We start from the raw sequence: 113,422 nt of genomic DNA, 5'->3' as shown, positions 1-113,422 counted from the left end.
AGGATGCCGTTCCCTGCCAACTGCAGGATGAAGTACCCGATGAAGGCCAGCAGAATGCCCACAAAACACTTCGAGGGACTGCTGGCCGCACTTTATCAGCGGTCGCCAGATGGTGGCTTGTAGCCCGCGCGCATCGATCGGTATGAACCGGGCACCCAGGATAATCAGCACCATCAAATGAAGATAGCGGTAGGGCGCCAGATTGGTCTTGTCGTTGGGATTGAAAAGCTCGAACAAGGCGGGCCCAAACAAGGCCCGGAGCTGAGGCTGGTGAGCAGCTAACGTCATGAGCGCCCCAAAAATCAAATAGGCAATCGCAACGACCAGCACGAACCTGGACCGTAGCAGGAAATGCAGGCGCCCCGCACCGGTCAACGCGAGCCATGCGCCCGTCACAAACAGAAGCTGCCACGCCAGCGGATTGAAGTACCAGCTTCCCGACGGGTAGGAAGGCAGATTCCAATGGAATTGCCGCGCAGCCAGATACAACAGCACCGACCCGATCATGACGGCGTCGGGAAATCTCAACATCAACCAGAGGATGGGAGGAAACAGCCCCATCAAAACGACGTAGAGCGGCAGCACGTCCAAATTCAGAGGCTTGTATCTCAGCAAAAGCCCCTGCGTCATCATCTCTACCGGCGCGCTGGTGACCGGTCCGGCGTTGAACAGATTGACCAGATCAGGGGCGTTGAACCTTTCCGACAGGAAATGGACAAAAGCCAGGTAGATCAGGAATAGCAGGATATGCGCCGTGTAGATTTGCCATACGCGCCTGAATAGCCTGCTGGTTCCGAACACAAAGCCTCGCTCCATCTTTCGCGTATATGCGAGCGCTGAGGTGTAGCCGGAGATGAATACGAACAGGTCGGCCCCGTCGCTGAATCCATAATTTCGGAACGAACACCACACCAGCACCGTGCCGGGGACATGGCCGAGAAACATCGCCCAGTTGGCGAGGCCGCGAAACAGGTCGAGACGCAAATCACGTTGAGGTGGCGGCAGCGCAAGCCCGAGCTTCATTCTGCTTTCCGTCGTGCAACGATTCGCGATCGATGTACGCGACCCAGCACCGAGAAGCTGCCGAGATCGCTCACGCTAGATGCCGGGCTGAGAGCCTCATTTGAGGAGCGACTTCGCCCAAAGGCAATTGCACCACGTCGGTCTCGCCGAGAGCGAGTGAAGTTTGATGCGGTCAATAGAACAATGTTGGCGCACTGAGGTCAGCCGGATATTGACCTGAGTCAAGCGACCCGCCGAGTGCCCCAGTACTGTACATGCATGACCTCGAACGCGCGGAGGCTAACCGGCGTTCGGATTTTCCCACGGATAGCTGGCAGGGAATCTTGGTTCCGAGCAAAACGCGCGCGCTGTGTCATCGGGCCTGACCTGATGGGCGCTTCCTCGGTTGGTCGTGGGAGATGGTGCGCACGCTGGTGGACCACGCGGATCGCGATGGGGTATTCGAGGTAGGTGGCGTCAGTCCTCGGCGCGTGTGCCTTTATGGAAGCCGGCGGAAGCTCCTCGCAGGATAACAATTAGTCTATCGTCGATGCTCCGCAACGCCGATCATTTCGGCGGGCAGAGGAAGGCCGTCAGGCTTCCTTCTTTTTCACGCTAATATTTCCATCGCCCTCGATATATGCTTCTACCACGTCCGAGGGGCTCGCTATGCCCTCCTCGCGCAGCTTGCTCATCAACTCGTCCATCGTCACCAGTTCCTGCCGCATGTGGCGGCGAAGGACCTGCCCGTTTTTGATGAGCAGGAGCGGCGCCGGGCGAGCAAGCCGCTCCACGAAAGGCACGTGATACCCGACCCAGTCGATGGCGAGATTCCAGAAAATGATGGTGGCAACGAGCACGATACCTTCTGTGATCGAGCGGTATTCGCCCGCCATGCCATTCTGCGCCGCGTCCGCCAGCAGGACGACGAGAAGCACATCAGGGATGCTGAGCCCGCCGGTTTGCCGCTTCAAAATGAAGCGCATCAGCGTGAAGATGCCGAGATACATGATGGTGCCCCGCACGATTATTTCCGTGACGGAATGCGTCGGGACGAAGATCTCGCTCCACGATAGCTGAAACATGTTGCCCTCGCCTAAATGGAAGCGTCCTGATGCCGCGTATCGAAACTCTTATCGACACGAACGGTTTCGGATTGCGAGGAGAATGGTCAAGATTGAGCCTCTCGCCGACAGCTCGGTCGTCATTGTCCGACGATCCGCTCCTTACCCCGGTCCGACGAGTCACATCGTTTCGGAAAAACCTTATGTCCCAATGACATCGCTACTGTGCATGGGGTTGTTTTCGGCGTCTTGATGTACCGCCCGCCGCAGGCCCCGCTTCTGGTCACAGGCATCCCTCGCGGCCCGGAGCAGGCTTCGCGCCGACGGTCAACCCGACAGATGTTGAAAAAATGGTCGGAGCGAGAGGATTTGAACCTCCGACCCCTAGTCTCCCAGACTAGTGCGCTAACCGGGCTGCGCCACGCTCCGAATGCCGTTCCATTAGCTAGGATCGCCGCTTTGCGCAAGGCGAGGCCGCAGCATTTTGCTGGATCCGCCCAAAGCTTCCGGAACTGCCCCGGAAAGCCCGCGGGACCGCCCTAGCCCTCCTTCAGGGCCTGATCCAGCATCTCCCGGCAGGCGACGAGGTCGCCGAGGACCCGCTCCAGCCGCTCCCGGTCGAGCGCGCTGGGGCCGGCGGGCGCGGCGGCGCCGCCTTTGCGGAAGGTGGTGAGGATCTCCTCGTCGTCGATCTCGGTGAAGCGGAAGTCGATGCCTTCCTCCTCATCGCCCTGATAGTCGTCATCGTCGGTGTCGGTGACGCCCTTGATGGGGGCCTCGTCCTCCGGCTCCATCAGGCTCGCGCCGATCGCGTCCTCGATCGCGCCGAACGAGACCGCGGCCGCGCTGTCGGCGAGGCCCTGCACCGATTTGACGCCGTGCTCTTTCAGGATGCGCTGCACCCCGCGGATGGTGTAGCCCTCGCCGTAGAGCAGCCGGCGGATGCCCTTGAGCAGGTCGACGTCGTCGGGGCGGTAATAGCGGCGGCCGCCGCTGCGCTTCATCGGCTTGATCTGGGAGAAGCGGGTCTCCCAGAACCGCAGCACGTGCTGCGGAATGTCGAGTTCCTGCGCTACTTCGCTGATGGTTCGGAACGCATCCGGCGCCTTGTCCAAAGGCCAGTCCTTTCCGAAAGGCGGTTACGCCTCTTCTTGAGCCTGGGTGGCGTCGCCGTTGGTGCGGTGCTGGGCGTTGATCCGCTGCTTCAGGATCGCCGATGGCTTGAACACCATGACGCGGCGCGGCGAGATCGGCACCTCGGTGCCGGTCTTCGGGTTGCGGCCGATGCGCTGGCCCTTCTTGCGCACCATGAAGGAGCCGAACGAGGACAATTTCACCGTCTCGCCCTTCTCCAGGCAGTCGGTGATCTCCTTCAGCACGAGTTCCACGAAGGCAGACGATTCCGTGCGCGACAGGCCCACCTTCTGGTAGACGGCTTCGCACAGATCGACACGCGTTACGGTTTTGCTGGTCTCGCTCATCGCCCTGCCCCACCTCACGGCGAACAATTCTTGTCTGAAATTATGAGCTTACGATACGGCGGTCAACACCGCACATCAATGCAGACGTAGCGATAATCGGCGGTGATTCCGGCAAAATTTTATCGGTGTGGCTTACCAGCGCACCAGCGCCGAGCCCCAGGTAAAGCCGCCACCCATGGCCTCCAGCAGGACCATGTCGCCCTTCTTGATGCGGCCGTCCTTGCGCGCCACCGAGAGCGCCAGCGGGATCGAGGCCGCCGAGGTGTTGCCGTGGCGGTCCACCGTCAGCACCACCTTCTCCGGCGCGATGTGCAGCTTGTGCGCGGAAGCATCGATGATTCGCTTGTTGGCCTGGTGCGGCACAAACCAGTCGATGCCGTCGGCATTGAGCCCTGTCGCCGCAAAGGCATCGACGATGACGTCGGTGATCATGCCGACCGCATGCTTGAAGACCTCGCGGCCCTCCATGCGCAGATGGCCGACGGTCTGGGTCGAGGACGGCCCGCCGTCCACGAACAGCTTTGCCTTGTGGCGGCCGTCGGAGCGCAGATGCGTGGTCACGATGCCGCGGTCGGTCGCGGCATTGCCGGGCTGCTCCTGCGCCTCCAGCACCACGGCGCCGGCGCCGTCGCCGAACAGCACGCAGGTGCCGCGATCGTTCCAGTCGAGGATGCGCGAGAAGGTCTCCGCGCCGATCACCAGCGCCCGCTTGTAGGCCCCGGTGCGCAGGAAATTGTCGGCGGTGGCGAGCGCGAACACGAAGCCCGAGCACACCGCCTGCAGATCGAACGCCGCGCCATGATTGATGCCGAGGCCGTGCTGCACGGCGACGGCGGTCGCGGGGAAGGTGTTGTCGGGCGTCGAGGTCGCCAGCACGATCAGCTCGATCGATTGCGCGTCAACGCCGGCATCGCGGAGCGCCGCCTGTGCCGCCTTGATGGCGAGGTGCGAGGTAAACTCGCCCTCGGCCGCGATATGCCGCTCGCGAATGCCGGTGCGCTGCACGATCCACTCGTCGGAGGTATCGATGCGCGCCGCCAATTGGGCGTTGGTCACCACCTGCTCCGGCAGATAAGAGCCGCAGCCGAGCACGACCGAACGAATCTGAGTCACGAAACATCCTCCGGCGCGGGCTGCACGAATTTGAGTGCACCACCCTCGCGGTTGAGCATCTGATTGATCTTGTTCAGGAGATCGTAGTGAGCCATCTCATAGCCAACATCGATCGCATAGGCAAAGCCTTCGGCGTTGGTTCCGCCGTGGCTCTTGACCACCACCCCGTTCAGTCCCAGCAGCACGCCACCATTGGACTTGTTGGGGTCCATTTTGTCGCGCAGGGCCTGGAAGGCGCTGCGCGCGAAGAGATAGCCGAGCTTGGACATCCAGCTCCGCTGCATCTCGTGACGAAGCAATTCCGCCATCTGCCGTGCGGTTCCCTCGGCCGCCTTCAGCGCGATGTTGCCGCTGAAGCCTTCGGTGACGATCACGTCGGCGAGCCCCTTGCCGATGCCGTCGCCCTCGACGAAGCCGATATATTCGAGCTCCGGCAGGTTCCGCGCCCGCAGGATCTCGCTGGCCTCGCGGATCTCCTCGTGCCCCTTGATCTCCTCGGCGCCGATATTGAGCAGCCCGACCGTGGGCCGGGTCTTGTTGAACAGCACGCTCGCCTTGGCCGCGCCCATCACCGCCATCGACACCAGATGGTGGGCATCGCCGCCGAGGGTGGCGCCGAGGTCGAGCACGACGGACTCCCCGCGCAGGGTCGGCCAGATCGCCGAGATCGCCGGCCGGTCGATGCCCGGCAGGGTGCGCAGATGGAAGCGCGCCATCGCCATCAGCGCGCCGGTATTGCCGGCGGAGATCGCGACGTCCGCCTCGCCCTTCTTGACCGCGTCGATCGCGAGCCACATCGAGGAGGTCTTGCGGCCGCGCCGCAGCGCCTGGCTCGGCTTCTCCTTCATGCTGACGGCGACGTCGGTATGGACGATCTTGGAGGCGGCCTTCAGCTTCGGGTGCTGGTCGAGCTCGGGCTCGATCCTGGCGCGGTCGCCGACCAGCAGGAACTCGGTGTCGCGATGCCGGCCAAGCGAGATGGCGGCGCCCGGAATGACCACGGCGGGGCCGACATCGCCCCCCATGGCGTCCAGCGCGATGCGAACCTTGCTTGGCATGCTAAGTCCTGGAAACCTGGTCTGGTGCGGTCTTGGGATCAGCGGGGCCGCAAAATGGGTTCGCCACCGGGACGGCGGCCGGCCAAGCGCCACGCCGCACCCGGACCGGGGCGCGACAATAGCGTTTTGTACCCCCGAAACAACCTCTTGCCCCCAGCCTTTTGCATTCGGGGCGATCCGGCCGCCGTCCGCGGATTTCGCGAGAAATACATTGAAATCAGACAGATAAACAGCTGTCTCAAACCATCGAGGCAAATGGCTCGCGTCCCCCGGCAATGCAGCCGCGAGCGAAAATGCCCCTCATTGGCCCTTCTTCTTGTCCTGCAATGCCTTCAGCACGGCGAAGGGATGGTCTTCGGGGTCGGGAGCGATGACCTCCGCCTCGAACACGGCCCCCTCCTTGCGCGGATAGGGATCGATCGCCAGGAACAGGACGTCGGTGGCGAGCCGGCCGAGGTCGATGATGCCGCCCGTGATCGGCTCGGGCGGGTCGGCAACCTCGGGCGGCGCCTCGTCGTCCTGGCCCTCCTCGATCAGATCGGCCAGGCGGCGCGCCTCGGCCTCGGGGGCGAACATCAGGTCCACCTCCTCCTCGATCTCGCTCTCGATCGGATCCAGCGTGACGACGCAGGTCTGGCCGATCCGGCCACGAACCAGGCCCGTGACCTGGACCCGCCCCCCGCTTTTCGGCACGACATCGAAGCTGGCATGGGCGGACAGGATCTCGCGCAAGCCCGCGACCTCCGCCATCGCCTGCCGCTCGGCCACTGAGGCTTCGAGCTCGCGATGAAGCCCGCCGTCCGGGATTTGCGCAACGATGACGGGCGCCCGCCAGGGATCGCGCTCGGTATCTGGTCGGCTCATGGCGTGACATCCTCTGACAGCGCCCGGGGAAACTTGAAGGACGCGCGCAGCAGCGCGGCCTCGTCGGTCCGACCAAGATCGGCCTCGCTGGCCCTCGCATAGGCCGCGAGCCGCTCCGCCTGGTCGAAGCCGGTCCCATTCAAGATATTCTTGCAGATCGCCGCTGCCAGCGCCTCGCCGCCGGCTTCCATCGCCTGGTCGTAGGCCTGGACGCGGCCGTAGAAAGCCTCTCCGAAGGCCCGCATCCGCTTCGGCACGGTCTGGTCGCCCACCCCCATCTCGCGCAGATTGTCGTCCATGTCCTCGCAGAAGCGGTCGAACAGCGCCTGCGACAGCTCCGCGGCGCCCTGAACCGCGCGCAGACGGCGCAGCAGCAGCCAGAGATGCAGCAGCAACAGGTCGAAACGCCCGTTAACCGTATCGGGCACACCCAAGACCCGGTAAAACAGGGGTTCTCGCGCCTGCGTCACGATCATGCCATAGATGGCCTCAATGGTGCCGGGCGGGGTTCGCCGGGGTTTCCTGAAGTGATTGAACGGCCAAAGCATTGTGGTTTCCGCAAGCGGGCGCGCGCGAGTTGCATTCAGACGCCCAGCCCGGTACTTCAGCGCCTCGCGCGACGCAAGGGGACGGAATCAGTTCCGCTATGACGACAACGAACCAGATCAGCCTGCGCGCGGATATGCGGCGCGGCCTTCATGCCTGCTGGCGCGGCCTGCGCATGCTCGCGGCCACCGCCGTGATCGGCGTGGCCCTTGCAGCCTGCACCGGCGAGCAGTTCCAGAAGGGTTACATCCTGCCGCCCGGCGCGCTCGAGCAGATTCCGATCGGCGCGAGCCAGGATCAGGTGCTGATCGTGATGGGCACGCCTTCGACGGTCGCGACTCTCGACGGTGAAGTGTTCTACTACATCTCGCAGCGCTCGGAGCGGCCGGTCGCCTTCATGAACCAGAAGGTGGTCGATCAGCGTGTCATCGCAGTCTATTTCGACAAGACCCGGCGCGTGCGCCGGCTTGCGAATTACGGTCTCCAGGACGGCAAGATCTTCGACTTCATCAGCCGCACCACGCCGACGTCGGGTCAGGAGATGAGCTACCTCACCCCGCTGTTCAAGCTGCTCAGCTTCAACTGAGGCCGTCGAAGGATTCGATCGAAGCGGCTTGTCGCTTCGATCGAAAATGCGCGTCGAACGAGACTCCTGAAGCCGTTTAATTCCATCGCAAGGTATATGAGCTTACGCCTGCGTCGTCGTGCCGCTCTCTGCGCGGCACTTGTCGTCGCGCGCGACTTGCGGTCGCACGTGCCGTTCCCTACGGTTCCCGCAAAGCAAGAAGCAGGAGTGGATTCGTGCATAAGCCTTTGTTGTCCCGCCGCCGTGTGCTCGCCGGTGCTGCCGGCCTTTCGGCCGCGGCGATTCTGCCGCGATCGAGCCTTGCCGACTGGAAGCCCACTGAAAACGTTCGTCTCATCGTGCCGGCCGCGGCCGGGGGTTCGACCGACGTGATGGGCCGCCTCCTGGCCGCGCATCTGCAAACCGCCTGGGGTCAGTCGACTGTGGTGGAAAACCGCTCCGGCGGCGGCGGCACGATCGGCACCGCCGAAGCCGTGCGGGCCAAGCCCGATGGTCACACCATCCTGGTCGGCAATCCCGGCCCGAACGCGATCGCCTACAGCATCTTCAAGAACCTCAGCTACAAGCCGGACCAGCTTCAGCCGGTCTCGAACATGATCCGGATTCCGAACATCGTCTCGGCGCATCCGAAAACCGGCATCAAAACGATTCCCGAGCTGATCGCGTATCTGAAGGCCAATCCGGACAAGCTCAGCTACGCCTCCTCCGGCGTCGGCCAGAGCCCTCACCTCACCGGCGCCTGGTTTCTCCAGCTCACCGGCTTGAAGATGACGCACATCCCGTTCCGCGGCGCCGGCCCCGCGCTCCAGGCCGCCCTTGCCGGCGACATCCAGATCTTGTTCGACAATCTCTATCCGACCCTGCCTCAGGTGCAGAGCGGCACGCTCAACGGTCTCTGCGTCACCACACCCGAGCGCAGCGACCTCGCCAAAGACCTGCCGACCATGCGCGAGAGTGCGCCGGAGCTGGCGAATTTCGACGTGTCCTCCTGGTTCGCCGTCTTCCTGCCGAAGGGCGCCTCACCCGAGGTGCTGGGCGCGCTCAATCTCCAGGTCAAGGCGATGCTGGAGCGCGAGGACGTCAAGAAGCAGATCGCCGCCATGGGCGCCCGCGCCGACTACGGCACGCCCGAGCAGTTCGCCGCCTTCGTGGACGCCGAGACGAAGAAGTTCGCCGGCATCATCCAGAAGGAAGGCCTGCAGATGGACGTGCAGTAGGTCCCTCCCCGTCATTGCGAGGGGAGCGATAGTGCTCCCTCCCCTCCCTGCCGGGCCACGCCGCCCCCTTCCGGCAAAAAAGTGAAAAACAACCCCTTGCACAGTAGAGGCGCTGTCGCAGGACGGCACGATGTCCGCTCGATCAAGCTATTGCCGTGTCGAGCAAATCAGCGGCAAGGGAGCATGGAACGCAGCAAACGCAGCTCGTGTTGTCCGTCGCGAAACATCGACGCGCAACGCCGATTGGCCAAGGCGCAGGAATAGCTCCGGAATCGCAGCTCAAGGCCAGCGCGCATTTGGCATTTTACGAATCCCGTGGGACGCGTCGGGCAAACTCGGAGATCTTCGTATCGGCGCACCTACTTCGCCCGGGGGTGCCGATCGCCACACCGGTGAGCGTTCCGTTCATGTGCATCGGACCATACAGCTCACCATAGGTATTGCACCCAAACACGCGATGGGTTCGGTACAGTCGTGACATGTCGCGGGCGCATTGATGCTCGACGCCCATACGCCTCTGAACGGACTCGAATCCGATATAGAGCGAGACCTCCCCGATTTCTTGCTGGATTTGCGCGAAAAGGTTGCTGGTTGGGTCGACCGGGTCACGCAGAGTGGCCACAGTGAACACGAGGCCTTTGTCGATGGCGGAGGCAAAATGCAGCGTGCCGTCCGCATCGACCCGTCGTATCGCACGTGCAAAATACGCATCGCCGATCCGTACGAGCACAGGATGGGATGCAAACGCAGCGAGATCGAGTACACCATCGGTGATGCCCGCCATGCGCGAATATTCGGCTGCTGCTGGCTCGGCATTCAACTCGCTAACAGTACGTCGATCCGGATCAGCCTCCGTCACCACCATCTTTTCTGCGCAAGGCTCGCAAGTGTCGCAAGAAAAGATAAGGAACGGCAACGATGTCTTAAACACAAGGAGCACCGCCGCATCCGTATGGGCGCGGCCCCCGAAATAGACCCAGCTGCGGTCAAATCGCAGATCATCTGCGGCCGAGCCGCCGACCAGCGGAATATGACCAAGCGAGGCATGAATCGCCGCCAAGACGACTTCTTCTCGCTGGCACATGCCATCGATGAGCAAGAGCCCGAAGCAGCGCTCACCGTCGGCATTGCGGCCCTTTCGGAAGAAGCTATGTCGAAGATCTGCGCCAATCGCGCGATGGTCTTCGATGCGAAAATTTGAGAGCCCCAGGATGGGGTGAGCGGTCACGTCGAAGTCGGCAGCGCTGAAGGCGAGCGCGACGATGCTGTTTTCATCCCATCCATTGAGCGCAATCTCGCCGGCGGTCGTGCAGCCGAAGACGGGGATGCCCACAAAGCGGGTCCTCATTTCGGCCGCAAACCGTTGCGGATCGTAACGCGGTGAAACAAAGACGAGCACCGCCGCAACACCGCTGGCGGGGAGAACGCTTGCCAGCTCCGCTGCCGCACCGGCGGGGGTAGACGCCTTGCTCTCGACGGCTACAACGCCGAATGAGCATCGATCGAGCATCCGCGTCAAGAACCTGATCGCTGAAGCGCGACGAATTCCGATTGAATCATCATCGCGCTTTAGCTCGTTCAGTTTACACGCGTGGCGAGCAACTCGGACAGGTTGGCGTCGAGCTGCGCGAGCATCTGCGGATCGGTGCCGAACAAGCCCAGGTGCCCGTCGATGCTGGCCAGCGGGCGCAACTCGCTCCCCGGAATGAGCCGTTGCTCGGCCTCGCAGTCGGCCGGCGGGAAGAACATGTCGTGACTGATCGGCATCACGAATGTCTTCGCCTTGATCCGCCCGAGAGCGGCAGCAAGGTCGCCGTCGGCGTTGCGGCTGACGTCGCCGCGCTGCCACTTCCACGCCATGGATAGCAGATTGTTCGGGTCCATCGGCGCGAAGTATCCGGTCATGAAGGTATCGACAAAGCCCTGCATGGTTTCGAAACCTAGCGCCTTGTGTCGGTTGGCACGGAAGAAGTCGGTGCTCCAACCCATCACGGTCCAGAGCTTCGCCTGTCGCTTGAGGCCCGCAGCGACATCGGCCGGCGAGCCGTAGTGTCCCCCGCTGAAGCCCGGATCGGTCGTGATGGCCTCATTCAGCGTCTCCGCGAAGAGGAAGTCGTGCTCGGTGTTTTTCGCCGTACCGGCGATCGGCGCCGCGCGTTTGACGAAATCCGGATAGCGCACAGCCCATTCGTAGGTTTGCTGCGCGCCCATCGAGCCCCCGACCACGAGAGCAAGGCTCGTTAGCCCGAAGTATTCGGTCAACAGCCGGTGCTGGGCGCGAACGTCATCCCCGATGCGGACCTTTGGGAAATTTGGTCCGACCATCGCTCCACTGGCGTTGTGCGGCGATGTCGACAATCCACTGCCGATTTGGTTGACCACGATGATGAAGTATTTCGTGGGATCGAGTGCCCGGCCCGCGCCGATATAAACCTGCTCCATGATCTTGCTCGTGCCCGAGTACCAGGTGGGGACGAGAATGGCGTTGTCCTTCGCAGCGTTGAGCGTGCCGTGGGTGGCGACGGCGAGCTTGCAGTCGGGAATGGCCCCGCCATCCTCGAGCAGAAGGTCGCCGATGTTGATCATCTCGTAGGGGCCGTGACCTTCAGGCCCGTAATAGGGATTGTTGCTCATTTGGCTTTTCCTTTGGAGCCGTAGGGTCAGGTCATCGCGAGACCGGGATAGCCGCTGGCGGCGAGCTCGTCGCATTGTCGATTGTAGTTGCCGACGCCGCCGATATAGGACAACAGCCGGCGCGGCTTGCCGTCGACGTTAGAGCCCATGTACCAAGAGTCGGTTTTGACCACGAGCGTCGCCGCAGCGGTGTCGTCATGGTGCTTCACCCAATTGTCTTCGAACTCGCGGGTGGCCTCGATCGTTTGCTTGCCTTGCATCCGCGCGTAGTCGATGCAGTCGGCGATCCAGTCGACTTGCTGCTGCAGACAGGTGGTCATGTTGCAGAGAGCAGCCGAAGGTGCGAGCGGCGCGCCGGTCGTGAACAGATTCGGATAGCCATGGACCTGAAGGCCCATGGCGGTACGGATCTCCTGCTTCCACTGTTCTTTCAGCGAACGACCGTCGCGGCCGCGGAAGTCGATCCGGCTCAGCGCGCCGGACCCGGCGTCGAAGCCGACAGCGAGGATGATGACGTCGACCTCGTGAACCTTGCCGTCAGAGGTTTGGATACCCTCGGGCACGATGCGCTCGATCGGCGTGGACCGGCAGTCGATTGCTTCGACGTTGTCCTGCAGATAGACCTCGAGATAGCTGTTCTCGAGCGGCACGCGGTGCGTGCCGAAGCCATAATCGGACGGGATCAGGAGGCTGCACAGTTTTGGATCGTTGCGCAGGCGCTCACGCATCTTGCCCCGTACGAAATCGGACACGACGGCGCTGACCGATTCGTCGAAGAACATTTCCGGGAAGGTCGCCAGCCACATCGACAGCGAGCCCTCTTTCCAGAACTTTTCCAGTACTTCCGTGCGCTCTCCGGGCGTCAGCTCCGCCCAGGGACGGTTCTCGAAGTCGTAATGGAAGCCGGCGAAGGTCGAACGAACGCGCTTCTTCAGATCGTGGAATTGACTGGCCCAAAGGTCCCATTCGGCCTGGCTGTACTGCGGATTTTTCATCGGCACCACGTATTGCGGGGTCCGCACGAAGATCTTCATTTCGGCCACGTCAGGGGCGATGGTCTGGATGACCTGGATTCCGGTCGCGCCGGTGCCGATCACCGCGACCCGTTTGCCTTTGAGATCGACGCCCTGTTTCGGCCATCGTCCGGTATGGTGGATCTCGCCGCGGAACGTCGACTGGCCGGGAAAGCGGTCCACGAGCGGAGCCGACAGCATGCCGCAACAAGCAAGGACATATTGAGTGTCGATCGTCTCGCCAGCCTCCGTCGTGACCGTCCAGCGGCCGTCCTTCTCGCGATAGTGGGCCGAGACGATGCGGCTGTTGAATTGAATGTCCTTCTTCAGGTCGAGGTGGTCCGCAACGAAGTTCAGCCAGCGCTCAGTCTCCGGCTGCGCGGGAAATCGCTCGCTCGGCTTCCAGGCCTTGTACAGCTCCTCGGAGAACCAATACTGGTAGACCTCGACTTGGGAGTCGAAGCGCGCACCCGGATAGCGGTTCCAGTACCAGGTGCCACCCACCCCCGATGCCGTATCGTAAGCGCGGACGTTCAGTCCCATCTCTCGCAGGCGATACAACTGATAGAGGCCGGCGATCCCGGCGCCGATGACCAGTGCGTCCAAGTGCGTCGTCGGTGCATCCGCACGCGACGCATGTGTCGACTCCAACAAGGTGCCCATAACGTTTCCCCTCTTTTGTACCGGCCGCTTGAGCGACCGAATGGCCATTCGGCTGTGGGAAGGACGTTAGAAGCGACGTGCAGTGTCGTCTTGAAGGAACCAGTGAGCTTGTTGAAGGATCGGGTGAAGAAGCGCTAGCGAGGGCTATCGTCCCTGAGGGCGGCCGGTGTCCGGCCCAGCCGTGCGCGCATGACGCGCGTTAAATGGGCCTGATCCGCGAAGCCGCATTCCGACGCGATCGCCTTCACCGGCAGGCGGCCAAGAGCCAGCATTTGCTGAGCTTTTTCGAGCCGACGGTCGAGGACATACTGGTGGGGGCTGGTCTGAAACGAGGCACGAAAGCGCTTCCCGAAAGTCCATACGCCCATCGAGGCGACTTCGGCGAGCTCTTCGAGCGAGAGCGCCTGATCGATCCGGGCTTCGATGTAGTCGACAATGCGTTTGCGTATTGCCGGGGGCAGTTCGCCCCTTCCGGACTTGTCGACAAACTGAACGGATGCAAAGTTGCGAAGCAGATTGACGACGAGCTGCGTACTCAGCGCGTCGACGTATAACGCACCTCCGATGCCGTTGCCGCCGGCTTCGCGAGATATGACCTCGACGGCTTCGGTCACGATCGGACTTTGCGTGCGCAATATGTCGTGCAGCCGCACCGCTGCGATCGGCCGCTCAAGGACGTCGGCAGCCACGCGGGAGACCACAGTGTCCGAGAGATAGACATGCGAGACGTCGATCTGCTCGGTCCAGTGCCAGTGCGATGCCTGCGAGCGGGTCAATAGCGAAATATCGCCCGGATGACACTCGGTCCGGGTCCAGCGCCCCTCGAAACGCCGCTCCATCATGGTGCTGCCGCGCTTGTAGGAGACGATCATGAAGTCGGCCATCGCGGGCACTGGGACGTCGAGACCACGATAGCGATAGGTCCGCAGCTCAACGCCCCTCCAGCCTTGACCGGCACTGCAGCGCAGCAACTCGCCCGGTACAAAGCGCGGCAGTTCATCCGGTCGAATGAGCAGTGCCATGGGATTTTTCCAACGTCGCAGACTGACGGCACCTGTGCGAACTATTGTCAACAGCAGGTTTGTACGTGTCAAGCTGAGCCTGAATTGCGCGGCGTGCGCCCGCCAGAACCAAGCCCTACAGATGGACATGCGGTGACGCGCAGCGTCATTCCGGGGCGGCTCGAAGAACCGAACTCCGGTGCGCAAATTGCGCACCTGAGAATCTCGATATCCCGGGTCTGGTCCTTCGGGCCATCCCGGAATGACAATGCAAAACAAAAACCCCGCGGCTCACGCCGCGGGGTTTTGCCTTTCGTCGTTTGCATTCAGTGCGCCAGGATCGCCAGCAGCAGCAGGGCCACGATGTTGGTGATCTTGATCATCGGGTTCACCGCAGGACCCGCCGTGTCCTTGTAGGGATCGCCGACGGTATCGCCGGTCACCGCGGACTTGTGGGCATCAGAGCCCTTGCCGCCGAAATGACCGTCCTCGATGTACTTCTTGGCGTTGTCCCAGGCGCCGCCGCCCGAGGTCATCGAGATCGCGACGAACAGGCCCGTCACGATCACGCCGAGCAGCATGGCGCCGACGGCCGAGAACGCCGCCGACTTGCCGGCCGCGCCGCCGCCCGCGATCGCATAGATCAGGAAGTAGACGACGATCGGCGAGAGCACCGGTAGCAGCGAGGGGATGATCATCTCCTTGATCGCCGCGCGCGTGAGCAGGTCGACCGCCTTGCCGTAGTCAGGCTTGTCGGTGCCCTGCATGATGCCCGGCTTCTCGCGGAATTGCCGCCGCACCTCCTCGACGATCGCGCCTGCCGCACGGCCGACCGCGGTCATGCCCATCGCGCCGAACAGGTACGGCAACAGACCGCCGAACAGCAGGCCCACCACGACGTAGGGATTGTTCAGCGAGAAGTCCGGATTGACGCCGGCGAAGTAGGGATACTGCGCGGAGCCGGCCACGAAGAACTTGAGGTCCTCGTTGTAGGCCGCGAACAGCACCAAGGCACCCAGACCGGCCGAGCCGATCGCGTAGCCTTTGGTGACCGCCTTGGTGGTGTTGCCGACCGCGTCGAGGGCGTCGGTCGACTTACGCACCTCCTTCGGCAGTCCCGCCATTTCGGCAATGCCGCCGGCATTGTCGGTGACGGGGCCGAAGGCGTCGAGGGCGACGATCATGCCGGCCAGCGCCAGCATGGTGGCGGTCGCGATCGCGATGCCGAACAGGCCGGCGAGGCTGTAGGTGACCAGGATGCCGGCGATGATGACGATCGCAGGCAACGCGGTCGCTTCCATCGAGATGGCGAGGCCCTGGATCACGTTGGTGCCGTGGCCGGTGACCGAGGCCTGGGCGATCGACTTCACCGGACGATAGTCGGTGCCGGTGTAGTATTCGGTGATCCAGATGATCAGCGCGGTGACGACGAGGCCGACCACGCCGCATTCGAACAGCGCCATGCCGGTGTAGTTGACGCCCTCGAGCTTGCCGAAGCCGATCAGGTAGTAGATCACCAGGGCGATGCCGATCAGCGACAGGATGCCGGTCGCGATCAGGCCCTTGTAGAGCGCGCCCATGATCGACTGGCTCGGCCCGAGCTTGACGAAGAAGGTGCCGATGATCGAGGTGATGATGCAGATGCCGCCGATCGCGAGCGGCAGCGTCATCATGTTGGCGAGGATCGGCGTCTTGGCGAAGAAGATCGCCGCCAGGACCATGGTGGCGACCGCGGTCACCGCATAGGTCTCGAACAGGTCGGCCGCCATGCCGGCGCAGTCGCCGACGTTGTCGCCGACGTTGTCGGCGATGGTCGCGGGATTGCGCGGATCGTCCTCGGGAATGCCGGCCTCGACCTTGCCGACGAGGTCGCCGCCGACGTCCGCACCCTTGGTGAAGATGCCGCCGCCGAGACGGGCGAAGATCGAGATCAGCGAGGCGCCGAAGCCGAGCGCCACCAGGGCGTCGACAACGACGCGGCTGTCAGGCGCCAGCTTCAGCGAATGGACCAGGAAGGCGAAATAGAGGGTCACGCCCAGCAGCGCGAGACCGGCCACCAGAAGGCCAGTGATGGCGCCCGCCTTGAAGGCGAGCTCGAGGCCGCCGGCCAGCGACGTCGTCGCGGCCTGGGCGGTGCGCACATTGGCGCGGACCGAGACGTTCATGCCGATGAAGCCTGCGGCGCCGGACAGGATCGCACCGATGGCGAAACCGATGGCGACGTAGAGCCCGAGGAAATAGGCAAGCAACACGAAGATGACGATGCCGACGATACCGATGGTGGTGTATTGGCGCCGGAGATAGGCTTGTGCGCCTTCGCGCACCGCCGCTGCGATCTCCTGCATGCGCGGCGACCCCGCATCCGCGCCCAAGACCGAAGACGTCGCCCAAATCGCGTAGGCGACGGAAAGCGCTCCGCAGAGCACTATCAACCATAATGCTGTCATGTGATGTTTGCCTCAGATCCTTGATGTACCCCCGGCGCCTTTTGTTGTCCGTCGTGCGGTGCAGCGCCTTGATTTTGAACAAAGCCGCCCCCTTGCCCTTAAGGGGCGGCTTCAGTCGGCCGCGAGCTTGCCAAAATCAAATTGACGGTGCAACGCCGGATGAGGCCGAAAAGGCCGATCTCGGCAGGTATTTAGGACCAAGTGCTGAGAACCAGGATGCCGGTTTGGAGCAATTGCTAGAAATGGCTGTAGGACAGCCGCGTCAAAAGCAGGTCCTGCCCCTGCCCGTCCAGGAAGCGCAGCGGCTTCTGCCCCTCGGTGATCGCACCGATTGCGGTCACGGCAACGCCCAGGGACCGCCCCGCGGCAATCAGCGTCTCGCATTGCGCCGGCGGAACGGTGCAGAGCACCTCGTAGTCATCGCCGCCCGCAAGCAGCGCCTCGACAGACGCGACGTTGCGGGCGCGAAGGCCGGCCGCCGCGGCCGAGAGTGGCAGGCTCGTCACGTCGACCGAAGCCGAGACCCCGGAGGCGGCGCAGAGCTTGGTCAGATCGCCGGCGAGGCCGTCGGAGACGTCCATCGCCGCGGTGGCATGATCGCGCACGGCCGGCGCCAGCACGTTGCGCGGCTGCGGCACCCGATAGCGCGAGACCAGAAAATCCCGTGCCGCGGGATCGGATGTCAGCGCGCTGGCGGCAGCGCCGCCTTTGAGCACGTCGAGGCCGAGCGCGGCATCGCCGATCGTGCCCGTCACCAGGACGCGGTCGCCCGGCCTTGCGCCGGTGCGGCCGATCATCCGCCCCCGAGGCACGCGGCCGAAGGCGGTGATCGAGATCATCTGCGGGCCCGGCATCGACACCGTGTCGCCACCGAGCAGAGGACAAGCGAAGGTCTTCGCATCCTCGCCCAGCGCGTCCGCAAAGGGACGTAGCCAGGCATCCTCCTTGCTGCGCAGCGCCAGCGTCAGTACGAAGCCGGCCGGCGTCGCTCCTTTCGCCGCGAGATCGGACAGGTTCACCCGCAGCGCCTTGCGCGCGATGGTGTCGGGCGGATCGCCGGCAAGATAATGCACGCCCTCCACCACGGCGTCGGTGGTGACGACGATGTCCTCGCCGGACGAGGACAGCACCGCAGCGTCGTCGACCAACCCGAACGCGCCCGGATCGGTCGCCAGCGGCTTGAAATAGCGCGCGATGAGGGAGTCTTCGCCGGAGGGGTCCTGTGCGTTCGTCATCGGCGCCAACTCCACCCTCCGCCGTCATCGCCCGGCTTGACCGGGCGATCCAGTATTCGAGAGACAGTCGTGTTAGCCCGATAGGCCGCGGCGTACTGGATCACCCGCCTTCGCGGGTGATGACGACGGAGAATGGGGCAGTCGTCTCGCATCACTTCACCGCCCTCGCGGGAAACTACCCCCGCCCGAACTCGTCGCCGCGAAACTGGCGGCCGATCTGGTCGAGCACGGCATTGACCATGCCAGTCTCCTCACGGTCGACGAAGGCATTGGCGACGTCGACATATTCGGAGACCACCACCCGGCCCGGCACGTCCTTGCGATGCTGGAGCTCATAGGCTCCTGCCCGCAGCACTGCCCGCAGGATCGCCTCGATCCGCTTGAGCGGCCAGCCCTTCGACAGCGCCTCGTCGATCAGGGGATCGAGCTTCTTCTGGTCGCGGACGACGCCGGAAACGACGTCGCGGAAAAAGGCGGCTTCCGCCGGCAGATACGTCTCGCCCTCGACCTCGTTGCCGAGCCAATGGCTTTCGAACTCGGCAAAGATGTCGTTGATGCCCGCACCGGCGATGTCCATCTGGTACAGCGCCTGCACGGCTGCGAGCCGTGCCGCACCGCGCCGGTTCGCCTTCTTCTCGACAACGCCTGTCGGCTTCTTGGTGTTATCGGCCATGGCTTCAGGCCTGCGCCAGGCGGCGTTTTATGCGCAGCATCGCAAGCGCGGCGCGCGCGGCATCGCCGCCCTTGTTGAGCTCGCTGGCACGCGCCCGCGCCCAGGCCTGCGCCTCGGTGTTGACGGTGAGGATGCCGTTGCCGAGCGGCAGCTTTCGCGCCACGGCGAGGTCCATCAGCGCGCGCGAGGATTCCTGCGAGACGATCTCGAAATGAATGGTGTCGCCGCGGATCACGCAGCCGAGCGCGATCACCGCATCATAGGGCCTGCCGTTCGCCGCCGCGGCATCGACCGCGATGGCGACTGCCGCGGGGATCTCCAGCGCACCGGGAACCGTGATGACGTCGTGGGTCAGGCCGGCCGCCTTCAGCTCCGCAACCGCGCCGTCCAGCAGCGCATCCTGGAGATCGTCATAGAACCGCGCCTCGACAATCAGCGCGCGCGCGCCGGAAATGTCGGTCTGGTCCTTCAGGGGTGCGCGCCGCGCGTCTGCCATCGTTCAATCCGTTTCGAAAGGGGTCGGCGCTATGTAGTAGCCGGAAGCATGTAAGCCAAGTTCTAAGAGACCGTCATTTCCGTCAGCCGCGCCGCGTAGCGGGCCATCAGGTCGACCTCGATATTAACCTCATCCCCCGCCTTCCAGCTGCCGATCGTCGTGACATCCAGCGTGTGCGGAATGATCAGCACCGAAAAGGTCACGTCTGCAACCGTATTGATCGTCAGCGAGACGCCGTCGAGCGTGATTGAGCCCTTGGTGGCGATGAACCGTGCCAGCTCCCGCGTCGTCGAGAGCACGAATCGCGCCATATCCGGCAAGTCCTCCCGGCTGACGATGGTTGCAATGCCATCGGCGTGGCCGGCGACGATATGGCCGCCGAGTTCATCGCCGATCTTCAGCGCGCGCTCGAGGTTGAGCCTGGTGCCGACCTTCCAGTGCTTGGCCGTCGTCAGCGCCAGCGTCTCGGCCGCGGTGTCGACGTCGAACCAGGTCCTTGGCTTGGAGTCCATGCCATCCGCAACGCCCGAGCCAACCACGGTCAGGCAGACACCGTTGCAGGCGATCGAGGCCCCGTCCGCAATCGTGCTCTGATCGTAGCGGCAGGCGATCCGCAGCCGGTGCAGCTGCCCTTGCGCCGTTGGCGTGAAGCTGACGATCTCGCCGATATCGGTGACAATGCCGGTGAACATTACGCGCGCTCGTAGATGGTGAGAGTATCCTTGCCGCAGGTCTCGCTAGCATGAACCTTGTAGGCCGGCGACTGCGTGATTTTCGACAGGGGCAATGCATCGAGCGCATCGACGCCGCCTTCGCCGACCGCTTCCGCTCCGCGGAACAGCCAGATCTCGTCAACGAGATCGGCCAAGACGAACGACGCCGCAACGCGACTGCCGCCCTCGACCATCAGTCGCGTGATGCCTTTCTCCCCCAGCGCATGCAGCACGGCCGACAGATCGAGCCCGGATGCACTCCCGGGAGGCATGCGCATGATTTGCGCACCGGCCGCGCCAAGGCGCGTCGCGGCGGCCGCTTCCGCAAGCTCGGACGCGATCACCCAAAGCGGCGTCTCGCGCGCGGATCGAACCAGCTGGCTCGATGCGGGTATGCGCAAGCTCCGGTCGAGCACCACACGCACCGGCGAGCGCGCCGTCATGCCCGGCAGGCGGCAGTTGAGCTGCGGATCATCCGCCAGCACCGTGCCGATGCCGACCAGGATGGCATCGCTTTGCCCGCGGAGCAGATGCACGCGATTGCGTGCCGCCTCCCCCGTGATCGCAAGCGGCTTGCCGCCGGCCGCACCGATCTTGTCGTCGGGCGAGACCGCGAGCTTCAGGATCACATGCGGACGCTGGTCCCGGATGCGGCGGAAATGTCCGGCATGGTCGAACGCGGCCTCCGCCGCGCAGAGACCGACGTCCACGGCAATGCCGGCGGCGCGCAGGCGCGCATGGCCCTGCCCCGCAACTTCCGGATTGGGATCCTCGATCGCCGCCACCACACGCTTGATGCCGGCGGCGATCACCGCATCGGCGCACGGCGGCGACTTGCCGAAATGCGAGCACGGCTCCAGCGTGACGTAGAGCGTGGCCCCCCGCGCCGCTTCGCCCGCCCGCCGCAACGCCTCGGGCTCACCGTGCGGACGTCCGCCTGCTTGTGTCCAGCCGCGGCCGACGATGACGCCGTCCTTGACGATGACGGCGCCCACGGCCGGATTGGGCCAGGTACGCCCCTGCCCGCGCCGACCGAGCGCAAGCGCCAGCTCCATGAAACGGCGATCAGCATCCTTGGCCTCGCGGGCCTTCTGCGCGAACTGGTCTTCCAGGATGCGGAAGATCATTTGCGGATCGCGGCGAGCCGCGCTTCCTCCTCGCCGGAGAGCTCGCCGAGCACGTCGGCGAAATCCTTGGCCTCGCGGAAATTGCGGTAGACCGAGGCAAAGCGCACATAGGCGACATCGTCGAGCGTGCGCAGATGCTCCATCACGGTCTCGCCGATCACCTCCGAGGAGATCTCGGCCTCGCCACCGGTCTCGAGCTCGCGCACGATGGTGGAGACCATCTTCTCCACGCGCTCCGGCTCGACCTGCCGCTTGCGAAGTGAGATCTGCACCGAGCGCATCAGCTTGTCGCGGTCGAACGGCACGCGGCGGCCGTTGCGCTTGATCACCGTGAGCTCGCGCAGCTGCACGCGCTCGAAGGTGGTGAAGCGGAAATTGCAGGCGACGCACACGCGCCGCCTGCGGATCACGGACGAGTCCTCGGTCGGACGCGAGTCCTTTACCTGCGTATCAAGACTGTTGCAGTTCGGGCAGCGCATCCGTGTGACCTTTATTTTCGCATGATCTCTTCGGAAAACCGGTACCCACTTTTCCGGATCATGCGGCGCCTTACTGGTAGATCGGGAACCGGTCGGTGAGCGCCTTGACCCGTTCCTTGATCGCAGCTTCCACCAGCGGCGCCTTGCCGTCGGAGGATTGCGCGATGGCGTTCAGGACCTCGGCGATCATGCCGCCGACCTGCTGGAATTCGGCCACGCCGAAGCCGCGGCTGGTCGCAGCCGGCGTGCCGAGCCGAATGCCCGAGGTGACGAAGGGGGATTCCGGGTCGAACGGAATGCCGTTCTTGTTGCAGGTGATGGCCGCGCGAACCAGCGCCTTCTCCGAGACGTTGCCCTTCAGGCCCTTGGGCCGGAGATCGACCAGCATCAGATGATTGTCGGTGCCGCCGGAGACGATATCGAGACCATGGCCCTTCAACGTCTCGGCCAAGGCCTTGGCGTTCTCGACGATGTTCTTGGCGTAGACCTTGAAATCCGGACGCAGCGCTTCGCCGAAGGCGACCGCCTTGGCTGCAATCACGTGCATCAAAGGACCGCCCTGCAGGCCCGGGAAGATCGCCGAGTTGAGCTTCTTGGTCAGCGTCTCGTCATTCCACAGCATCAGGCCGCCGCGCGGACCACGCAGCGACTTGTGCGTCGTGGTGGTGGTGACGTGCGCATACGGCACCGGGGAAGCATGCACGCCGCCGGCGACGAGCCCGGCGAAATGCGCCATGTCGACCAGCAGGTAAGCGCCGACGCTGTCGGCGATCTCGCGGAAACGCTTGAAGTCCCAGGCGCGCGAATAGGCCGAGCCGCCGGCGATGATCAGCTTCGGCTTGACCTCTTCGGCCTGCTTGGCCACCGCATCCATGTCGATGATCTGGTCCTCGCGGCGCACGGTGTAGTGCGCCGCCTTGAACCACTTGCCGCTCATGTTCACGGGCGAGCCATGGGTGAGATGGCCGCCGGCGGCGAGATCGAGACCCATGAAGGTGTCGCCGGGCTGCAGCAGCGCCAGGAAGACCGCTTGGTTCATCTGGCTGCCGGAGTTCGGCTGCACGTTCGCAAAGCTGGCACCGAACAGCTTCTTGGCGCGATCAATCGCAAGGTTCTCGGCGACGTCGACCCACTCACAACCGCCGTAATAGCGCGCGCCCGGATAACCTTCCGCGTATTTGTTGGTCATGACCGAACCCTGCGCTTCCAGCACGGCCCGGCTGACGATGTTCTCGGAGGCGATCAACTCGACCTCGTGGCGCTGCCGGCCGAGCTCGCCCTTGATGGCGGCGGCGATTTCCGGATCGGCCTGCTCGAGCGAGGCGGTGAAAAACGAATCGGGCGCGGAGGCGGACTTGGGTGCGGTCATCTTGCGAATATCTCCACCGCCGCAGCCTTTTGGCGGGCTACGGGCGGGTCTGGTGTGGCGGTCGGAAGCACGCGCGATCTACCACATCGGCCGACCGCGGCCAAGCATTTGCGGGTCGGGCCTGATATTTATGCAAGATATGGTGGGATTGGAGGTTTTCAGCCCGGGAGCGGTTGCGAGACCGCTCCCTGTCAAGATCCGGGCTGGGGCCGCCTTGGGCCTCATTCTTGAAGGTCGTGCTAAAGCCCCGTGTACCCCGCCTTCACTGGGTCGACGCTGCCGTCGAGCTGGCGCAGATAGGTCAGGCCGCAGACGGTCAACCTGTGACTGTCGGTCTCGCCGGCTTCCATCAGGATGTTGAGGTAATTCGTAACCTTTTCACGCGCCTCGGCGCTGGCCGCCGCGGTGCGGTTGGCGAGCAGGTCGTAGGTCTGCATGATGCGGTCGATGGCGGCTTCCATGGCATCCTCTGGTTCGGGGGGATTGTGGGAGTTTTGATCAGGCAACCGCTTTGGCCTCGGTCCGCGCCTGGAACCGGCCGATCGCCTTGTTGGCCAGCCTGATCTTGTTGAATTCACCCTGCTGGAGCAGTTTGACGATCAGGTGAAGCAGGCGGTCGTCGGTAACCAGAGTGTCCGGGATTGCGCCGGAGCGGCGAAGGTAGTTCGCGGCGATGGCGTAGGCCTCGCTGACGAGTTCCACGTTCATCACCCGAAGCCCGCGCTCGACCAGCATCGTCGTTTCTCCGATCCGAAGAAGATAAGCGCCGAGCCCGGAACTGGTTCCTGGCTGCCGGGGGATTTTTTCGCAGGTGCAAAAAAGATATCAACGCACCGGTCCGGGGCAACTCCGGACCAGCGCGCTTGGGGAAGTCAGGCACGTTCGGGAGGGCTGCCGGTCTTGTTGCGGGCCTGCTTCGCCCAGATCCCTTTAGAACTCAAAGGCGATAGAGGATCTGGTCGGTCCAGAACCGCTCCAGGCGGTGCAGCGACTTGTTGAGGGTCGCGAACTCGTCGCCGGAGATGCCGCCGACCTGCTCCACCGTCTTGACGTGCTTCTGGTAGAGCGCATCGACGATGCGGCGGACTTCCTGGCCCTGCGGGGTCAGGCGGATGCGCACCGAGCGGCGATCGACGCGCGAGCGCTGATGATCGAGGAAGCCGAGCTCGACGAGCTTCTTCAGATTGTAGGAGACGTTGGAGCCGAGATAGTAACCGCGCGTGCGCAATTCGCCCGCGGTCAGCTCCTTGTCGCCGATGTTGTAGAGCAAGAGCGCCTGGACCGAGTTGATGTCCGCACGGCCGCGGCGATCGAATTCGTCCTTGATCACGTCGAGGAGCCGGCGATGCAGCCGCTCCACCAGAGTCAAAGCTTCCAGATAGAGCGACTGCACCGAACCCTGCTGGCCGGAGACGCGCTCTGCGGTATCTGCCGCAGTTGCGACGGCTTTCATCATGACACTTCCCCTGTTGTCGTTTTTATCGACACTTATTCGACGAAACTTGTGTCCCGTCTGATAGGTGCAACTTAAGAGGGGCGTTTGAAGATCGGCTTAAATAAGAGAATAAAGAGATCATGAATTTAAGACAGTGAATTGCGCATTAAGCCTGTGCCACAAGTACTTTTTGAAAGCCTCTGTTGACCTTCGCAAGGTCCTGTTCACCCTCCGTCCGCCCCTGTTGTCGCATTCCAGAACAGCCCCGCCCCGTTTCGAAACGCACGCGTAAGAGCTGTGGCGGAACCGGCTGGTCAATGAAAACTTGCCGCGAATTTTAGGCAACCAGCGGTCAACCAAACGCAACATTCTCCAGTCCCGGACAAGCGCAGCGAAGATCCGGGACCCAGAAGCCGCAGGCGAGATGGTGGAGAGATGGGCCCCGGCTCTGCAGCGCATCACGCCGCAAGCGCGGCGCGCTGCCGCTGCGGGGCACGAGAGTGTCGTCGATCGCGACGTTGTCGCCTACGGCGGCCGCTCGCGCGCGGCCATCCAGGCGAGCGCGAGATAAGCGGCAAGCATGAAGACCTCGACGCCGACCACAACCAGGCTGCCGCCGTAGATTCCCGGGAACATCAGCTCGATCACGGCCATCGACACCACGGTCGTCAGCCACACCACCGCGCCCCAGGGCGTCGCCAGCCAGAGGCCGACCGCGGCGACGAGCTCGATCACCGCGAAGTAGACGGTCGCGGCCTGCCAGGCCATCGACTGGTTCTCGAACGCCTCGTCCTCGCCGCCGACGAAGCCCGTGACCTGCGCCCAATGATAGAGGCCTTTCAGGATCGAGAGCAGCGCCATCACCCGCAGGAACAGCACCAGCCGGCGGGTCCAGACATTGTCGTCGGACTCCGGGCGCTCCGATGAGATCGCCGCCACCGAGAGCGCGCTCTCTCTGGCAGTGTCTCGGGCAGCGTCCCTGGCATTGGCGCTGCCCTGGGCCGCATCGCGGGTGGAGATCTCGGACATGGCCCCTTCTGGCTGCTTCGGCCCGCAAAATCAATCGGCTGCCCAAGTCGGGTTCAGATCTGCCTTGCGGCAGGTCAAGCCGCGGTGACGGGAACCATGCGAGCTGGTATAAGAATAATTCCAGCCGGAGGAAGAGTAATGGCGATCAAATACGGACGTCCGATCGAATTGCGCGAAGTTTCGCGCCGGGACAGCACCGCGGTGCCGCATGCCCTCGATCTGACCGTCCGTCCGCGCCGCAACCGCAAGGCCGAGTGGGCTAGGCGCATGGTGCGCGAGAACGTCCTCACCACCGACGATCTGATCTGGCCGCTGTTCCTGATCGACGGCACCAATAAGCGTGAGCAGGTCGCCTCGATGCCCGGCGTCGACCGGCTCAGCGTCGACCAGGCCGTGCGCGAGGCCGAGCGCGCGATGAAGCTGACCATTCCCTGCATCGCGCTGTTTCCCTACACCGATCCCTCCTTGCGCGACGAGGAAGGGTCGGAAGCCACCAACCCGAACAACCTGGTCTGCCAGGCCGTGCGCGCGATCAAGAAGGAGTTTCCCGAGATCGGAATCCTCTGCGACGTCGCGCTCGATCCCTTCACCAGCCACGGCCATGACGGACTGATCTCCGACGGCAAGATCCTGAATGACGAGACGGTCGCCGTGCTGGTGCGTCAGGCCCTGGTGCAGGCCGAAGCCGGCTGCGACATCATCGCGCCCTCCGACATGATGGACGGCCGCGTCGCCGCGATCCGCGAGGGGCTGGACCGCGCCGGCCTGCTCGACGTGCAGATCATGGCCTATGCCGCGAAATACGCCTCCGCCTTCTATGGCCCGTTCCGCGACGCCATCGGCTCGGCCAAGACGCTCACCGGCGACAAGCGCACCTATCAGATGGACAGCGCCAACACCGATGAAGCGCTGCGCGAGGTCGAGCTCGACATCGCCGAGGGCGCCGACATGGTGATGGTGAAGCCAGGCATGCCCTATCTCGACGTGGTCCGCCGCGTGAAGGACACGTTTGCGATGCCGACCTTCGCCTATCAGGTCTCCGGCGAATACGCGATGATCGCTGCAGCCGCGAACAACGGCTGGCTCGACGGCGACCGCGCCATGATGGAAAGCCTGCTCGCCTTCAAGCGCGCCGGTGCCGACGGTGTGCTGAGCTATTTTGCGCCGAAGGCGGCGGAGAAGCTGCGCAGCCAGACGTAAGCTGTCGTCGGGTGGGCCAAGCGAAGCGGGCCCACCGATCCATCGTGTAAGTCGGCGGGCAATGGTGGGCACGGCGCTGCGCGCCTTTGCCCACCCTACAGCATCCGCGCTTGTGGCCTACCTTCGCCCCCGAATCGCCGGAATATTTCGGCTTGCTGCCGCACGCGCGCCCTTGGCACGGGCATGGCCTGTTCCCATGTCCTGCGAGGGGGGCTTCGCTGGGAGAACGGACCATGTCGTACAACTCGGGCAATTCGGGCGGCTGGCGCAATGACGGCGCCATGCAACCGCATGCCTACGACCCTGACCTGCATCCGGAACTGTTCCGGGGCGTCGCGACGCGGCGAGTGTTCGCCTTCCTGATCGACATGGTCGTGATCTCGGTGCCGGTGATCCTCGGCTACGTCTTCATTGCCTTGTTCGGTGTGGTCACCCTCGGCATCGGCTGGGCGCTGTTCTGGATCGCCTGGCCGGCCTCCGTGATCTGGGCCATCGTCTATTACGGCGCCAGCATCGGCGGTGCGTCCTCCGCCACGGTCGGCATGCGCCTGATGGACCTGGAGCTGCGCACCTGGTACGGCGCTCCCGGCTACTTCGTGCTCGGCGCCACCCATGCCGTGCTGTTCTGGGTGACGGTCTCGTTCCTGTCGCCGTTCGTGGTGCTGGTCGGCCTGTTCAACGGCCGCCGTCGCCTGCTGCACGATTTCGTGCTGGGAACGGTCGTGATCAACAATTCGGTTCGGATACCCGCACCGCAGGCGGCGCGGACATGGTGAGCTAATCGATTGACCGGGGGCTTCTGGAGCGCGATGCTGATGCCTGTTTCGGAGGCCCACGACGTCCCTTGACCCAGCACTCGCGCGACACCCCACAGTTTTACCTTACGGCGCCCTCCCCCTGCCCGTATTTGCCGGGCCGGCATGAGCGCAAGGTGTTTACGCATCTGGTCGGGGACCGCGCCGGTGACCTCAACGACCTGCTGACCCACGGCGGTTTCCGCCGCAGCCAGTCGATCGCCTACCGTCCCGCCTGCGACCAGTGCCGCGCCTGCGTCTCGGTCCGGGTCATCGCCAACGAGTTCCGCCCCTCGCGCAACTTCCGCAAGGTGATGGCGCGGAACGCCGACATCATCGGCGAGCAGCGCAGCGCGGTGCCGACCTCCGAGCAATATTCCGTGTTCCGCGCCTATCTCGACGCCCGCCACCGCCACGGCGGGATGGCCGACATGACCGTGCTCGACTACGCCATGATGGTCGAGGACAGCCACGTCGAGACCCGCATCATCGAGTACCGCAAGCGCGGCCCCGACAGCGGCATCACCGGGCGCGGCGAAGAGCTGATCGCGGTGGCGCTCACTGACGTCCTCAGCGACGGCCTGTCGATGGTCTATTCGTTCTTCGATCCTGGCCAGGTCAGCCGCTCGATGGGCACCTTCATGATCCTCGACCATATCGCCCGTGCACGACGGCAAGGGCTGCCTTACGTCTATCTCGGCTACTGGATCGAGGGCTCCAAGAAGATGGACTACAAGGCCCGCTTCCTGCCGCAGCAGCGCCTCGCCCCGTCAGGCTGGCTCCGCATCGACGCGCAGGGCGACACAGCATCCGAGCCGCAGGATTAGCGAATGGTGAGTGGCGAGTAGCGAATGGGAGAACGACCCCACCTACTCGCTACTCGCCATTCGCCACTCACCCAAAAAACGTATCGGCCAGCAGCTTCAGATTCAAAATCACGATGATGCCCGCGACGATCCAGGCGACCGCGGCAACCGACATCGGAATCGCGAACTTGCCCATCTTGCGGCGGTCGGAGACGAAGCGGACCAGCGGGATCACCGCGAAAGGCAGCTGCATCGACAGCACGACCTGGCTGAACACGAGCAAATCTGCCGTGCCGCGCTCGCCGTAGATCGCGGTGACGATGATCACGGGAACGATGGCGATGCCGCGCGTCAAGAGGCGGCGCGCCCAGCTGGGCAGGCGCAGGTCGAGAAAGCCCTCCATCACGATCTGGCCGGCGAGCGTCGCAGTGACCGTCGAGTTGAGACCGGAGGCGAGCAGCGCTACCGCGAACAGCGTCGAGGCGATGCCGAGGCCGAGCAGCGGCGACAGCAACTCGAACGCCTGCTCAATCCCGGCCACGTCGGAATGGCCGCTCTTGTGGAAGGTCGCGGCGGCCACGACGAGGATCGCGGCGTTGATGAACAGCGCCAGCATCAGGGCGATGGTCGAGTCCGTCGTCGCCCATTTGATCGCTTCGCGCCGGCCGGTGTCGTTGCGTTCATAAGCGCGCGTCTGCACGATCGAGGAGTGCAGGTAGAGATTGTGCGGCATCACGGTGGCGCCGATGATGCCGATCGCGATGTAGAGCATGTCGGAATTGGTGAAGATCTCGCTCTTGGGCACGAAACCCCGCAAGACCTCTGCCACCGGCGGAGCCGCCGCCGCGATCTGCACCGCGAAGCAAACGGCGATCACCACCAGTAGCGCGATGACGAAAGCCTCCAGGAAGCGGAAGCCCCGGTTCATCAGCAGCAGCAGCAGGAAGGCGTCGAGGGCCGCAATCAATGCGCCGCCGATCAGGGGAATGCCGAATAGCAGCTTCAGCGCGATCGCCGTGCCGATCACCTCGGCGAGATCGCAGGCGATGATGGCGGCCTCGCAGGCGAGCCAAAGCAGGAAGTTCACTACCCGCGGATAGGAGGCGCGGCAGGCCTGCGCGAGATCGCGGTCGGTGACGATTCCGAGCCGAGCCGCCAGCGACTGGAGCAGGATCGCCATCAAGTTCGAGATCAGGATGACGGAGAGCAGCGTGTAGCCGAACTTCGACCCGCCGGCGAGATCGGTCGCCCAATTGCCGGGGTCCATGTAGCCGACCGAGACGAGGTAGCCCGGCCCGACGAAGGCCAGCAACCGCCGCCACCACCGGCCGGCGGCCGGAATGGCGACTGTGGAATTGACCTCAGCGAGGCTCTTGGTGATGGGGGCGTCAGCGCGCCAGCCGGCGAGGTCGGGAGTGATGTGGGGTGATCTAGCATCCATGTCGGCAGAATACCCAACTTCGTTCTTATTGCAACTCATTTGCAACTGCATCTAGCGGCGAACGTACCGCCGCGGATCGTGGGGAGATCGCCTCTTGTCGGGAAGCGGGTGGGTTTGGTGGTCATCGGGGGCCAACATCGGCAAATTCGCCTTTACGGGATATGCGCCATGTCAACGCCGCCTCGCCTCCCTGACACTTTCAACCGCCTCGCCTGGTCCAATCTCGCAGCGCAGTCGGCCGAGCAGATTGCGCTCGCGGCAGCGCCCATCGTCGCCGTGCTGACGCTGGGAGTGGCCGAAGGGCAGACCGGCCTGCTCCAGACCGCACTCACCCTGCCCTTCGTCCTGTTCGCCATCCCCGCCGGCGTGCTTGCCGACCGAATTTCCCGCCGCAGGCTGATGGCGAGCGCCGAGGCGCTGCGGGCGGTGGCGCTCGCGGCCGTCGTGCTGCTGCTCGCGCTGGGAGCCCTCAACCTGCCGCTGCTGGCCCTGCTCGGCTTCGCCGCCGTGTGCGGCACCGTCGTTTACAGCGTGGCAGCACCGGCGCTGGTGCCCTCGCTGGTGAGCTCCGACCTGTTGCCGGCGGCCAATGCGCGCATCGAGCTGGCGCGCACCATCGCCTTCGCCAGCGGCCCTGCCCTCGGCGGTGCGCTGGTTGGGTGGTGGGGCGCGAGCCCGGCGTTCGGCTTTGCCGCGGCGCTCTCGGCCATCGCGGTCGTGCTGCTCTCCGGCATCTACGAGCCCGCACGCGCGCCTGCGCCCCGGCGGCATCCGCTCCAGGAGATCCGCGAGGGCGCGGCCTTCGTGTTTCACCATCCGCTGCTGCGGCCGGTCTTCATCACCCAGTTCATCTTCAACACCGGCTGGTTCCTGCAGATCGCCGTGTTCGTGCCCTACGCCGTGCGCCATCTCGGTCTGAGCGCCGCCGGTGTCGGCACGGTGCTGACGATGTACGGCGTCGGCATGGTGATCGGCGCGCTCCTCGCCACGCGCGTGATGAAGCGCATCGCCTTTGGCACTGTGGTGGGCCTCGGCCCCGTCGCCGGCTTTGTCGCCGCCTTGGTGATGGCGCTGACGGTGCTGGTCCCCTCGCCCTGGCTCGCGGGCTTGAGCTTCTTCCTGCTTGGCGTCGGCCCGATCCTGTGGGTGATCTCGACCACAACGCTGCGCCAGTCCGTGACGCCGCCGCGCCTGCTCGGCCGCGTCTCCGCCATCAACATCATGAGCTACAGCGCCCGCCCGCTCGGTTCAGTGCTGGGCGCGCTCGTCGGCGGCCTCTGGAGCGCGGAGGCATGCCTCTATGTCGCCGCCGCATTGTTCGGCATGCAGGCGCTGGTGATCCTGCTGTCCCCGGCGGTGGGACTGGACCGGCAGCCGGACATGGTGGGAGACGAGGTGGCGGCGCGGTGCTGACCACAAGTGCATTGCGAGGAGCGTAGCGACGAAGCAATCCAGGGTCCCTCCGTCGCGGGACTCTGGATTGCTTCGCTGCGTTCGCAATGACGGCGTCTGTTGAGGCCGCGGAGACTAACCCGCCAGATAGCGCTCGTAGCTGCCCCTGACCGGCTCGCTCGCGTCGACTTCCGGATCAAGCGTGTAGAGATCCTGCGCGCGGCCGATGCCGCGCAGCGCGTAGCGGCCGGTGGAGACGAGGTAGCGGCGGCCGGCGGCATCTAAGCCCTTGTAGAATTCGGACGACGCCAAGAGCTCGCGATCCACCGAGCGGCTCATCGAGGCGATGCGGCTGACCTCGTTGACGGTCGGGCCGACCACGGTGAAATCAAGCCGGTCCTCGCTGCCGATATTGCCGTAGAAGACCTCGCCGACATGCAGGCCGATATAGGCTGACGTGGTCGGACGGCCCTCCGCCGCCCGCCGCTCGTTCAGCGCAGCGACATTCTTGCGGAACAGGTGCTCGGCGCGGAGCGCGGCCCGCCGCGCATCCGCCATGTCTTCGCCCCAGAACATCGCGAGCACCCCGTCGCCGATCAGCTTCAGCACGTCGCCGCCGGCTTCGTGGATCGGATCGATCACGGCCTGCGCATAGTCGTTGAGGAATGGGATGATCTCGTCGGGACCGATGCTCTCGCTGATGCCGGTCGAGCCGCGCAGGTCCGAATACCACAGCACGGCATTGATGCGCTCGGTGACGCCGCGCGAGATGCGCCCGCGCAGCACCTGCTCGGAGGCGTCGCGGCCGAGATAGACCCGGCCGAGCGTGCGCGCGATGTCGACCTGCTGCGCCGACTTGATCGCGAGCCCCAACACCGGAACCAGATCGCGCAGCGCTTCCAGCTCCAGTCCGGAGAACCCGCTCGCGCGGCGGGTGGTCCAGCAGGAATAGAGGCAATCCATCAGGCCGAGCGCGCCGTTCTCGCCGAAGCGGTGGACGAAGGCGAGATAGTGCTTGTGACCCTTCTCGGCGAGCTCGCCGATCTGCGAGAAATCCATCGACGGCGCATCGGCGAGATCGATCACCATCTCGTCGTGGCCATTCTCGAGCATGTGGAAGAACACCGAGCGGCGCCAGCTCTTGGCGGCGTCGCCGTCGGCGGTCGAGCCGTATTCGAAGGCATCGCTCTCGTTGCTGGGACGATCGCTCCAGCGGAAGCCGCGGCCTTCATAGATCGGATGCAGCGTGTCGATGACGACGAGGCCACGCGACAATTCCAGCCCCTCGGCGCAGCAACGCTCGCAAAAGCCGCGGAGCAGTTCAATTTCGGGCAGGCCCGTGAGCCCCTGGCCGGTCAGCCAGTTCATCAGCGTAAGGCGCGAGGTCAATTGCATGCGCCATTATGGCGTGCATTCGTGACGAGCGGAAGGCGGATGTCCGCATACAACCCAAAGGCTCCCCGCCGGCAGCAGGTCGAATATGCCGCAGACGCGGTTGACGCGCTCTCGCCGCGGGCTGCAAATGCGCCGATGACACGGCCGATCGGAAATACGAGGACATGACCCAGCGCCAGCTTCCGATCATCCTGGCGCTCGGCACCACGCAGACTCTGGCCTGGGCCTCCAGCTATTATCTGCCGGCGCTGCTCGCCGATCCAATGGGACGCGAGCTCGGTGTCTCCTCCAACTGGATCTTCGGCGCGTTTTCGGCCGCGCTGGTGCTCTCCGCAATGCTGGGCCCGCGCATTGGACGGCAGATCGATCTCGTCGGCGGCCGTCAGGTGCTGTCGGCGTCCAACGTGACCATTGCCGCCGGCCTCGTGCTGCTTGGCATCTCGCAGTCGGTGATGGTGATGGCGATCGCCTGGCTGGTGCTCGGCATCGGCATGGCAATGGGGCTCTACGATGCCGCCTTCGCCGCTTTGGGGCGCATCTACGGCACCGAGGCGCGCAGGCCGATCACCGGCATCACGCTGATGGCGGGCTTCGCCTCCACCGTCGGCTGGCCGCTCACCGCCTGGGGCCTGTCGCATTTCGGCTGGCGCGAAACCTGTTTTGCCTGGGCCGCTGCCAATATCCTGATCGGCCTGCCGCTCAATTTCTTCATGCTGCCGGTCATCAAGGGCGCCAAGCAGGCGGCAGCCGCGGCCGCGAAGCCGCATGTGCCGCTCGACCGCACCATGATCTTGCTGGCCTTCATCTTCGCTGCGGTCTGGACTGTCACCGGCGCGATGGCCGCGCATTTTCCGCGCATCCTGGAGGCGATGGGGGCAACGCCCGCCGAGGCGATCGCGGCCGGCGCATTGATCGGGCCGGCGCAGGTCGGTGCACGCATGTTGGAGGCCGGCTTCCTCAGCCGCTTCCATCCGCTGTGGTCGACGCGGCTCGCCTGCCTCACCCACCCGCTCGGCGCCGTGATCGTCGCAATCTTCGGCGGCGCTGCGGCGAGCGCGTTCGCGTTGTTCCACGGCTCCGGCAACGGCATTCTGACGATCGCCCGCGGCACCCTGCCGCTGTCGATCTTCGGCCCGAAGGATTTCGGCTACCGCCTCGGCATCATCGGCGCGCCGGCACGGATGGCGCAGGCGGTGGCGCCGCTCGCCTTCGGCCTGCTCATCGACCTCATGGGCGCCAAGGTGCTGATTGTCTCATCCGCGCTCAGCCTCTCGGCGCTGGCCGCGCTGTTCCTGATCCGCGCCGGGCGGCGGCCGGATTGACCAGACCTTAGCTTTCGCGCACAAGCGGGCTATGAGCGACGACAACAGCCCGCCCCGCACATTCAAAGGCCTCGTGCGCTGGGCGACCACGCCGCCGCAGGCTTGGGGCGTTTATCTGCTCGCGATCCTCCTGGTCTGGCTGATCTCGTTCTATGCCGGCACGCTGAAACCGAAGAAGACGCCGGAGGCGAGCCCGCCGACAGCAACCGCGCCGAAGGGCTAAGCCACCCTTAGACGCCGGCAATCCATTGTGCCGACGTGAAGTGCTCGAGCGGTGCAAAGCTGCCCTTCGCCAATCCAGCCAGCACCAGCACGACGGCGAGCGTGTCGGCAATCTTGTGCATCGAGGCCGGGCGGCGGCCGGATTGACGCTTGCCCCGACCGGATGCCCTTCCTGTTGGCGCGCTCTTCGACCACATCATGGCGGATAGAGATCGCCATCACCTCGCTTCTCGTCCGGAGGACTGGTTGGCGGATCGTGTGCCGTTAAAGGCACCCCGTTCGCAACCAGTCGCGCGAGCTGCGGCGCGGCGGCGCTGGTACCGACGAGGCGAAACACGGCGCCGCTTCGATTGCCACCGGCGCGTACGCCCTGGAGAGCATCCGACTCGTCGCAAAACAGCGCGTAGTCGGGACCAACTCGCCGTGGGAGGGGCCCGGTTCGTGCGCGGCCCGCCGACGAATAAGGCGACTTGCGTTTCGGCGCCGACAGAATATAGCCGCCCGCCACGTGCACACCCGCGACGCTGTCCGTACCAATCCCGTTAAGGGTGCCCAGGCGAGAAACAAGCGACCCGGTCTTGTCGAACTCTCCACCGGCATATTTGCAGCCGGCCTCGGCCGCGCGGGCCGTCTCCCAGCCGGCATCGACAAAATACGAGCGCTTCGCGCCGGTGCGCATGTTCATGTTCGGATCGGTACGAGCCACATAGGCATGAACCTCGTTCCCCGCCTCGATGCCCTCGACCTTGATCTTCCAATTCCCATGTTTGGGCACCATCCCGGCTCCGGCGATGGTGGGCTCGACCGCAAGCAGCCACACCCTGTTGTCACCCCAGTCAACCGGGGCATACGCGCCGGTGTAGGGCGGAAGAGCGGGTACCGCGGGCGGTGGAGGTGGGGGGCCGGGGGGCGCAGGACCGGTGGTCGACGAGGAGCTACAACCGCCCGGCGAGGTGAGCGTAACAACGACATCGTCGCTGTGGTTCTTCTTCATCCAGACTTCGACAAAGCAGAGCACGGTGTTGTCGGGAGGAAGGCGCCAGGTCCATTCGACATGATCGGGGTCTGCCATGGATTGCCTGACGAAACGGACGTGGCCCTCGCTCAGATACGTGTTGCCGGCGGACAGGAAGATATCAAGCTTTGGATTTCCGGAAGTACCGTCATAGTAAGTGACAAGCTCCCTCAGCTTCTCCTCGAGCGGCGCGGTGCCATCGTGAGGTCCGGTCGTCGGTCCGTAGCTGACATTGATCACCACGTTCGTTATGCGGGAATCGACAAATGACATGATGTATTCGATTGCGTCCGCGACGTAACCCTTCAGCCAAACGCCGGTCGCATCACGAAGACAACTCTCCGGAAACTGCACGAACACGATATCGGCTTCGCAAGCGGGATCGGTCAAGGGATCTCCGGGATTCCAACTCGGCGGATCGCGCCGCGCGATGCGCGCCGAGGGCGGTATGCGTCCCGCGAGGACGTCCATCACGTGTGCGCCATGCGAACGCTGATGCTTCAAGCTCCTGAAACCCGCATCGGCGTAGCAGCCATCCTCGTCGACCGTGTTCGCCCTCTTGTGCAACAGGATCCAGTCGTCGAGCCCGATCACGCCTGGTACGGATTCGCGAAAGAACTCGAGGCCGTAATTGAAGTCGAACGGCTTCTCGCCGAAAACGTCGGCGCCGACCGGGATCGGGGCTCTGGCTGGATCCTCGTTCTGGTCCCAGATGCCGCGCACGCGTGTCCCGGTTGCGACACCCGCGGTCCATTTGACAAACGGAGCGGCGGCGAACGGACAGCCATCGTCGATCACGCCGATGAGGAGAGATGTTGGTGGTTGTTCGCTCGCGGACCTAACCCGCTGCGCCCCCTTTTCTATGGCTGTCGGCTTCAACGGAAGCGACAACTCGACCCGGGATACGTTGTCGTTCCATGCCCGGAAACTTTCCGACCTGACGGCCGCCTTGTAAGCCCGTATGGTCAGATATCGCGAGTTCGGACTGGTCAATCCGAATTCGGCGCCGAAGATGTCACGACTTAGAGCTCTCACAAAGTCACCGGCCAGCCCGGCGTGCTTAAGCTCCACGAACAGGAATAGCTTGGACTCCTGCTCGTCGAAAAAATCGAAGTTCTTAAATTCGCTCGCGATTGCGTACCGGAGGTACGGGTCGAAGCATCTCGGCAATTCCTCGGCCATGGAATGCTCTCCACTTCGGTTGCAGGGACGTGTTTCCTACGGAAATCTTGTCGAAACTTCGTAGTAGGCCTTGTCCCATAGTTCCTTCATTAGGAGGGACTGCGTAACAGTCCCTCCTGTGGTTTCCGAATAGAACTTGTTGGCATTGAGCGCCTGGTCAGCGTGGAAGGGATTGAAGTCCGTCCTGGAGTTGCTGTCCGCGTAGCCCGCGTTGAACGTGCGGCTCTTGGTCCCTGTGCTCCCCAGACAACGGCCGACGAAGTACTCGCCCAAGGCGATACCCAGCATCCGCCCTGCCATGCTGTCGACTGGAAAATGGACTCCGGCCACGACCCGATTGGTTGCGATCCGTGCGGCCTGCCGGTCGAGCTGCTCGACGATCTCCGGGAATCCGGATGTCGACTTCTGCAGGCTCAATAGCCGTTTCAGCACGTAGGCCACCGCATAGGCCTGCGTTGCATGTCCGCTCGGGAAGCTTCCGTGTCCCGGCGTCGTGAGCATCGGCTGTATCTCGGCGTTGTATTCGACCGGCCGCCAGCAGGCCAGCGCATGTTTGAAGCGCATTTCCACGTAGACGCAGAATTGCAGGACCATGTTGATGAGCTCGAACGTGCGCCTGGTCCTCTCGGGATGCAGATAGACGATCGAAGACCAGAAGGCATACTGGGGATCGATCTGCGCCATGATTTCCGTGGCGCGTTCGTTGCGCAGCTCGGCCCAACTCAGGACCATCGCAATCTGGTCTTGAAACGTCGACGCGCTCGGACGTCCGATCTCCGCAATCACGTATGCGGGCGACCGAACCAGGAATGCGTTTGGATCGGTAGCCGACACCTGAAGGGTGATGCCGTGCAGCATCTCCCCGACCGCCGTGTAGGCGCGCACCCACGGCTCCCAGCGATCCAGTTGGGCGGGGTCGTCGATCGTTGTCGGCAAGCCCGGCGCGTAAAAATAAAAGTATGGAGGTGTCGAAATTTCGGGAACAACGATCGTCCCTTCGCGAGCGTGGATGAGTGCATCCACCATGATGGGATTGGCCCAGACGTCGCCGAGCGTGCCAATTATCGCCCCACCGGCCCCTCCAGCGCCGCCCGCTCCGCCTGCACCTCCTGCCCCCCCTGCGCCGCCGGCTCCGCCAGCACCACCTGCACCGCCTGCTCCTCCCGCCCCGCCTAGTTGAGCCATTGCCTGCCTCCTTATGAAAACAAGTCGGTATGAGGTTAGTCAGCCTGTCGTCGGTAGTCCTGCCACTTCGAGGCAACGAGCCCAGTGCCTGCCTGTTTCGAGATGCGCATTGGGGAGGCGCCCGATGTATCGATCTACGGTCAAATGCGGCTCGAGCTCGCGCATCTTGCCCAAGGCTTCGCGGGCCTCCGCGACCCGTCCCTGCGAAACGAGTGCGATAGCGAGGACCCGCCACGTGGATGGATGCATGCGATTGAGAATGAGAGATGAGCGCGCGAGCTCTTCCGCCTCGTCGTATCGATGCGCCGATAGAAGCGCCGTGGCGCCCAGGGACTCGAAATAATACCGCTGCGGATCGAGCGGGGAGAGTTTCAGAGCGCGCCGCGTTGCGTCCACGGCTGCCTCGCCGTCGCCTTTGAAGGCGTCGACGGTGCCGCGGTAGAGCCAGCCCAACGCGTGGCTGGGGTTGGCATCGACGGCCTGCTCACACCGCTTTCGGGCAGCGTCCAGGTCCTTCAACATGTGACAATAGACGAAGCCTTCGGTCGCAAGCGCAAGCGCGTCGGACGGGTCACGGTCGAGCGCCGCGCGAGTGGCGCTCAAGGCCTCGGCGGCCTCGCGTTTGCGGTCCTCGGACCAGCCGCGCGTCATGCGCAGGATGTACCAGTTGGCGAGCCAGGCGCGCGGGGCAGCTATTCGGCCGTGGCGATTGATCAGTTCCTCCAGCACCGTCCGGGTCTGGAGAAACTCCTCTCTGCTCGACCGGTGCATCAGGCGGATGCTGCCAAGCAGCAGCGAGTAGCTTTCTAGCGTCGGTAACGGCTGGGTCAGGATATGCTCGACCTCGGCATCGAAGACCGACAGATGCACTGCAGCGGCGATGCGGTGAGCCAGTTCGCTCTCCGGCTGCAGCAGATCGCCGATATTGCCGCTCAGGCGGTCGGTCCAGACGACTTGATTGGTTCGCGCCGCGGACAGCTCCGCCGTCACCAGAATCCGGTCCGCATCGACCACATAGCTGCCGCTGAGAATGTAGGTGGCACCGAGATGCGCCGATACTTCCGCCACATCGCTGACCCTGCCGCGAAATATATTGGTCGACAGACGCGAGATCACCTTGAGGTTCGCCGATCTGGAGAGGCACCAGATCACGCTGTCCGCGATCAGGTTACCGACGTCGAGATGCTCCTCCGCGTCCTTGCGCGCGTCGAAGGGGATGACGGCGATTGTCGGCTCCATGGGAGTTCCATAGTCTCGCCGAGCTGCGAGGCTTGGGTGTGGACTAGCCGGACCAACGCGGTAGGCGCGAACCGGCTTGTCAAAGTGCTTGAGGATACAGTCGCCCAAATCTTCGCACAGCGCATCCACTCCGTGCGTCAACTCGTCGCGCGCCGCAGCGCTGCCAATCGTCTCCCCCGGACTGGCCAGGCTGGCAAGAGCTGTCGCCAGTTGCTCATGCGCGGCCTCGCTGGCAATGGTTTCACCGGGACCGGCAAGAGTTGCGAGCCGGGCTGCGAGGTTGATACCGGTGCCATAGATGTCGGTGCCGTCACTCCAGGCGGTGGAGGAGTTGATCCCCGCACGAAGCTGGAAGTGTTCATCTTCAGGCCGCCCGGTGTTCTGAACGGAGATACTCCGGTGCATTTCGGCGGCGGCATTGACGGCATCGCGCACGGATTCGAAGCGGGCCATGAGCCCGTCTCCGAGGCTCTTCACGAGGCCGCCGCGATAACGCGGCAGAATTTGGCCGGTGGCAAGTTGGACGAAGTCGGTCCATCGACGCACCGCGGACGCCTCATGCTCCCGCATCAGACGCACGGACTCGACGAGGTCGACCAAGAGGACCACGGTGTCCTGCTGCACGAGGCCCATTGCTCGTCTCTCCGAAGCCCGGCCTCCGCTGACCGGGCTCTCAGGTGAATGGCCCTTAAGGCCGGTACTGCTTCACTTCCTTGATGTTGACCGGACCTTGCCCGGCAGTTGCGAACTCAGCGCACGCACGCCCTCATCGAGCGCACGTCAATCCATACTGCGCAGCTGGCCGCTCGGTTATGAACCAGATCACGATTTGCGAAACGCCCGGGTGGGTCGCAATCGCGACAACTCAAAATGAAAACGCAAACTTCTTCTCGTCATGCGCGAAGTCACGTTCACTCACCGCTAATGCGGGCAGGTCTCGACCTCGACCGTGACGTGGCTGAGGCCCTTCAGCCCCGCGAGCCGCCGCTTGTAGACGGCCGGCTGCTTCGGCTTGTCCGACACCACCGAAAGCAGCACGGCACAATGGCCGGGGCCGACCTGCCAGAGATGCAGGTCGGTCACGCGATCCTCGCCGACCTCCATGCGGGCGCGGATCACCCGCTCCAGCTTCTCGTCGGCGCGCACGTCCAGCAACACCGCACCCGATGATTTGATCAGGCCGAATGCCCAGCTGGCGATCACGGCGCTGCCGATCAGGCCCACCGCCGGGTCGGCCCAGATCCAGCCCGTATACATCGCGACGGCAAGCGCTGCGATCGCCAACACGGACGTTGCGGCATCGGTCATGACATGGACATAGGCCGCGCGGAGGTTGTTGTCGTGGTGATGGTGGTGACGATCGTGCTCGTGGTCATGCCCGGCGTGGTCGTCGTGCGCATGGCCATGACCGTGATGGTGATGATCGTGGCTGTCGCGCAGCAGCCACACGCTGGCGAGATTGACGCACAGTCCGAGAGCAGCCACGGCCATGGCCTCGCCGTAGACGATCGGCACCGGATTGATCAACCGTAGCACGCTCTCATAGGCGATCTCGACCGCGATCAGGCCGAGGATGATCGCGCTGGCGAAGGCGGCAAGATCGCCGAACTTGCCGGTGCCGAAGGTGAAATGCGCATTCCCCAGATGCCGCCGCGCGAAGCGATAGGCGAAGGCGGCAATGCCGAGCGCCGCCGCATGGGTGCCCATGTGCCAGCCGTCGGCGAGCAGCGCCATCGAACCGAACAGCGAGCCGGCGACGATCTCGCCGACCATCATGACCAGCGTCAGCACGACCACGAACCAGGTGCGGCGCTCGTTGTCGTCGTGCTTCTCGCCCAGGAAGGCGTGGTCATGGGTCCATTGTTCGATGGAATGGGAATGCATCGACTTCTCCTGAAGATTCAGCTCTGTTGGCCTCCAATATAGACGGCAGGCACCAATTTTCTAAGGACCAATGGTCCCGCGGATTGACAGTGCTTCTTAGTTTCGCTGTAATCTGCGCCATGGGGATTTGAGCGATCTCCCCACGAGGCGACAGGCCCAAGCATCGCGTCCCGTTTGGTTCTCGAGGACGCATCATGTCTACATTCACGACCATCTCATCCGACAAAATGGCACGGCTGATCGGCACGGCGAATGCGCCGGTTCTGATCGATGTGCGCACCGAGCAGGATTTCGCCGCCGACCGGCGGCTGATTCCCGGCTCCATCAAGCTCGGCCACGACAACGTGGCGGAATGGGGCGGCGCCTTCGCCGGCCGCCGCGCCGTGGTCTCCTGCCTCCGCGGCGAGAAGCTCGCGCAAGGCACCGCGGCCTGGTTACGCCAGCTCGGCGCGCAGGCCGAAACGCTGGAGGGCGGCTTCGAGGGCTGGAAGGCGGCCAAGCTGCCGCTGGTCGACGCCCGCAAGCTGCCGCCGCGCGATGCCAAGGGGCGCACCGTCTGGGTGACGCGGGCGCGGCCGAAGGTCGACCGCATCGCCTGCCCGTGGCTGATCCGCCGCTTCATCGATCCGGCCGCAGTGTTCCTCTATGTCGCGCCGTCCGAGGTGGTCGCCGTCGGCGAGCGGTTCGGCGCAGCGCCCTTCGACATCGAGAACGTGTTCTGGAGCCACCGCGGCGAGCTCTGCACCTTCGACGTGATGATCGAGGAGTTCGGCATCGCGACTCCGCCCCTGCTGCGCCTCGCGACGCTGGTGCGCGGCGCCGACACCGCGCGACCCGACCTCGCACCGGAGGCGCCCGGCCTGCTCGCAGCCTCGCTCGGGCTGTCGCGCATGTATGACGACGACCTCGAGCAGCTCGAGGCCGGCATGCTGCTCTATGATGCCTTCTACCGCTGGTGCCGCGACGCCACCACCGAGACTCACAATTGGCCGACCAACAAGGTGAAGGCGTAATGGACGTTCGCGCCGATCAAACGGGAGCTGGTGCCGGTCACGGCATCAGCTTCAGCGAAGCTTTCCGCGTCTGGCTCCGTGTCGCCTGCTTGAGCTTTGGCGGGCCCGCGGGCCAGATCGCGGTGATGCACCGCATCCTGGTCGAGGAGAAGAAGTGGATCTCCGAGGGCCGTTTCCTGCATGCGCTGAACTATTGCATGCTGCTGCCGGGACCCGAGGCGCAGCAGCTCGCGACCTATGTCGGCTGGCTGATGCATCGCACCGCCGGCGGGCTGATGGCGGGCGGGCTGTTCATCCTGCCCGGCATCATCGCCATCATGGGCCTCAGCTACATCTATGCTGCCTTCGGCAATGTCAGCTTCGTCGAGGCGCTGTTCTTCGGGCTCAAGGCGGCCGTGCTCGCCATCGTCGTCGAGGCCGTAGTGCGCGTCGGCAAGCGCGCGCTGAAGAACCGCATCATGATCGCGCTCGCGGCCGCGGCCTTCGTCGCGATTTTCTTCTTCGCGGTCCCCTTCCCGATCATCATCATCGCCGCCGGCCTCATCGGTTATGCCGGCGCCCGAAGCGGCCGTCCGGAATTCGCGCCGGCCGGTCACGGCCATGGCGGCGGCGCAGCGATCGACAGCATGCTCGGCGAGGCCGTGCCCGATCACGTCCGCCCCAACACGGCGCGCGCGATCCGCGTCGGTGCATTGTGGCTGGCGCTTTGGCTGGTGCCGGTGATCGCGCTGCTAATGGGCTTCGGCGAGGCCAACGTATTTAGCCAGATCGCCTTGTTCTTCTCGAAGATGGCGCTGGTCACGTTCGGCGGCGCCTATGCGGTGCTGGCCTATGTCGCCCAGCAGGCGGTCGAGCATTATCATTGGCTCAAGCCGCATGAGATGCTCGACGGTCTCGGCATGGCCGAGACCACGCCGGGCCCGCTGATCATGGTGCTGCAATTCGTGGGCTTCATGGCGGCCTATCGCGACCCCGGCGGACTGTCGCCGATGCTGGCGGCAACCTACGGCGGCCTGCTCGCGACCTGGGTCACCTTCACGCCCTGCTTCCTCTGGATCTTCGTCGGCGCGCCCTATATCGAGCGCCTGCGCGGCAACGCGGGCCTCGCCGGCGCGCTCAGTGCGATCACTGCCGCCGTCGTCGGTGTGATCCTCAACCTCTCAATCTGGTTCGCGCTGCACACCCTGTTCCGCGAGACTGTACCGGTGCATGCGTTTCCGCTGAACTACGACATGCCGGTGCTCAGAAGCGTCGACGTGCCTGCGCTGGTGCTGGCAATCGCGGCGGCAACTGCGATCTTCCGCTTCAAGCTCGGCATGCTGACGGTGCTGGCGGGCAGCTGCGCGGCGGGCGTGGCGTTGCGGATGGCCGGGGTGATCTGATGCCAGGGACGTGACTAATCGTGAGTCCAGGATGAGTTGGAACGCCGCGGCCGAACGCCACCTAAGCAGGGGGTTTGGAGAAACAGCGATGCGTTTCATTCTGGCTTTGAGTTTTCTGATCACCTTGGTCGGCGCTGCCGACGCCGCACAGCCGCGTCATCCACACCGGCGGCACGCGATTGTCCATTCCGGTCAGGGTATGGTCCCGTCCGGTCCAGCTTCGGGCTTCGCCTACGCGCCGCCGCCGGAAACCTCAGCTTATCCTGGCGCCACTGAACCTTATTTCGGCGCTTCTCAAGGTTACGCGCCCGGCGAAAAGGAGCGGTTTCTCCGCAGCTTGTTCAGTCCATAGACCCGTTCCACCTTGGGCCGGCTCGCTGATGCCGCGGGAAAGCTGCTGAGTCGAACTCAGCAGCCTTCCCTTATTCATGTATAAGCTTCACGTATAAGCTTCACGTATAAGCGCCGACGTTTGTTAGCGTCGGGTTGGATCGTTTGTGCCGCCCGGACGGATGGTCTGAGGACCGCCCTGGCCGGAACCCGCGCCACTGCCGCCGCCGGCGCCTACGCTGGATCCCGTCGAACTGCCGGTACCTGCATCGCCCGCTCCTGTTCCACCCGCCGCGCCGCTCGTTCCGCCGCTGGTTCCTCCGGCCCCGGCGCTAGCGCCCGCACCCGCGCCGCCCGCTCCACCTGCGCCTGCCCCGCCTCCGGCACCTCCGCCCGCCTGCGCATGGGCGAACCCGATCGACGCGCCAGCAAGCAACGCACACATGGCTACTGAGAAGATTGTCTTTCGCATTGTTCAAACTCCGATTGACGATGACATGCCAATCGAAGCCGCGCGCAAACGTTCCTGATGATATTCGTCGGAGGCTTCCGACGTTCGTAGGAACGATGTTGCGCAACGTTGAATTGAGTCTAGGTCCCGCCACTCGTCCATCTTCCGCGACGCAGGCATGACTCAACACAATGCGTCTTGAATCCCGGCTGCCGGCTACCGCATCATCATCCGCGCGATCGCTTCCCCGATCACCACCGTCGTGAAGTGCGTGTTGGCGCGGCAATCGGACGGCATGATCGAGGCGTCGGCGACGCGAAGGCCGCTGATCCCTTTCACGGTGCCGTCGGGGTTGACCACGCCATCGGGGTCGTTCCCGCCGCTCATGCGGCAGCTGCCGGCGGCATGCTGGATGTCGCCGGTCTCGCGGCGCAGCACCGCTTCGAGCTCGTGATCGGGCAGGCTGGCGGCCTGCGGCAGCGTCAGATCCGTGTCAGCGAGCCTGATCCAGTTGGCGATGCCGGACAGCGCCGGCTGCGACGTGATGACCGCGAGGCGTTTCACCGCATCGATCATGCGCAGCGCGCGGATCGGCCAGCATGTTCTCCTCGACGACCGGATCGATTGCAGGGTCGGTCGAGGCCAGCTTGAGCGTCCCGCGCGAATAGGCGTTGAACAGCCCCGCGCCAATCGCTCCGGGGTTCCCGATGCCGCGATGATTGAAGGCGATCAGGATCATGTCACGCTTGCCGCCATTGGCGAGGCCCGAGGAATAGGTCACGCAGCAATTGGTGTGGCGCGTATCGGGATCGGTGGGACGAAGCTCGTCCCGGAGCTGGATCGTGGCGCGAAACAGTGGGTGATCGAAGAAGTGGCGGCCGACCGGCAGATCGCGCGCGACCGCAATCCCCATTGCCTTCAACTCCTCGGCCGGCCCGATGCCCGAGCGCAGCAGGATTGCCGGACTGTGGATGGCGCCGGCGCACAGCACGATCTGGCGTGCGCTGATCTCGTGGGTGCCCTGCCCCTCGACATGAACGCGGACGCCGGTCGCCCGTCCGTCGCTGATCAGCACGCGATCGACCAGCGCATGCCCGCGGATCTCCAGGTTGGCGCGCCCGCGCGCGGGCTCGAGATAGCCCTCGTTGGTGGTGATGCGGCGCAAGTTGCGGCTGTTGATGGGGTAGCACGCAACGCCCTCGCCGTCCGGACCATTGACGTCGGCGCACCAGGGATAGCCGCTCGCCAGCGCCGCATCGCGCAAGCCGCGGTCGATCGGACCCCACTTTTCCAGAGGCGCGCGGTAGACCGGCAGCGGCCCGCCGCGGCCGTGGCCAGCGGCATCGCCGAATTCCAGATCGTCCTCGATCACCGAGAACAGCGGCATCACCTCTTTCGCCGACCAGCCGGTGCAGCCATTGGCCGCCCATTCGTCGAACGCATCGGCAACGCCGCGGAGCGCGATCTGGCCGTTCATCATCGATGAGCCGCCGAGCCCCTTGCCGCGCCAGTAGAAGCGCGGCTCCTGCCCCGCGACGCGGCGCGTCAGAAGATCGGGCCATTGCCATTTCTCCTGGTACTCGCGCTTGTGGATGATCGGGATCGGATTCGGCGTCCTCACCTCCCAGGGCGCCTCGTCGGCGCGCCAATCGAGCCCCGCTTCGAGCAGCAGGACCCGCCGTGCGGGATCTTCGGAGAGCCTTGCGGCCACGGCGGCGCCGGCGGAGCCGCCGCCGACAACAATGACATCGTGCATCGCGCTACTTCTCAACGTTCCAGAACACCGGGATGGCGGACGGTATCAGACCGCGCAAAGTCGCGCGATAGGCGGCCGGCTGCGCGAACTGGCCCCACGGGATTCCGGGCGCCTGATCGTACATGACGGCCTGGATCTCGCCCGCGATCTTCTTCCGGTCCGCCTCGGCCGGCGCCTTGGCGAAGGCTTCCATCAGAGGGGTGATACGCGCATCGCATTGCCAGCCGGTGAAGTCGGCACAGTTGAAGGCGACCATGACATTGGTCAGCGGCGAGCCGAGGTCAAAGCCGCCGGCGTGAACGCCATAGACGCTCCAGCCCTCCTTCTTGGCGCGGCGCGCCAGCACGCTCGCCCAGTCCATCACCTGCAGATCGACATTGAAGCCGGCCGCCTTCAGCCGCTCGGCGAGCACCTGCGCCGAAACGCGCGGGGCTTCGAGATCGTTGGCCTGCATCACGATGACGGGCTCGCCGGCATATTTGGTCGCCTTCAGTGCAGCCTTCGCCGCTTCGATCGAAGGCTTTGCGGCGGCTTCCGTGCCAGCCTTGCTCTCGTATGTGGTGCCGCAGGTGAAGTAGGTCGCGCAAGGGGTGGCGTATTTGGCGTCGAGCCCGAGCGCATCCAGCACTTCGCGCTGGTCGACCAGCTTCCACAGCACGCGGCGGATTTCTGGATCATCGAACGGCTTCGAGGCCGCGTTGAGACGGTAGGCGCCGGCGAACATGTTGCCGCCGGTGAAGTTGACGAGCTTGACGCGCGTGTTCTTCTCCAGCTGCGGCAGCAGATCGAACGGCGCGTACTGCATGAAATCGATTTCGCCGGCCTGCAGCGCAGAGGCGGCAGTCGCACCATCGGGAATGACGCGGACCTCGAGCGTGTCGACATTGACGCGCTTGCCGCCGGCCAGGAAGTCCGCGGGCTCGGGACGCGGCACATAGTCGCCGAACTTCTTCAGGATCATGCGGTCGCCGGTACGGTGGTCGGCCTTGCTGTAGACGAACGGGCCGGAGCCGACGATCTCGGTGATGCACTGGTCGCCGGGCGTCTTCGCGATGCGCTCGGGCATCATGAAAGCGACCGGGCTGACGGGATTGCCGAGCGCGTCGATGACGAGCCCGGACGGCTCCTTCAGCGTCAGCACGAAGGTTTTCGCATCGACCGGCTCGAGCGACGCCGTGATCGCGAAAATGCGGCGGCCGAGCGCGCTGCGGGTGCCCCAGCGGCGCAGCGACGCCACGCAATCGGCTGATGTGACCGGCTGGCCGTCATGCCATTTGAGGCCATCGCGCAGCGTGAATGTATAAGTCAAGCCATCGGGCGAGACCTTCCAGTCCTGCACCATTTGCGGCTTGATGTCGCCCTTGGCATCCTTCGCAAACAGCGTGTCGAACACCATGTAGCCGAACGTGCGCGAAATATAGGCCGTGGAGAAATGCGGATCGAGCGTGACGATCTCCGCCTCGAGCACCGCGACGAGATTGCCCACCGCATGCGCGGGCGCCGCCGCCAGCGCAAGGCCGAACAGCGCGGGAATGAAAGCCTTCAGTTTGAACATTGGAGTGTTTTTGCCTTTTGACCAGCCGTTTGCAGTCGCCAGGAAAAAGCAATGTTCGTGCCCGCACGTATGCGCTCATAGCTAGCTGCCACGCGTCTGCAGGATTCACACTTTTAAGTTGGAGAGCGGCGCTATCGCACCTTTTCATTGCGAGCGCAGCGAAGCAATCCAGAGTGTCTCCGCGGGGGGATTCTGGATTGCTTCGCTGCGCTTGCAATGATGGTGGGGAAGCAGAGTGCACAACACTCTCGTGCCCCGGACGCAGCGCAGCGTCACTTCGACGGTGCGCTGCTGAGCCGGGGCCCATGTCGCCGAGCAATCCGTGCAGCGTGGGTCCCGGCTCTGCGCAGCAACGCAAGATGCGTTGCAGCGCGTCCGGGACACCAGAGTGCCCTACCCGATGCCCCGGCCGAACTTGTTCGACTTCGGGAAACCCTTCGGCGGCAGGCGGCCGGCGTCGGCGCGGGTGCCTTGCCACTCCGCCAGCTCCTTCATGGTCGCGGAGAATTCGCGTCCTGCGGAATCCTTCCAGGTCAGGCCCGCCTTGGCGTCGAATACCGCAACGTCGGACAGGCCGCCGTCCTTGTATTTCTGCAGGCGCACGCCGCGGCCGCGGGCCATTTCCGGTACCTGGTCGAGCGGGAAGACCAGCATCTTGCGGTTCTCGCCGATGACGGCGACGGTGTCGCCCGTCACCTCGGTGATCGCGCGGGCCTCGTTTGGCATGTCCACGTTGAGGACCTGCTTGCCCTTCTTGGTGGTGCCGACGCAATCGTCCTCGTTGACCACAAAACCCTGGCCCTCGTGGCTGGCGACCAGGAATTTGCGGCCACCCTTGTTGACGAACAGCGCGACGGGCGCGGCCTCCTGCTCGAGGTCGATGAACAGGCGGATCGGCTCGCCATGGCCGCGGCCGCCCGGCAGCTTCGCAACGTCGAGCGAGTAGAACTTGCCGTTGGTGGCGAACAACAGCAGCTTCGAGGTCGTCTCGGCGAAGAAGGCGAAGCCGAGCTTGTCGTCCTGCTTGAAGGCAAGGCCCGAGAGATCCTCGACATGCCCCTTCATGGTGCGGATCCAGCCCTTGTCGGAGACGACCACCGTCACCGGCTCGCGCTCGACGAAGGCCTCCTCGATCGCGGCGAGGTCGTGCTCCGGCGCATCCGCAAAGGTGGTGCGACGCTTGCCGAGCGGCGTCTTCGGTCCGAACATATCTCGGACCTTGCCGACCTGCTCGCCGACCTTCTTCCACTGCTCGGGCTCGGAGGCGAGCACCGCATTGATGCCCTTGAGCTCGGCGCGGAGGTTCTTGTCCTCGGTACGGATCTCCATCTCCTCGAGCTTGCGCAAGGAGCGCAGGCGCATGTTGAGGATGGCTTCCGCCTGTACCTCGGTGAGCTTGAACACCTTCATCAGCTCGGGCTTCGGCTCATCCTCGGTGCGGATGATCCTGATCACCTTGTCGATGTTCAGATAGGCGATCAGGAAGCCGCCGAGCACTTCCAGCCGATGCTCGATCTGCGCCTTGCGATAGTTGCTGCGGCGGATCAGCACGTCGCGCAGATGGTCGAGCCATTCGCGCAAGCACTCCGCGAGCCCCACGACCTTGGGAATGCGCCCCTTGATCAGGACGTTGAGGTTCAGCGGAATCTTGTTTTCGAGCTCGGTGAGGCGGAACAGCGATTCCATCATCAGGGCCGGATCGACGTTCTTCGACTTTGGCTCGATCACGATGCGGACGTCTTCGGCCGACTCGTCCCTGATGTCGCCGACCAGCGGCAGCTTCTTCTGGTCGAGCAGCTCGGCGACCTTCTCAATCAGCCGCGACTTCTGCACCAGGAATGGGATCTCGGTGACCACGACGGCCCAGGTACCGCGCGCGCCCTCCTCCTGCGTCCACCGCGCCCGGACGCGGAACGAGCCGCGGCCGGTGGTGTAGGCCTCGGCGATCGCGTGCTTGGAATCGACGATGATGCCGCCGGTCGGGAAATCCGGACCCTTGACCCACTTCAACAGCGCCTTCGACTTCGCGTCGGGCTTCTCGATCAGGTGCAGCGCGGCATCGCACAGCTCGGCGGCGTTGTGCGGCGGGATCGAGGTCGCCATGCCGACCGCGATGCCCTGTGCGCCGTTGGCGAGCAGGTTCGGGAAACCGCCCGGCAGCACGATGGGCTCTTTCGACTGGCCGTCGTAATTGGCGCGGAATTCGACGCCGTCCTCGTCGATGCCCTCGAGCAGAAGCCGCGCGACGTCGGTCATGCGCGCTTCGGTGTAACGATAGGCGGCGGGGTTATCGCCGTCGATATTGCCAAAATTACCCTGGCCGTCGACCAGCGGATAGCGCGAGGAGAAATCCTGCGCGAGGCGCACCATGGCGTCGTAGATCGCCTGGTCGCCGTGCGGATGGAACGAGCCCATCACGTCGCCGACGATCTTGGCCGATTTCTTGAAGGCCGTGCCGGGGTCAAGCCTGAGCAGGCGCATGCCGTAGAGGATGCGCCGGTGCACCGGCTTCAGGCCGTCGCGCGCGTCCGGCAGCGCACGGTGCATGATGGTGGAGAGGGCATAAGCGAGATAGCGCTCTTCCAGCGCCTCACGCAGCGGCACCTCGTGGATTTCAGCCGGTTCTTCCGGCGGAACGATTCGTTTTCCCATGCCGCCCGGTTAAACCGTGGAAGCGAATCGGGCAAGGATCGAATGGTTCCCTGTGGGCGGCGTACTAGCCTGCCCAGCCAGCTGTGACGGTCTGGGTTGGGGCCGGACCAGGTGTTTGCGCAGGCGCCGGCGCATTGGTCAGGCAACGGCGGGCGGTCTCGATCTCGGCATCGGTTGCCCCCTTGGACCGCGCCCATGTCTCTGCGGCGGCAGCGGAATATTTCGCCACATAGTACCGCACCACCGTGCACGAGGCCCGGCGAAACCCCCCGGGCTGCGGCTCGCCGGCCATGGCGTCGGGCGCGAATGCAAGCAGCGTCGCGGACAAGGCGAATCCTCTGATGAACATTTGGGCTGTCCCCCGATATGGAACCTTAGCGCCAATCCCGCTCCGGCCGATTTTGTTCCACGACATGCATGCTGCTACGCAAGGCTGGGCAGCCGTTACGTCATGGCACGGGGATCGCCGCCCTCGCCTGCTGCCGCACCAAAGCGTTGATGAAGCCGGCCCGCGCGTCGGAATGGCCCTGGCCGCGCGGCTCCAGCACGTGGCGCAGCAGGAACAGGCCGGTGAGCCGGAAGCCGTCCTGGAGGTCCTGCTCGGTGAGATCGCTGGCGGTTTCGCCCTGGCGCAGGAACGGCGGCAGGCGCAATAGCCGGTCGCGCCACGGCTCGCCTGCGCCGCGGGATACCGCGCCGCCGGACTTCGGCGAGACATAGATCAGGTCCGTGGTCTCGCCGGTCACCGCACAATTGTCCAGCGCCAGGCCGAAACCCAGCTCGGCGAGCATCGCCAGCTCGAAATGGATCAGGTGCACGGCGGCGCTGCCGATGTCGTCGAAATCATCGAGCGCATGTTCGAGCAGCGCAAAGATCTCTTCGTGCGGATCGCGCTCCGGCAACAGCCGCGCGATCGAGGCGAGATGGGTGACGCCGTAGACGCCGTGGGACGATGCCAGCAGCGTGGCCGCGCGCAGCTTCAATCCCTCGATCGTATAAGTGCCCAGATGCTCGTCGAGCCGCGCCCGCCACACCGCACTGACGCTGTTCCCCGGCTGCAGCAGCGGCCGCATCCGCGAGCCGGCGCCACCGCGGACGAGGCCGAGATGCCGGCCATGCGCGCGCGTCAACAGCTCGACGATGGCGCTTGATTCGCCATGCCGCCGGACACCCAGCACGATGCCTTCGTCGGTCCATTCCATGTGCTAAGTATAGCGGGATATGCCTTTATGCAGAAGTTCGGACACGCCCGGATTACGATGGCCAGCATCATTTTCGACTTGATCGCGCTCGTTCTCGAATTGGTGTTCTGGGTTGTCTGGGCGGCCTTGCCGACCGTTTTCTATTTCACTGCACTGGCGCTGCTATTCGTAACCACCTTCGGCAGGATCACTGTCGAATTCCCGGAAAGCTTGAGCCGGATCGGCTGGACAGGCCTCTTGCAGATCAGGCGCCCGGTCGAAGGCCGGATGACACTGTCCCCAGCGCTCGGCGTGATCGTGGGCTTCGTCGTCTGGGCCATCGTCGTGAGCGCGGTCGTCATCTTCCACGCCTACCGGTCGTAACGCCTCAGGCGTTGAACCAGCCCTTCGCATCGCCGGTGAAGGAGAAACACAGGCCCAGCGTCGTCAGCACGCAGGAGACGATCTCAATGGCGCTGTCGAGCTCCAAGCCGTTTTGGGCTATGATCCGGGCAAGCCCGATCACCGACAGTGCCTGCGCGACCGTCAACAACAAGCGCGGCCAGTTCTTGCGCCCATGCGCAGCCAGCCAGACGAGATAGACGAAGAGCAGGATCATGACCCCTCCCGTTAACGTCCTCGTCATGATCACCTGCTCGGTCAGCTCGGCATTGGGCGTGCGGTCCTGCACCGCAACGGACAAGGCGTCCAGCATCAACGATGCATAGAGCAGCGCTTCGAAGCGCTGGACGTTGGTAGGTAGGCTCATCGAATGCCGATCTATTCTTGGCTATTCTTTTGGGAAGTCCAGGCCCATCTCGCGATAGCGATCGGGATCGTCGCCCCAGTTCTCGCGTACCTTGACGAAAAGGAACAGGTGCACCGGCATGTCCAGGATCTGCATCAGCTCTTTCCGCGAGTCGGCGCCGATCGACTTGATGGTGGCGCCGCCCTTGCCGAGCACGATCTTGCGCTGGCTTTCGCGCTCGACGTAGATCGTCTGCTCGATCCGCACCGAATGATCCTTGCGCTCCTCCCACTTGTCGGTCTCGACCGTGGACTGGTACGGCAATTCCTGGTGCAGCTTCTGATAGATCTTCTCGCGGGTGATCTCGGCCGCCAGCTGCCGCATCGGCGCGTCCGACATCTGGTCCTCGGGGTAGAGGAACGGACCCGGCGGCACCATGTCCGCGAGCGTCTTGCGGATGTCGTCGACGCCATCGCCCGAGATCGCCGAAATCATGAAGGTCCTTGCGAACGTCATGCGCTCGTTGGCGGCCTGCGCCAGCGCCAACAGCTTCTCGCGCTGGACCAGATCGACCTTGTTGATGACGAGGATCTTGTCGTGATTGACGCTGGCGGCCTTGGCGAGGATCGCCTCCGCCTCCTCGTCGATCCCGGTCTTCGCATCGAGCAGCACGGAGACCAGATCGGCATCATGCGCCCCGCTCCAGGCGGTCGAGACCATGGCGCGGTCGAGCCGGCGCTTGGGCGAGAAGATGCCGGGCGTGTCGACCAGGATGATTTGCGCGTTGTTCTCGATGACGATGCCGCGGATCAGCGCGCGCGTGGTCTGCACCTTGCGCGAGACGATCGTGACCTTGGCGCCGACCAGCGCGTTGACCAGCGTCGACTTGCCGACATTCGGGGCGCCGATCAGCGCGACGAAGCCGCAGCGCGTCGCGCCGGGTGCCCCGCCGCTTGCTTCAACCGTCATTGCTGCCGCCGACGCCTTCGCGTTCGATCATCACTGACGCTGCCACTTTCTCTGCCGCGCGCTTGCTGCCGCCGATACCCTCGGCCGGGGCCAGGCCCGGCAGATCGACGGCGACACGGAACTGCGGATCGTGATGCGGGCCGGTGCGCTCGACCTCGCGATAGACAGGCGTCGGCAGTCCCTTGCCTTGCGCCCATTCCTGCAGCACGGTCTTGGGATCGCGCAAGGGCCGGCGCGGCTTGTGCATCCGCTCGGTCCAGTTGCGCTTGACGAATTCAGCTGCCGCCGCATGGCCGCCGTCGAGGTAGATGGCGCCGATCACGGCCTCGCAGATGTCGCCGAGGATGGATTTGCGCAGGCGGGCATCGGCACTGGAGCCGACCGAGCCCAGCTTGATGTCGTCGACGAGACCGAGCGACTTGGCGACGTCCGCGCAGCTCTCCTTGCGCACGAGCTCGGCAAGCCGCTTGGACAGCTCGCCCTCATCTGCGTTCGGGAAGGCGTGATACAGCATGTCGGAGACGACGAGCCCGAGCACGTGGTCGCCGAGGAATTCCAGCCGCTGATAGCTGTCGCCTCGCTTGCGCCCGGACTTCAGGGCCGAGACATGCGTGATCGCCTGCATCAGCATATTTGGATCGGCGAAGCTGTGGCCGATCCGCGCCTCGAGCGCCGCGTTGGCATTCGTGCCCTTGGCCTTGCTGCTCCGCGGCCGTTTCTTCTTGGCAGGCGCCTTCGCCGCAGCTTCGCCCTCGGGAGCGGCTTGCGCCTCGGTCGGTTGGATCGCGATGTCCTTGGCTTCGTCTTTCATCGGACGATTTTGAAGAACCGATTCCAGCGCACCGCCCACGGCCAGCGCCAGAGCATCCAGGCGTGCTCGCCTTCAGCGATGGAGAAGAAGATCATCTGGGCGCGGCCGATCAAGTGCTCCTGCGGGACGTAGCCGACCTGGCCGAGAAAGCGGCTATCGGTGGAGTTGTCGCGGTTGTCACCCATCATGAAGAAGTGGCCGGCCGGGACGGTGTAGACGTTGGTGTTGTCCATGTAGCCGTTGTCGGCGCAATCCAGCGTCTCATAGGACACGCCGTTCGGCAGCGTCTCCTTCCAGCGCTTCACCCGGGAGATGCCGCCGCCTTCCGAGCCGCAAGGGTCCTCGCCGACATATTCGCTCATGCGCTGCCGCTCGACGGGCGTATCGTTGATGTAGAGCAGCCCGTCCCGCATCTGGACACGGTCGCCAGGAAGCCCGATCACGCGCTTGATGTAGTCGGTGGAATCGTCCTTCGGCAGGCGAAACACGACGATGTCGCCACGAGCGGGGTCCGAGCCCCAGATCCGCCCGGAGAACAGCGGCGGCGAGAACGGAATCGAATAATGGCTGTAGCCGTAGGAATATTTCGAGACGAACAGATAGTCGCCGACCAGCAGCGTCGCCTTCATCGAGCCGGACGGGATGTTGAAGGGCTGAAACAGGAAGGTGCGGATCACGAGCGCGATCAGGAGAGCATGAATGACGACCCGGATCGTTTCGCCGACGCCGCTCTCAGTTTTCGTTCCCGAAGTCACGCTCATTGCTCTCTCAATTCCGGCCGGCGATCATAGAGCGCCCTCCTCCCGCGAACGGCCCACCGGTTCGCGGCGCAAGGAGATTGTCCTGATTCTGATAGTGAGGGCCAATTCCGGCGTAAAGCCGAATTCGCCCAGGCTGATTTGCGTTCGCGGACTTTTAGACGGTTGTCGGAGGCCACGCAATCAAGGATCGCATCAAAACTGATTAAGATATTGATTTACAAAGAAAAACACAAAACGCCCGAGCCGCGATCAAGGTTTCGGCAGCGGGACGGCGGAAATGACGACAAAGGCCTGCGCCAGCGGCCAGTCGTCGGTGATCGAAAGGTCGATCCGCGCCTCGAACCCCTCCGGCGTCAGGGCCTGGAGCCGCGCCAGCGCGCCGCCGGTCAGCTGCATGGTCGGCCGCCCGCCCGGCAGGTTGACCACCCCCATGTCGCGCCACCAGACGCCGCGCCTGATGCCGGTGCCGAGTGCCTTGGAGCAGGCCTCCTTGGCGGCGAAGCGCTTGGCGTAGGTCGCCACCACCATCTTCTCGTTCTTGGCGCGCCGTTCCGCCTTGGCCCGCTCGGCCGCGGTGAAGATTCGGTCGAGAAAACGCTCGCCGTGGCGCTCGATCACCTTGGCGACGCGGGTGATGTCGATCAGGTCGGAGCCGATGCCGATGATCATGCCCGGCTCCGGCCACGATCCATCGCCGCGCGCATGCTGCGCACGGTCTCGGCCAGCCCCACGAACAGCGCCTCGCCGATCATGTAATAGCCGATGTTCAGCTCCATGATTTCGGGCAAGCTCGCGATCTTCTCCGCCGTCGCATAGTCCAACCCGTGGCCGGCGTGAACCTCAAGTTCGGCGTCCTTCGCCAGCTTCACCCCGGCCACGATCCGCTGCCATTCGGCCTCGGCCTTGTCGGTGTGGCCGTCGACGACGGCATCGCACCAGGCACCGGTGTGGATCTCGATCACGGGGGCGCGCAGCCGTGCCGCCATCTCGATCTGGGCGGGATCGGCCGCAATGAACAGCGAGACGCGGATGCCGGCCTCGCTCAGCCGCGCGATATAGGGCGCGAGCGCGTTGTGCTGGCCGACCACGTCCAACCCGCCTTCGGTCGTCACCTCCTGGCGCCGCTCCGGCACCAGGCACACCGCGTGCGGCTTGGTGGCGAGCGAGATCCGCATCATGTCGTCCGTCGCGGCCATCTCGAAATTGAGCGGCTTGGAGATCTCCGCCTTCAGGCGCGCCATGTCCTCGTCGCGGATGTGCCGGCGGTCCTCGCGCAAATGTGCGGTGATGCCGTCGGCGCCGGCCTCGATCGCGAGCAGCGCGGCGCGCACCGGATCGGGATGGCGGCCGCCGCGCGCGTTACGCACGGTTGCGACGTGATCGATATTGACGCCGAGGCGGAGCGGAGGTGCGGGCATTTCAGAACTCGCGAAATCAGAGGGAGCGGCGCATGCGAGATGCGCCTATCCATTAACACGTTCGACTTTGGCGACGACCGCCTTCGCGCGCAGCTGGGCCAGGATCGCGCTGAGGTGCTTCAAGTCGTAGACTTCGAGATCGATCGTCGTCTCCGTGAAATCGGGCGAGCGGCGCTGCATGCTGATATTGTCGATGTTGCCGTCGTGCTCGGCGATCACGGTCGCGATCTGCGCCAGCGCGCCGGGCTCGTTGACGTTCTCGACCTTGATGCGGGCCGGGAAGCGCTGCGGCGCGGAATCCTCAATGTCCCAGCGGACGTCGAGCCAGCGCTCCGGCTCCTCCTCGAAATCCTTCAGGGCCGGCGCCTGGATCGGATAGATCGTGATGCCCTCGCCCGGCGTGACGATGCCGACAATGCGATCGCCGGGGACGGCGCCTCCGTTCGGCGCGAACTTCACCGGAAGGTCGGAATTGATGCCGCGGATCGGGATCGCGACCGGGCTGCGCGCTGGCTCGGAGACCCCCTTCTCCTTGAGCTTGGCCGCAAGCCCCTTCTTGACGCCGTAGCGCGCGATGCGTTCCTCCTTATAGTCGGGGTACATCGCGCGCGCGACGTGGGAGGCCTTGATCTCGCCGCGCCCGACCGCCGCCATGACGTCCTCGATCGAGGTGCGCGCGAGCCGCGGCAGCGCGCCCTTGAGCTTGTCGTCGGCGTATTCAATCTTGGCGCGCTCGAACAGGCGCTCGACGATGCGCCGGCCGAGCCCGACATATTGATCGCGTACCGCGGTGCGCGTGGCGCGGCGGATCGCGGCGCGCGCCTTGCCGGTGACGGCGAGCGTTTCCCAGGCCGACGGCGGCGCGGACTGCGCCTCCGAGGTCAGCACCTCGACCTCGTCGCCGTTCTGAAGCTCCGAGGACAGCGGCGCGAACTTGCCGTTGATCTTGCAGCCCACCGCGCTGTTGCCGACGTCGGTATGCACCGCATAGGCGAAGTCGATCACGTTGGCATGGCGCGGCAGCGCGATCAGCTTGCCCTTCGGGGTGAAGCAGAACACCTGGTCGTGGAACAGCTCGAGCTTGGTGTGCTCGAGGAATTCCTCCGGGTTCGCGCTTTCCGAGAGGATGCCGATGGTGTGGCGCAGCCAGGCGAACGCGTTGGACTCGCGCTTGAGGAATTCGGTCGGCGAACCCACGCCCTCCTTGTAGAAGACGTGCGCGGCGATGCCGCGCTCGGCGATCTGGTCCATCGCCTCGGTGCGGATCTGCAGCTCGACGCGCTGGTTGCCGGGGCCGATCACCGTGGTGTGGATCGAGCGATAGTCGTTCTGCTTCGGCGTCGAGATATAGTCCTTGAAGCGTCCGGGCACGACCGGCCAGGTGGTGTGGACGATCCCGAGCGCGCGATAGCAGGCCTCGACGTCGCTGACGACGAGGCGGAAGCCGAAGATGTCGGACAATTGCTCGAAGCCGACCGACTTGCGCTCCATCTTGGTCCAGATCGAGAACGGCTTCTTGCGCCGGCCATAGACCCGCGCCCCCAAGCCCCGGTGACGCAGATTGTTGGAGAGCTGGTCCTCGATCTCGCCGATCAGGTTGCGGTTGCGCTCAGCCAGCGCGTCGAGCCGCTGCATCACCACCGAATAGGCTTCGGGATCGAGGGTGCGGAAGGACAGATCCTCCAGCTCCTCGCGCATTTCCTGCATGCCCATGCGCCCCGCCAGCGGCGCGTAGATGTCGAGCGTCTCCTCGGCGATGCGCCGGCGCGATTCCGTCGGCACGAAGTCCAGCGTGCGCATGTTGTGCAGGCGGTCGGCGAGCTTGACCAGAAGCACGCGGACATCGTCGGCAATGGCCAGCAACAATTTGCGCAGGTTCTCGGCCTGCTTGGCCTCGCGCGAGACCAGCTCGAGCCGCTTCAGCTTGGTCAGCCCCTCGACCAGCGCGCCAATTTCAGGTCCGAAGATCTGGTCGATCTCGGCCCGCGTCGCCTCGGTGTCCTCGATCGTGTCGTGCAGCAGCGCCGCCACGATGGTGGCGTCGTCGAGCTTGAGGTCGGTGAGAATCGCCGCCACCTCGAGCGGGTGCGAGAAATACGGATCGCCCGAGGCGCGGGTCTGCGAGCCGTGGGCCTTCATGGCATAGACGTAGGCACGGTTCAGCAGGTCTTCGTTGGTGTTGGGATTGTAGGACCTGACGCGCTCGACGAGGTCATATTGACGCATCATCCGGGCGCGAGGCCTGGCGGGGCGCGCGACCGGCGCAGTCGGGGCCACGGCAACCGATTCGGTTGCGGCCTGCATCTGCGTGGATCTGCGGCGCCGATATACCATGCCGTCCTGCCTTCAAACGGGCTTGAGCCGGCCCGTTGCATATATCCTAACTCCGATCGCGCTCGTGTCCGATCAATTCAGTGACAGGGCCAAGCGCCGACCGCCGCGCTATGGTAACCACGAAAAGGTCAACAAAAGCAAAGGCCCGAACAATCGTTCGGGCCTTTGATATGATCACAAGAAGAAGATGATCGCGACGGAGGAATTACTCGTCTTCCTCGGGCTGCTCCTCGGGAGGCGCGAGGCCTTCCAGGCCCTTCAGCAGCTCCTCTTCGGTCATGCGCTCCACGGCGACCTCGGTGTCGTCGGCATCGACGCTTGCCCCCGCGGAACCGATCAGCGGCACCGTATCCGGCTCGGGCTCGTCCACCTCGACGAACTTCTGCAGCGAGTGGACCAGCTCCTCGCGGAGGTCCTCCGGCGAGATCGTCGTCTCGGCAATTTCACGCAAAGACACAACAGGGTTCTTGTCGTTATCGCGGTCAACCGTTAGTTGTGAACCGGACGAGATCATGCGGGCACGGTGGGCGGCCAGCAGGACCAAGTCAAACCGGTTGTCGACCTTGTCGATACAATCTTCTACGGTGACGCGAGCCATGGACTGTCGCTCCGTTGTGGGTGGGACGAAATATGTGGATGATTGGGGCTAGTTATAGGGGGCGGGACGGTTTCGCAAGACCATTTTGTGATTTGGCCTCGCCAAACCGCTCTGCTACCCCCACATTGGGGCTGGGACGGGTGGTTTTCCGGGCTGCCGTTGGGGGCGGCCCCGGGGTGTATGCAAGTCCGCCATAACTATACCTTGATTGCCCCGACTTCTCCGGATTTGCGGTTTCGACGGGTTTCTGCGGCACTCTAGAACTGCGCGGCCTGTTGTCGCCGCGCCAACAAAAAACGATCAATCACGAACGCTACGCGAGCAAACTGAATGTCACCTTCTTCTACCAACAAGATCGCGCTCTTCATCGACGGGGCCAATCTCTACGCGACGGCGAAAACCCTCGGCTTCGACATCGACTACAAGCGCCTGCTGAAGGAGTTTCAGAGCCGCGGGACGTTATTGCGGGCGTTCTATTACACCGCCATCATCGAAGACCAGGAATACTCCTCGATCCGCCCGCTGATCGACTGGCTGGATTACAACGGCTACACGGTCGTCACCAAGGCGACCAAGGAATTCATCGACGCCTCCGGCCGCCGCAAGGTGAAGGGCAACATGGACATCGAGCTCGCCGTCGACGCCATGGAGCTCGCCGAGCACATCGACCAGATGGTGCTGTTCTCGGGTGACGGCGACTTCCGCTCCCTGGTCGAGGCCGTCCAGCGCCGCGGCGTGCGGGTCACGGTGGTCTCCACCATCGCCAGCCAGCCGCCGATGATCGCCGACGAGCTGCGCCGCCAGGCCGACGTCTTCACCGACCTCGTCGAGCTGCAATCCAAGCTCGGCCGCGATCCGTCCGAGCGCCCCGCCCCGCGTGACCGCGGCGAGCGTGGTGAACGCCACCACGCCCCGCAATTCCTCCAGCGCGCGACCACGACGGCGCCGAGGGGCGATGACGACTTCGAGGAGTGAGGCGGCCCGGTCAAGCCGCCAGCCTCTCACAATCGTTCCCGACCGTGACTGCCCGCTCTGTCCGCGCCTGGTCGCCTTCCGCCAGGCGAACCGCGCGCGCGAGCCCTCGTGGCACAATGCGCCGGTTGCGCCCTTCGGCGACATCAAGGCCCGCCTCCTGATCGTGGGCCTCGCCCCGGGAATGCAGGGCGCCAACCGCACGGGGCGGCCGTTCACGGGCGATTATGCCGGCGACCTGCTCTATGCCACGCTGATCGAATACGGCTTTGCCCGGGGCACCTATCAGGCGCGTCCCGACGACGGCCTGAAACTCGTCGACTGCCGGATCGCCAATGCCGTGCATTGCGTGCCGCCGCAGAACAAGCCGTTGCCGATCGAGATCAACACCTGCCGCCCGTTTCTCGTGGCCAATCTGGCGACGATGCCGAAGCTGCGCGCGATCGTCGCGCTCGGGCGAATTGCGCACGACAGCGTGCTCAAGCCGCTGAATTTGAAGGCCTCGCAAGCCCCCTTCGGCCACGGCGCGGTGCATCAGGCCGGCGCGTTCAGGCTCTACGACAGCTATCACTGCTCCCGCTACAACACGAACACCGGCGTGCTGACGCCAGACATGTTCAGATCCGTGTTCGCGAAGGTGAAGGCGGATCTCGATTAGCTAGAGCATGATCCGGAAAAGTGCGTAGCGGTTTTCCGAAAAGATCATGCTCAAACAATAAGCTAAAGCCCGATGACGATTCACCCTAATCGCATCGCGCTTTATTGACGGGATTCGCCTTGAGCCAGGCCAGCACGTCGCCGGCGTTCCGGTCGGGTGGAAACACCGGATAGAACACGTGCGTAATCCTGGCGTCGTCGATAACAAGCGCGAGGCGCTTGATCAGCGTCAAGCCCGCGACCTCCATGGTCGGCAAGTTCAAGGCGCGCGTCAGCGCCAGCTTCTCGTCCGAGAGCACCGGGAACGGCAGATGCAGGCGCGAGGCCATCTCGATCTGATAGTCGTTGCTCTGGGTCGAGAGACCGAATACGTGCGCGGCGCCGGCGGCCTTCAGCTCGGCGTAGAGATCGCGAAAGGCGCAGGTCTGGGGCGTGCAGCCGCGCGCTCCGGGGATCATGTCCCAATCGTCGACCAGCGCGATCTTGCCGGGCTCGCCGGTGCGGGGATAGGCGAACACCACGGTGCGGCCGCGCAGCGCCGACAGGGTGACCGATGTGTCGTCGGTCGCGAGCAGGCCGATCGGCGGCAACGTCATGCCTTCGAGATGCGCGGCGGCGCCATCGTCGGAAGGCGCGGGAATCTGGCTCCAGTCGACCTCGAGCAGGTTCCGTTGATTCATCTCGTCATCCCCTCGCCCGCAGCAGCCGGCCCTTCTCCCGGCTCCAGTCGCGCTTCTTCTCGGACTCGCGCTTGTCGTGCAGCTTCTTGCCCTTCGCAATCGCCAGCTGCAGCTTGGCCCGGCCGCGCTCGTTGAAGTAAAGCTTGAGCGGGATCAGCGTCATGCCCTCGCGGTCGACCGCGCCGATCAGCTTGTTGATCTGGCGGCGGTGGAGCAGCAGCTTTCGCGGCCGCTTCGGCTCATGGTTGAAGCGGTTGCCTTGGAGATATTCGGGAATGGTGGCGTTGATCAGCCAGATCTCGCCGTTCTTGGAATCGGCATATGATTCCGCGATCGTGCTCTTGCCGTTGCGGATCGACTTGACCTCGGTGCCGGTCAGCGCAATGCCCGCCTCGATCGTGTCCTCGATGGCGTAGTTGAAACGCGCCTTGCGATTTTCCGCCATCACCTTGATCGGACGTTCGTTCTTATCGGCCATGACGGGCAAACCTGATCGAGATGCGCTCGGATTCTAACAGTTCGGATGAAGTGGGCGCGTCACTTCTTGAGGAGATCGCGGATCTCGGTCAGCAACTCGACCTCGGCCGTCGGCTTGGGCGGAGCAGCGGGTGCCGCCTCCTCCCTGCGCTTCAAGGTGTTCATGGCGCGGATCACCAGGAACAGCACGAAAGCGACGATGATGAAGTTGATCGTCAGCGTCAGGAAGCTGCCGTAAGCAAGGACGGCGCCTTGCTTTTTGGCATCCGCCAAGTTGGTGGCGGTGACCGCCTTCGACAAGGGGATGAAGTAGTTCGAGAAGTCGAGGCCACCGGTGACGGCGCCGACGATCGGCATGATGACGTCACCCACCAGCGAGGTGACGATGCCGCCGAAGGCCGCGCCGATGATGACGCCGACTGCGAGATCGACGACGTTGCCCTTCATGGCGAACTCGCGGAACTCCTTGAGCATCCGCGCGCCCTTTTCCTCCACGCTCATGAAAGGCTCCCCGAACGTCTCATGCGTCAGTTGACCAGGCCGGCGTGAACCATCGCGCTGCGCACGGCAACCCGCGTCGGCTCGGACACCGGAACCATCGGCAGCCGCAGCGTCTCGTCCAGCTTGCCGAGCAGCGACATCGCGTACTTGATCGGCGCCGGATTGCTCTCGATGAAGAGGTTGTTGTGCAGCGGCATCAGCTTGTCGTGGATCGCGAGCGCCGCCTTGGTGTCGCCCTTCTGCCAGGCGGCGTGGAACTCCGAGCACAGGCGCGGCGCGACGTTCGAGGTCACCGAGATGCAGCCATGGCCGCCATGAGCCATGTAGCCGATGATGGTGGCGTCCTCGCCCGAGAGCTGGTTGAAGTCCTCGCCCATCGCCGCACGCTGCTGCGACACGCGTACCATGCTGGCGGTGGCGTCCTTGACCCCGGCGATGTTCTTCAGCTCCCACAGCCGCTTCATCGTGTCGACCGACATGTCGATCACCGAGCGCGGCGGGATGTTGTAGATGATGATCGGAATGCCGATCGCATCGTTGATCGCCTTGAAGTGCTGGTACATGCCTTCTTGCGTCGGCTTGTTGTAATAGGGCGTGACGATCAGCACAGCGTCTGCGCCCGCCTTTTCCGCGTGCTGGGATAGCTCGATCGCCTCCTTGGTCGAGTTGGAGCCGGCCCCGGCGATGACGGGCACGCGGCCCTTGGCTTCAGCGATGCACCATTCCACGACCTTCTTGTGCTCGTCATGGCTGAGCGTCGGGCTCTCGCCGGTGGTGCCGACCGGAACGAGGCCGTTGGTGCCCTCGGAGATCTGCCAGTTGACCAAGGAGCGGAACGCCGCCTCGTCGAGCGAGCCGTTCTTGAACGGGGTGACCAAGGCGGTGAACGACCCTCGGAATTTCGTCTTGGCTGCCATGGACTTCCTCCGTACGCGGCGATCTCTTGAGCAAGCCCCCTTCATATCGGGTCTATCCGGCCGGTAAAAGACCCGGGGGCGGTGCGAGGCTGGGTTTAGGCCGCGATTTTGCCGCGGTGCTGGTGCAAATCCGCCCGAGGTAAGCGGCTGTTGGTATTTTCTCCGCATATTCAAGCAAATTCAGCTAGGTCTTGAGCCACTTCACTGATTCGGGGCAACGAAACGCCGTGACCTCCTTTGCATCTGCCGCGTGGCGATCCCTGGGTATGGCATTGTGCCTGATGGCCGGGCTGTCGATGGACTGCGCCGCGTTCGCCAAGTCCAACGAGACGGCCGCGGAGACCAAGGATCCCGCCAAGCCAGCAGCCAAGGACGCCGCGAATGGCCCGGCCAAAGGATCAACCAAGGAAACGGCGAAGGATACGGCCAAGGGAACCGGCAAGGACGCCGCGAAGGCCGCAGGCAAGGGTACGCCTGGCACCCCCGCCAAGGACGCCGCGAAGAAGCCGGACGCCGGCAAGAACGCCAGCAAGGAACCGGCGAAGGACAAGCCCAAAGACAAACCCAAGCCTGCGGCCACCGCTCCCGTTGCCACGGCACCTCCTTCCGCGCCAAAGGCAGCGCCGACCGCGGGCGGCGCTCCGCCCAAGTCAACCCCCGCCCCGGCCGTGACTGCCACCGTCAAACCGACTGCGCCGGCCCCGGCCAGACCGGCCGCAGCTCCCATACTGGCGCCTGCAACCCGCCAGCATGCAGCGCCGCGCAAGCCGGTCATCCCGGCCGCCGTCGCTGCGACGTCATCGACGTCGCAGGCTGACAAGGACACCCTGGAGAGCGTCATCGAGCTCGTGCGCAAGCGCAAGGCCGCCGACGCCACCAATGCCGCGGCCGGCATCTCCGATCCGGTCGCGCGAAAGCTCGCCGAATGGATCATCCTGCGCAGCGAGGACAACGGCGCGACCGTGGAACGCTATCGCGCCTTCCTCTCAGCCAATCCGAGCTGGCCGTCGCAGACCTTCCTGCGCCGGCGCCTCGAGGCCGCGATGTGGGACGACAGGCGCGACGAGTCGGTCGCGTGGTCGTGGTTCGAGAACGAGTCGCCAATCTCCGCCAAGGGCCGCTTCACGCTCGCCAGGGCGATGCTGGCGCGCGGCGACCGCGCCAATGCCGAGCGGCTGGTGCGCGACGCCTGGCGCGCCGATCCGATGTCGGAGGACACCGAGAACAACGCGCTCGATCAGTTCGGCGCCCTGCTCACGCCGGGCGACCAGAAAGCGCGGATGGAAAACCTGCTCTACGGCAGCGAGAACGAGGCGGCGCTACGCGCCGCCAAGCGTCTCGGCGCCGGCTATGTCGCGCTCGCCAAGGCCCGCATCGCCGCGGTCAAGAAAGCGCCGAACGCACGGGCGCTGCTCGATGCCGTGCCGCGCGAGCTGCACGGCGATCCCGGCTTCATCTTCAGCAAGATCCAGCTGCTGCGCCGCGAGGAGAAGTTCACTGAAGCCGCCCAGCTGATGCTGTCCGCGCCGAAGGATCCGGGTCGCCTCCACAATCTCGATGAATGGTGGATCGAGCGGCGCCTCCTGGCGCGCAAGATGATCGACACCGAGGAATTCCGCAGCGCCTATCTGATCGCGCGCGACGCCGCCCTGCCCTCGCGCGACATCTACAAGACCGAGCAGGAGTTCACCGCCGGCTGGATCGCACTGCGATTCCTCAACGATCCCGCGACAGCCGCGCAGCATTTCGCCCGCATCGGGGTCGGCAGCGTCAATCCGACCGCGCTGGCGCGTGCCGGCTATTGGCAGGGCCGCGCTGCCGAGGCGATGGGCCGCCAGCAGGAGGCACGCAATGCCTATGCGCGGGCGGCCGAGCAATCGACCAGCTATTACGGCCAGCTCGCGCGCGCAAAGCTCGGCCTGCCGCAGATCGAGCTCAACAGCCAGCCGCGCGGTCGCGGCGCCGAGCGGCTCGAGATCGTGCGCGCCGCGCAACTGCTCTACGAGCTGGACGAGCGCGAGTTCGCGATACCGCTGCTCGCCGACATGGGCGAGAACGGCGATCCCGAGGCGCTCGCCGGCCTCGGCGAGCTCACCCAGCGCTACAGCGACGCGCGCGGCATGCTGCTGCTCGGCAAGGCCGCGCTCAACCGCGGCCTGCCGTTCGACTTCTACGCCTACCCCGTCAACGGCATTCCTCAGTTCACGCCGATCGGCCCCGAGGTCGAACGCAGCATCATCTATGCGATTGCGCGGCAGGAGAGCGCGTTCAACCCGTCGGTGGTCTCGCCGGCGCAGGCCTACGGGCTGATGCAGGTGACGCCGGATGCCGCCCGCTACGTCTGCAAGCGCCACGGCGCAACCTACGACCTGGGGCGGCTGAAGAACGACTCCGTCTACAACGCCACGCTCGGCTCGGCCGAGCTCGGCGGACTGCTCGAGGATTATCGCGGCTCCTACATCATGACGTTCGCCGCCTACAATGCCGGCCGCGGCAGCGTGAAGAAGTGGGTCGAGCGTTACGGCGATCCGCGCGACCCCAAGGTCGACGCGGTCGACTGGGTCGAGCTGATTCCGTTCTCCGAGACGCGCAACTATGTGCAGCGGATCATGGAGAACCTTCAAGTCTACCGCGCCCGTTTCGGCGGCGGCACCCGCTTGCAGATCGAAGCCGATCTGCGCCGCGGCGCCGTCAGCGTGCAGTAACGGCCGTCGATGGCCCGATAGAATCAGAGCCTGGTTGCTGGGCAGGGCTCGGCAGGATTCGTCAACGGCACCAGCGATCTGACATAGAGTTGGAACAAGCGTTTCGTTCCCACGCTCCGTTAGCTTATACCTCAACTGCCAGTTTTCCACTTGCAGCCAGTGCATGGCGGCCACGTCGGGCACAATCGACGCCTGCGGTCTCAACCCGACCTATGCCTTCAAGGAGTGTAAGGTCCAACATAGTGACCTGATCGCTCTCGTCGAGGGCGCCGCTCGCCCGTGAATGCGAAGCGCCTCAAGCACGGGATCCGATTCTCACCACATCCTGTCGGGGGCGGACCGGCCGTGAGGCGGGCGGACCGGGCGGGCCGAAGTCGGCTGGGACCAATATGGGTTCGCAAGGCACATCGCGGGCAATCCCATCGCAGAAGCCTTGCAATCTTCCCAGGACCGGTAGCTGCAGTAGATCCGGTTGCTGCCGCCCCACTCCCATTGCTGGAGGCACACCGGATAATTGGGGTTCAAGGGTTCGGCAGCTGCCGGTGCGAACACGGCCGTAACCCCGGCGACCATTGATGTCACGGCCAGCACGCTCAGCATCCGTCCCCAGCTCGTCGAAATGGTCATGGTCAGAAGCTCCCTTACCGCGGTCTCGAACGATCTGCCTTTTAGGTGCCCGCTTCATGACCCGCAAAGAAAAACCCCGGCAGTTTCCTGCCGGGGTTCTTCGATCAACCTAGGGTCGATCTTAGAAGTTGCGCTGAGCGCGCAGGAGCATCTGGAGGTTACCCTGATCCTTCAGCTCGTAGGTCGCTGCGGGCTTGGCAACAGCCAGGTTGGCCGTGTTGGCGCCCGTGACGACGCCAGAGTGCTTCTGGTCGAGCCAGACGTAGCTCACGTCAGCCGTGAAGGCGAGACCCTTGACCGGAGTCCAGACCAAGTTGCCACCGACAACCGCGAGGTTGAAGTCGGGGTTACAGGTCGAGCCAGCGACGGGGGCCAGAGCAGCAGCGAAGTTGGCGCAGATCAGAGCCTTGCTCGCATCGCCATAGCGGAGCGATGCATAAGCACCGTAGATGCCCGACGACCAGTTCGGGGACCAGTTGTGGGTATAACCACCGCGGAAGCCCCAGGTCTTGACGGTCTCGATCCCGGTACCGGAACCAAACACGCCATCAGCAATACCGGCGAAGCCGACGCTCTGATAGGCAATGCCGCTGCCGCCGTAGATGAAGATGGTCTGCGGGAACAGGCTCTGGAAGTTGTACCGCGAAGCACCGTCGGTGTAGACCGCCTGCAAGTTGATCGAGTCGCCCGCACCGGTCGGGATGTTCTTGATCGACAACGCACCCTGAACCGCCCAGCCCCACTTGTCCGACGGATGACCAGTGGGCTCCGTCGTACCGTAATAAGCCGAATGGAGTTCGTGCGCCGCCGCCGAGATCTGGAACAGACCCCAGGCCTGATCGACACGAACCTGACCGACGATGTCGGGCATGCGCGTGCCACCCCAATCGTTGACACCGTAGATGCCCTGGATGAAGGCAGCGCCCGCAGCTGCGGTCGTGGCGAAGCCACCAACTGCACCCGCAACGCCCGTCACGCTTGCGTTCCAAAGGTTCGACTGGCCGCCAGCGGCGGTCGTCATATCCTGCAACGCGACCGAACCCGTGATGCCCTGGCCGAAATCAGCCGTGTAGGCGACTTGGTTCACACCGGTGACGTTGTTGCTGCCGCCCGGAAGGAAGTCGGGACCGCCAGCCGGATAGCTCTGCCACGGTGCGTCGAAGATCGAGACGGTGCGGCCGAAGGTGAAACCAGCGAACTGGATGAACGCATGGTAGAGGCCGAGCGAAGCCGAACCGACCGAGAAGGCAGATGGGGCGCTGCCGGTCACCGACGTGGCATCCCAGCTGAAAACCGTATCGGCGTAGGTGCGGACCACGCCGTACTCGGTTGCCGTGCGGGTATCGATGGTGAAGTCCAAACGAGCGCGGGTCTGGTAGTAGTTGTCCAGACGGTTGTTGGCGCCGCCGGGAGCGCCCTGGCCAATGCCGTAGTCGCTGTTCGTGTTAAACAGCATGTCGGCACGCAGATAGCCGCCGAACTTGATGCAGGTGTCGGTGCCCGGAATGTAGTAGAATCCAGCACCGTACAGGGAGCAGATCTTCACGTACTCGACCGCCTTGGCCTTCACGGGGAGATCGGCTGCCTGAGCTCCGCCCACGGCGATCAGACCCGCCGCTGAGCCGAGCAAAAGGCTCTTAACCAACTTCATGTTAAACCTCCAAGTTGCTCTTCAGGGAAGGTCACTGACCGGACGGCCAATTCCCCAACCCCCTCTAAATCACCGCTTTCGGCCCCTTCGCGTCTTCGGACACACCCGCATGAACGCGAGGGACTTAAGCGAATGACCTAAACGGGACGACCTCGGGATGCCCCCCTCCGTCGCTCAGTCACAATTACCGAACGTCCTTGCACACACAACAAGAGAACGCTCCGAAACGGGCCGTTGCAGCGTGTTTTCCAACGGGTGTTGCACAAATAACACGGAGATGTGATCAAACCGCTCTCATAACGCGTTGTTTACATTGAGGTTTTCGGAGCGGTTCCAAATGCCATCAAAGTTCCGCACATGAGGCGCCGCGCGCGAGAGCTCGGCTTGAGCCAGCTTTGAGGCGCTCGAATCGTGGAATCAGAAGGAGACTCAATGGGCAGGCATCGACCTGCCTCCCCGCCGCAATCTGACGAAGCAGGTCCCTGCAATGCCTCGGCCGCCCGGGTCGCGCGCTCTATCCCTCTCTATATGGAGATATGGAGGTTGCGGGGCGGGACGACCGGGCCGGACAGCTCGGCGAAGCAGGATCTGGAGGTGCTCGTCCTTTCTTTGCACCTTTGAATTTCCTCGCAAATTCAGCGCCATGCCCTCGTTCGAGCGCAAACCCGTCTCGTTTCGCAAATCACTGGGAATATTCGAGCGAAAACACGCGCTTCCAAATTGACCAGCCCGAGCAAATAGATGCATAAGGCTCGCACCGGAGAGGTGGCCGAGTGGCTGAAGGCAACGCTTTGCTAAAGCGTCATACGGTCTCAAGCTGTATCGAGGGTTCGAATCCCTCCCTCTCCGCCACCCCAGAATCCCGGAAGCAGAATCAAGGTCTCTGCGCGCGTCCAGCGGAAGGCGAAGGGCGACGCCGGCACGAAAGTTCCGCAGAAGGATGAGGGCGGCGAGCCCCCCGATTCGCGCGCTCCTTATATATGTGAGCCCCCACCCAAAATGCCGGATCGCCAGACCCGCCAATGCGAGGGCGCTATCAGCACGGCCTCGTCGGCCCAGACATTGAGCCAGATGCCGCTCTTGCGCCGGCATGGAAAGGACCATGGCACAATTCCTGTTTGGTGCAGACGCCCGAGCTCCAGGTCGCACTCGTCGGGAGCGATCTGAATCGGCAGCCATCGTCTATTCGTAGCCTGGTTGCTCATGCCGTCGGATTCCAGGCGGCGGTGTGACGGAGAAACTTCACGGCACCGGGCCTGCCCGTGCGAAACAAGCGCAGGCGGCGCGGCCGTTGTTCTCGCGGGCAAAGGTGACTAGAGTTTTTGCACCATTTCGCCCGAGCACAGACCCCCCTACGTCGGGTCGAGAAACCCATCGCATGTCGCAACAAGGCCGCAACAAGGGAGCCTCGGCCCCCTCCTCAATCCATCCGTCAGCTATTCTGGACCAGGCAATTGCGGCGCACCGTTCGGGCAATCTGTCGGAAGCGGAACGGGCCTACACGACCATCCTGAAGGGGAGCAGAACGCATGCCGTCGCGCTCCATATGCTGGGGCTGTTGCACGCCCAGCGCGGCCATTTTGCGGACGCCGAGCCTTTGCTGAAGAAGGCTGCACGTGTCGACCCCGGCAATCCCGACGTTCTTTTCAACTATGCCAACGTGCTGCGCGCGCTGAACAAGCCGGACGATGCGCTCGCCTGGCTTGCGAAAGTAATCGCCCTGGCTCCGAACTTCGCGGACGCGCATCTCAATCGCGGAGCGATCCTCATTGCACGGCAGCAGCTTCGCGACGCCATAGCCGAGTTTGATCGCGCCATTGCGATCGCACCGTCGAGCGCCGCGTTCGCCAACCGAGGCAGCGCGTTGCACCAGCTTGGCCGACTCGAGGAAGCGCGTGACAGCTACGGCCGCGCCATCGAGCTTGCACCGGGCGACCCACAGAACCATTTCGCGTTATCTGAGGTTCTTGGCCAGCTGGGGCGAGACGACCAAGCGATCGTGGCTCTGGAACGAACGGTCGCACTTGATAAGACGTTCCCGTTTGCGCTGAGCAACCTGGTAGCTTTCAAGCGGAAGCGCGCCGACTGGAGCAGTTTCGAACGTGAACAGGCCGCCATGGACGAGGCTGTCGAGGCGGGCGTGCCGATCGACCCCTTCGCCTTCTTTCATGTCTCCTCATCGCCTGCACGCCAATTGACCTGCGCGAAAGCCTATGTCGCCAAGGTGACCCCCGACGGGGTTGCCGCCAGACCCGCAATGCCGAGTCCAGCGTCCCGGCTCCGGGTCGCGTACATGTCGGCCGATTTTCGCGGTCATGCCACCGCGTATTTGATGGCCGGAATCTTCGAGGCCCACGACCGCGAGCGCTTCGACGTCACCGCCATCTCCTGCGGGCCCGACGACGACAGCCAGATGCGCAACCGCCTGAGGGCCGCATTCGAACGTTTTGAAGATGTCAGCGATCTCGCCGACGAGGACGTCGTCAAGCTGATCGGCCAGCTCGAGATCGAGGTTCTCGTCGATCTCGGCGGCTTCACCGCCGGTGCACGGCCGAAAATCATTGCGCGCCGGCCGGCTCCTATCCAGGTGAGCTATCTCGGCTTTCCCGGCACGATGGGCGCCCCCTATGTCGACTATCTCATGGCCGACCGGATCGTCATCCCCGAAGCAGAGCAGCCTTATTACGCCGAGAAGGTGATCTATCTTCCCAATAGCTACCAGGCGACCGACGCGAAGCGACCGCTCCCCTCAAATCCACCGAGTCGGAGCCAGCTCGGACTGGCGGACGATGCGTTCGTCTACTGCGCGTTCAACAGAAGCCCCAAGATCACGCCGCCATTGTTCGGCGTCTGGATGCGGCTGCTCGACAAGACCCCCGGAAGCGTCCTTTGGCTGCTGGATGGTGACCCGGTCGCCACGGAGAATCTGAAGCGCGAAGCCGTTGCGCGGGGGATTGCCGCCGAGAGAATCGTGTTCGCTCCGCGCGTCCCAGCTGACGAGCATTTGGCGCGCCACCAGGTCGCCGATCTGTTCCTGGACACATTGCCCTACAACGCCCACACCGGGGCCAGCGACGCCCTCTGGGCTGGCCTGCCGGTCCTGACGTGCATTGGGACCGCCTTCGCCGGACGCGTTGCAGCCAGTCTCCTGAACGCCGTAGGCCTTCCCGAGCTGGTGACGCGATCGCTGGAGGAATATGAGGCTTTGGCGCTTCGGATCGCGCACGATTCCGAGCTTCGCGTCGCGCTCAGGAGCAAGCTGGCGGCGCGCCGGACCACTTGGCCGCTTTTCGATACTGTCCGCATGACGCGGGATATCGAAAAGGCATTCGACGAAATCTGGCGCAGGCATCGCGCCGGCGAAGCGCCGGCCTCGTTTGCCGTGCAAACCTTACTATGAAGCCGCCGCGGCGCGATGGCGCCGCACGGTCAAGGTCCGGTTCCCAAGCGACGTGACGCTCAGTGCGCGCAGACCCAGGCTCTCGCCTCACGCTGCGCGGCGGAGATCTCGGCGTCCGACATCTGGCCGGCGATTTCCTGGCGCAGCACCACGGCGTCCTTACGGCCCTTCAGCGCGGCGAGATTGAACCATTTGTGCGCGGCGACGAGATCGACGATGCCGGAGCGGCCGCTCGCCCAATAGATCCCGCGCTCGAACAGCACGTCCGACAGCGCGCTCGCATCGACCGGCGTCGCCGTCTCCAGATCGAAAGTACCCTGAAACATCACGCATCCCCTTTGTTCTTATGCCGCCTCGTCCCCCGAGCGCGGCTCCCGTCCAACCTCTGATGTGCATGGCCCGTCCCGGGATCGTGCACTGTTCAACTCTTCCCCATCGCCGTTTGCCGGCTTGTTGGAGGCGATGATGGCGGGCAAATTTGAATGGCAGTTTAAGCATCGCGATGAAGCAGACGTAAACGCGGGCGGGCGCCTCCTCTGCCGAGAATTCAAGAAGTCCTTGATTCGCAGGCGCTTCTGTCATTCGTCAGATTCGGTTTACTCTGGGATTTCAGGACATCGATAACCATCGCGCGCGGTGGCGCAGGTCATGTGGCTGCTTTTCTTGTCGTCATCCGCGCCCCGGCTTCGCCTGGGCATTCGGTCTCGGGCCGTCCAAGTTCGGCGAAGGCGGCAGGCGGGTGATCCAGTATCCAGCCGCCGCAATCGTTCCACGACAAGCCGCGCGTGCTGGATCGGCCCGTCGGAGCCGGGCGGCGACACCGCAGGGCGAAACGGCGCGCGATCACGCCACAGGCCGCCTTGCCTCTCCAAGCCAAGCGATCAAGCCGGCATGACAGAAGCGCGCTCGGACGCGACGCGGTCAAATCAACGATGTGAGGGAGAGGAATGCCGGCAATGCCCCGGCTTCAAGGGAACGAGGGCGTCGGCGAACACGTCAGGACCAGATTCCACTTTGGCCCGAAGGCCTGTCGTGAAATTGCGGAGCCCGTTTGAGGAGAACCGCACCGAACGAAGAAAACTCGTTTCTTCTGCCGGACCGCGAAAGAGAACGGTCCGACCGTTGACCTGATGTCTCGCCGACACCCTCTATCGTCGACCAGAACCTCTAGGAGGCGCTGATGACGTGCCGGCTATCTGGAGCCGGCAACTTCAGAAGCGAAGTTACTTCTTCTTCGCGACCTTGCGGGTCTTCTTCGCAGTCTTCTTCACTGCGCTCTTCGCCTTCTTCGCCTTCTTCGCCTTCTTCGCTTTCTTGGCCATGTTGCCCTCCGATGTGTGAGATGGCTTTAATCGCTGCGTGCACTCGGGGATCGAATGCACTCATCCCGAATACACCAACACGAAGAAAAAAACAGCTTCTCGCTTAAAGAAGTGTTGACGCAGCAAGGCGCCTGCGCTTGGCGGGCACGACGCAGGCGCTTCGTACGACGTGCACTTGCGATCATGCAGAGCGCTCGCATCGCCGACGTTCGCGAACGATGCGACTGCACGAAAACACTATGCAGCAAGTATTTTTCCGCACGCGCGCATCGTGCGCGATCGACGCGGCGATGCGCATCGACCAACGTGCGGTCGCCTCGCGAAAGCGCTTCGCGGACTCTGAGTCGCGATTTTTGGCAACGAAAATATTTTCATGCTTAACGGCGCAGGCGCTCGCCGGAGCGCGTTCAAGCCGCCGTTTCGGGCGAATCGCGCGGCGGCGATTCGCTGCCGCATCGCCGTCGATCGGGATGGCGTTTGCCGTTCGCGGATGCGCGCGAGCGTCGCACCGGGAGGCGAAAGAGAGGTGACGAAATGTCTCCGTCACCTCGTTCGAATGCGTGAGGCTTAGACGCCGAGCTTGGACTTGAGCAGGTCGTTGACGCTCTGCGGGTTGGCCTTGCCGCCGGATGCCTTCATCACCTGGCCGACGAACCAGCCGAGCGATTGCGGCTTGTCCTTCACCTGCGCCGCCTTGTCGGGATTGGCCGCGATGATGTCGTCGACCACCTTTTCGATCGCAGAGAGATCCGTGACCTGCTTCATGCCACGGCTTTCGACCAGCGCGCGGGGATCGCCACCCTCCTGCCAGACGATTTCGAACAGATCCTTGGCGATCTTGCCCGAGATCGTGCCCTCGCCGATCAGGTCGATGATCGCAGCCAGTTGCCCGGCATTGACGGGCGAGGCCGTAATATCCCGGCCTTCCTTGTTGAGACGGCCGAACAGCTCGTTGATCACCCAGTTCGCCGCCATCTTGCCGTCGCGGGCGCGGTTGGCGAGCTTGTCGAGCACCGTCTCGTAGAACAGCGCGCTCTCGCGCTCGGCGACCAGCACGCTCGCATCATAGGCCGAGAGGCCGAAATCAGCGACGAAGCGCGCCTTCTTCTGGTCCGGCAGCTCCGGCAGCTTCGCCTTCAGCGCGTCGACGAAGTCCTGGCTGAACTCCAGCGGCAACAGGTCGGGGTCGGGGAAGTAGCGATAGTCGTGCGCCTCCTCCTTCGACCGCATCGAGCGCGTCTCACCCTTGTTGGGATCGAACCGGCGCGTCTCCTGCTCGATCTCGCCCCCGTCCTCCAGGATCTCGATCTGGCGCCGCGCTTCATACTCGATCGCCTGGCCGATGAAGGCGATCGAGTTCATGTTCTTGATCTCGCAACGGGTGCCGAGCGGCGCGCCCGGCCTGCGCACGGACACGTTGACGTCGGCGCGCAGGGATCCCTTCTCCATGTCACCGTCGCAGGTGCCGAGGTAGCGCATGATCGAGCGCAGCTTGGTTACATAGGCCTTGGCCTGCTCGGCGTCGCGGATATCAGGCTTCGAGACGATCTCCATCAGCGCCACGCCAGAGCGGTTGAAATCGATGTAGGACAGCGACGGCGACCGGTCGTGCAGCATCTTGCCGGGATCCTGTTCCAGATGCAGCCGCTCGATACCGATGGTGGCCGTCTTGCCGCCATCGAGATCGATGATCACCTCACCCTCGCCCACGATGGGCGATTTGTACTGGCTGATCTGGTAGCCCTGCGGCAGGTCCGGATAGAAATAGTTCTTGCGGTCGAACACCGAGCGCAGGTTGATCTGCGCGTTGAGGCCGAGCCCGGTCCGGACAGCCTGCCTGACGCATTCCTCGTTGATGACCGGCAGCATGCCCGGCATCGCGACGTCGACCAGCGACACTTGGCTGTTCGGCTCGCCGCCGAAGGCGGTGGACGCGCCTGAGAACAGTTTGGCGTTCGAGGTCACCTGGGCATGGATCTCCATGCCGATGACCATCTCCCAGTCACCGGTTGAGCCCTTGAGAAGCTTGTGCGTGGCCGTGCTCATGTCCTGCTCCCGAGCAGCGTGGCAGCGATCCGCTCCCACTCCGCTTCCAATGAATCCTTTGCCGCCGGCTGACCGGCCTGGCGATACCAATAGCCGGCATTGCCGAGATCGCCTTCGACACGGTGCAAATAGGCGTGCACCCAGGCGGCCTCGCGGCTGCTCTCGTCCTGAACGATCGTGTGCGCGCGGTCCCAGTCGCCCTTCGCCGCCCACCAGAGGCCGGCGAGCGGCGCGTTCAGGTCCGGCGCGGGCGCCGCGCCGCCGAGGCTCGCGATGAAATCAGCGACATTCACCACCACCTCGCGGGCGTGAAGCGGCCGGCGGCCTGCTCGATCACCTCGCCGAGCGAGAACAGCGTCTCCTCATCGAACGGACGGCCGATCAGTTGCAGCCCGAGCGGCAGGCCCTGCGCGTCCTTGCCGGCGGGCACCGCGATGCCGGGCAGGCCCGCCATGTTCACGGTCACCGTGAAGATGTCGTTGAGATACATCTCGACCGGGTCGGCGCCGCCCTTCTCGCCGATGCCGAAGGCCGCCGACGGCGTCGCCGGGGTGAGGATGGCGTCGACGCCCTTGGCGAAGCAGTCTTCAAAATCCTTCTTGATCAGCGTGCGCACCTTCTGCGCGCGCAGGTAATAGGCGTCGTAATAGCCGGCCGAGAGCACGTAGGTGCCGATCATGACGCGGCGGCGCACCTCTGCGCCAAAGCCTTCGGCGCGGGTGTTTTCGTAGAGCTCGGTGATGTTCTTACCCTGCTCGCGCAGGCCGTAGCGTACGCCGTCATAGCGCGCGAGATTCGACGAAGCCTCCGCCGGCGCCACGATGTAATAGGCCGGCAGCGCGTATTTGGTGTGCGGCAGCGACACCTCGACGAGCTCGGCGCCCGCCGCTTTCAGCCACGCCGCGCCCGCTTCCCAAAGCTTCTCGATCTCGGCCGGCATGCCGTCGAGGCGATACTCCCGGGGGATGCCGATCTTCATGCCCTTCACGGATTTGCCGATCGCCGCCTCGTAATTCGGTACGGGGATATCGACCGACGTCGTGTCCTTGGGATCGTGGCCCGCCATCGAGCGGAGCAGCATCGCGGCATCGCGTACGCTGCGCGCGATCGGACCCGCCTGGTCCAGCGAGGAGGCAAAGGCGACGATGCCCCAGCGCGAGCAGCGGCCATAGGTCGGCTTGATGCCGACGGTCGCGGTGAACGCGGCCGGCTGGCGGATCGAGCCGCCGGTATCGGTCGCGGTCGCGCCCATGCAGAGCAGCGCCGCCACGGCCGAGGCCGAGCCGCCGGATGAGCCGCCCGGCACCAGCGTCGTGTTGCTGCCCTCGCGCCGCCAGGGATTGCCGACGGGGCCGAAGCACGAGGTCTCGTTGGCCGAGCCCATCGCGAACTCGTCATTGTTGAGCTTGCCGAGCATCACCGCGCCGTCGCGCCAGAGCTGCGAGGTGACGGTGGACTCATAGGTCGGCACGAAATTGCCGAGGATCTTCGAGCACGCCGTGGTGCGCACGCCCTTGGTCGCGAACAGATCCTTGATGCCGAGCGGGATGCCGGCGAGCGGGCCGCCCTCATCCCTGGCGATCTTCTCGTCCGCCGCCTTGGCCATGTCGCGCGCCTGGTCCGGCGTCTCCATCACGAAGGCATTGAGCACGCGCGCAGCTTCGATCGCGGACAGATGCGCATCCGTGAGCTCGAGCGACGTGAAAGTTTTTGCCGCGAGACCCTTGCGGGCCTCGGCGAGCGTCAGCGATGTCAAATCGGTCATTTATTGATCGGGCTGCAGAAGAACGGAGACAGGGTCTTGTCGTCGGCCGGGTCGTCTTGCATGACGTTTTTCTTGGCGGCGGCTTTCGCGGCCGCCTCGATCTCGTCGAGCACGGCATTGACGGCGACGTCGGGATCGGCAGCCTTGCCCTGCCGCTCCATCTTGTCGAGGTAATTCATGTAGGCCTGATAGGCCTTCTCATCGTCGCAAAGCAGGCACATCGAACCTAACCTGTTTATTCAACGACCTTCGGCACCAGGAAGAAGTGACCTTCGGTCGCGGGCGCGTTGGCAACGATATCGTCGGCGATCCCGCCGTCATCGACCACGTCCTGCCGCTTCTTCATCTGCATCGGGGTGACCGAGGTCATCGGCTCCACGCCCTCGACATTGACCTCCGAGAGCTGCTCGACGAAAGCGAGCATGGTGTTGAGCTCGCCCTGCAGATGCGGAACCTCGTCCTCGGAAACCGCAATGCGCGCCAGATGCGCGATGCGGCGGACGGTAGCGGCGTCGACGGACATTATATAAGGCCTCTTACGGCAAAACCTATGTGCCGTATAGCAGAGGCCGGTTTTGCGCCGCAACCGGCGCTTCCCCCTATCCGGCGAGGGCCTTTATGCGCCCCAGCGCCGATTTGGCGAGGTCCCGGGTCAATTCGGCGGCGGGAAGCTCGCGGCCCAGCGCAACGGCCTGCCCTGCCCAGAGATTGGTGAAATCCACCATGCCCTGCTTTTCGGCAGCCGCCTTCAGCGGCCCCAGCGCCGTCGCGGCGTGGGGAAATGGCGGCGCATCCGGCGAGATCGGGCCGGCCTCGCGCATCAGCCGGTTCTGCATCCCCCGCGCGGGCCGGCCGGTCATGACATTGGTGATCACGGTGGAATCGTCCCCCGCCTCAGCGAGCGCCTTGCGGCCGGCCGCGCTGAGCTTGGATTCCGGGCAGCGCAGATAGGCGCTGCCGATCTGCACGCCGGCGGCACCGAGCGCGAAGGCCGCGGCAATGCCGCGCCCGTCGGCGATACCGCCCGCCGCGATCACCGGCACCTTCACGGCATCGACGACCTGCGGCACCAGCGCGAAGGTGCCGGGCTGCTCGGCGATCTTGTCGGTCAGGAACATGCCGCGATGGCCACCCGCTTCCGCTCCTTGCGCGATCACGGCATCGACGCCGCGCTCTTCCAGCCAGACCGCCTCTTTCACCGTGGTGGCAGACGAGATGACGAGGCAACCCGCCGCCTTGACGCGCCTCAGCAGCGCTTGCTCCGGTAGGCCGAAATGGAAGCTGACGACCTCCGGCTTCAGCTCCTCGACCACCTCGCAGAACGCTGCATCGAATGGCGCGCGGTTCGCAGCCGCGATCGGCGCGGAGGGATCGAGACCGTGCTCGGAATAGTATTCCGCGAGCCGCTGCTTCCACCGCGCCTCGGCTTCGCGCGTCAGATCGACCGGCGTATGGCAGAAGAAATTCATGTTCACCGGCGCCTTGACGCGCTGGCGGATGAGACCAACTTGCTCGCGCGCCTTCTCCGGCGAGATCATCGCACAAGGCAGCGACCCCAGCGCCCCGCCCTGCGCCGCCGCAATCACCAGCTCCGCATCCATCACGCCAGCCATCGGCGCCAGCACGATCGGGAATTCGGTCTTGAAGAGATCGATCAGTCGACGGTCAGGCCACATGGTTGTTCTCTCGTTCTTTCTTGCCCTCCCTTGGAGGTTGGGGAGGGTCGGTTCGCATGTAGCGAAGCGAAATGCGAAGCGGGGTGGGGTGATCTCCCAACACGGGTACCGCCTCAATGGAGAGACTGTCACCCCACCCCGCTCGCGCTTCGCGCGATCGACCCTCCCCCTCCAGGGGAGGGTAGGAAGTCTACGCCGCTGCCACCGCCGAGTTTCTCCGCCCGGCGATCAACTGCTCCGCCTCCGCCGCAATCCGCTCGACGATCTCCGCCGCCGGTGGGATATCATGAATCAACCCAACCGCCTCGCCGGCGATCACGGCCGCGACATCGAAATTGCCCGCCGCCCTTGCTGCCGCATACTCGGAAGCGACTGCGGCAACATTCTGCATCAGCTCGACCTCGCGGCCGATCCAGCGCTTGGCATGATCGTTGACGAGGCACCGCCCGGTAAACGGCGCCGGCCAGACATTGTTGCGGGAGAGATCGAAGAGGATGCCGCGCACGGTCGAACCGGAGTTCGCCGCGCAGATGCGGCGCTTGGCCTCCTCCGCACCGTCGGCCTCCTGAGTAGCATAGAAGCGCGTGCCGAGCAGCACGCCGCTCGCGCCCAGCATCATCATGGCCGCGAGGCCGCGCCCGTCCGCAATGCCGCCAGCCGCCACCACTGGAACGCGCCCCGCGACGAGATCGACGATGGCGGGCACGAGATCGACAGTGGTGCGCGAAGCGCCATGACCGCCCGCCTCCGTGCCTTGCGCGATCAGGATGTCAGCACCGGCATCGAGCGCCTGCCGCGCCATCGCTTCGTCCTGAATCTGGCAGATCAGACGCGTGCCGGCGGCCTTGATCTTGGGCGCCAACGGCGCGGGATCGCCGAACGACAACATGATCGCGTCTGGTTTCGCAGCGAGCGCGACATCGAGAAGCTCGGGCCGCTTGGCGAGGCTCCAGGTGATGAAGCCGATCCCGAACGGTGCACTGAGGTCGGCGAGCTTCGCCGTCTCCTGCTCCAGCCAGACCCGCTCGCCATAGCCGCCGCCAAGAATGCCGAACCCGCCGGCGCGGCTCACCGCCGCGACCAGACGGCTGCCGGCAATCACATCCATCGGCGCCAACAGGATCGGATGCTCGATTCCCAGCAGCGTGGTCAGCGACGTCGTCATCGGCATGGCTCCTCCCCGATCTGGACAGCGAGACTAGGCGCGACTAGCATTCTCGAAAATTGAATTGTTGCGAACGCTGCCATCTCAAAAGCGAAACGACACCATGGAACTCAGCGATATCAAGACCTTCGCCGCGGTCGCCCGCACCGGCGGCATCACCCGCGCCGCCGAGGAGCTCAACACCGTGCAGTCGAACGTCACCCAGCGCGTGAAGGCGCTGGAGGCGGAGATCGGCACGCCGCTGTTCGAGCGGCACTCGCGCGGCATGACGCTGACAGGCGCCGGCAAGCGCCTCCTCCCCTATGCGCAAAAAATGGCGGCGCTGTCGCGCGAAGCCTTGCTCGCCGCGCGTGACGATGGCGAGCCGAAAGGACCGCTCGCGATCGGCTCGATGGAGACCACGGCAGCCGTGCGATTACCGCCGCTGCTCGCCGATTTCCACCGCCGCTTCCCGGCCGTGCGCCTCTCCTTGCGCACCGCGCCGACCGCCGACCTCGTCGCGAGCGTGCTCGACGGTACGCTCGACGGCGCCTTCGTCGCCGGACCCATCGCGCATGACGACCTCTCCACGACGAGCGCGTTCGGCGAAGAGCTGGTGCTGGTCAGCGCGCGCCGCTGGGCCTCGCTCGCCGAGCTGCGCGCCGGCACGTCGGAGTCGGGTCCGACCGCGCTGGTGTTCCGCACCGGCTGCACCTATCGCCAGCGGCTCGAACAGATTTTCGTCGAATTCGGCTGGCCGTCGGCGGCGCGCTTCGAGCTCGGCACGCTCGACGGCATGATCGGCTGCGTCGCCGCCGACATGGGCGTGACGCTGCTGCCGCGCGCCGTCGTGGAACGCAGCGCGATGAACGGCGCCGTCGCCGTCCACACGCTGAGCCCGTCACATGCACGTGTCGAAACACTCTTCATCCAGCGCCGCGCCGGACATCAATACAGCGCGCTGAGCGGTTTTGCCGATTGCCTGAAGAAGGACGAGGACGTCATCGCGGCATGACGGAGCGCCAACGTTCCACGCCACGAAATTCGTCACAAATCCATCGCGTTTGAATCGATCCGCGCTGCGTGCCGCCATCGCAGCGCAGCACTTCGAAAAGCTTTGAAGCCCCCGCTTCTTCTACGTTAGGATGAGTGACTGGCCAGCGCGAAACCATAAACGAAGCCAAACACCGGCAGAAACATCGGGAGGACTATTGATGCGCAATACGCTCGTGTTGTGCTGCGTCGCTGCGTTGTCGGCGATTTCAGGAACCGCAAGTGCACAGGACTGGACCAAATCGAAATGGGGGCCGAACGACGAGATCGGCGCCGCCAACTACATGACGCCCGAGCTCGTGGTGAAGGCGGCATCGCTGGTGAAGACCGGCAAGACCTACGCCCTCGGCATCCCCGTCACGCCGCAGACGCCCGCCTACCCGCCGCGCACCTTCAAGCTCACCATCGTGCAGCCCGGACAGGCCGGCACCCCGGGTCTCGGTCCGAACAAGGCCACTTACAACGATGACATCCTCGACAGCTGGGTCGGCATCGGCAGTCAGCTCGACGGGCTCGGCCATCTCGGCGTCGAGCACGTCTACTACAACGGCAACAAGCTGGCCGATTTCGCCGATCCCAATGGCTTGAAGAAGCTCGGCATCGAGAAGGTGCCGCCGATGGTCGCCCGCGGCGTGCTGCTCGACATGGCCGCCTATTTCAAGACCGACGTGGTGAAGGAAGGCACCGCCTTCAACGTCAAGGAGATCGAGGAAGCCGCCAAGCAGCAGAACGTCGAGATCCGCCAGGGCGATGTCGTCATCTTCCACACCGGCTGGCTCAGCCTGATCGGCAAGGACGACAAGCGCTACTCGGCCGGCGAGCCCGGCCTTGGCGTCGAAGGCGCGAAGTACCTCGCCGGCAAGGGCGTCGTCGCGGTCGGCGCCGACACCTGGGGGCTCGAGGTGCTTCCGTTCGAAGGCAAGACCGTGTTCGAGGTCCACCAGATTCTGCTCGCGATGAACGGGACCTATATCCTCGAGAACATGGACACCGCCGCGCTCGCCCGGGACAAGGGCTACGAATTCCTGTTCGTGCTGGGCCAGCCGCGCTGGACCGGCGCCGTGCAGGCCATGATCAACCCGATCGCGATCCGCTGACGCCACACGCGCGTCCGTCGAAAGGAGCCGGGTGAGGTCTTGCAGTGTCTCGATAGAGCGCACCGCTGCCCTCACCCGAACGTCGCGTCGGTTTCACTGCTTGGCGAAACAAGCGCTCCTCAGAGTCGAATGTCCTCGTAGGACTCGATCCGCCGCGGACCGACCGAGGTCGCCTCGTGCGAATCCGCATCAGTGAGATTGCCGAAATCCAGCTTGGTCAACCTCGTCAGGTCCGCGATCGAGACCTGGAAGACGCTGACATCCTCCTCGGACATCCGCTCGCGCAGATCCGCCTCCTGGATGCGATCGATCTCCATGACCTGCTTTCGCTGGCTCATCAGGAAGGCCGCCGCCTTGAGAGCATCGTCATCCTCGTTGCGTCGGATCAGGATCTTCCAAAAATATTTCGGGATTTGGACGCCGCCGAAGCTTGGATCCTTGTGCGGCCGCCCGGCCGGATTGGGCAGATCGGATCCATCGGCGTCGGGCCCGTCGAACACCGGACCGTTCATGACGATGCCCTTCTCCTCGCCTTCGAGCAGGACATCGCGTGTATAATCCTCCAATCCCGCCCACAGCTGCTTGCCCTGGTTGAACGAGAAGAATTGCGGCGAGCAATTGGTGAAATGGAAAGAATCGTCGCCATGCTGCTTGGCCGCGGCGACGGTCTCGCCCCACGTCGCATCCAGGCGGCGCACGAGATGACCGCGGTCGAACGGATTCTTGCTACGATCCGCCTCGAAAGTGGCCTGCTTGCGGTAGAACTCGTCACCGATCTGGGCATCGTCGTCGATGCGCGGATCGCGCAGCCAGGAATCACCCTCGCGCTTGCCGACGTCCTGCTGCTTGCCGCCGTCGATGTTGACGCAGCTGAAGAAGGCGAGCCGGCGCTCCTTGTTCATGACAACGCTGTAGTTGAAATATTTCAGCTCGGATTGCCTGGAGCTTCCCTTGAGCATCGCGATCCTGGGCTTGAGCGAGGCCGGAATCTTCGGCAAGGGCACCGAGAATCTGCCGGTGCCAAGGAAGTTCGCCTTGTATCCGGGACGCGATTTCAGCGTGCTCTGATCGATGTGCACGGCCTCCATCGGGAGGCCGTTCCTCGCGCTGATGTAAGGCAACAGGCCGGTCGGCGGAGCAATCAATGGCGTGCCGCCGTTCCGCTTGCCGCCGTTCGTGCCGCCGTTCGGCGTCCGGCCATTGCCATGACCTCCCGCCGGGCTCGGTAGCGGCGGCGTTGGAGCGAGAGGAATCTCCTTCCTGAACATCGGCAGCGGAACGCGGATCGGGACCACCAGAGACGTGCCGTCGACGGATTGCTCGACCCAGACATTGGCGCCGTACGGAGTTGCGTCAATCGGGGGCCGCAAGGCTCGCTCGATCTCGGGCCGGCCTGGCGGGTCCATCTCGTCCAGCACAGGCCTGATCAGAGGGTGAGAGCCGACGGCCACCTTCAGATCGGCGACGATCGCGCTGATCCGAATGCCTTCATTGGCGATCCAGTCGATCGAGGATTCGTCCATCGACGGCTTCCACACCTTGCCGTCCTTGGTCAGGATGCGACCCTGCGCATTCTTCCGGGGAACACCGCTGTGGTGCAGCGCAACCACCTGCCAGAAGCGGTTGAACGCCGGCGACCCTGACGATCCGGCCGTCGTGTCGGTATTGTACCAGAGGAAGTCACCGACATATTTGAGCAGCTTGTTCTCGCGGACGCAGACCTGCTTCATCTGCCCGCTGGGATGCTGGATGATGGTGAGATACTCGCCCGGATCTGCCTTGCCGGGCGCGTCACTGAGCGGCAGCCATCCCCAATCCTCGAGTTCCTCGTGGCCTGACAGCGAGGTCGGCGCCACCGCGACGACCGAGAAATCCAGCCGGTCATTGGTGTAGAAGAATCTGCCCGGCTCGAATCCGAACCTCACCGGCACACGCTCTTGTCCCGAAGCGTCCAGTTCGTAGTTGAAATCGGCGATCGAATGGGCTGCGTCGGAGGGCCGGCCGAAGACATGATGATTGGTCAGCAGCAGACCGGGCCCGATCAGAAAGCCGGAGCCATAGCCGAGCAGATTCGACTTGGCATCCCTGAGTTGGATACGGCAGACCGAGCGCGAGGCTGCGGTCCCCTTGGCAAGATAATTGATGCTGTCGAGATCATTGCCCTGGATGATCCGCTCCAGGCCAATTTCGGCCTTCTCCACGTCCCGCGTCTCGGCCAGCAGCTGGCGCTGGCGCAGACGCATCTTTTCGACCGACATGTCGATCGGACCGTCGCCCAATTTCCGGTTCAAGGCTTCGGGTGAGAACTCGGCTTGCTTGAATCGCCGTTCTGAGCCCGCGATCAGGCTTGGCTTGATGAGCATCATGACCTCTCAAATGATTGGCGAATATTGGACGCGTCGGCGCCCCCAAAAAAATTGGCGCCAAGTTGCAGCGGCGGGCCGGACTGCCGGTCGCAGCCGATCGTTCCCGAAATCGGGGGCATGCACCCAATACTACTTTAGACCTGTAACTCTATTGCCACGCAACCACGCGGCATCATGCCATGGCCTGCAGCATCACCAGTGTGAGATTTCCCACATTTGATCGATACAGCCGTGCATCACGATTTCGCGCGCTGCTTGCGGCCCTCTGGCGATCTACGGCTTCAGGTACCAGCGCCGCAATGCCACGACGGCCCAGATCGCCTCGACGAGGCCGAACGGCCAGGCGCCTTGCAGGAAGCCATACGCGGAACCGAGCGCGCAGGACGCCGCGAACAGCAGCACGAACCAGTGGCTGCGATCCTCCAGGGCATAGCAGACCAGCATCGCCGTCACGGCAAACAGGCCGAATAGTGTCAGTGCATCCATGGTTATCAGTTCACCCCGCAGCGCAACGCGTGATATGCGCTAAAGCCATGCCGGCTCCTATCCTGCCTCTCATCGATGCTGCAACCCACTGGCCCGCGCGCGGCGCGCTGGTCGGGCTCGACTTGGGGACCAAGACCATTGGCGTTGCCGTATCCGATCCGGACCGGCGGCTGGCGACCGGCGTCGAGACGATCCAGCGCAAGCAGTTCAAGCAGGATGCCGCCAGGCTGCTGGCCATCGCCACGGAGCGCAAGGCGGTCGGCTTCGTGCTCGGCCTGCCCATCAACATGGACGGCAGCGAAGGTCCACGCGCGCAATCGACCCGCGCCTTCGCGCGAAATCTGGCCGGATTGACCGCGCTGCCCATCGGTCTCTGGGACGAACGCCTTTCGACGGCGGCGGTCGAGCGTGAGCTGATCGGCATGGACGTCAGCCGCGCCAAGCGCGCCGAGGTGATCGACGAGCACGCCGCGATCTTCATCCTGCAAGGCGCGCTCGATCGCCTGGCAAACCTGCGCACCGGACCCGGCTGATCCCATGGCCGTCGTCGTCGCGGCGCTGCTGCCGGTCTTCATCCTCATCGTGCTCGGCGTCGTGCTGAAGCGCAGCCTGATGCGGCTGGACACGCAATGGCACGGGTTGGAGCAGCTGACCTATTTCGTGCTGTTTCCGATGCTGCTGATCCAGACCCTGGTCAAGGCGGACCTCACGAAAGTTCCGGTCGCCGGCGTCGGCGGCGCGCTGCTGCTGTCGGCGCTGGCGATGTCGCTGCTCTGCCTCGCATTGCGCCCGGCTCTGTCCCGGCTCGACATCGACGGCCCCGCCTTCACGTCGATCTTCCAGGGTGCGACGCGCTGGCAGACCTTCGTTGCCCTGTCGATCGCCGCCAATCTGTTCGGCGATGTCGGGCTGGCGCTCGCCTCCGTGGCGATGGTGGCGATCATCCCGCTCGTCAACGTGTTCAGCGTCTCGGTGCTCGCTCGTTACGCATCGCCGGAAAAGCAATCCGGCCGCGCCATCGTCATAACATTGGTGCGCAATCCCTTGATCTGGGCCTGCATCATCGGCCTTACTTTCAATGTCACCCACCTGCCGCTGCCAAGGCTCTGGCATGAGGTTGCAGACGCGCTCGGCAGTTCTTCCCTCGCCATCGGCCTGCTCGTCACAGGCGCGGGCCTGCATCTCGAAGGGCTCTTCCGTCCAAGCCTCGGCGCAGCCGTCGGCGTCGTTTTAAAGCTCTTGCTGATGCCCGCGCTCGCGATGGGGCTCGGTCTCTGGTTCGGGCTTTCCGGCAACAGCCTGGCGATCGTGGCGATCTGCTCGGCGGTGCCGACCTCGTCCAGCGCCTATGTCCTCGCCCGCCAGATGGGCGGCGACGCCCCGCTGCTGGCGCAGATCATCACGCTGCAGACGATCTTTGCAGCCATTACGATGCCGATCGCGATCGGGCTGGCGGCTTAGCACTCGTCATGACGAGCGCACCTCTCTCACCTCGTCATTGCGAGGAGCTCTTGCGGCGAAGCAATCCAGACTGCCGCAGCGGAGAGATTCTGGATTGCTTCGCTGCGCTCGCAATGACGGAGTTGCGGCCTAGCTCCCCAGCCACATCGTCAGCACCACCGCGGCGAGATTATTCAGCGCGTGCAGCACGATGGTAAGCCACAGCGAGCCGGAGCGGTAGCGCATGTAGCCGAACCACAGGCCGATGGCAAAAACTTCGGCGAGGAAGTACATGTCGTACTGCAGATGGACGATTGTCCACACCAGCGACGACATCAGGATCGCGCCGGGTGCGCGCAGGAAGCTCGCCGACCAGCCACGGAAGAGGAAGCCTCGCGCCAGAACCTCTTCCGACATCGGCGCCGCCACAGCGAATGCGGCGAGCAGCAGCAGCGCCGCGCCCTTGTCACGGCCCGATTTCAACAGATCGGTCATGAAGCCCGGCGTCGCCTCGCGACCGAGCGCGCGCGACATCGTCTCCCAGAGCAGCACGATCAGGATGAGGCCGACGGCGCCGAACAGCAGTTGCTTCCAGGACGGCCAATGCAGCGCGAGATAATCGACGAACGAAGCTTTCTTGATGCGAATGGCGAGCCAGACCGCGGCCAGTGTCGCCGGCAAGCCCATGATGACCGAGAGCGCAAGCGTCTGGGGCTCGCGGCCGACGACCTGCAGCGAAGCGAGGTCCATGGGTAGACCACGCTGCGCCGCCAGCAGAAGGACGGCGCCGATCTGCCCGACGAACATCGCGACGAAGATGAAGAGGCCCCACAGCGCCGTGCCCCAGAACTTCCAGACACGCGGTGTCGCCGGCGTCGCGGTCAACGGCGGATGATCGGGGTTGAGGGAGTCCATCAGCAGGCTTTCGTTGGAGAGCGCAAACTATCGAGCGATCGTCATGCCCGGGCTTGTCCCGGGCATCCACGTTCTTCTTGCCGCGCAGCAAGACGTGGATGGCCGGGTCAGGCCCGGCCATGACGCTGCGGAGAGACCGTGCCCAGTCACGGCAGCGCCCGCTCCAGCAGGGCGCGCACGTCGGCGCTGTCGAGTTCGACTGCGCCGTACATGCTGGCGTGATTGGTCGCAAGGCGCGTGGCCGCGAACAATTCGGCCTGGCGCGGCGACACGCCATTGAGCGCGGCCGTCGCGGCCAGTAATGACAGCTTCTCGACCGCAAGCCGCGCGACGCGCTCGCCGTCGGCGCGCCGAAACGTCTTGCCGATGAAGCTGGCCGCCTCGCCCGCCCCAGGCAGCCCCTTGGTCTCGGCCGCAAGCGCTTGCAGCACCGCCGTCGCCGCCTCGCCCTCGCGCGAGAGCGCGCGGAGCACGTCGAAGCACATCACGTTGCCCGAGCCCTCCCAGATCGCGTTGACCGGCGACTCCCGATAATGGCGCGCCAGAATGCCGTCCTCGACATAACCGTTGCCGCCGAGGCACTCCATCGCCTCAAACAGGAACGGCGGCGCGCTCTTGCAGGTCCAGTATTTGATCGCGGGCGTGAGCAGTCGCATATAAGCCGCCTCCGCCGCATCGTGCGGCGTGCGGTCGAAGGCACGGCAGAGCCGCATCACCAGCGCCGTGCTCGCCTCCACATGCAGCGCCATGTCCGACAGCACGGCCTGCATCAGGGGCTGATCGGCCAGATGCTTCTGGAACACGCTGCGATGCCGGGCGTGGTGCAGCGCATGCGCAAGCCCCGAGCGCATCAGGCCGACGGAGGCGATCGCGCAATCCTGCCGCGTCAGCTGCACCATCTGGATGATGGTGCGGATGCCCTTGCCTTCCTCGCCGACCCTTTCGGCATAGGCGCCGACGAACTCGACCTCGGACGAGGCATTGGAGCGGTTGCCGAGCTTGTCCTTCAGCCGCTGGAACTGAACGGCGTTGACCGATCCGTCCGGCGCGAAGCGCGGCATGAAGAAACAGGTCAGCCCGCCATCCGCCTGCGCCAGCACCAGGAATGCATCGCACATCGGTGCCGACATGAACCATTTGTGCCCGGTGATGCGATAGCCGTCCCCGTCGCGCACGGCGCGCGTCATGTTGGCGCGCACGTCGGTGCCGCCCTGCTTCTCGGTCATGCCCATGCCGAGCGTCATGCCGCGCTTCTGCCACCACGGCGCAAAGCTCGGATCGTAGCTCTTGGTCGACAGCACCGGCATCACCCGCGCGAGCAAGTCGGGCTGCATCGCCAGAGCACCGACGGAGGCGCGCGTCATCGTGATCGGACAAAGGTGGCCAGTCTCGACTTGCGCAGCCATGTAGAACTTTGCGGCGCGAATGACCTCGGCGCCATCGCCGGCCGGCTTGCCATCCGCGGTCCAGGTAGAATTGTGCACGCCGGCATGCGCACTGTGCGCCATCAGTTCGTGATAGGCGGGATGAAACTCGACCTGGTCGCGGCGATTGCCCTTGGCATCGAAGCTGCGCAGCTTCGGCGTGTTCTCGTTCGCCACGCGCCCGCGATCGGCCATCGCCGCCGAGCCCCAGTGCCTGCCGAACTCCGAGAGCTCACGCTCGGCCGCTGCGCCGCCATTGGCCCTGACCGCCTCGATCAGCGGTCGGTCCACGGCGAAAAGATCAATGTCCTCGAATGGCGGCGACTGGTTGAAGACCTCGTGGGTCGCAAATGTGGGCTGGGTCATTTTGCTTCCATCGAATCTATCTCGGCTCGGGCGCCACCTCTCCCATTGGGAGAGGTCGCGCCGGAGGCGCGGGTGAGGGGCTGCGCTCTATCGAGGGACCTGATCCCCTCACCCGGCGCTTCGCGCCGACCTCTCCCCTTGGGAGAGGTAACCCTGCTCGCAGGTGCTTCCGTTTCAACCGAACTCTACCTCGTCCGCGGCTGGATCGGGAAATCATAGGCCGCCCCGCCCGTCCCCGGCAGGGAAAAATGCCACCACTCCTTCGAATAGTTCACAAAGCCTTGCCTGGCCATCGCAGCCACCAGCCGCTTGCGCCAGGAACGCTGCTCCGGAGTGATCGATGGTGCCGCAGTGTGCCCCTTCGGGTCGGTGCAGTCGTAGCCTGTGCCCATGTCGACGCTGCCCTCCGGCGCCCGCGCCTCGACCGGCGCCGTGCAATCCGAATAGGTCTTGGCTGGATCATATTTGGCGGAATTGTCCGCCCTGAGATCGACCAGCGTGAGATCGAGTGCCGCACCGGTCGAATGCTGCGAACGGCTCGCAATGTAGCCGAGGCGGAACAGCTCGGTCTTCGGGATCTTCGGATTGTAGCGCCGCTCCGACGCGGTCTCGCGGCCGTTCTGCGACCACTTGACCATGTCGAGCGAGGCCCGCGCCGGCCGGTAGCAGTCGAACATCTTGAGCGAGAGATTTTGCGCCGCCAGCTCCTGCTGCACCGCTTTCAGCCGCAGCCCCACCTCGCGCTTCACCACGCATTCGCCGGCATCGTAGCCGGCGAGCGGACGGCCGACGAAATTGTTCGACGTGGCGTAACGGATGTCCTGGATGATGCTGGGATCGATGTCGCGCAGATAGACGAAGTCGCCGGGCAAGGTCTGCGCCCGCGCGGGAACGAGAAACGATAGTGCGAGCAGCACGACAAGCGCGGCGCACGCCGCGGTTCCGGTCCTTGCGGTCATTGCACCGGATCCGAGTTGACCAGAAGCTTCGTGATCGCGGTGTCCGTATATTTGTTGCCGGCCCAGACGTCGTCGATGATGAACTGCATCCAATGGGCCGACACGGGCGGCCGCAATGTCAGCAATTGCGCCGACAGCTTGTCGTCGAGAATGAAGGTCTGCGACTCGCCGCCCGAGAACAGCACGCGGATCTGGCGAACCCTGTTATTCTTGGCGAAGATGTCGGGGCTTTTCTGGTAGCCGTTCTGCACGTGGATCGACTTGACCCGCCGCACGGTTTCGAACTCGATGGTGATCCATTCGCCGATGCCGTTGCCGGATGCGCCCTCCACCCAGGCCGTCCCCGTAGAGGCGTCGAACAAATTCGCTGCGCCGTACGAATTGCCGAATTGCGGCTTCAGCATCGAGCTGACGCAATAGGTCTCGAAGCCGCTGCGGGCGCAGCTTTCGCCTGCCGCGGAGGGACGCGGCGGACGCATGGTGGCGCGCTCCGCGACCGCAAGCCTTGCCGGCGGCTTCGCCAGCATGCCCGCCACTTTCGGCGCCCCGTTCGACGATTCCGCATTCCAGAGAAAAATGCGCCCGCCGAGCGTCTGGTCGTAATAAGCGGGCGTCTGCTCGTGCGGTGCTGCTTGTCCTCCGGCATCCGTCGCCTTCAGCGCCAGCGCCGCCACGCGCTCGCGCACCTCGACCGCGAGGTCGCCGAGATGCAGCTCGGGCCGCTTGAGCTGCTCGACGAATATCCGCGTGAACACCGAGTTGTGCGCCGTATCGTTACTGCCGAGCTGGTCGAGCGCGGTCTGGCCGATGCCTGCGGAATAGAGCGTAAAGATCCCGCGCGCGGGCCGGGCGTCAGCAAGCCCCCGCCTGTTCCCGATCGAACGTCCCGCGGCGCGCGGAAACGGATTGTCACGGCAGGCATCGATGACGACGAAGGCGACCCGCACCGCCTTGGCCTGAAGCTCCGAAATCACGTCGGGCTCGGCGATCGAGGCCCCGCGCACCCGCGCCTCGGCGCCCTCATTGACGGTGGGAACGTCACTCGGCACGAGGTAGTTCACCCCCGCGATCGCAACGCCGTGTCCGGCATAGAACAATGCGGCGGTATCGCCCGGCTCGAGCCGCGACGTGAAATCCGCAAGCCGGTCGATCATGCCCTGGCGGCCAAGATTGGTCCCGAGCACGATGTCGAACCCGAGCGACCTCAGCGCGTCAGCCACGGTCGTTGCGTCATTGGCGGCCTTCTTCAATTGCCGGTCGGCCGGCAGGTTCGGATAGAGATCGTTGCCGATCACGAGTGCGACGCGTTTTTCGGCCCAAGCCGGTGTCGCAAGGCCAGCCATGCACGCGGTCGCGAGCGCAGCAACATTGCGCGCCAGTCGATTAAAATACCGCGTGCCCGTCATGATCCAGCCCGTGACGCAACCAATGTTGCGAGTCTAGCGCAAAGCGGCTGCCCCGAACACCGGCTGGCGGCGCCGCCTCCGCCGCAAAGCGCCGTGGATAAGTCCGGCGGCGGGATTTGAAGCTTGCTCCCCCCGCCGTCCGCCCCTATAGCTCTGCTTTTAATGACATCGAAATCGACCTTCGTCCTCGGCCACCGGCATTTGCTGGGCATCGAGGGCCTTTCCGCGGCCGACATCAGCGGCCTCCTCGACCTGTCCGAAGAATATGTCGAGCTCAACCGCCAGGTTGACAAGAAGCGCACCGTCCTGCGCGGACGGACGCAGGTGAACCTGTTCTTCGAGGCCTCCACCCGGACCCAATCCTCGTTCGAGCTTGCGGGAAAGCGGCTGGGCGCCGACGTCATGAACATGTCGGTGGCCTCCTCGTCCATCAAGAAGGGCGAGACACTGATCGACACCGCGATGACGCTCAATGCGATGCACCCGGACATCCTGGTGATGCGCCATCACGCCTCCGGCGCGGTGGAACTGCTGGCCCGCAAGGTCGACGGTTCCGTGATCAATGCCGGCGACGGCGCGCACGAGCATCCGACCCAGGCGCTGCTCGATGCGCTCACCATCCGCCGCAACAAGGGCCGGATCGAGGGGCTGGTGGTCGCGATCTGCGGCGACGTGCTGCATTCGCGCGTCGCCCGCTCCAACATCATCCTGCTCAACACCATGGGCGCCCGCGTCCGCGTCGTCGGGCCCTCCACGCTGCTGCCGCCGGGCATCGAGCGGATGGGCGTCGAGGTCGCGCGCGACATGCGCGAGGGTCTCAACGGCGCCGACATCGTCATGATGCTGCGGCTGCAGCGCGAGCGCATGAACGGCTCCTTCGTGCCCTCGTCGAACGAATACTTCCACTATTTCGGGCTCGACCAGAAGAAGCTCGCTTACGCCAAGCCGGACGCGCTCGTGATGCATCCCGGCCCCATGAACCGCGGCGTCGAAATCGACACGGCGGTCGCCGACGGTGCGCAATCCCTGATCCGCGAGCAGGTGGAGATGGGCGTCGCCGTGCGCATGGCGGTGCTGGAAGCGCTCGCCCGTAACCTGCCGAACGCGTGATGCCGATGTTGACCGATCGCCGCCCCATCCTGCTGGCCAATGCCCGCGTCGTCGATCCCTCCAGGGATTTCGACGGACTCGGCGACGTCCTGATCGCCGACGGCAGCATTCGCGAGACCCGCCGCGGCATTGGCGCGGCCGGCGTCCCCGAGGGCACCGACATTGTCAATTGCTCCGGCAAGATCGTCGCACCCGGCCTGATCGACATGCGCGCCTTCGTCGGCGAACCCGGCTTCAGCCACCGCGAGACCTTTGCCACGGCGAGCCAGGCGGCTGCGACCGGCGGCATCACCACCATCATCTGCCAGCCCGACACCTCGCCGGTGATCGACAATTCGGCGACGGTCGATTTCGTGATGCGCCGCGCCCGCGACACCGCGATCGTCAACATCCAGCCGATGGCCGCCCTCACCAAGGGCATGCACGGCCAGGAGATGACCGAGTTCGGCTTGCTCAAGGCCGCTGGCGCCGTCGCCTTCAGCGATGGCGCCAGAAGCGTGACCAATGCGCAGGTGATCCGCCGCGCGCTGACCTATGCGCGCGATTTCGACGCGCTGATCGTGCATTACACCGAAGACCCCGATCTCGTCGGCGAAGGCGTGATGAACGAGGGCGAGTTCGCCTCGCGGCTCGGCCTGATGGGCATCCCGAATGCCGCCGAGGCCGTGATGCTGGAGCGCGATCTGCGCCTCGTCGCCCTCACCGGCGGCCGCTATCACGCGGCGTCGCTGACCTGCATCGATTCCCTCGACATCCTTCAGCGCGCGCGCGATGCCGGGCTCGCCGTCAGCGCCTCGGTCTCGATCAATCATCTGGCGCTGAACGAGAACGACATCGGTCCTTACCGTTCGTTCCTGAAGCTGTCGCCGCCGCTGCGCACCGAGGACGACCGCCGCGCCCTGGTGGCGGCAATCGGCTCCGGTCTGCTCGATGTCATCATGTCCGACCACAATCCGCAGGACGTCGAGGGCAAGCGCCTGCCGTTCGCGGAAGCCGCGCCCGGCGCCGTCGGGCTCGAGACCATGCTGCCGGCCGGCCTGCGGCTGGTGCACAATGGCGAGATCGAGCTGAAGACGCTGATCCGCGCGATGTCGACCCGCCCGGCCGAGCTGCTCGGGCTGTCGGGCGGAACCCTGCGCGCCGGCAGCCCCGCGGATGTCATCGTGATCGACCCCGACGTGCCCTGGGTGGTCGATCCCGCCGACCTCAAGTCGCCCTGCAAGAACACCCCGTTCGACGAGGCCCGCTTTACAGGCCGGGTGGTGCGCACCATTGTCGGCGGACGAACGGTATATGAGCATGTCTGACGTGCGGCTTCGTTCGACGTGGAGAATGGGCCTTTGGAGATGCCGCCATGGCGCTTGAACCGTTTCTGCCGGTGGCTTTCGTCATCGGCTATCTCCTCGGCTCGATTCCGTTCGGGCTGATCCTGACTAGGCTCGCGGGCACCCAGGATATCCGCTCGATCGGCTCCGGCAGCATCGGCGCCACCAACGTGCTGCGCACCGGACGCAAGAGCCTCGCCGCGGGCACTCTGCTGTTCGACGCGCTCAAGGGCACCGTGGCGGTGGTGATCGCCGGCTACATCGCAGGCCCCTATGCCGCAATGGTAGCCGGGCTCGGCGCTTTCCTCGGCCACCTCTTCCCGGTCTGGCTGAAGTTCAAAGGCGGCAAGGGCGTCGCGGTCTATATCGGCATCCTGCTGGGGCTGTTCTGGCCGGGCGCCGTCGTGTTCTGCCTGCTCTGGCTGGCGACCGCCTTCACCACCCGCTATTCCTCGCTATCGGCGCTGGTGGCGGCATTCATCACGCCGATGTTCCTTTGGTGGTTCGGTCATCTCGCATTGTCGGCACTTGCCGCCGTGCTGACCCTGCTGTTGTTCTACGCGCATCGCGAGAACATCAAGCGCCTGCAAGCGGGCAAGGAAAGCCGGATCGGCGAGAAAGCCTAGAGCATGATCCGGAAAAGTGCGTAGCGGTTTTCCGAAAAGATCATGCTCAAACAATAACCTAAAGCGCGACGACGATTCCTAATCGCATCGCGCTTTAGAGCGCTTTCGGCGAAGTGGATGCCGGTTCGCGTCAAGAAGACGCCTCAAACAAGAATCTGAAATCGGAAGAAGTACGGATACCGTCGCACCCCTTCTGCATTATATGCCAAATCCTGTTCGCAATTGCCGTGCGAGTCACGGCATGCTGTAGCGAACGGGTTCCATGCCTGTCATCCTGACACGGGAAACGGCGTTAGGCGGTTGCTCAGAATGAGCGAGAAGATTGTCGGCGTGAATGACGGGATCGGCTCGCTCGGTGCTTCCGGCACTGCAGCAAGCCGGCTGCTCTCGGCGACCAATATCTGGTCCGACGCGCCGCTGCCCGCGCCTGCTGCACGGCCAGCGCCGCAGCCGGAGCCCGCAGTTAAACCTGACGCTCCGCTCGATGTCGTCGTCACCAAGGCTGCACCGGTCGCGCCCGCGCGGGCGCGTTCCGAGCAATGGCCGCCGCGAAAGCTTTCGCTGGCGCTGCAGGGCGGCGGCACCTTTGCGGCCTTCACCTGGGGCGTGCTGGAGCGCCTGCTCGAAGAGACGTCCATCGAGATTGACACCGTCAGCGGCGCCAGCGCCGGCGCCATCAATGCGCTGCTGCTCGCTTGCGGCCTGGCCGAAGGCGGCCGCGAAGGCGCCCGTTCCAGGCTGAACCGGTTCTGGGTCCGGCTGATGCACGAGGCCTCGTTCCGCTCACTGATGCTGATCGGCGGCTTTTCGCCCGCGGGAAGCTCGGTCGCGTTCGGCCCGACCCTGCGCTCCGGCCAGTTCGATCCGTTCGATCTCGATCCGCTGCGGCAGGCGGTCTCCCGCGACATCAACTTTTCCGTCCTGCGCCATGTTCGGTGCCCAAAACTGCTGATCGCGGCGACGCGGATCCGCGACGGGCAGCAGCAGATTTTCGGCAACGAGGCCATCACCGCCGACGTCGCGCTGGCCTCGACCTGCCCTCCGCTAGTCCATTGTGCGGTCGAGATCGACGGCGAGGCCTATTGGGACGGCGGCTTTGGCGGCAATCCGCCGCTGCTGCGCCTGGTGCAGGACACGGCGGCAACGGATCTGCTGCTGGTCCAGGTCACGCCGACGCGCGACAGCTACGTGCCGATCACGCTCGCCGCGATCGACCGCCGGCTCGACCAGATCGCGGCCAACGCCGCGCTAAAGGCCGAGATCGCCGCGATCGAATGGGCGCAGTCGCACATGGCCTCTCCGCTGCGGCTCACGAGGATCGCGGCGGAAGACTCTTTTGACGGTCTGGCGCAGCGCTCATCCACCGATCTCGGCCGCGGCTTCATTCGCCTGCTGCACCGGAGCGGCCGCGCAGCCGCCGAGCAATGGCTCGGGCAAGGCGCGGGCGCCGGCGCAGCGCCCTCAGCGCCCGCTCAGGCCCTCGCTCCTTCCGAACCTGTGCTAGCCTGATTTCGCCAGCGCGTCCTCCAGGAACCAGGCCGCCGCGAGCGCGAGCGGATCGTTGCCGAAGCGTGCGATCACCTGCACGCCAACTGGCAGGCCACCGACCTTGAGCACCGGCACGTTGACGCAAGGATTGCCCATCAGCGTCCACAGCCGGTTGTAGCGGGGATCGCCGGTGGTCGCGAACTCCTTGGCCGGCGCGGTGCCGGGCGCGGAATAGGTCAGCAGCACGTCGACCCCTTCGAAGAGTTCGCCGAGCTCGCGGCGGCCGCGACGGCTGATGCGGCGCGCGTCGTCATAGTCTTTCGGCGTCAGCCCGACCGTCGCATCGAGACTGGCGCGCAGCATCGGCGCGATCTCGTCGTGACGTTCCGAAAACTCCCAGGCGAGCGCGCGATGCGCTTCATAATCCTGGATGATCGGGTGGATGCGCCAGGCCTCCTGCACCGCCTCGGGCAGATCGATGGTCTGCACCTTGGCACCGGCGCGCATCGCCGCCTTGATCGCAGCCTGCAGCCCCTCTTCGGCGGCCGGCTCCACGGTGCCTGCGAAATCCTGCCTGACCACGCCGATGCGCGGCGACTTCGCTGGGCTGATGCCGGAGAACTCCGTGCGGCCGGTCATCGCCAAGAGGCCGCGCGCGAGATCCTCCGCCCGGGCGCCGAACAGGCCGACCGTGTCGAGCGCCCATGAATAGCACTTGACGCCGACGGTCGGCAGCATCCGGAACGACGGCTTGATCGCGGCCGTCCCGCAATAGGCCGCCGGCCGGATCACCGAGCCGCCGGTCTGAGTACCCAGCGCCAGCGGGATCATGCCGGCGCCGACGGCCGCCGCCGAGCCCGAGGACGAGCCGCCGGGCGAATGCGCCGTATTGTGCGGATTGCGCGTCGGCGTCGGATCGCGCGAGGCGAACGCGGTCGTGGTGGTCTTGCCGATGATGGTGGCCCCGGCCCGCTTCAGCATCATCACCACCGGCGCATCAGCGCGCGGCTGCCAGCCGCGATAGATCTCCGAGCCCATCTCGGTCGGCATGTTGGCGGTGTCGATGATGTCCTTGATGCCGACGGCAATGCCGCGCAGCGGGCCCGAGGCTTGCGCCTTCCCGGATTTGTCGTGCCGGACGAAAGCCTGGACGTCCTCCTCCCTGGCCTCGATCGCCGCATGCGACTGGGCGATGGCGTCATCGGGCGAAAGCTCCCCCGCCTCGATGCGGCGCTGGAGGTCGGCAAGTGAGATCATGGCAACATCCTTCTTATTGCGATCGCTTTTAGCATCGCAGCGAGGTCGTGCAAGCGTACGTCCCTGTTGCGCAACGCCCTCAGGTTGCTCCATGCTGTCGCTGCAAGGAGCCGCCGTGGACGCCATCAACAGAAGCGTGGAGCTGACCGAGGCCGAGCGCATCGACCGCCTGCGGCTGATCCGTTCCGACAATGTCGGGCCGCGCACCTTCCGCTCGCTGGTCGATCATTTCGGCAGCCCGCGCGCCGCGTTGGAGCGGCTGCCTGATCTCGCGCGCCGCGGCGGCGCGGCGCGATCGGGGCGCATCTGCAGTGCGGATGAAGCAAAGGCCGAGCTCGCCGCGAGCCGCAAGTTCGGCATCGCCTGGCGCGCGCCCGGCGAGGACGGCTATCCGGCGCGGCTGGCGATGATCGACGATGCGCCGCCGCTGCTCGCCCTGCGCGGCGACACCAAATCCCTGATGCGGCCGATGATCGCGATCGTCGGCTCGCGCAACGCCTCCGGCGCCGAACTTAAATTCGCCGGCCAGCTCGCGCGCGAGCTCGGCGAAGCCGGCTTCGTGGTCATCTCGGGCCTCGCCCGCGGCGTTGACCAGGCCGCGCATCGCACCAGCGTCGAGAGCGGCACGATCGCGGTGCTCGCCGGCGGCCACGACTGCATCTATCCGCCCGAGCATGGCGACCTGCTCGCCACGATCCTCGACCACGCCGGCGCTGCGATCTCCGAAATGCCGCTCGGCCATGAGCCGCGCGCCCGCGACTTTCCCCGCCGCAACCGATTGATCTCGGGCGCTTCGCTCGGCGTCGTCGTGGTCGAGGCGGCGCACCGCTCGGGCTCACTGATCACAGCACGCATGGCGGCCGAACAGGGCCGCGAAGTGTTCGCCGTCCCGGGCTCGCCGCTCGATCCGCGCGCCGCCGGCACCAACGACCTGATCAAGCAGGGCGCAACGCTCGTCACCGAAGCCGCCGACATCATCAACGCGGTTCAGCCGATCATGGAACGGCCGCTGATGCATCCCGCGAGCGAGCCCGACAGCGAGCCGTTCGAGAGCGATCCGCAAAGCCATGATCGCGACCAGATCACCGGCCTGCTCGGCCCGGCCCCTGTTACAATCGACGACCTCGTCCGGATGTCCGGCGCTTCTCCCGCGATCGTGCGCACCGTGCTGCTGGAGCTCGAGCTCGCCGGCAAGCTCGAACGCCACGGCGGCGGATTGGTGTCGCTGGTTTAGCGTCTCCAGATGTCATTCCGGGGCGGCTCGAAGAGCCGAACTATGATGCGCAATTGCGCATCTGAGAATCCATTCGTCCACTTGCTCTGCCGCTGGATGGATTCCGGGCTCCCTCGCTTCGCCCGGGTCCCGGAATGACGGATTGGAGGCCGTACGCTAACCTTCCTTGCGTCGATCGAACCGCGTTCGTGCCGCCTCGATTTGCTCCAGATGCGCGATCGCCCATTCTCCGAGCGCTTGCACCGGCTGCTGGAGGCCGCGGCCAAGCTCGGTCAGCTCGTAGTCCACCCGCGGCGGGATGGTCGGAAAGATCGTGCGCGTGACGAGGCCGTCGCGCTCGAGGCCACGCAACGTCAGGGTCAACATCCGCTGCGAGATGCCGTTGATCATGCGCTTGAGCTCGTTGAAGCGCTTTGGCCCGTCGCTCAGCATCATGATGACGAACACGCTCCACTTGTCGCCGACGCGGGACAGCACGGAGGCGACCCCGCGGCAGTCCGCATGGTTGGGATCCGGCATGGGCCGTGACATGGGCCTTGGATCCGGCCTCGGATTTGGCCGCGGCGGAGCAGGCAATTCGATGTGCGCAGGTTTCAATGATGTGCCCATGGCTCAAAAAAGTGCGTTCTTGCGGGGATTTCGATAGTCACACATGTAGCGCTGGTTACAAACTTATACCAGGGTGACCCCACATGAAGCTCCTCCATGTCGACTCCAGCGTGCTCGGCCCCCACTCCGTTAGCCGGCAGGTTTCCGCCGCCATCGTCGACCGGCTCCGGCAGGCGACGCCCTCGCTTCAAGTCGTCTACCGCGACCTGACCGAGACGCCGCTCGCCCACCTCTCCGGCTCGCACCTCGCCGCCGCGCAAGGCGCCGCCGCGCCGGCGGAACTCGGGCCCGACCTTGCCGCAAGCGCGGCGGCGCTGGAGGAGTTCCTGGCCGCCGACATCGTCGTGATCGGCGCGCCCATGTACAATTTTACCATTCCGAGCCAACTCAAGGCCTGGATCGACCGCATTCTCGTGGCGGGGAAGACTTTCAAGTACGGCGCGGCCGGGCCGGAGGGACTCGCCGGCGGCAAGCGCGTGATCGTGGCCATTTCGCGCGGCGGCCACTACGGCGCAGAGACGCCCTACGCAGCCGGCGAGCATCTCGAAACCTATCTGCGCTGGGTGTTCGGCTTCATCGGTATCACCAGCGTCGAATTCATCCCGGCTGACGGCATCCAACTCGGGCCGGAGCACCGCGAAAAGGCGATTGCCGGCGCGCTCCAGTCCGCAACAAGCCTGCGCGCCGCCTAGGACTCGCGACAGCCAAGCCGCCCGGCGCAACGCGTGTGTTGCGCCGGGCGGAATCACGTTTGATGGATTAAGTCAGCCGCGATAGATCGGCGCGCCGCTCGGCGAGGCCACCGCGCCGCCGTCGACGAAGATTTCCTGGCCCTGCACATGCGCGGAATCATCGGAGGCGAGGAACAGCACCGTCTTCGCCACGTGATCGGTCTCGCCGATGCGGCCGAGCGGCGTCGACAGCGCGATCCGCTTCTCGAACACCTTTTCGGCTTCCGGCGTCGCGGTCGCGGGTCCCCAGATCGGGGTGCGGATCGCGCCCGGCGCGACCACGTTGACGCGAATGCCGCGCGGCGACAGTTCTGAGGCCATGATCCGCGCCATCGCCCGCACGCCGGCCTTCGCCGCGCCGTAGGCCGAGTAGCCGGGAATGCCGAGCACCGAGATCACCGAGCCGTTGAGGATGATCGAGGCGCTGTCCTTAAGAAAGGGCAACGCGGATTGAACGGTGAAGAACACGCCGGTCAGATTGGTGCTGATCACCTTCTCGAACACCTCTGGTGTCGCCGATCCCAGCGGAGTGCCGCCGGCGATGCCGGCATTGGCGAACACGATGTCGAACTTGCCGAATTTCTCCGCGCCCTGCTTGATCGCAGCTTCCGTCGCCGCGATGTCCGTCGCGTCGGCTGGCAGCGCGAGCGCGTTCGGCCCGAGCTCTTTCGCGGCCGCGGCCAGCGTCTCCTTGTTACGCCCGGTGATCACCACCTTGGCGCCCTCGGCCACGAACAGTTTTGCCGTCGCCAGCCCGATGCCGCTATTGCCGCCGGTGATCAGCGCCGTCTTGTCCTTCAGTCTCACGCTCGCCTCCAGTAGTTGCATGATGAAACCATATTGCGATTTAGGCCATATGGTTTTATGATGCAACCACACAAGCGCGTGATCGACTGAACGCGACCGGATGGACGACGATGGTGAAACGAACGAGCTTTGCCGGTGATGCCTGCCCGATCGCGCGGTCGCTTGAGGCGCTCGGCGACTGGTGGTCGCTCTTGATCATCCGCGAGGCGCTGTTCGGCGTCCGCCGCTTCGGCGAGTTTCAGAACAAGCTCGGCATGGCCAAGAACATCCTGGCGGCGCGGCTGCGATCGCTGGTCGACCACGGCATTCTGGAAACCGCCCCCGCCTCCGACGGCAGCGCCTATCAGGAATATGTGCTGACGACGAAGGGCCGCGGCACCTTCCCGATCCTGGTCGCGCTGCGGCAATGGAGCGAGGAGTTCGACGACCACCCGGAGGAGATCGCGACCATCCTGGTCGATCGCGCGAAAGGCCGTCCGGTGAAGAAGCTGGAAATGCGCGCCGATGACGGCCGCCTGCTCAGCCCCGCCGACACCACCCTAAAGCCGCGGCCGGCGCGGCGACGAAGGTCGGCCGAAGCGAACTAGTCTGGCGAAGCTGAGCTTCGCTAGCATCCGACCAGGCTGGCTTTGCGGACGGTTTTCAGGCGGTTTGCGCGTTGATGCCGCCCGAACTGGACGTCGTAGCTCAGGTCATAAACACAGCCGACCTTCATGGCGGCGAAATCTGCGTTCCGCTCGATCATGTAATGACCGGAAGGCTCTGTCATGAGATAGACACGGCCGGGCTCGGCCCAGGCTTGATCGACGCCGCGATAGATCACCCGGTCGGTCGAGCCGGTAGCCGCAAACCAGAGGATCAACCCTCCGATCAAGGCCGCCATGATGACGAGGCTACGAATGTCGTTGCGGAGCTTGTCAGCCAGGGTCGAGAGATTGGACGCGCTATTCACGCTTGGTTGGTCGCGGGTCGAGCGCGGCAGTTCAATTCGTCCAGCCTGTCACGACAGCTTGCGCTTGGTCCGTAGCCGCAGGTGCTCGTCGGCCTCGAGCTTGGTCATGCCCAAGAGATAATGCAGCACGTCCAGCTTGTGGCGCTCGGCCAGCTTGCGTAAGGCCCCCGTCTGCTCGGCGATGAAGGCCACGGCCTCGTCCGCACCGCCCTCCCCCGGTTCCTCGTGACGCGTGCCCCCCGGCGCGCCGGACCCGGCGCGCGCCCGTTTTTTTCCTGGCTTGGTCACCAGTACCCCACCCGAATCCATGCCCCGACAGGACATTACGCCCACATCAACCGCAACTCCAAGGTGGTATTCTGCAACTTTTTCGATATGAAACTTTTCCCATTGCGGCGCCTTTCAACACCCCACGATTTGACAGGGGGCCGCTCACCACCCATGTTCGGGTCGAAACGGCCGACCCGAGTCCTTTCGTTTTCGGCCCAAGATTTTCCCGTAAGCCACTGGAACTAAATGAATATCGTCATTGTGGAGTCGCCGGCGAAAGCCAAGACGATCAACAAATATCTGGGCTCGTCCTATGAGGTTCTGGCCTCGTTCGGCCATGTCCGCGATCTCCCGGCGAAGAATGGTTCCGTCGATCCCGACGCCAATTTCAAGATGATCTGGGAGGTCGATCCCAAGGCGGCCGGCCGGCTCAACGATATCGCGAAGTCGCTGAAGGGCGCCGACCGCCTGATTCTCGCCACCGACCCCGATCGCGAGGGCGAAGCCATCTCCTGGCACGTGCTGGAGGTGATGAAGGAGAAGCGCGCGCTGAAGGATCAGAAGATCGAGCGCGTGGTGTTCAACGCCATCACCAAGCAGGCCGTCTCGGAGGCGATGAAGCATCCACGCGAGATCGACGGCGCCCTGGTCGACGCCTACATGGCGCGCCGCGCGCTCGACTATCTGGTCGGCTTCACTCTCTCCCCCGTGCTGTGGCGCAAGCTGCCGGGCGCCCGCTCGGCCGGCCGCGTGCAGTCGGTGGCGCTGCGCCTCGTCTGCGACCGCGAGCTCGAGATCGAGAAGTTCGTGCCGCGCGAATATTGGTCGTTGATCGCGACCCTGCTCACCCCGCGGGGCGATGCCTTCGAGGCGCGCCTCGTCGGCGCCGACGGCAAGAAGATCCAGCGCCTCGACATCGGCACCGGCGCGGAAGCCGAAGACTTCAAGAAGGCGCTGGAACTGGCGACTTACGCGGTCACCGCGGTCGACGCCAAGCCGGCCCGTCGCAATCCGCAGGCGCCCTTCACCACCTCGACGCTGCAGCAGGAAGCCAGCCGCAAATACGGCTTTGCGCCGGCGCACACGATGCGCATCGCCCAGCGTCTTTATGAGGGCATCGACATCGGTGGCGAGACCACCGGACTCATTACTTATATGCGTACCGACGGCGTGCAGATCGCCCCGGAGGCGATCACCCAGGCGCGCAAGGTGATCGGCGAGGACTACGGCAACGCCTACGTGCCGGATAGCCCGCGCCAGTACCAGGCCAAGGCCAAGAACGCCCAGGAAGCGCACGAAGCGATCCGCCCGACCGACCTCTCCCGCCGCCCCGACAGCATGAGCCGCAAGCTCGATGCCGATCAGGCCAAGCTGTATGAGCTAATCTGGAAGCGCACCATCGCGAGCCAGATGGAATCCGCCGAGCTCGAGCGCACCACCGTCGACATCACGGCGAAGGCCGGCTCCCGCACCCTGGAGCTGCGCGCCACCGGCCAGGTCGTCAAGTTCGACGGCTTCCTCGCGCTCTACCAGGAAGGCCGCGACGACGAGGAGGACGAGGATTCGCGCCGCCTGCCCGCGATGAGCCCGAACGACGCCCTGAAGCGGCAGAGCCTGTCCGTCACCCAGCATTTCACCGAGCCGCCGCCGCGCTTCTCGGAAGCTTCACTAGTCAAGCGTATGGAGGAGCTCGGCATCGGCCGGCCCTCGACCTATGCCTCGATCCTGCAGGTCCTGAAGGACCGCGGCTACGTCAAGCTGGAGAAGAAGCGTCTGCACGGCGAGGACAAGGGCCGCGTCGTGGTCGCCTTCCTCGAAAGCTTCTTTGCCCGCTATGTCGAGTACGACTTTACGGCGAGCCTCGAAGAGCAACTCGACCGCATCTCCAACAACGAGATCTCCTGGCAACAGGTTCTGAAGGACTTTTGGACCGGCTTCATCGGCGCCGTCGACGACATCAAGGAGCTGCGCGTCGCCCAGGTGCTCGACGTGCTCGACGACATGCTGGGCCAGCACATCTATCCGCCGCGCGCCGATGGTGGCGATATCAGGCAGTGCCCGAACTGCGGCACCGGCCGGCTGAACCTCAAGGCCGGCAAGTTCGGCGCCTTCGTCGGCTGCTCGAACTATCCGGAATGCCGCTACACCCGTCAGCTCGCCGCCGATGGCGAGGCGACTGCTGACCGTTCGCTCGGCCAGGATCCCGACACGGGTCGCGATGTCTGGGTCAAGGCCGGCCGCTTCGGCCCCTACATCCAGCTCGGCGAGCAGAAGGATTATGAAGAAGGCGAGAAGCCCAAGCGCGCAGGCATCCCTAAGGGCACCTCGCCTAGCGACGTCGATCTCGAGCTTGCGCTAAAACTGCTGTCCCTGCCGCGCGAGATCGGCAAGCATCCGGAGACCGGCCAGCCGATCACCGCGGGCCTCGGCCGCTTCGGACCGTTCGTGAAGCACGAGAAGACCTATGCCAGCTTAGAGGCCGGCGACGAGGTGTTCGACATCGGCCTCAACCGCGCCGTGACGCTGATCGCGGAGAAGGTTGCCAAGGGCCCGAGCCGCCGCTTTGGCGCCGATCCCGGCAAGGCGCTTGGCGATCATCCGACGCTCGGCACCGTCACCGTGAAGAGCGGCCGTTACGGCGCCTATGTCACCGCGGGCGGCGTCAACGCGACCATCCCGGCCGAGTTCGAGAAGGACACCATCACGCTCCCGCAGGCGATCGCGCTGATCGACGAGCGCGCCGCCAAGGGTGGCGGCAAGGGTGGCGGCAAGGCCAAGAAGGCGGCGAAGCCGGCCAAGGCCAAGAAAGCGTCAGAGAAGGCTGCGGACGGCGAGGACGCCGCACCGAAGCCGAAGAAGCCGGCTGCGAAGAAAGCCTCGGCCAAATCCAAATCCGAATCCACCAGCAAGGCGCGCGCCGCCGTGCCGTCGACCGCAAAGACGTCGCCGACCAAGGCAGCTGCCACCAAGAATCCGGCAAATACTCCGGCCAAGAAGAGTGCCGGCAAGACCTGAGATCAAGAATTAGAGGTTAAGTGAAACCGCAGAGAGACCGTGGCTTTCCCGACAGGCAAGCCATCGTCGCCTTCATCAAGGCAAATCCAGGAAAGGTCGGGACTCGGGACATCGCGCGCGAGTTCGGCCTGAAGAACGCCGATCGCGCCGAGCTCAGGCGCATGCTGCGCGAGCTCGCCGACGACGGCATCATCAAGAAGAAGCGCCACAAGGTCTCCGAGCCGGACGCGCTGCCGCCGACGCTGCTCGCCGACATCACCGGCCGCGACTCCGATGGCGAGCTGATCGCCTCCCCCGCCGAATGGGACGAGGTCGAGAACGGCGAGCCGCCAAAGATCCTCATCGAGATGCCGCGCCGGCCGAGGCCCGGCACCGCCGCCGGCGTAGGCGACCGCGCGCTGCTGCGCGTCGAGCGCAGCGATGACGACGAAGGTCCCGCCTATCGCGGCCGCATCATCAAGGTCATCGACAAGGCCAAGAGCCGCATCCTCGGCGTCTTCCGCAGCCTGCCCGAGGGCGGCGGCCGGCTCGTTCCCGTCGACAAGAAGATGGCGGACCGCGAGCTGAACATCGCCAAGACCGACACTAGCGGCGCTGAGGATGGCGACCTCGTCAGCGTCGACATCGTCCGCAGCCGCGGCTTTGGCCTCGCCTCCGGCCGGGTGAAAGAGAAGCTCGGCTCGGTCAAGTCCGAGAAGGCGATCAGCCTGATCGCGATCTACGCCCACGACATTCCCTTGCAGTTCTCCTCCGCCGCCGAGCGCGAGGCGGAAGCGGCAGAGCCCGCCAATCTGAAAGGCCGCGAGGACTGGCGCGACGTCCCGCTCGTCACCATCGATCCGCCCGATGCCAAGGATCACGACGACGCGGTGCATGCCGAGCCCGATCCGGATCCCAACAACAAGGGCGGCTTCATCGTCAACGTCGCCATCGCCGATGTCAGCTTCTACGTACGGCCGGGCACGGCGCTCGACCGCGACGCGCTCGACCGCGGCAACTCGGTCTATTTCCCCGACCGCGTCGTGCCGATGCTGCCCGAGCGCATCTCCAACAATCTCTGCTCGCTGGTGCCCGGCGAGCCGCGCGGCGCGCTGGCAGTGCGCATGGTGCTCGGCCCCGACGGCCGCAAGCGCTCGCACAGTTTTCATCGCATCCTGATGCGTTCGGCCGCCAAGCTCGCTTACGCGCAGGCGCAGGCCGCGATCGACGGACGCCCCGACGACATCACCGGCCCCCTGCTCGAGCCGATCCTGAGGCCGCTCTATGCCGCCTATGCCTGCGCCAAGCGCGCGCGTGACGAGCGCGATCCGCTCAATCTCGATCTGCCCGAGCGCAAGATCCTCCTGAAGAGCGACGGCACCGTGGACCGCGTCGTGGTCCCCGAGCGTCTCGATGCGCACAAGCTGATCGAGGAGTTCATGATCCTCGCCAACGTCGCTGCAGCGGAGACATTGGAGAAGAAATCGCTCCCGCTGATCTACCGCGTGCACGACGAGCCGACGCTGGAGAAGGTTCACGCGCTCGCGGAATTCCTGGAGACGCTGGACGTTCCCTTCGCCAAGTCCGGCGCGCTCCGCCCGACCACATTCAACCGCGTGCTGGCTCAACTTGAAGGCCACGACTATTACCCGCTGGTGAGCGAGGTCGTGTTGCGCGCGCAGGCGCAGGCTGAATATTCCTCGGAGAATTACGGTCACTTCGGCCTGAACCTGCGCCGCTATGCGCATTTCACCTCGCCGATCCGCCGCTATGCCGACCTCGTCGTGCACCGCGCGCTGGTGCGTGCGCTTGGCCTTGGCGAAGGCGCCCTGCCCGACAGCGAGACGCCGGAAAGCTTGAGCGAAGTCGCCGCGCATATCTCGCTGACCGAGCGGCGCGCCATGAAGGCGGAGCGCGAGACCGTCGACCGCCTCATCGCCCATCACCTCGCCGACCGCATCGGCGCCAGCTTCCAGGGCCGCGTCTCCGGCGTCACCCGCGCCGGCCTGTTCGTGAAGCTCAGCGAGACCGGCGCTGACGGGCTGATCCCGATCCGATCCCTCGGCACGGAATATTTCAACTATGACGAGAGCCGCCATGCCCTCGTCGGCACGCGCAGCGGCACCATGTACCAGCTCGGCGACGTCGTCGACGTCCGCCTGATCGAGGCCGCTCCCATCGCGGGCGCGCTGCGCTTCGAGCTGCTGTCGTCCGAGAACGACAGCGGCCCGCGCCAGCGCAGGCCGCTCCGTCCGCAGCGCAAATCGTCCAAGCCGCATCCGGGGCGCAGCCCGGAGCGAAAACGCAAGCCGGAGAAACAAAAGTCCGGCAAAGGAAATAAGGCCAAAGGAAAGAACAAAGGCAAGGGCAAGAAGGGCAAGGCGTGGTGACGATGAGGATGGCCCCGAAGGTCTGGACGCGCGAGAGCGGCCTCGTCGAGAAGCGCGACGTCTGGTCGGCAATGAAGCGCGGCTTTCGCGGCCGCTGCCCGCGCTGCGGCGAAGGCAAGCTGTTCCGCGCCTTCCTGAAGACCGCCGACCATTGCGCCAGATGCGGCCTCGACTTCACGCCGCATCGCGCCGACGATCTGCCCGCCTATCTCGTCATCGTCATCGTCGGCCACATCGTGGTGCCCGCGATCCTCTGGATCGAGACCAATTATTCGACCCCGGTCTGGCTCAGCTTCGCGGCCTATCTGCCCTTCACCTTCGTCGCCTCGCTCGCGCTGCTGCAGCCCGTGAAGGGAGCTGTGGTCGGCTTGCAATGGGCTCTGCGCATGCACGGGTTTGACGACAACCCTCCCGATGGTATTCCGCCTGTGTAAACACGTAAAAGAACAGTTCGGGTGAGGACATGACCGATATTTCGCAGGCCGAGGAGAAGACCAGGGTTCACGAGGAGAAGGAAGCCGATCATCATCCTTACTTCCGCCCGAAGGATGCAGCGACGCTGATCCTGGTCGACCGCAGCGGCGCCATTCCGAAAGTGCTGGTCGGCAAGCGCCACGACAAGGTGGTGTTCATGCCGGGAAAATTCGTCTTCCCGGGCGGGCGCGTCGACAAGGCCGATTATCGCGTACCCTGCGCTGCGCCGATCACCGCCGAGCTGGAAGCCAATCTCGCCAAGGGCAGTCCGAAGACGCCGGCCTCGCGCGCGAAATCGCTCGCCATTGCCGCCATCCGCGAAGCCTGCGAGGAGACCGGCCTCTGCCTCGGCCGCAAGGCCGAAGGCAAAGTGCCAAAGCTCGAAGGCCCCTGGCAGCCGTTCGCGGATGCGGGCCTGCTGCCTGATCCCTCCAGCCTGTTCCTGATCGCGCGCGCGATCACCCCGCCCGGCCGCGTCAAGCGCTTCGACACGCGTTTCTTCACCGCCGATGCCTCCGCGATCACCCACCGCGTCGAGGGCGTGATCCATGCCGATGCGGAGCTGGTCGAGCTGGTCTGGGTCGAGCTCGGCTCAAAACCGCTCGCCGACCTGCATCCGATGACGCGCAACGTGCTCAACGAGCTCGACACCCGCCTTGCCACCGGCCCGCTCCGCCACGACGCGCCGGTGCCGTTCTTCCACTTCTACGGCGGCAGGATGCAGAAGGATATTTTGAGCTAGGCTTCGAGGTGCCAAGCCCTCGTTCGTCATCCAGCGCGGCTCTCTCCTCCGTCATTCCGGGGCGCGCGCAGCGCGAGCCCGGAATCCATTCATCCATTGTCTCCGCAATTCGATGGATTCCGGGTTCGCGCCAAGAGGCGCGCCCCGGAATGACGTGCTGAGAGAGCATCGAAAAACAAAATAATCTTCCCGTCTCCCCCAATGGCGGAGTTCCGCTGCGTCCCTATGTCTTTGCGAGCGTCACCAAGAACGGACACCGGTCGATGGCACAACGGCAACTCAAGCTTGGCGCGTTCATGCGCCCGATCAGCATCCACACCGGCGCCTGGCGCTATCCCGGGGCCTGGCCCGACGCCAATTTCAATTTCGGCCACATCAAGACGCTGATCCGAAAGCTCGAGGCCGGCAAGTTCGACGCCTTCTTCATGGCCGATCACCTCGCCGTGCTGAACATGCCGATCAACGCGCTCAAGCGCAGCCACACCGTGACCTCGTTCGAGCCGTTCACGCTACTATCGGCTTTGTCAGCCGTGACCGAGCGCATCGGCCTGATCGCGACCGGCTCGACCACCTTCGACGAGCCCTATCACGTCGCGCGCCGCTTCGCCTCGCTCGACCATCTCAGCGGCGGCCGCGCCGGCTGGAATATCGTCACCACCTCGAACCCGGACGCGGCGCTGAATTTCGGCCTCGACGATCATATGGAGCACGCCGAGCGCTACAAGCGCGCCCGCGAGTTCTACGACGTCGTCACCGGCCTCTGGGACTCCTTCGCCGACGATGCCTTCGTGCGCGACGTCGAGAGCGGGCTGTTCTTCGATCCCGCCAGGATGCAAACCCTCGACCACAGGGGCAAATACTTCAAAGTGCGCGGCCCCCTCAACATCGCCCGCCCCGTGCAAGGCTGGCCCCTGATCGTGCAGGCCGGCGCCTCCGAAGACGGCAAGCAGCTCGCCGCCGAGACCGCGGAAGCGGTGTTCACCGGCGGCGGCAGCCTCGCCGATGGCCAAAAACTCTATGCCGACATCAAGGGCCGCATGGAGAAGATCGGCCGTGACCCCGAGCACCTGAAGATCCTCCCCGGCGCCTTCGTCGTCGTGGGCGACAGCGTGGATGAGGCCAAGGAGAAGCGCGCTTTGCTCGACAGCCGCGTGCATTACGACAGCGCCATTGCCTCGCTCTCCGTCATCCTCGGCACCGATGCCTCCGGCTTCGATCCCGATGGGCCGCTTCCCGAAATCCCCGAGACCAATGCCAGCAAGAGCGGCCGGCAGCGCCTGGTCGATCTCGCCGCCCGCGAGAAGCTCACCGTGCGCCAGCTCGCCCAGCGAGTCGGCGGCTATGGTGGGCTGTCCTTCGTCGGCACCGCCAGGACCATCGCCGACCAGATGGAGGAATGGCTGGTCGGGCGCGGCTCGGACGGCTTCAACATCATGTTCCCGTTCCTGCCCGCCGGCCTCGACGATTTCGTCGACAAGGTGGTCCCGGAGTTGCAGAAGCGCGGGATTTTCCGCAAAGAGTATGAAGGGCCCACTTTGAGGGAGAATCTGGGCCTGCCGCGGCCGAAAAACCGGTTCTTCGAAGCCTAATGGGCCCGATTTGAGCGGTTTCCGCCGCCTGAAACCTTGACTTCCCGCCGTTTCTGACTAGGTTGCCGGCCAACGCGGGCCGTTTGGCCGGCTCCAGATTCCCCTGATATTCTGAGGTTCAGAACATGGCCAAAGCGGTCACCATCAAGGTCAAGCTTGTGTCCTCGGCCGACACCGGCTTCTACTACGTTGCCAAGAAGAATTCGCGCACCATGACCGACAAGCTGGTCAAGAAGAAGTACGACCCGGTCGCGCGCAAGCACGTCGAATTCCGCGAAGCCAAGATCAAGTAAGATCGCGGCGTAGCGCTAAGGATGATTTTCGCGGGCCCTTGCGGGCCCCGTTGTCGTTTCGGCGCACGTGCCCCGGGGCCAAGCTATCGGGCGCTGCGCTGCATCGAGAGCACGAGACCAAACTGATGTGCTCCTGACGTCTCTGCAGAAGGATCTGGATTGCTTCGTCGCAAAAGGCCCTCACTGATGGCGCGTGGCGACAACACCGCTCGCACGCCTCTGCGCGCGCCTACCTGCGACACTCCGGCGCGAGATAGGAACCCGCTTGAGCCATCATTGTTGAGCCACGATCATCGAGCGGCTATCTTTCGAGAGTGAACCTCTTGCGCCGCTCAGACATGATGGGAGAATCGCATGCGCACCGCCCTACTCATCGTCGTCATGGTCATCGGATTTTCTTCCGCAGCAAAGGCTGAGCGTGAATATCCCTGGTGCGTCTTTGGCGGGCACCTCGGCTATCCCGGCGAATGCATGTATTCGACGCGAGAACAATGCCTGGCGTCGGCGTCCGGGCGATGGAACATGTATTGCGATGTGAACCCACGCGTGAGGTTCAAGCAGCCACCTCCGCCCCGGCAGCGCTGATCGTGGTGCGCACGCTTGCCTGTCTCCTCTTCGTCTTGATCACCATGTCCGCGCCCAGTCCAGCCGCAGCGCAGCGGTTCGGCGGCAACTCGCCGGTATGCCTTCAGAGCTGGAAACGGGGCGGCATCACCTGGATCTCGTGCCAGTATCGTTCATGGGACGAGTGCAGAGCGAGCGCCGCGGGCCAGTCGGCAATGTGCCTGGAAAACCCCTACGTGCAACAGCCGCCCCAGCCACGCCGCAGCCCGCATCCCCGATAGAGGCGGTCGCGGAAGGGAAGCGTCAGGCAGCGATTGTCGGAGCATTCGCCGGCACCGGTACGATGTCGTGCTCAAGCATGATCTGGAAAAGTGCGAAGCGGCTCCGGAAAGATCATGCGTGAACGACAACCTAAAGCGCGATGATGATTCATCCCTAATCTCATCGCGCTTTAACGGGCGAGCGCATCCTTGTAGATAATCCCATCTTTCATGATTACCCTGAAATTGTTGGCGGGGTCGGCAAGAAGGCCGATATTGTCCAGGGGATTTCCGTCGACGAGCAGCAAATCCGCGAGCGCGCCCTGCTCCACGACGCCGAGTTTGCCGGGATAAGGATTCCGCTTGCCCGATAGCGCCAGCAGTTCGGCGTTCGTCGATGTCGCCATCGTCAGCGCTTCGGCGGGCGTGTACCAGCGAGCGAGCGAGGCCAGGATGGCCCCCTGTTGGCGCGCGAGCGCTGCAGAGAACAGGACGTCGGTGCCCCACGCCGTCTTGATCTTGTACTTCTTCGCCAACTCGTAGGACCTGACTATGCCGGGCCAGACCTCATCCGCCTTGGCTCGCTGGACCGAGCCTACAGGAAAGCCCAGCCTCAAATCGTCGGGGAGAGGCTGTAGACTCAGCCATACACCCTTCTCCGCCATCAGCTTCGCTGATGCCTCGTCCATCAGGAAGCCGTGCTCGATACACTTCACCCCAGCCGCAATGGCTCCCCGAATGGCAGCAGGCGTAAAGGCATGCGCAGCGACATAGGTGCCCCAGTTCTCGGCCGCTTCGACGGCGGCGCGTATTTCCGGTTCGGTGAAGGTGGTCACGTCGATCGGACTGAAAGGCGACGACACCCCGCCGCCAGCCGTCAACTTGACTTGGGAGGCGCCTTGCATGAGCTGTTCGCGGACACGGACGCGGACCTCGTCGGGACTGTCCGCAACCATTGCCCCGCCGGTCTGTTCCATGCGGCTGAGCATGCCGCCGATCGTCCGCGGCAGGTCGGTAAGCTGGCGGAAGTCGCCATGCCCACTCGTGACCGTAATGATCGCGCCGGACGGAAAAATGCGCGGCCCCTTGATGATACCCTCGTCGATGGCGCTCTTGAGCCCGAACACCGGCCCGCCCACGTCTCGAACGCTGGTAAAACCGCGCATCAGAGTGTGCGCAGCCTCGTCGCCAGCGACAAGATTGACGTAGCCGACGTCGCCGAGCGACTGTTCCGGCGTCACTCGGATCAGCATCGCATGCCAATGGTTGTCGATGAGGCCGGGCATCAACGTGCGCCCGCCGCCTTCGATGATGCGAATCTCCGCCGGGCTATCCACCGCTATCGGCTGGAGCGAGATTGATTCTATCTTGTTGCCGCGCACCAAGACGTTGGAGGAGGCAGACAGCGTGGCGCTCTTGCCATCGAAGATGCGGACGTTCTGAAAGAGCGTGCCCGCGCCACCGGTCTGAAGCGCTTGCTGCGCCAGGCTCGCTCCACCGGGCCAGGCCGAGAGCATGACTGCGATCGACAGCGAGCGACATGTTACGCTCATCGGCGGTCGGATCCGCCGCGCACTGTACAACGCATTCAAGAGAGTTCCTGCCATCATCGCGCACGGCCCCTCTCCGAACGAAATGTCGCGCGGCCCCTTGAACGCAACGTAAAAGACGAGGCCTTCGCTTCTCGTTCGCGAAGACTACTGTAGCGTGTAACCATTCATAATGAAACGACAAGTGATCTGACGCAACGGGGCTGTCGAAGGCATCGCCGAAACGTCGCGGCAGGAGCAGGCCAGGTAACTTCAGTGCGTAAATTCGTATCAATGTTGGTGATGTGGCCGAGAAAGCCGATCGGCTTTCTCGTTCGGAACATGCTCGTCACATGGGCCGTACTGGCCATCTGCTACGCGAACTTGCCTTGCTCCCGGCTGCGCGCGATTTCGACCGCAGCCCTGCTACGCCGTCCGCAACACCGGCGCCGGCGGCTGCGACGGCTTGATCAGCGCGAACGCGACCTGCACGATGCCGCCGGCAAGGCCCAGCGCGACGCCGATGCGCCAGGCCATGGTGTAGGAGCCGAGCGCGTCGTAGAGCAGCCCGCCTCCGTAGGCGCCGAGGAAGCTGCCGATCTGGTGGCTCATGAAGGCGAGGCCCTGGATCATCGCCTGCCAGCGCAGGCCGAACATCTCGGCGACCGCGCCCGCGACCAGCGGGCCGACGCCCATCCACAGAAAGCCCATGATCGCGCCGAACAGCAGCGTCGAGAACGGGCTTGCCGGCAGCATGAAGTACCAGGCGAGCGCGAGCGAGCGCAGGATGTAGATCCCGCCCAAGAGCGCCAGCTTGTTCCAGCGTTGGCCGGCCCAGCCGAAGAACAGCGAGCCCAGCACGTTGAAGCCGCCGATCATGCCGAGCGTCTGCGCGCTCAGCATCGGATCGAGGCCGCAGATCGCGAGATATGACGGCAGGTGCGTGGTGAGGAACACGAGCTGCATGCCGCAGACGAGATAGGCGCAGGTCATCACCACGAAGGAGGCATTGCCGAACGCGGTCCTCGCCGCGGCTGCAGCCGTGGCATCATCGATCTCGTCGGCCGCCGGCTTCGGCAACGGAATCTTGTCGACGCGCCCGGCATACCAGGCCGCAGGGATCATCAGCACCGACATGATGACGAAGCCGGCAAGCCCGACGCGCCAGCCAAAGCCCTCGTTGAGCATCTGCCCGATCGGCGCCGACAGCAGCGCGCCGAGCGAGCCCGCGCCGGAGACGATGCCGAGCACGGTCGAGCGCACCGTCTCTGGCACCGCACGTGCCGCCACCGACATCGCGATCGCCGCCGCGGTGCAGGCGAGCGAGGTCCCGATCAGCACGCCCGCGCCGATCATGATGCTGAGAAGCCCATTCGCCGTTGCCATCAGCGCGAGGCCCGCGATGTACATCAGCGCGCCCGCGATCATGATCGGTCGGAAGCCGTAGCGCACGGTGAGTGCACCGGCGGGCGGCTGCAGGAAGCCCCAGGCGAGGTTTTGCACGGCCAGTGCAAGCGTGAAATCCGAGATCGAAATGTGGATGTCGTGCGTCAGCGGCTGCATGAAAATGCCGAGCGACTGCCGCAGCCCCATGCTCAGCGTCAGCATGATCGAGGCGCCGATCAGGATCGGCAACGTCGGACGCAGGACCTGCAGCAGGGGCATTTTTCTTCTCCCTTTTGGGCGCGGCACGCGTGCCGTCCTCTGCTTTTGCCGATGTTTTTGGGTACACAGACCTGTCTACTTAGGCTATAGATGGAAGCGGCTGTCAAGCGAACAGGACGCATTCCGCTGCATGGCTCCCCCGCCTGCCCCACAGACGATGAAAGAGCGGATCCTTCAGAC

Annotated in this window: 104 protein-coding genes, 2 tRNA genes and 3 pseudogenes (2 of these 109 only partly in view); 38 read left to right on the top strand and 71 right to left on the bottom strand. The window is 64.5% G+C overall.

Annotated features, from left to right (window positions below; all coding sequences use genetic code 11):
• The 9 genes and pseudogenes from ABIA45_RS06735 to ABIA45_RS06695 form a co-directional block, all read right to left on the bottom strand.
• Window positions 1-945 (bottom strand): annotated as a pseudogene (locus ABIA45_RS06735) (OpgC domain-containing protein); it reaches 229 nt to the left of the window's first position.
• Window positions 946-1,595: 650 nt separating this feature from the next.
• Window positions 1,596-2,087: a DUF421 domain-containing protein gene (locus ABIA45_RS06730; protein WP_157283499.1), complete on the bottom strand. Its 492-nt coding sequence runs from the start codon at window positions 2,085-2,087 to the stop codon at window positions 1,596-1,598.
• 330 nt (window positions 2,088-2,417) lie between these two features.
• Window positions 2,418-2,495, bottom strand: a tRNA-Pro gene (locus tag ABIA45_RS06725).
• Between the two features lie 110 nt (window positions 2,496-2,605).
• Window positions 2,606-3,181, bottom strand: a complete 576-nt coding sequence (locus ABIA45_RS06720; protein WP_271538071.1) for a MerR family transcriptional regulator — start codon at window positions 3,179-3,181, stop codon at window positions 2,606-2,608.
• Between the two features lie 24 nt (window positions 3,182-3,205).
• Window positions 3,206-3,547, bottom strand: a complete 342-nt coding sequence (locus ABIA45_RS06715; RefSeq protein WP_036010431.1) for an integration host factor subunit alpha — start codon at window positions 3,545-3,547, stop codon at window positions 3,206-3,208.
• A 132-nt stretch (window positions 3,548-3,679) separates the two neighbouring features.
• The gene (locus tag ABIA45_RS06710) at window positions 3,680-4,660 is read right to left on the bottom strand and encodes a beta-ketoacyl-ACP synthase III (protein WP_036025462.1); all 981 of its coding nucleotides are present in this window, start codon (window positions 4,658-4,660) and stop codon (window positions 3,680-3,682) included.
• On the bottom strand, window positions 4,657-5,718 hold the full coding sequence (gene plsX, locus ABIA45_RS06705; RefSeq protein WP_404651453.1) for a phosphate acyltransferase PlsX: 1,062 nt from the start codon (window positions 5,716-5,718) through the stop codon (window positions 4,657-4,659). Before plsX ends, ABIA45_RS06710 begins: the two co-directional genes overlap by 4 nt.
• A gap of 300 nt (window positions 5,719-6,018) precedes the next feature.
• A complete protein-coding gene (locus ABIA45_RS06700; protein ID WP_275499936.1) occupies window positions 6,019-6,582 on the bottom strand; it encodes a DUF177 domain-containing protein in 564 nt (187 codons plus the stop codon).
• A complete protein-coding gene (locus tag ABIA45_RS06695) occupies window positions 6,579-7,130 on the bottom strand; it encodes a ubiquinol-cytochrome C chaperone family protein (protein ID WP_036025467.1) in 552 nt (183 codons plus the stop codon). The genes ABIA45_RS06700 and ABIA45_RS06695 overlap by 4 nt, the downstream gene beginning before the upstream one ends.
• A 98-nt stretch (window positions 7,131-7,228) precedes the next feature.
• Here ABIA45_RS06695 and ABIA45_RS06690 point away from each other — a divergent pair, with 98 nt between their 5' ends.
• Window positions 7,229-7,714, top strand: coding sequence for an outer membrane protein assembly factor BamE (locus ABIA45_RS06690; RefSeq protein WP_036010444.1), 486 nt, complete (start codon window positions 7,229-7,231; stop codon window positions 7,712-7,714).
• Window positions 7,715-7,929: 215 nt separating this feature from the next.
• The gene (locus ABIA45_RS06685; protein ID WP_036010447.1) at window positions 7,930-8,931 is read left to right on the top strand and encodes a tripartite tricarboxylate transporter substrate binding protein; all 1,002 of its coding nucleotides are present in this window, start codon (window positions 7,930-7,932) and stop codon (window positions 8,929-8,931) included.
• Between the two features lie 304 nt (window positions 8,932-9,235).
• Here the strand turns inward: ABIA45_RS06685 and ABIA45_RS06680 are convergent, their stop codons facing one another.
• The 16 genes from ABIA45_RS06680 to ABIA45_RS06605 form a co-directional block, all read right to left on the bottom strand.
• A complete protein-coding gene (locus tag ABIA45_RS06680; protein WP_404655619.1) occupies window positions 9,236-10,441 on the bottom strand; it encodes an FIST signal transduction protein in 1,206 nt (401 codons plus the stop codon).
• A gap of 68 nt (window positions 10,442-10,509) precedes the next feature.
• The gene (locus tag ABIA45_RS06675; protein WP_404546196.1) at window positions 10,510-11,565 is read right to left on the bottom strand and encodes an alpha/beta fold hydrolase; all 1,056 of its coding nucleotides are present in this window, start codon (window positions 11,563-11,565) and stop codon (window positions 10,510-10,512) included.
• A 26-nt stretch (window positions 11,566-11,591) separates the two neighbouring features.
• The gene (locus tag ABIA45_RS06670) at window positions 11,592-13,241 is read right to left on the bottom strand and encodes a flavin-containing monooxygenase (RefSeq protein ID WP_404651452.1); all 1,650 of its coding nucleotides are present in this window, start codon (window positions 13,239-13,241) and stop codon (window positions 11,592-11,594) included.
• Between the two features lie 134 nt (window positions 13,242-13,375).
• The gene (locus tag ABIA45_RS06665) at window positions 13,376-14,263 is read right to left on the bottom strand and encodes an AraC family transcriptional regulator (protein WP_271538078.1); all 888 of its coding nucleotides are present in this window, start codon (window positions 14,261-14,263) and stop codon (window positions 13,376-13,378) included.
• Window positions 14,264-14,568: 305 nt separating this feature from the next.
• Window positions 14,569-16,689, bottom strand: coding sequence for a sodium-translocating pyrophosphatase (locus ABIA45_RS06660; RefSeq protein WP_271538079.1), 2,121 nt, complete (start codon window positions 16,687-16,689; stop codon window positions 14,569-14,571).
• A gap of 236 nt (window positions 16,690-16,925) precedes the next feature.
• Complete coding sequence (gene thiL, locus ABIA45_RS06655) at window positions 16,926-17,924, bottom strand: thiamine-phosphate kinase (protein ID WP_404651450.1); 999 nt, start codon at window positions 17,922-17,924, stop codon at window positions 16,926-16,928.
• A 175-nt stretch (window positions 17,925-18,099) separates the two neighbouring features.
• On the bottom strand, window positions 18,100-18,597 hold the full coding sequence (gene nusB / locus ABIA45_RS06650) for a transcription antitermination factor NusB (RefSeq protein ID WP_036010453.1): 498 nt from the start codon (window positions 18,595-18,597) through the stop codon (window positions 18,100-18,102).
• 4 nt (window positions 18,598-18,601) lie between these two features.
• Window positions 18,602-19,093: a 6,7-dimethyl-8-ribityllumazine synthase gene (gene ribH, locus ABIA45_RS06645; protein WP_057029742.1), complete on the bottom strand. Its 492-nt coding sequence runs from the start codon at window positions 19,091-19,093 to the stop codon at window positions 18,602-18,604.
• Between the two features lie 62 nt (window positions 19,094-19,155).
• Complete coding sequence (locus tag ABIA45_RS06640; RefSeq protein ID WP_404651448.1) at window positions 19,156-19,785, bottom strand: riboflavin synthase; 630 nt, start codon at window positions 19,783-19,785, stop codon at window positions 19,156-19,158.
• Window positions 19,785-20,933 (bottom strand): bifunctional diaminohydroxyphosphoribosylaminopyrimidine deaminase/5-amino-6-(5-phosphoribosylamino)uracil reductase RibD, encoded by a 1,149-nt coding sequence (gene ribD, locus ABIA45_RS06635; RefSeq protein ID WP_404651446.1) that lies wholly within the window; start codon window positions 20,931-20,933, stop codon window positions 19,785-19,787. The genes ABIA45_RS06640 and ribD overlap by 1 nt, the downstream gene beginning before the upstream one ends.
• Window positions 20,930-21,412: a transcriptional regulator NrdR gene (gene nrdR / locus ABIA45_RS06630; RefSeq protein WP_011087793.1), complete on the bottom strand. Its 483-nt coding sequence runs from the start codon at window positions 21,410-21,412 to the stop codon at window positions 20,930-20,932. Before nrdR ends, ribD begins: the two co-directional genes overlap by 4 nt.
• A gap of 70 nt (window positions 21,413-21,482) precedes the next feature.
• On the bottom strand, window positions 21,483-22,781 hold the full coding sequence (gene glyA / locus ABIA45_RS06625; protein ID WP_036010474.1) for a serine hydroxymethyltransferase: 1,299 nt from the start codon (window positions 22,779-22,781) through the stop codon (window positions 21,483-21,485).
• A gap of 239 nt (window positions 22,782-23,020) precedes the next feature.
• Window positions 23,021-23,242 carry a hypothetical protein gene (locus tag ABIA45_RS06620; RefSeq protein WP_128265268.1) on the bottom strand — a complete coding sequence of 74 codons (222 nt, stop codon included), beginning with the start codon at window positions 23,240-23,242 and terminating at the stop codon, window positions 23,021-23,023.
• A gap of 37 nt (window positions 23,243-23,279) precedes the next feature.
• Window positions 23,280-23,516, bottom strand: coding sequence for a hypothetical protein (locus ABIA45_RS06615; RefSeq protein WP_157283491.1), 237 nt, complete (start codon window positions 23,514-23,516; stop codon window positions 23,280-23,282).
• Between the two features lie 202 nt (window positions 23,517-23,718).
• Complete coding sequence (gene ldtR / locus ABIA45_RS06610) at window positions 23,719-24,237, bottom strand: transcriptional regulator LdtR (RefSeq protein ID WP_025036696.1); 519 nt, start codon at window positions 24,235-24,237, stop codon at window positions 23,719-23,721.
• Between the two features lie 504 nt (window positions 24,238-24,741).
• Window positions 24,742-25,245, bottom strand: coding sequence for a DUF6163 family protein (locus ABIA45_RS06605; RefSeq protein WP_404651442.1), 504 nt, complete (start codon window positions 25,243-25,245; stop codon window positions 24,742-24,744).
• Between the two features lie 138 nt (window positions 25,246-25,383).
• Here ABIA45_RS06605 and hemB point away from each other — a divergent pair, with 138 nt between their 5' ends.
• From hemB to ABIA45_RS06590, 3 genes are all read left to right on the top strand, one after another.
• Window positions 25,384-26,445, top strand: coding sequence for a porphobilinogen synthase (hemB, locus tag ABIA45_RS06600; protein WP_404651440.1), 1,062 nt, complete (start codon window positions 25,384-25,386; stop codon window positions 26,443-26,445).
• A 233-nt stretch (window positions 26,446-26,678) separates the two neighbouring features.
• Complete coding sequence (locus ABIA45_RS06595; protein ID WP_275510104.1) at window positions 26,679-27,221, top strand: RDD family protein; 543 nt, start codon at window positions 26,679-26,681, stop codon at window positions 27,219-27,221.
• A 68-nt stretch (window positions 27,222-27,289) separates the two neighbouring features.
• Window positions 27,290-28,066, top strand: a complete 777-nt coding sequence (locus tag ABIA45_RS06590) for an arginyltransferase (protein WP_225151846.1) — start codon at window positions 27,290-27,292, stop codon at window positions 28,064-28,066.
• 67 nt (window positions 28,067-28,133) lie between these two features.
• Here ABIA45_RS06590 and ABIA45_RS06585 read toward each other — a convergent pair whose 3' ends face one another.
• Window positions 28,134-29,486, bottom strand: a complete 1,353-nt coding sequence (locus tag ABIA45_RS06585) for an Nramp family divalent metal transporter (RefSeq protein ID WP_157283487.1) — start codon at window positions 29,484-29,486, stop codon at window positions 28,134-28,136.
• A 168-nt stretch (window positions 29,487-29,654) separates the two neighbouring features.
• Between ABIA45_RS06585 and ABIA45_RS06580 the strand changes: the two genes are divergently transcribed.
• A complete protein-coding gene (locus tag ABIA45_RS06580) occupies window positions 29,655-30,899 on the top strand; it encodes an MFS transporter (RefSeq protein ID WP_275499958.1) in 1,245 nt (414 codons plus the stop codon).
• 114 nt (window positions 30,900-31,013) lie between these two features.
• Here the strand turns inward: ABIA45_RS06580 and ABIA45_RS06575 are convergent, their stop codons facing one another.
• Entirely contained in the window at window positions 31,014-32,273 is a 1,260-nt protein-coding gene (locus tag ABIA45_RS06575) for an adenylate/guanylate cyclase domain-containing protein (RefSeq protein ID WP_036014983.1), read from the bottom strand.
• Window positions 32,274-32,437: 164 nt separating this feature from the next.
• Here ABIA45_RS06575 and ABIA45_RS06570 point away from each other — a divergent pair, with 164 nt between their 5' ends.
• Window positions 32,438-33,595 carry an MFS transporter gene (locus ABIA45_RS06570; RefSeq protein ID WP_404540739.1) on the top strand — a complete coding sequence of 386 codons (1,158 nt, stop codon included), beginning with the start codon at window positions 32,438-32,440 and terminating at the stop codon, window positions 33,593-33,595.
• Between the two features lie 31 nt (window positions 33,596-33,626).
• Entirely contained in the window at window positions 33,627-33,818 is a 192-nt protein-coding gene (locus ABIA45_RS06565) for a hypothetical protein (protein WP_157283483.1), read from the top strand.
• 195 nt (window positions 33,819-34,013) lie between these two features.
• Here ABIA45_RS06565 and ABIA45_RS06560 read toward each other — a convergent pair whose 3' ends face one another.
• The 4 genes from ABIA45_RS06560 to dmeF all read right to left on the bottom strand — a co-directional run bounded on the left by ABIA45_RS06560 (window position 34,014) and on the right by dmeF (window position 40,322).
• On the bottom strand, window positions 34,014-36,014 hold the full coding sequence (locus ABIA45_RS06560) for a hypothetical protein (RefSeq protein ID WP_404651437.1): 2,001 nt from the start codon (window positions 36,012-36,014) through the stop codon (window positions 34,014-34,016).
• 36 nt (window positions 36,015-36,050) lie between these two features.
• Window positions 36,051-37,199 (bottom strand): phosphatase PAP2 family protein, encoded by a 1,149-nt coding sequence (locus ABIA45_RS06555; RefSeq protein WP_404651436.1) that lies wholly within the window; start codon window positions 37,197-37,199, stop codon window positions 36,051-36,053.
• 39 nt (window positions 37,200-37,238) lie between these two features.
• A complete protein-coding gene (locus ABIA45_RS06550; protein ID WP_404651435.1) occupies window positions 37,239-39,071 on the bottom strand; it encodes an adenylate/guanylate cyclase domain-containing protein in 1,833 nt (610 codons plus the stop codon).
• Between the two features lie 288 nt (window positions 39,072-39,359).
• Complete coding sequence (gene dmeF, locus ABIA45_RS06545; RefSeq protein WP_404651433.1) at window positions 39,360-40,322, bottom strand: CDF family Co(II)/Ni(II) efflux transporter DmeF; 963 nt, start codon at window positions 40,320-40,322, stop codon at window positions 39,360-39,362.
• Window positions 40,323-40,516: 194 nt separating this feature from the next.
• Here dmeF and ABIA45_RS06540 point away from each other — a divergent pair, with 194 nt between their 5' ends.
• From ABIA45_RS06540 to ABIA45_RS06530, 3 genes are all read left to right on the top strand, one after another.
• Entirely contained in the window at window positions 40,517-41,335 is an 819-nt protein-coding gene (locus tag ABIA45_RS06540) for a chromate resistance protein ChrB domain-containing protein (protein ID WP_157287371.1), read from the top strand.
• The gene (gene chrA / locus ABIA45_RS06535) at window positions 41,335-42,717 is read left to right on the top strand and encodes a chromate efflux transporter (protein WP_404651431.1); all 1,383 of its coding nucleotides are present in this window, start codon (window positions 41,335-41,337) and stop codon (window positions 42,715-42,717) included. The genes ABIA45_RS06540 and chrA overlap by 1 nt, the downstream gene beginning before the upstream one ends.
• An 88-nt stretch (window positions 42,718-42,805) precedes the next feature.
• Entirely contained in the window at window positions 42,806-43,069 is a 264-nt protein-coding gene (locus tag ABIA45_RS06530) for a hypothetical protein (RefSeq protein ID WP_157287369.1), read from the top strand.
• Between the two features lie 645 nt (window positions 43,070-43,714).
• Here the strand turns inward: ABIA45_RS06530 and ABIA45_RS06525 are convergent.
• The 5 genes and pseudogenes from ABIA45_RS06525 to recO form a co-directional block, all read right to left on the bottom strand.
• Window positions 43,715-45,254 (bottom strand): annotated as a pseudogene (locus tag ABIA45_RS06525) (GMC family oxidoreductase).
• Between the two features lie 4 nt (window positions 45,255-45,258).
• Complete coding sequence (locus ABIA45_RS06520; protein WP_404651430.1) at window positions 45,259-46,809, bottom strand: ABC transporter substrate-binding protein; 1,551 nt, start codon at window positions 46,807-46,809, stop codon at window positions 45,259-45,261.
• Window positions 46,810-47,202: 393 nt separating this feature from the next.
• Window positions 47,203-49,461 (bottom strand): DNA topoisomerase IV subunit A, encoded by a 2,259-nt coding sequence (gene parC, locus ABIA45_RS06515; RefSeq protein WP_404651429.1) that lies wholly within the window; start codon window positions 49,459-49,461, stop codon window positions 47,203-47,205.
• A gap of 64 nt (window positions 49,462-49,525) precedes the next feature.
• Window positions 49,526-49,810 (bottom strand): hypothetical protein, encoded by a 285-nt coding sequence (locus ABIA45_RS06510; protein WP_404651427.1) that lies wholly within the window; start codon window positions 49,808-49,810, stop codon window positions 49,526-49,528.
• 100 nt (window positions 49,811-49,910) lie between these two features.
• The gene (gene recO, locus ABIA45_RS06505) at window positions 49,911-50,663 is read right to left on the bottom strand and encodes a DNA repair protein RecO (RefSeq protein ID WP_404651426.1); all 753 of its coding nucleotides are present in this window, start codon (window positions 50,661-50,663) and stop codon (window positions 49,911-49,913) included.
• Here recO and ABIA45_RS06500 point away from each other — a divergent pair.
• A complete protein-coding gene (locus ABIA45_RS06500) occupies window positions 50,619-51,026 on the top strand; it encodes a hypothetical protein (RefSeq protein ID WP_404546460.1) in 408 nt (135 codons plus the stop codon). The two genes, recO and ABIA45_RS06500, sit on opposite strands and share 45 nt — an antisense overlap.
• 4 nt (window positions 51,027-51,030) lie before the next feature.
• On the opposite strand, the gene ABIA45_RS06495 is transcribed toward ABIA45_RS06500, so the two are convergent.
• From ABIA45_RS06495 to rpoZ, 8 genes are all read right to left on the bottom strand, one after another.
• Entirely contained in the window at window positions 51,031-51,411 is a 381-nt protein-coding gene (locus ABIA45_RS06495) for a hypothetical protein (protein WP_275510117.1), read from the bottom strand.
• A gap of 21 nt (window positions 51,412-51,432) precedes the next feature.
• Complete coding sequence (gene era, locus ABIA45_RS06490; RefSeq protein ID WP_404651424.1) at window positions 51,433-52,359, bottom strand: GTPase Era; 927 nt, start codon at window positions 52,357-52,359, stop codon at window positions 51,433-51,435.
• Window positions 52,349-53,170 carry a ribonuclease III gene (rnc, locus tag ABIA45_RS06485; RefSeq protein WP_271538101.1) on the bottom strand — a complete coding sequence of 274 codons (822 nt, stop codon included), beginning with the start codon at window positions 53,168-53,170 and terminating at the stop codon, window positions 52,349-52,351. The genes era and rnc overlap by 11 nt, the downstream gene beginning before the upstream one ends.
• Complete coding sequence (gene lepB, locus ABIA45_RS06480; protein ID WP_036015031.1) at window positions 53,167-53,931, bottom strand: signal peptidase I; 765 nt, start codon at window positions 53,929-53,931, stop codon at window positions 53,167-53,169. The genes rnc and lepB overlap by 4 nt, the downstream gene beginning before the upstream one ends.
• A 249-nt stretch (window positions 53,932-54,180) precedes the next feature.
• The gene (acpS, locus tag ABIA45_RS06475; protein WP_025036721.1) at window positions 54,181-54,600 is read right to left on the bottom strand and encodes a holo-ACP synthase; all 420 of its coding nucleotides are present in this window, start codon (window positions 54,598-54,600) and stop codon (window positions 54,181-54,183) included.
• Window positions 54,597-55,349, bottom strand: a complete 753-nt coding sequence (locus tag ABIA45_RS06470) for a pyridoxine 5'-phosphate synthase (RefSeq protein WP_157287360.1) — start codon at window positions 55,347-55,349, stop codon at window positions 54,597-54,599. The genes acpS and ABIA45_RS06470 overlap by 4 nt, the downstream gene beginning before the upstream one ends.
• 45 nt (window positions 55,350-55,394) lie before the next feature.
• Window positions 55,395-57,683, bottom strand: coding sequence for a bifunctional (p)ppGpp synthetase/guanosine-3',5'-bis(diphosphate) 3'-pyrophosphohydrolase (locus ABIA45_RS06465; protein WP_271538102.1), 2,289 nt, complete (start codon window positions 57,681-57,683; stop codon window positions 55,395-55,397).
• A 205-nt stretch (window positions 57,684-57,888) separates the two neighbouring features.
• Entirely contained in the window at window positions 57,889-58,281 is a 393-nt protein-coding gene (rpoZ, locus tag ABIA45_RS06460) for a DNA-directed RNA polymerase subunit omega (RefSeq protein ID WP_007603391.1), read from the bottom strand.
• A gap of 330 nt (window positions 58,282-58,611) precedes the next feature.
• Here rpoZ and ABIA45_RS06455 point away from each other — a divergent pair, with 330 nt between their 5' ends.
• Window positions 58,612-59,256, top strand: coding sequence for an NYN domain-containing protein (locus ABIA45_RS06455; protein ID WP_157287358.1), 645 nt, complete (start codon window positions 58,612-58,614; stop codon window positions 59,254-59,256).
• A complete protein-coding gene (locus ABIA45_RS06450; RefSeq protein ID WP_404651421.1) occupies window positions 59,237-59,911 on the top strand; it encodes a uracil-DNA glycosylase in 675 nt (224 codons plus the stop codon). Before ABIA45_RS06455 ends, ABIA45_RS06450 begins: the two co-directional genes overlap by 20 nt.
• Before the next feature lie 85 nt (window positions 59,912-59,996).
• Here the strand turns inward: ABIA45_RS06450 and ABIA45_RS06445 are convergent, their stop codons facing one another.
• The 4 genes from ABIA45_RS06445 to dapA are packed head-to-tail and all read right to left on the bottom strand — an operon-like array spanning window position 59,997 to window position 62,485.
• Complete coding sequence (locus ABIA45_RS06445) at window positions 59,997-60,590, bottom strand: peroxiredoxin (RefSeq protein WP_036025520.1); 594 nt, start codon at window positions 60,588-60,590, stop codon at window positions 59,997-59,999.
• A gap of 4 nt (window positions 60,591-60,594) precedes the next feature.
• Window positions 60,595-61,068, bottom strand: coding sequence for an SsrA-binding protein SmpB (gene smpB, locus ABIA45_RS06440; protein WP_128265290.1), 474 nt, complete (start codon window positions 61,066-61,068; stop codon window positions 60,595-60,597).
• A 59-nt stretch (window positions 61,069-61,127) separates the two neighbouring features.
• The gene (gene mscL, locus ABIA45_RS06435; RefSeq protein ID WP_157287375.1) at window positions 61,128-61,541 is read right to left on the bottom strand and encodes a large conductance mechanosensitive channel protein MscL; all 414 of its coding nucleotides are present in this window, start codon (window positions 61,539-61,541) and stop codon (window positions 61,128-61,130) included.
• Window positions 61,542-61,594: 53 nt separating this feature from the next.
• Window positions 61,595-62,485 carry a 4-hydroxy-tetrahydrodipicolinate synthase gene (gene dapA, locus ABIA45_RS06430; protein WP_036015047.1) on the bottom strand — a complete coding sequence of 297 codons (891 nt, stop codon included), beginning with the start codon at window positions 62,483-62,485 and terminating at the stop codon, window positions 61,595-61,597.
• Window positions 62,486-62,766: 281 nt separating this feature from the next.
• On the opposite strand from dapA, the gene ABIA45_RS06425 reads away from it, so the two are divergent.
• Window positions 62,767-65,190, top strand: coding sequence for a lytic transglycosylase domain-containing protein (locus tag ABIA45_RS06425; RefSeq protein WP_404651419.1), 2,424 nt, complete (start codon window positions 62,767-62,769; stop codon window positions 65,188-65,190).
• 136 nt (window positions 65,191-65,326) lie between these two features.
• Window positions 65,327-65,473, top strand: a pseudogene (locus tag ABIA45_RS06420) (DUF3551 domain-containing protein); the annotation flags it as partial.
• Window positions 65,474-65,505: 32 nt separating this feature from the next.
• Here the strand turns inward: ABIA45_RS06420 and ABIA45_RS06415 are convergent.
• Window positions 65,506-65,817 (bottom strand): DUF3551 domain-containing protein, encoded by a 312-nt coding sequence (locus tag ABIA45_RS06415; RefSeq protein ID WP_157287352.1) that lies wholly within the window; start codon window positions 65,815-65,817, stop codon window positions 65,506-65,508.
• A gap of 121 nt (window positions 65,818-65,938) precedes the next feature.
• Window positions 65,939-67,468, bottom strand: a complete 1,530-nt coding sequence (locus ABIA45_RS06410) for a porin (protein ID WP_271538105.1) — start codon at window positions 67,466-67,468, stop codon at window positions 65,939-65,941.
• 759 nt (window positions 67,469-68,227) lie between these two features.
• On the opposite strand from ABIA45_RS06410, the gene ABIA45_RS06405 reads away from it, so the two are divergent.
• Both ABIA45_RS06405 and ABIA45_RS06400 read left to right on the top strand, forming a co-directional pair.
• Window positions 68,228-68,320, top strand: a tRNA-Ser gene (locus tag ABIA45_RS06405).
• 376 nt (window positions 68,321-68,696) lie between these two features.
• The gene (locus ABIA45_RS06400; protein ID WP_404651417.1) at window positions 68,697-70,868 is read left to right on the top strand and encodes a tetratricopeptide repeat protein; all 2,172 of its coding nucleotides are present in this window, start codon (window positions 68,697-68,699) and stop codon (window positions 70,866-70,868) included.
• Between the two features lie 59 nt (window positions 70,869-70,927).
• Here the strand turns inward: ABIA45_RS06400 and ABIA45_RS06395 are convergent, their stop codons facing one another.
• The 8 genes from ABIA45_RS06395 to ABIA45_RS06360 form a co-directional block, all read right to left on the bottom strand.
• Entirely contained in the window at window positions 70,928-71,194 is a 267-nt protein-coding gene (locus tag ABIA45_RS06395) for a hypothetical protein (RefSeq protein ID WP_157287348.1), read from the bottom strand.
• A gap of 1,563 nt (window positions 71,195-72,757) precedes the next feature.
• A complete protein-coding gene (gene gatB / locus ABIA45_RS06390) occupies window positions 72,758-74,236 on the bottom strand; it encodes an Asp-tRNA(Asn)/Glu-tRNA(Gln) amidotransferase subunit GatB (RefSeq protein WP_275498656.1) in 1,479 nt (492 codons plus the stop codon).
• Window positions 74,233-74,535 carry a hypothetical protein gene (locus tag ABIA45_RS06385; protein WP_156447234.1) on the bottom strand — a complete coding sequence of 101 codons (303 nt, stop codon included), beginning with the start codon at window positions 74,533-74,535 and terminating at the stop codon, window positions 74,233-74,235. Before ABIA45_RS06385 ends, gatB begins: the two co-directional genes overlap by 4 nt.
• A complete protein-coding gene (gene gatA / locus ABIA45_RS06380) occupies window positions 74,526-76,001 on the bottom strand; it encodes an Asp-tRNA(Asn)/Glu-tRNA(Gln) amidotransferase subunit GatA (protein ID WP_271538108.1) in 1,476 nt (491 codons plus the stop codon). Before gatA ends, ABIA45_RS06385 begins: the two co-directional genes overlap by 10 nt.
• A complete protein-coding gene (locus ABIA45_RS06375) occupies window positions 75,998-76,222 on the bottom strand; it encodes a hypothetical protein (protein ID WP_404540703.1) in 225 nt (74 codons plus the stop codon). Before ABIA45_RS06375 ends, gatA begins: the two co-directional genes overlap by 4 nt.
• A 14-nt stretch (window positions 76,223-76,236) precedes the next feature.
• Window positions 76,237-76,524: an Asp-tRNA(Asn)/Glu-tRNA(Gln) amidotransferase subunit GatC gene (gatC, locus tag ABIA45_RS06370; RefSeq protein ID WP_404540700.1), complete on the bottom strand. Its 288-nt coding sequence runs from the start codon at window positions 76,522-76,524 to the stop codon at window positions 76,237-76,239.
• 76 nt (window positions 76,525-76,600) lie between these two features.
• Complete coding sequence (locus ABIA45_RS06365) at window positions 76,601-77,677, bottom strand: NAD(P)H-dependent flavin oxidoreductase (protein ID WP_404540697.1); 1,077 nt, start codon at window positions 77,675-77,677, stop codon at window positions 76,601-76,603.
• A 190-nt stretch (window positions 77,678-77,867) separates the two neighbouring features.
• On the bottom strand, window positions 77,868-78,848 hold the full coding sequence (locus tag ABIA45_RS06360; RefSeq protein ID WP_404651414.1) for an NAD(P)H-dependent flavin oxidoreductase: 981 nt from the start codon (window positions 78,846-78,848) through the stop codon (window positions 77,868-77,870).
• A 97-nt stretch (window positions 78,849-78,945) separates the two neighbouring features.
• Here ABIA45_RS06360 and ABIA45_RS06355 point away from each other — a divergent pair, with 97 nt between their 5' ends.
• Both ABIA45_RS06355 and ABIA45_RS06350 read left to right on the top strand, forming a co-directional pair.
• Window positions 78,946-79,836 (top strand): LysR family transcriptional regulator, encoded by an 891-nt coding sequence (locus ABIA45_RS06355; RefSeq protein WP_157287546.1) that lies wholly within the window; start codon window positions 78,946-78,948, stop codon window positions 79,834-79,836.
• A gap of 199 nt (window positions 79,837-80,035) precedes the next feature.
• Window positions 80,036-80,971: a cyclase family protein gene (locus ABIA45_RS06350; RefSeq protein ID WP_036025535.1), complete on the top strand. Its 936-nt coding sequence runs from the start codon at window positions 80,036-80,038 to the stop codon at window positions 80,969-80,971.
• Between the two features lie 119 nt (window positions 80,972-81,090).
• Here ABIA45_RS06350 and ABIA45_RS06345 read toward each other — a convergent pair whose 3' ends face one another.
• Window positions 81,091-83,337 carry a DNA/RNA non-specific endonuclease gene (locus ABIA45_RS06345; RefSeq protein ID WP_271538116.1) on the bottom strand — a complete coding sequence of 749 codons (2,247 nt, stop codon included), beginning with the start codon at window positions 83,335-83,337 and terminating at the stop codon, window positions 81,091-81,093.
• A 273-nt stretch (window positions 83,338-83,610) separates the two neighbouring features.
• Window positions 83,611-83,823, bottom strand: coding sequence for a hypothetical protein (locus tag ABIA45_RS06340; protein ID WP_157287544.1), 213 nt, complete (start codon window positions 83,821-83,823; stop codon window positions 83,611-83,613).
• Window positions 83,824-83,870: 47 nt separating this feature from the next.
• On the opposite strand from ABIA45_RS06340, the gene ruvX reads away from it, so the two are divergent.
• Both ruvX and ABIA45_RS06330 read left to right on the top strand, forming a co-directional pair.
• Window positions 83,871-84,356 (top strand): Holliday junction resolvase RuvX, encoded by a 486-nt coding sequence (ruvX, locus tag ABIA45_RS06335; protein WP_271538123.1) that lies wholly within the window; start codon window positions 83,871-83,873, stop codon window positions 84,354-84,356.
• A gap of 4 nt (window positions 84,357-84,360) precedes the next feature.
• Window positions 84,361-85,284 carry an AEC family transporter gene (locus ABIA45_RS06330; protein WP_404651412.1) on the top strand — a complete coding sequence of 308 codons (924 nt, stop codon included), beginning with the start codon at window positions 84,361-84,363 and terminating at the stop codon, window positions 85,282-85,284.
• Between the two features lie 129 nt (window positions 85,285-85,413).
• On the opposite strand, the gene ABIA45_RS06325 is transcribed toward ABIA45_RS06330, so the two are convergent.
• The 4 genes from ABIA45_RS06325 to ABIA45_RS06310 form a co-directional block, all read right to left on the bottom strand.
• Window positions 85,414-86,178 (bottom strand): lysostaphin resistance A-like protein, encoded by a 765-nt coding sequence (locus ABIA45_RS06325; protein WP_404651411.1) that lies wholly within the window; start codon window positions 86,176-86,178, stop codon window positions 85,414-85,416.
• Window positions 86,179-86,324: 146 nt separating this feature from the next.
• Window positions 86,325-87,968, bottom strand: a complete 1,644-nt coding sequence (locus ABIA45_RS06320) for an acyl-CoA dehydrogenase family protein (protein WP_404651409.1) — start codon at window positions 87,966-87,968, stop codon at window positions 86,325-86,327.
• Between the two features lie 185 nt (window positions 87,969-88,153).
• Complete coding sequence (locus tag ABIA45_RS06315; RefSeq protein ID WP_404651408.1) at window positions 88,154-88,927, bottom strand: M15 family metallopeptidase; 774 nt, start codon at window positions 88,925-88,927, stop codon at window positions 88,154-88,156.
• The gene (locus ABIA45_RS06310; protein WP_404540673.1) at window positions 88,924-90,270 is read right to left on the bottom strand and encodes an NADase-type glycan-binding domain-containing protein; all 1,347 of its coding nucleotides are present in this window, start codon (window positions 90,268-90,270) and stop codon (window positions 88,924-88,926) included. Before ABIA45_RS06310 ends, ABIA45_RS06315 begins: the two co-directional genes overlap by 4 nt.
• Window positions 90,271-90,495: 225 nt before the next feature.
• On the opposite strand from ABIA45_RS06310, the gene ABIA45_RS06305 reads away from it, so the two are divergent.
• From ABIA45_RS06305 to ABIA45_RS06290, 4 genes are all read left to right on the top strand, one after another.
• The gene (locus ABIA45_RS06305) at window positions 90,496-91,443 is read left to right on the top strand and encodes an aspartate carbamoyltransferase catalytic subunit (RefSeq protein WP_128265307.1); all 948 of its coding nucleotides are present in this window, start codon (window positions 90,496-90,498) and stop codon (window positions 91,441-91,443) included.
• Window positions 91,444-91,448: 5 nt separating this feature from the next.
• Entirely contained in the window at window positions 91,449-92,750 is a 1,302-nt protein-coding gene (locus ABIA45_RS06300; RefSeq protein ID WP_404655617.1) for a dihydroorotase, read from the top strand.
• A 47-nt stretch (window positions 92,751-92,797) separates the two neighbouring features.
• Window positions 92,798-93,394, top strand: a complete 597-nt coding sequence (gene plsY, locus ABIA45_RS06295; RefSeq protein WP_036015094.1) for a glycerol-3-phosphate 1-O-acyltransferase PlsY — start codon at window positions 92,798-92,800, stop codon at window positions 93,392-93,394.
• 309 nt (window positions 93,395-93,703) lie between these two features.
• Window positions 93,704-94,903: a patatin-like phospholipase family protein gene (locus tag ABIA45_RS06290; RefSeq protein WP_404651406.1), complete on the top strand. Its 1,200-nt coding sequence runs from the start codon at window positions 93,704-93,706 to the stop codon at window positions 94,901-94,903.
• Here the strand turns inward: ABIA45_RS06290 and ABIA45_RS06285 are convergent.
• Entirely contained in the window at window positions 94,895-96,139 is a 1,245-nt protein-coding gene (locus ABIA45_RS06285) for an amidase (RefSeq protein WP_404651404.1), read from the bottom strand. The two genes, ABIA45_RS06290 and ABIA45_RS06285, sit on opposite strands and share 9 nt — an antisense overlap.
• A gap of 91 nt (window positions 96,140-96,230) precedes the next feature.
• Here ABIA45_RS06285 and dprA point away from each other — a divergent pair, with 91 nt between their 5' ends.
• On the top strand, window positions 96,231-97,373 hold the full coding sequence (dprA, locus tag ABIA45_RS06280) for a DNA-processing protein DprA (RefSeq protein ID WP_404651403.1): 1,143 nt from the start codon (window positions 96,231-96,233) through the stop codon (window positions 97,371-97,373).
• A 156-nt stretch (window positions 97,374-97,529) separates the two neighbouring features.
• On the opposite strand, the gene ABIA45_RS06275 is transcribed toward dprA, so the two are convergent.
• On the bottom strand, window positions 97,530-97,982 hold the full coding sequence (locus tag ABIA45_RS06275; protein ID WP_404651402.1) for a winged helix-turn-helix transcriptional regulator: 453 nt from the start codon (window positions 97,980-97,982) through the stop codon (window positions 97,530-97,532).
• A gap of 83 nt (window positions 97,983-98,065) precedes the next feature.
• Here ABIA45_RS06275 and ABIA45_RS06270 point away from each other — a divergent pair, with 83 nt between their 5' ends.
• Window positions 98,066-98,674, top strand: a complete 609-nt coding sequence (locus tag ABIA45_RS06270; RefSeq protein WP_271538146.1) for an FMN-dependent NADH-azoreductase — start codon at window positions 98,066-98,068, stop codon at window positions 98,672-98,674.
• Window positions 98,675-98,746: 72 nt separating this feature from the next.
• On the opposite strand, the gene ABIA45_RS06265 is transcribed toward ABIA45_RS06270, so the two are convergent.
• On the bottom strand, window positions 98,747-99,520 hold the full coding sequence (locus ABIA45_RS06265) for an SDR family oxidoreductase (protein WP_271538148.1): 774 nt from the start codon (window positions 99,518-99,520) through the stop codon (window positions 98,747-98,749).
• 110 nt (window positions 99,521-99,630) lie between these two features.
• On the opposite strand from ABIA45_RS06265, the gene ABIA45_RS06260 reads away from it, so the two are divergent.
• Window positions 99,631-100,107, top strand: coding sequence for a helix-turn-helix domain-containing protein (locus ABIA45_RS06260; protein ID WP_271538149.1), 477 nt, complete (start codon window positions 99,631-99,633; stop codon window positions 100,105-100,107).
• A 20-nt stretch (window positions 100,108-100,127) separates the two neighbouring features.
• On the opposite strand, the gene ABIA45_RS06255 is transcribed toward ABIA45_RS06260, so the two are convergent.
• Window positions 100,128-100,403 carry a hypothetical protein gene (locus tag ABIA45_RS06255; RefSeq protein ID WP_271538151.1) on the bottom strand — a complete coding sequence of 92 codons (276 nt, stop codon included), beginning with the start codon at window positions 100,401-100,403 and terminating at the stop codon, window positions 100,128-100,130.
• A 117-nt stretch (window positions 100,404-100,520) separates the two neighbouring features.
• Window positions 100,521-100,760, bottom strand: coding sequence for a hypothetical protein (locus ABIA45_RS06250; RefSeq protein ID WP_036025554.1), 240 nt, complete (start codon window positions 100,758-100,760; stop codon window positions 100,521-100,523).
• 228 nt (window positions 100,761-100,988) lie between these two features.
• On the opposite strand from ABIA45_RS06250, the gene topA reads away from it, so the two are divergent.
• The 8 genes from topA (at window position 100,989) to ABIA45_RS06210 (ending at window position 110,069) form a co-directional block, all read left to right on the top strand.
• A complete protein-coding gene (gene topA / locus ABIA45_RS06245; RefSeq protein WP_404651400.1) occupies window positions 100,989-103,757 on the top strand; it encodes a type I DNA topoisomerase in 2,769 nt (922 codons plus the stop codon).
• A gap of 20 nt (window positions 103,758-103,777) precedes the next feature.
• Window positions 103,778-106,126: a ribonuclease R gene (gene rnr / locus ABIA45_RS06240; protein ID WP_404651399.1), complete on the top strand. Its 2,349-nt coding sequence runs from the start codon at window positions 103,778-103,780 to the stop codon at window positions 106,124-106,126.
• Window positions 106,120-106,560, top strand: a complete 441-nt coding sequence (locus tag ABIA45_RS06235) for a DUF983 domain-containing protein (RefSeq protein ID WP_275510147.1) — start codon at window positions 106,120-106,122, stop codon at window positions 106,558-106,560. The genes rnr and ABIA45_RS06235 overlap by 7 nt, the downstream gene beginning before the upstream one ends.
• Window positions 106,561-106,589: 29 nt before the next feature.
• On the top strand, window positions 106,590-107,342 hold the full coding sequence (locus ABIA45_RS06230) for an NUDIX domain-containing protein (RefSeq protein ID WP_271538158.1): 753 nt from the start codon (window positions 106,590-106,592) through the stop codon (window positions 107,340-107,342).
• Between the two features lie 263 nt (window positions 107,343-107,605).
• The gene (locus ABIA45_RS06225) at window positions 107,606-108,931 is read left to right on the top strand and encodes an LLM class flavin-dependent oxidoreductase (RefSeq protein ID WP_404651398.1); all 1,326 of its coding nucleotides are present in this window, start codon (window positions 107,606-107,608) and stop codon (window positions 108,929-108,931) included.
• Between the two features lie 125 nt (window positions 108,932-109,056).
• The gene (gene rpmG, locus ABIA45_RS06220) at window positions 109,057-109,224 is read left to right on the top strand and encodes a 50S ribosomal protein L33 (RefSeq protein ID WP_007603295.1); all 168 of its coding nucleotides are present in this window, start codon (window positions 109,057-109,059) and stop codon (window positions 109,222-109,224) included.
• 354 nt (window positions 109,225-109,578) lie between these two features.
• Entirely contained in the window at window positions 109,579-109,809 is a 231-nt protein-coding gene (locus tag ABIA45_RS06215; protein ID WP_271538160.1) for a DUF3551 domain-containing protein, read from the top strand.
• Window positions 109,716-110,069, top strand: coding sequence for a DUF3551 domain-containing protein (locus tag ABIA45_RS06210; protein WP_404651396.1), 354 nt, complete (start codon window positions 109,716-109,718; stop codon window positions 110,067-110,069). Before ABIA45_RS06215 ends, ABIA45_RS06210 begins: the two co-directional genes overlap by 94 nt.
• 170 nt (window positions 110,070-110,239) lie before the next feature.
• Here ABIA45_RS06210 and ABIA45_RS06205 read toward each other — a convergent pair whose 3' ends face one another.
• Together ABIA45_RS06205 and ABIA45_RS06200 are read right to left on the bottom strand one after the other, a co-directional pair.
• Complete coding sequence (locus ABIA45_RS06205) at window positions 110,240-111,565, bottom strand: amidohydrolase family protein (protein WP_404651395.1); 1,326 nt, start codon at window positions 111,563-111,565, stop codon at window positions 110,240-110,242.
• A 438-nt stretch (window positions 111,566-112,003) separates the two neighbouring features.
• Entirely contained in the window at window positions 112,004-113,242 is a 1,239-nt protein-coding gene (locus tag ABIA45_RS06200) for an MFS transporter (RefSeq protein WP_271538166.1), read from the bottom strand.
• Between the two features lie 130 nt (window positions 113,243-113,372).
• On the opposite strand from ABIA45_RS06200, the gene ABIA45_RS06195 reads away from it, so the two are divergent.
• Window positions 113,373-113,422: the beginning of a TetR/AcrR family transcriptional regulator gene (locus ABIA45_RS06195; protein WP_333919199.1), read on the top strand. 559 nt of this gene lie beyond the right edge of the window; 50 of the gene's 609 nt are visible here — the first part of the coding sequence; it begins with the start codon at window positions 113,373-113,375; its stop codon lies off the right edge, out of view.

The sequence above is a fragment of the Bradyrhizobium sp. USDA 336 genome (genome assembly GCF_044908355.1).
GTDB lineage: Bacteria > Pseudomonadota > Alphaproteobacteria > Rhizobiales > Xanthobacteraceae > Bradyrhizobium > Bradyrhizobium yuanmingense.
The sequence above is the reverse complement of the archived record's forward strand: the minus strand, read 5'-3'. Positions and strand labels throughout refer to the sequence as shown.

Coding starts and splice junctions, on each gene's coding strand:
- ABIA45_RS06730 (WP_157283499.1), bottom strand. CDS start 2,087: ATGTTTCAGCTATCGTGGAGCGAGATCTTCGTCCCGACGCATTCCGTC.
- ABIA45_RS06715 (WP_036010431.1), bottom strand. CDS start 3,547: ATGAGCGAGACCAGCAAAACCGTAACGCGTGTCGATCTGTGCGAAGCC.
- plsX (WP_404651453.1), bottom strand. CDS start 5,718: ATGCCAAGCAAGGTTCGCATCGCGCTGGACGCCATGGGGGGCGATGTC.
- ABIA45_RS06700 (WP_275499936.1), bottom strand. CDS start 6,582: ATGAGCCGACCAGATACCGAGCGCGATCCCTGGCGGGCGCCCGTCATC.
- ABIA45_RS06695 (WP_036025467.1), bottom strand. CDS start 7,130: ATGCTTTGGCCGTTCAATCACTTCAGGAAACCCCGGCGAACCCCGCCC.
- ABIA45_RS06690 (WP_036010444.1), top strand. CDS start 7,229: ATGACGACAACGAACCAGATCAGCCTGCGCGCGGATATGCGGCGCGGC.
- ABIA45_RS06680 (WP_404655619.1), bottom strand. CDS start 10,441: ATGCTCGATCGATGCTCATTCGGCGTTGTAGCCGTCGAGAGCAAGGCG.
- ABIA45_RS06675 (WP_404546196.1), bottom strand. CDS start 11,565: ATGAGCAACAATCCCTATTACGGGCCTGAAGGTCACGGCCCCTACGAG.
- ABIA45_RS06670 (WP_404651452.1), bottom strand. CDS start 13,241: ATGGGCACCTTGTTGGAGTCGACACATGCGTCGCGTGCGGATGCACCG.
- ABIA45_RS06665 (WP_271538078.1), bottom strand. CDS start 14,263: ATGGCACTGCTCATTCGACCGGATGAACTGCCGCGCTTTGTACCGGGC.
- ABIA45_RS06660 (WP_271538079.1), bottom strand. CDS start 16,689: ATGACAGCATTATGGTTGATAGTGCTCTGCGGAGCGCTTTCCGTCGCC.
- thiL (WP_404651450.1), bottom strand. CDS start 17,924: ATGACGAACGCACAGGACCCCTCCGGCGAAGACTCCCTCATCGCGCGC.
- nusB (WP_036010453.1), bottom strand. CDS start 18,597: ATGGCCGATAACACCAAGAAGCCGACAGGCGTTGTCGAGAAGAAGGCG.
- ribH (WP_057029742.1), bottom strand. CDS start 19,093: ATGGCAGACGCGCGGCGCGCACCCCTGAAGGACCAGACCGACATTTCC.
- ABIA45_RS06640 (WP_404651448.1), bottom strand. CDS start 19,785: ATGTTCACCGGCATTGTCACCGATATCGGCGAGATCGTCAGCTTCACG.
- ribD (WP_404651446.1), bottom strand. CDS start 20,933: ATGATCTTCCGCATCCTGGAAGACCAGTTCGCGCAGAAGGCCCGCGAG.
- nrdR (WP_011087793.1), bottom strand. CDS start 21,412: ATGCGCTGCCCGAACTGCAACAGTCTTGATACGCAGGTAAAGGACTCG.
- glyA (WP_036010474.1), bottom strand. CDS start 22,781: ATGACCGCACCCAAGTCCGCCTCCGCGCCCGATTCGTTTTTCACCGCC.
- ABIA45_RS06620 (WP_128265268.1), bottom strand. CDS start 23,242: ATGGAAGCCGCCATCGACCGCATCATGCAGACCTACGACCTGCTCGCC.
- ABIA45_RS06615 (WP_157283491.1), bottom strand. CDS start 23,516: ATGCTGGTCGAGCGCGGGCTTCGGGTGATGAACGTGGAACTCGTCAGC.
- ldtR (WP_025036696.1), bottom strand. CDS start 24,237: ATGATGAAAGCCGTCGCAACTGCGGCAGATACCGCAGAGCGCGTCTCC.
- ABIA45_RS06605 (WP_404651442.1), bottom strand. CDS start 25,245: ATGTCCGAGATCTCCACCCGCGATGCGGCCCAGGGCAGCGCCAATGCC.
- hemB (WP_404651440.1), top strand. CDS start 25,384: ATGGCGATCAAATACGGACGTCCGATCGAATTGCGCGAAGTTTCGCGC.
- ABIA45_RS06595 (WP_275510104.1), top strand. CDS start 26,679: ATGTCGTACAACTCGGGCAATTCGGGCGGCTGGCGCAATGACGGCGCC.
- ABIA45_RS06585 (WP_157283487.1), bottom strand. CDS start 29,486: ATGGATGCTAGATCACCCCACATCACTCCCGACCTCGCCGGCTGGCGC.
- ABIA45_RS06580 (WP_275499958.1), top strand. CDS start 29,655: ATGTCAACGCCGCCTCGCCTCCCTGACACTTTCAACCGCCTCGCCTGG.
- ABIA45_RS06575 (WP_036014983.1), bottom strand. CDS start 32,273: ATGCAATTGACCTCGCGCCTTACGCTGATGAACTGGCTGACCGGCCAG.
- ABIA45_RS06570 (WP_404540739.1), top strand. CDS start 32,438: ATGACCCAGCGCCAGCTTCCGATCATCCTGGCGCTCGGCACCACGCAG.
- ABIA45_RS06565 (WP_157283483.1), top strand. CDS start 33,627: ATGAGCGACGACAACAGCCCGCCCCGCACATTCAAAGGCCTCGTGCGC.
- ABIA45_RS06560 (WP_404651437.1), bottom strand. CDS start 36,014: ATGGCCGAGGAATTGCCGAGATGCTTCGACCCGTACCTCCGGTACGCA.
- ABIA45_RS06555 (WP_404651436.1), bottom strand. CDS start 37,199: ATGGCTCAACTAGGCGGGGCGGGAGGAGCAGGCGGTGCAGGTGGTGCT.
- ABIA45_RS06550 (WP_404651435.1), bottom strand. CDS start 39,071: ATGGGCCTCGTGCAGCAGGACACCGTGGTCCTCTTGGTCGACCTCGTC.
- dmeF (WP_404651433.1), bottom strand. CDS start 40,322: ATGCATTCCCATTCCATCGAACAATGGACCCATGACCACGCCTTCCTG.
- ABIA45_RS06540 (WP_157287371.1), top strand. CDS start 40,517: ATGTCTACATTCACGACCATCTCATCCGACAAAATGGCACGGCTGATC.
- chrA (WP_404651431.1), top strand. CDS start 41,335: ATGGACGTTCGCGCCGATCAAACGGGAGCTGGTGCCGGTCACGGCATC.
- ABIA45_RS06530 (WP_157287369.1), top strand. CDS start 42,806: ATGCGTTTCATTCTGGCTTTGAGTTTTCTGATCACCTTGGTCGGCGCT.
- ABIA45_RS06520 (WP_404651430.1), bottom strand. CDS start 46,809: ATGTTCAAACTGAAGGCTTTCATTCCCGCGCTGTTCGGCCTTGCGCTG.
- parC (WP_404651429.1), bottom strand. CDS start 49,461: ATGGGAAAACGAATCGTTCCGCCGGAAGAACCGGCTGAAATCCACGAG.
- ABIA45_RS06510 (WP_404651427.1), bottom strand. CDS start 49,810: ATGTTCATCAGAGGATTCGCCTTGTCCGCGACGCTGCTTGCATTCGCG.
- ABIA45_RS06500 (WP_404546460.1), top strand. CDS start 50,619: ATGCCGCCGGACACCCAGCACGATGCCTTCGTCGGTCCATTCCATGTG.
- recO (WP_404651426.1), bottom strand. CDS start 50,663: ATGGAATGGACCGACGAAGGCATCGTGCTGGGTGTCCGGCGGCATGGC.
- ABIA45_RS06495 (WP_275510117.1), bottom strand. CDS start 51,411: ATGAGCCTACCTACCAACGTCCAGCGCTTCGAAGCGCTGCTCTATGCA.
- era (WP_404651424.1), bottom strand. CDS start 52,359: ATGACGGTTGAAGCAAGCGGCGGGGCACCCGGCGCGACGCGCTGCGGC.
- rnc (WP_271538101.1), bottom strand. CDS start 53,170: ATGAAAGACGAAGCCAAGGACATCGCGATCCAACCGACCGAGGCGCAA.
- lepB (WP_036015031.1), bottom strand. CDS start 53,931: ATGAGCGTGACTTCGGGAACGAAAACTGAGAGCGGCGTCGGCGAAACG.
- acpS (WP_025036721.1), bottom strand. CDS start 54,600: ATGATCATCGGCATCGGCTCCGACCTGATCGACATCACCCGCGTCGCC.
- ABIA45_RS06470 (WP_157287360.1), bottom strand. CDS start 55,349: ATGCCCGCACCTCCGCTCCGCCTCGGCGTCAATATCGATCACGTCGCA.
- ABIA45_RS06465 (WP_271538102.1), bottom strand. CDS start 57,683: ATGGTATATCGGCGCCGCAGATCCACGCAGATGCAGGCCGCAACCGAA.
- rpoZ (WP_007603391.1), bottom strand. CDS start 58,281: ATGGCTCGCGTCACCGTAGAAGATTGTATCGACAAGGTCGACAACCGG.
- ABIA45_RS06455 (WP_157287358.1), top strand. CDS start 58,612: ATGTCACCTTCTTCTACCAACAAGATCGCGCTCTTCATCGACGGGGCC.
- ABIA45_RS06450 (WP_404651421.1), top strand. CDS start 59,237: ATGACGACTTCGAGGAGTGAGGCGGCCCGGTCAAGCCGCCAGCCTCTC.
- ABIA45_RS06445 (WP_036025520.1), bottom strand. CDS start 60,590: ATGAATCAACGGAACCTGCTCGAGGTCGACTGGAGCCAGATTCCCGCG.
- smpB (WP_128265290.1), bottom strand. CDS start 61,068: ATGGCCGATAAGAACGAACGTCCGATCAAGGTGATGGCGGAAAATCGC.
- mscL (WP_157287375.1), bottom strand. CDS start 61,541: ATGCTCAAGGAGTTCCGCGAGTTCGCCATGAAGGGCAACGTCGTCGAT.
- dapA (WP_036015047.1), bottom strand. CDS start 62,485: ATGGCAGCCAAGACGAAATTCCGAGGGTCGTTCACCGCCTTGGTCACC.
- ABIA45_RS06425 (WP_404651419.1), top strand. CDS start 62,767: ATGGCCGGGCTGTCGATGGACTGCGCCGCGTTCGCCAAGTCCAACGAG.
- ABIA45_RS06415 (WP_157287352.1), bottom strand. CDS start 65,817: ATGACCATTTCGACGAGCTGGGGACGGATGCTGAGCGTGCTGGCCGTG.
- ABIA45_RS06410 (WP_271538105.1), bottom strand. CDS start 67,468: ATGAAGTTGGTTAAGAGCCTTTTGCTCGGCTCAGCGGCGGGTCTGATC.
- ABIA45_RS06395 (WP_157287348.1), bottom strand. CDS start 71,194: ATGTTTCAGGGTACTTTCGATCTGGAGACGGCGACGCCGGTCGATGCG.
- gatB (WP_275498656.1), bottom strand. CDS start 74,236: ATGAGCACGGCCACGCACAAGCTTCTCAAGGGCTCAACCGGTGACTGG.
- gatA (WP_271538108.1), bottom strand. CDS start 76,001: ATGACCGATTTGACATCGCTGACGCTCGCCGAGGCCCGCAAGGGTCTC.
- ABIA45_RS06375 (WP_404540703.1), bottom strand. CDS start 76,222: ATGTGCCTGCTTTGCGACGATGAGAAGGCCTATCAGGCCTACATGAAT.
- gatC (WP_404540700.1), bottom strand. CDS start 76,524: ATGTCCGTCGACGCCGCTACCGTCCGCCGCATCGCGCATCTGGCGCGC.
- ABIA45_RS06365 (WP_404540697.1), bottom strand. CDS start 77,677: ATGTGGCCTGACCGTCGACTGATCGATCTCTTCAAGACCGAATTCCCG.
- ABIA45_RS06360 (WP_404651414.1), bottom strand. CDS start 78,848: ATGCCGATGACGACGTCGCTGACCACGCTGCTGGGAATCGAGCATCCG.
- ABIA45_RS06355 (WP_157287546.1), top strand. CDS start 78,946: ATGGAACTCAGCGATATCAAGACCTTCGCCGCGGTCGCCCGCACCGGC.
- ABIA45_RS06350 (WP_036025535.1), top strand. CDS start 80,036: ATGCGCAATACGCTCGTGTTGTGCTGCGTCGCTGCGTTGTCGGCGATT.
- ABIA45_RS06345 (WP_271538116.1), bottom strand. CDS start 83,337: ATGATGCTCATCAAGCCAAGCCTGATCGCGGGCTCAGAACGGCGATTC.
- ABIA45_RS06340 (WP_157287544.1), bottom strand. CDS start 83,823: ATGGATGCACTGACACTATTCGGCCTGTTTGCCGTGACGGCGATGCTG.
- ruvX (WP_271538123.1), top strand. CDS start 83,871: ATGCCGGCTCCTATCCTGCCTCTCATCGATGCTGCAACCCACTGGCCC.
- ABIA45_RS06330 (WP_404651412.1), top strand. CDS start 84,361: ATGGCCGTCGTCGTCGCGGCGCTGCTGCCGGTCTTCATCCTCATCGTG.
- ABIA45_RS06325 (WP_404651411.1), bottom strand. CDS start 86,178: ATGGACTCCCTCAACCCCGATCATCCGCCGTTGACCGCGACGCCGGCG.
- ABIA45_RS06320 (WP_404651409.1), bottom strand. CDS start 87,968: ATGACCCAGCCCACATTTGCGACCCACGAGGTCTTCAACCAGTCGCCG.
- ABIA45_RS06315 (WP_404651408.1), bottom strand. CDS start 88,927: ATGACCGCAAGGACCGGAACCGCGGCGTGCGCCGCGCTTGTCGTGCTG.
- ABIA45_RS06310 (WP_404540673.1), bottom strand. CDS start 90,270: ATGGCTGGCCTTGCGACACCGGCTTGGGCCGAAAAACGCGTCGCACTC.
- ABIA45_RS06305 (WP_128265307.1), top strand. CDS start 90,496: ATGACATCGAAATCGACCTTCGTCCTCGGCCACCGGCATTTGCTGGGC.
- ABIA45_RS06300 (WP_404655617.1), top strand. CDS start 91,449: ATGTTGACCGATCGCCGCCCCATCCTGCTGGCCAATGCCCGCGTCGTC.
- plsY (WP_036015094.1), top strand. CDS start 92,798: ATGGCGCTTGAACCGTTTCTGCCGGTGGCTTTCGTCATCGGCTATCTC.
- ABIA45_RS06290 (WP_404651406.1), top strand. CDS start 93,704: ATGAGCGAGAAGATTGTCGGCGTGAATGACGGGATCGGCTCGCTCGGT.
- ABIA45_RS06285 (WP_404651404.1), bottom strand. CDS start 96,139: ATGATCTCACTTGCCGACCTCCAGCGCCGCATCGAGGCGGGGGAGCTT.
- dprA (WP_404651403.1), top strand. CDS start 96,231: ATGCTGTCGCTGCAAGGAGCCGCCGTGGACGCCATCAACAGAAGCGTG.
- ABIA45_RS06275 (WP_404651402.1), bottom strand. CDS start 97,982: ATGGGCACATCATTGAAACCTGCGCACATCGAATTGCCTGCTCCGCCG.
- ABIA45_RS06270 (WP_271538146.1), top strand. CDS start 98,066: ATGAAGCTCCTCCATGTCGACTCCAGCGTGCTCGGCCCCCACTCCGTT.
- ABIA45_RS06260 (WP_271538149.1), top strand. CDS start 99,631: ATGGTGAAACGAACGAGCTTTGCCGGTGATGCCTGCCCGATCGCGCGG.
- ABIA45_RS06255 (WP_271538151.1), bottom strand. CDS start 100,403: ATGGCGGCCTTGATCGGAGGGTTGATCCTCTGGTTTGCGGCTACCGGC.
- topA (WP_404651400.1), top strand. CDS start 100,989: ATGAATATCGTCATTGTGGAGTCGCCGGCGAAAGCCAAGACGATCAAC.
- ABIA45_RS06230 (WP_271538158.1), top strand. CDS start 106,590: ATGACCGATATTTCGCAGGCCGAGGAGAAGACCAGGGTTCACGAGGAG.
- ABIA45_RS06225 (WP_404651398.1), top strand. CDS start 107,606: ATGGCACAACGGCAACTCAAGCTTGGCGCGTTCATGCGCCCGATCAGC.
- rpmG (WP_007603295.1), top strand. CDS start 109,057: ATGGCCAAAGCGGTCACCATCAAGGTCAAGCTTGTGTCCTCGGCCGAC.
- ABIA45_RS06215 (WP_271538160.1), top strand. CDS start 109,579: ATGCGCACCGCCCTACTCATCGTCGTCATGGTCATCGGATTTTCTTCC.
- ABIA45_RS06210 (WP_404651396.1), top strand. CDS start 109,716: ATGCCTGGCGTCGGCGTCCGGGCGATGGAACATGTATTGCGATGTGAA.
- ABIA45_RS06205 (WP_404651395.1), bottom strand. CDS start 111,565: ATGCTCTCGGCCTGGCCCGGTGGAGCGAGCCTGGCGCAGCAAGCGCTT.
- ABIA45_RS06200 (WP_271538166.1), bottom strand. CDS start 113,242: ATGCCCCTGCTGCAGGTCCTGCGTCCGACGTTGCCGATCCTGATCGGC.